General features: G+C 46.8%; 89 protein-coding genes and 2 riboswitches (1 of these 91 only partly in view). Of the genes, 73 read left to right on the top strand and 16 right to left on the bottom strand.

Features of this window, described 5'->3' with window-relative positions; genetic code table 11:
• Positions 1-303, top strand: a 303-nt coding sequence (locus LQE92_RS06755; protein ID WP_231060973.1) for a formate--tetrahydrofolate ligase, incomplete at its 5' end; no start/stop codon positions are given.
• Positions 304-508: 205 nt separating this feature from the next.
• On the opposite strand, the gene LQE92_RS06750 is transcribed toward LQE92_RS06755, so the two are convergent.
• The gene (locus LQE92_RS06750) at positions 509-814 is read right to left on the bottom strand and encodes a hypothetical protein (protein WP_231062227.1); all 306 of its coding nucleotides are present in this window, start codon (positions 812-814) and stop codon (positions 509-511) included.
• Positions 815-923: 109 nt separating this feature from the next.
• Between LQE92_RS06750 and LQE92_RS06745 the strand changes: the two genes are divergently transcribed.
• The 4 genes from LQE92_RS06745 (at position 924) to nagB (ending at position 4,996) form a co-directional block, all read left to right on the top strand.
• Entirely contained in the window at positions 924-1,184 is a 261-nt protein-coding gene (locus tag LQE92_RS06745; RefSeq protein ID WP_231062226.1) for a hypothetical protein, read from the top strand.
• Between the two features lie 95 nt (positions 1,185-1,279).
• On the top strand, positions 1,280-2,644 hold the full coding sequence (locus tag LQE92_RS06740; protein WP_231062225.1) for a CCA tRNA nucleotidyltransferase: 1,365 nt from the start codon (positions 1,280-1,282) through the stop codon (positions 2,642-2,644).
• A 130-nt stretch (positions 2,645-2,774) separates the two neighbouring features.
• On the top strand, positions 2,775-4,205 hold the full coding sequence (gene glnA / locus LQE92_RS06735; RefSeq protein ID WP_231062224.1) for a type I glutamate--ammonia ligase: 1,431 nt from the start codon (positions 2,775-2,777) through the stop codon (positions 4,203-4,205).
• 53 nt (positions 4,206-4,258) lie between these two features.
• On the top strand, positions 4,259-4,996 hold the full coding sequence (nagB, locus tag LQE92_RS06730; RefSeq protein ID WP_231062240.1) for a glucosamine-6-phosphate deaminase: 738 nt from the start codon (positions 4,259-4,261) through the stop codon (positions 4,994-4,996).
• A gap of 72 nt (positions 4,997-5,068) precedes the next feature.
• On the opposite strand, the gene LQE92_RS06725 is transcribed toward nagB, so the two are convergent.
• Positions 5,069-6,022 carry a Gfo/Idh/MocA family protein gene (locus LQE92_RS06725; protein ID WP_231062223.1) on the bottom strand — a complete coding sequence of 318 codons (954 nt, stop codon included), beginning with the start codon at positions 6,020-6,022 and terminating at the stop codon, positions 5,069-5,071.
• A gap of 502 nt (positions 6,023-6,524) precedes the next feature.
• Between LQE92_RS06725 and LQE92_RS06720 the strand changes: the two genes are divergently transcribed.
• The 6 genes from LQE92_RS06720 to LQE92_RS06695 all read left to right on the top strand — a co-directional run bounded on the left by LQE92_RS06720 (position 6,525) and on the right by LQE92_RS06695 (position 12,850).
• Entirely contained in the window at positions 6,525-7,484 is a 960-nt protein-coding gene (locus LQE92_RS06720; protein ID WP_231062222.1) for a carbohydrate kinase family protein, read from the top strand.
• Positions 7,485-7,507: 23 nt separating this feature from the next.
• Positions 7,508-8,356, top strand: coding sequence for a class II fructose-bisphosphate aldolase (locus LQE92_RS06715; RefSeq protein ID WP_231062221.1), 849 nt, complete (start codon positions 7,508-7,510; stop codon positions 8,354-8,356).
• Between the two features lie 33 nt (positions 8,357-8,389).
• On the top strand, positions 8,390-9,172 hold the full coding sequence (locus LQE92_RS06710) for a GntR family transcriptional regulator (RefSeq protein ID WP_231062220.1): 783 nt from the start codon (positions 8,390-8,392) through the stop codon (positions 9,170-9,172).
• 46 nt (positions 9,173-9,218) lie between these two features.
• Complete coding sequence (locus tag LQE92_RS06705) at positions 9,219-10,727, top strand: sugar ABC transporter ATP-binding protein (protein ID WP_231062219.1); 1,509 nt, start codon at positions 9,219-9,221, stop codon at positions 10,725-10,727.
• Positions 10,728-10,740: 13 nt separating this feature from the next.
• Positions 10,741-11,715 carry an ABC transporter permease gene (locus LQE92_RS06700; RefSeq protein ID WP_231062218.1) on the top strand — a complete coding sequence of 325 codons (975 nt, stop codon included), beginning with the start codon at positions 10,741-10,743 and terminating at the stop codon, positions 11,713-11,715.
• A 73-nt stretch (positions 11,716-11,788) separates the two neighbouring features.
• Positions 11,789-12,850, top strand: a complete 1,062-nt coding sequence (locus LQE92_RS06695) for a substrate-binding domain-containing protein (protein WP_231062217.1) — start codon at positions 11,789-11,791, stop codon at positions 12,848-12,850.
• Positions 12,851-12,899: 49 nt separating this feature from the next.
• On the opposite strand, the gene LQE92_RS06690 is transcribed toward LQE92_RS06695, so the two are convergent.
• The gene (locus LQE92_RS06690; protein ID WP_231062216.1) at positions 12,900-13,661 is read right to left on the bottom strand and encodes a GntR family transcriptional regulator; all 762 of its coding nucleotides are present in this window, start codon (positions 13,659-13,661) and stop codon (positions 12,900-12,902) included.
• Positions 13,662-13,857: 196 nt separating this feature from the next.
• Here LQE92_RS06690 and LQE92_RS06685 point away from each other — a divergent pair, with 196 nt between their 5' ends.
• From LQE92_RS06685 to LQE92_RS06660, 6 genes are all read left to right on the top strand, one after another.
• Positions 13,858-14,751 carry an aldo/keto reductase gene (locus tag LQE92_RS06685; protein ID WP_231062215.1) on the top strand — a complete coding sequence of 298 codons (894 nt, stop codon included), beginning with the start codon at positions 13,858-13,860 and terminating at the stop codon, positions 14,749-14,751.
• A gap of 145 nt (positions 14,752-14,896) precedes the next feature.
• Positions 14,897-16,054 (top strand): protein kinase family protein, encoded by a 1,158-nt coding sequence (locus tag LQE92_RS06680; protein WP_231062214.1) that lies wholly within the window; start codon positions 14,897-14,899, stop codon positions 16,052-16,054.
• A gap of 129 nt (positions 16,055-16,183) precedes the next feature.
• Positions 16,184-17,917, top strand: coding sequence for a phospho-sugar mutase (locus tag LQE92_RS06675; protein ID WP_231062213.1), 1,734 nt, complete (start codon positions 16,184-16,186; stop codon positions 17,915-17,917).
• Positions 17,918-18,114: 197 nt separating this feature from the next.
• Positions 18,115-18,549 carry a protease complex subunit PrcB family protein gene (locus LQE92_RS06670; protein WP_231062212.1) on the top strand — a complete coding sequence of 145 codons (435 nt, stop codon included), beginning with the start codon at positions 18,115-18,117 and terminating at the stop codon, positions 18,547-18,549.
• 9 nt (positions 18,550-18,558) lie between these two features.
• On the top strand, positions 18,559-20,121 hold the full coding sequence (locus tag LQE92_RS06665) for a DUF3794 and LysM peptidoglycan-binding domain-containing protein (RefSeq protein WP_231062211.1): 1,563 nt from the start codon (positions 18,559-18,561) through the stop codon (positions 20,119-20,121).
• 373 nt (positions 20,122-20,494) lie between these two features.
• On the top strand, positions 20,495-20,755 hold the full coding sequence (locus LQE92_RS06660; protein ID WP_231062210.1) for a GIY-YIG nuclease family protein: 261 nt from the start codon (positions 20,495-20,497) through the stop codon (positions 20,753-20,755).
• Here the strand turns inward: LQE92_RS06660 and trhA are convergent.
• The 7 genes from trhA to LQE92_RS06625 form a co-directional block, all read right to left on the bottom strand.
• Positions 20,752-21,423: a PAQR family membrane homeostasis protein TrhA gene (gene trhA, locus LQE92_RS06655; RefSeq protein WP_231062209.1), complete on the bottom strand. Its 672-nt coding sequence runs from the start codon at positions 21,421-21,423 to the stop codon at positions 20,752-20,754. The two genes, LQE92_RS06660 and trhA, sit on opposite strands and share 4 nt — an antisense overlap.
• 101 nt (positions 21,424-21,524) lie before the next feature.
• Positions 21,525-22,352 carry a Cof-type HAD-IIB family hydrolase gene (locus tag LQE92_RS06650; protein ID WP_231062208.1) on the bottom strand — a complete coding sequence of 276 codons (828 nt, stop codon included), beginning with the start codon at positions 22,350-22,352 and terminating at the stop codon, positions 21,525-21,527.
• Positions 22,353-22,448: 96 nt separating this feature from the next.
• Positions 22,449-23,105: a GyrI-like domain-containing protein gene (locus LQE92_RS06645; RefSeq protein ID WP_231062207.1), complete on the bottom strand. Its 657-nt coding sequence runs from the start codon at positions 23,103-23,105 to the stop codon at positions 22,449-22,451.
• Positions 23,106-23,316: 211 nt separating this feature from the next.
• Positions 23,317-23,853 carry a rubrerythrin gene (gene rbr, locus LQE92_RS06640; RefSeq protein ID WP_231062206.1) on the bottom strand — a complete coding sequence of 179 codons (537 nt, stop codon included), beginning with the start codon at positions 23,851-23,853 and terminating at the stop codon, positions 23,317-23,319.
• A gap of 157 nt (positions 23,854-24,010) precedes the next feature.
• Positions 24,011-24,415: an RbsD/FucU domain-containing protein gene (locus LQE92_RS06635; protein WP_231062205.1), complete on the bottom strand. Its 405-nt coding sequence runs from the start codon at positions 24,413-24,415 to the stop codon at positions 24,011-24,013.
• A 27-nt stretch (positions 24,416-24,442) separates the two neighbouring features.
• Positions 24,443-25,054 (bottom strand): SIS domain-containing protein, encoded by a 612-nt coding sequence (locus LQE92_RS06630; RefSeq protein WP_231062204.1) that lies wholly within the window; start codon positions 25,052-25,054, stop codon positions 24,443-24,445.
• 29 nt (positions 25,055-25,083) lie between these two features.
• Positions 25,084-26,076 (bottom strand): ribokinase, encoded by a 993-nt coding sequence (locus tag LQE92_RS06625; RefSeq protein WP_231062203.1) that lies wholly within the window; start codon positions 26,074-26,076, stop codon positions 25,084-25,086.
• A gap of 119 nt (positions 26,077-26,195) precedes the next feature.
• Between LQE92_RS06625 and LQE92_RS06620 the strand changes: the two genes are divergently transcribed.
• The 3 genes from LQE92_RS06620 to LQE92_RS06610 all read left to right on the top strand — a co-directional run bounded on the left by LQE92_RS06620 (position 26,196) and on the right by LQE92_RS06610 (position 28,825).
• A complete protein-coding gene (locus LQE92_RS06620) occupies positions 26,196-27,221 on the top strand; it encodes a LacI family DNA-binding transcriptional regulator (RefSeq protein ID WP_231062202.1) in 1,026 nt (341 codons plus the stop codon).
• Positions 27,222-27,396: 175 nt separating this feature from the next.
• Complete coding sequence (locus tag LQE92_RS06615) at positions 27,397-27,747, top strand: PadR family transcriptional regulator (RefSeq protein ID WP_231062239.1); 351 nt, start codon at positions 27,397-27,399, stop codon at positions 27,745-27,747.
• A complete protein-coding gene (locus LQE92_RS06610) occupies positions 27,728-28,825 on the top strand; it encodes a DUF2812 domain-containing protein (protein WP_231062201.1) in 1,098 nt (365 codons plus the stop codon). The genes LQE92_RS06615 and LQE92_RS06610 overlap by 20 nt, the downstream gene beginning before the upstream one ends.
• Before the next feature lie 118 nt (positions 28,826-28,943).
• Here the strand turns inward: LQE92_RS06610 and LQE92_RS06605 are convergent, their stop codons facing one another.
• Entirely contained in the window at positions 28,944-29,123 is a 180-nt protein-coding gene (locus LQE92_RS06605) for a hypothetical protein (protein ID WP_231062200.1), read from the bottom strand.
• A 109-nt stretch (positions 29,124-29,232) separates the two neighbouring features.
• On the opposite strand from LQE92_RS06605, the gene LQE92_RS06600 reads away from it, so the two are divergent.
• From LQE92_RS06600 to LQE92_RS06585, 4 genes are all read left to right on the top strand, one after another.
• Positions 29,233-29,538, top strand: a complete 306-nt coding sequence (locus LQE92_RS06600) for a hypothetical protein (RefSeq protein ID WP_231062199.1) — start codon at positions 29,233-29,235, stop codon at positions 29,536-29,538.
• A gap of 65 nt (positions 29,539-29,603) precedes the next feature.
• Positions 29,604-30,521 carry an ABC transporter ATP-binding protein gene (locus tag LQE92_RS06595; RefSeq protein WP_231062198.1) on the top strand — a complete coding sequence of 306 codons (918 nt, stop codon included), beginning with the start codon at positions 29,604-29,606 and terminating at the stop codon, positions 30,519-30,521.
• Positions 30,518-31,813, top strand: coding sequence for an ABC transporter permease (locus LQE92_RS06590; RefSeq protein WP_231062197.1), 1,296 nt, complete (start codon positions 30,518-30,520; stop codon positions 31,811-31,813). Before LQE92_RS06595 ends, LQE92_RS06590 begins: the two co-directional genes overlap by 4 nt.
• Positions 31,814-31,829: 16 nt before the next feature.
• Positions 31,830-33,641 (top strand): glycerophosphodiester phosphodiesterase, encoded by a 1,812-nt coding sequence (locus LQE92_RS06585; RefSeq protein WP_231062196.1) that lies wholly within the window; start codon positions 31,830-31,832, stop codon positions 33,639-33,641.
• Positions 33,642-33,710: 69 nt separating this feature from the next.
• On the opposite strand, the gene LQE92_RS06580 is transcribed toward LQE92_RS06585, so the two are convergent.
• Positions 33,711-33,911 carry a cold-shock protein gene (locus LQE92_RS06580; protein ID WP_147596323.1) on the bottom strand — a complete coding sequence of 67 codons (201 nt, stop codon included), beginning with the start codon at positions 33,909-33,911 and terminating at the stop codon, positions 33,711-33,713.
• A 320-nt stretch (positions 33,912-34,231) separates the two neighbouring features.
• Here LQE92_RS06580 and tig point away from each other — a divergent pair, with 320 nt between their 5' ends.
• Positions 34,232-35,437: a trigger factor gene (tig, locus tag LQE92_RS06575; RefSeq protein ID WP_231062195.1), complete on the top strand. Its 1,206-nt coding sequence runs from the start codon at positions 34,232-34,234 to the stop codon at positions 35,435-35,437.
• Between the two features lie 88 nt (positions 35,438-35,525).
• On the opposite strand, the gene LQE92_RS06570 is transcribed toward tig, so the two are convergent.
• A complete protein-coding gene (locus tag LQE92_RS06570; protein WP_231062194.1) occupies positions 35,526-37,409 on the bottom strand; it encodes an LTA synthase family protein in 1,884 nt (627 codons plus the stop codon).
• A 535-nt stretch (positions 37,410-37,944) separates the two neighbouring features.
• Between LQE92_RS06570 and LQE92_RS06565 the strand changes: the two genes are divergently transcribed.
• From LQE92_RS06565 to LQE92_RS06475, 19 genes are all read left to right on the top strand, one after another.
• Entirely contained in the window at positions 37,945-38,673 is a 729-nt protein-coding gene (locus tag LQE92_RS06565; protein WP_231062193.1) for a CpsB/CapC family capsule biosynthesis tyrosine phosphatase, read from the top strand.
• Positions 38,674-38,685: 12 nt separating this feature from the next.
• Complete coding sequence (locus LQE92_RS06560) at positions 38,686-39,432, top strand: YveK family protein (protein ID WP_231062192.1); 747 nt, start codon at positions 38,686-38,688, stop codon at positions 39,430-39,432.
• Between the two features lie 5 nt (positions 39,433-39,437).
• Positions 39,438-40,157, top strand: a complete 720-nt coding sequence (locus LQE92_RS06555) for a CpsD/CapB family tyrosine-protein kinase (RefSeq protein WP_231062191.1) — start codon at positions 39,438-39,440, stop codon at positions 40,155-40,157.
• 17 nt (positions 40,158-40,174) lie between these two features.
• Positions 40,175-40,858: a VOC family protein gene (locus LQE92_RS06550; protein ID WP_231062190.1), complete on the top strand. Its 684-nt coding sequence runs from the start codon at positions 40,175-40,177 to the stop codon at positions 40,856-40,858.
• A 141-nt stretch (positions 40,859-40,999) separates the two neighbouring features.
• Positions 41,000-42,451, top strand: a complete 1,452-nt coding sequence (locus tag LQE92_RS06545; protein ID WP_231062189.1) for a sugar transferase — start codon at positions 41,000-41,002, stop codon at positions 42,449-42,451.
• Between the two features lie 79 nt (positions 42,452-42,530).
• A complete protein-coding gene (locus LQE92_RS06540; RefSeq protein WP_231062188.1) occupies positions 42,531-43,685 on the top strand; it encodes a glycosyltransferase family 4 protein in 1,155 nt (384 codons plus the stop codon).
• Positions 43,686-43,940: 255 nt separating this feature from the next.
• Positions 43,941-45,158, top strand: coding sequence for a glycosyltransferase (locus LQE92_RS06535; RefSeq protein ID WP_231062187.1), 1,218 nt, complete (start codon positions 43,941-43,943; stop codon positions 45,156-45,158).
• The gene (locus LQE92_RS06530; RefSeq protein ID WP_231062186.1) at positions 45,155-46,225 is read left to right on the top strand and encodes a radical SAM protein; all 1,071 of its coding nucleotides are present in this window, start codon (positions 45,155-45,157) and stop codon (positions 46,223-46,225) included. Before LQE92_RS06535 ends, LQE92_RS06530 begins: the two co-directional genes overlap by 4 nt.
• 99 nt (positions 46,226-46,324) lie before the next feature.
• A complete protein-coding gene (locus LQE92_RS06525; protein ID WP_231062185.1) occupies positions 46,325-46,900 on the top strand; it encodes an acyltransferase in 576 nt (191 codons plus the stop codon).
• Positions 46,897-47,673, top strand: coding sequence for a glucose-1-phosphate cytidylyltransferase (gene rfbF / locus LQE92_RS06520; protein ID WP_231062184.1), 777 nt, complete (start codon positions 46,897-46,899; stop codon positions 47,671-47,673). The genes LQE92_RS06525 and rfbF overlap by 4 nt, the downstream gene beginning before the upstream one ends.
• A 29-nt stretch (positions 47,674-47,702) precedes the next feature.
• Positions 47,703-48,803, top strand: a complete 1,101-nt coding sequence (rfbG, locus tag LQE92_RS06515) for a CDP-glucose 4,6-dehydratase (RefSeq protein WP_231062238.1) — start codon at positions 47,703-47,705, stop codon at positions 48,801-48,803.
• A 1-nt stretch (position 48,804) separates the two neighbouring features.
• Complete coding sequence (gene rfbH, locus LQE92_RS06510; protein WP_231062183.1) at positions 48,805-50,148, top strand: lipopolysaccharide biosynthesis protein RfbH; 1,344 nt, start codon at positions 48,805-48,807, stop codon at positions 50,146-50,148.
• Positions 50,149-50,205: 57 nt separating this feature from the next.
• The gene (locus tag LQE92_RS06505; RefSeq protein ID WP_231062182.1) at positions 50,206-51,930 is read left to right on the top strand and encodes a thiamine pyrophosphate-binding protein; all 1,725 of its coding nucleotides are present in this window, start codon (positions 50,206-50,208) and stop codon (positions 51,928-51,930) included.
• Between the two features lie 44 nt (positions 51,931-51,974).
• Positions 51,975-52,889 (top strand): NAD-dependent epimerase/dehydratase family protein, encoded by a 915-nt coding sequence (locus tag LQE92_RS06500; RefSeq protein ID WP_231062181.1) that lies wholly within the window; start codon positions 51,975-51,977, stop codon positions 52,887-52,889.
• A complete protein-coding gene (locus LQE92_RS06495; protein ID WP_231062180.1) occupies positions 52,865-53,908 on the top strand; it encodes a glycosyltransferase family protein in 1,044 nt (347 codons plus the stop codon). Before LQE92_RS06500 ends, LQE92_RS06495 begins: the two co-directional genes overlap by 25 nt.
• Complete coding sequence (locus tag LQE92_RS06490; RefSeq protein WP_231062179.1) at positions 53,886-54,953, top strand: glycosyltransferase family 4 protein; 1,068 nt, start codon at positions 53,886-53,888, stop codon at positions 54,951-54,953. Before LQE92_RS06495 ends, LQE92_RS06490 begins: the two co-directional genes overlap by 23 nt.
• A 26-nt stretch (positions 54,954-54,979) precedes the next feature.
• Entirely contained in the window at positions 54,980-56,194 is a 1,215-nt protein-coding gene (locus LQE92_RS06485) for a hypothetical protein (protein ID WP_231062178.1), read from the top strand.
• A 13-nt stretch (positions 56,195-56,207) separates the two neighbouring features.
• A complete protein-coding gene (locus LQE92_RS06480) occupies positions 56,208-57,752 on the top strand; it encodes a lipopolysaccharide biosynthesis protein (protein ID WP_231062177.1) in 1,545 nt (514 codons plus the stop codon).
• The gene (locus tag LQE92_RS06475) at positions 57,739-58,551 is read left to right on the top strand and encodes a LicD family protein (RefSeq protein ID WP_231062176.1); all 813 of its coding nucleotides are present in this window, start codon (positions 57,739-57,741) and stop codon (positions 58,549-58,551) included. Before LQE92_RS06480 ends, LQE92_RS06475 begins: the two co-directional genes overlap by 14 nt.
• On the opposite strand, the gene LQE92_RS14730 is transcribed toward LQE92_RS06475, so the two are convergent.
• Positions 58,546-59,418, bottom strand: a complete 873-nt coding sequence (locus LQE92_RS14730; RefSeq protein ID WP_231062175.1) for a sporulation initiation factor Spo0A C-terminal domain-containing protein — start codon at positions 59,416-59,418, stop codon at positions 58,546-58,548. The two genes, LQE92_RS06475 and LQE92_RS14730, sit on opposite strands and share 6 nt — an antisense overlap.
• Positions 59,419-59,686: 268 nt before the next feature.
• Here LQE92_RS14730 and LQE92_RS06465 point away from each other — a divergent pair, with 268 nt between their 5' ends.
• The 29 genes from LQE92_RS06465 (at position 59,687) to LQE92_RS06325 (ending at position 93,294) form a co-directional block, all read left to right on the top strand.
• Complete coding sequence (locus LQE92_RS06465) at positions 59,687-60,748, top strand: LCP family protein (protein WP_231062174.1); 1,062 nt, start codon at positions 59,687-59,689, stop codon at positions 60,746-60,748.
• 201 nt (positions 60,749-60,949) lie between these two features.
• A complete protein-coding gene (locus LQE92_RS06460; protein WP_231062173.1) occupies positions 60,950-61,855 on the top strand; it encodes a DUF2156 domain-containing protein in 906 nt (301 codons plus the stop codon).
• Between the two features lie 3 nt (positions 61,856-61,858).
• Positions 61,859-63,094: a GNAT family N-acetyltransferase gene (locus LQE92_RS06455; protein WP_231062172.1), complete on the top strand. Its 1,236-nt coding sequence runs from the start codon at positions 61,859-61,861 to the stop codon at positions 63,092-63,094.
• A 52-nt stretch (positions 63,095-63,146) separates the two neighbouring features.
• Positions 63,147-63,866 (top strand): NAD-dependent protein deacylase, encoded by a 720-nt coding sequence (locus LQE92_RS06450; protein WP_231062171.1) that lies wholly within the window; start codon positions 63,147-63,149, stop codon positions 63,864-63,866.
• Between the two features lie 34 nt (positions 63,867-63,900).
• On the top strand, positions 63,901-64,092 hold the full coding sequence (locus tag LQE92_RS06445; protein WP_231062170.1) for a DUF951 domain-containing protein: 192 nt from the start codon (positions 63,901-63,903) through the stop codon (positions 64,090-64,092).
• 125 nt (positions 64,093-64,217) lie between these two features.
• Positions 64,218-64,505 (top strand): 30S ribosomal protein S6, encoded by a 288-nt coding sequence (rpsF, locus tag LQE92_RS06440; RefSeq protein ID WP_147596297.1) that lies wholly within the window; start codon positions 64,218-64,220, stop codon positions 64,503-64,505.
• A 21-nt stretch (positions 64,506-64,526) separates the two neighbouring features.
• Positions 64,527-64,985 (top strand): single-stranded DNA-binding protein, encoded by a 459-nt coding sequence (locus tag LQE92_RS06435; RefSeq protein WP_231062169.1) that lies wholly within the window; start codon positions 64,527-64,529, stop codon positions 64,983-64,985.
• Between the two features lie 29 nt (positions 64,986-65,014).
• The gene (rpsR, locus tag LQE92_RS06430) at positions 65,015-65,278 is read left to right on the top strand and encodes a 30S ribosomal protein S18 (protein WP_147596295.1); all 264 of its coding nucleotides are present in this window, start codon (positions 65,015-65,017) and stop codon (positions 65,276-65,278) included.
• Between the two features lie 439 nt (positions 65,279-65,717).
• Positions 65,718-65,855, top strand: a complete 138-nt coding sequence (locus LQE92_RS06425) for a hypothetical protein (protein ID WP_231062168.1) — start codon at positions 65,718-65,720, stop codon at positions 65,853-65,855.
• A 127-nt stretch (positions 65,856-65,982) separates the two neighbouring features.
• Positions 65,983-66,798 (top strand): YwmB family TATA-box binding protein, encoded by an 816-nt coding sequence (locus tag LQE92_RS06420; RefSeq protein WP_231062167.1) that lies wholly within the window; start codon positions 65,983-65,985, stop codon positions 66,796-66,798.
• Between the two features lie 94 nt (positions 66,799-66,892).
• Positions 66,893-67,360: a hypothetical protein gene (locus LQE92_RS06415; protein WP_231062166.1), complete on the top strand. Its 468-nt coding sequence runs from the start codon at positions 66,893-66,895 to the stop codon at positions 67,358-67,360.
• A 191-nt stretch (positions 67,361-67,551) separates the two neighbouring features.
• Positions 67,552-70,092 (top strand): cysteine peptidase family C39 domain-containing protein, encoded by a 2,541-nt coding sequence (locus LQE92_RS06410; protein ID WP_231062165.1) that lies wholly within the window; start codon positions 67,552-67,554, stop codon positions 70,090-70,092.
• Positions 70,093-70,268: 176 nt separating this feature from the next.
• Complete coding sequence (locus tag LQE92_RS06405) at positions 70,269-71,558, top strand: UDP-N-acetylglucosamine 1-carboxyvinyltransferase (protein WP_269141882.1); 1,290 nt, start codon at positions 70,269-70,271, stop codon at positions 71,556-71,558.
• 121 nt (positions 71,559-71,679) lie between these two features.
• Positions 71,680-71,783, top strand: a riboswitch (SAM riboswitch).
• Between the two features lie 153 nt (positions 71,784-71,936).
• Complete coding sequence (gene metK, locus LQE92_RS06400) at positions 71,937-73,130, top strand: methionine adenosyltransferase (RefSeq protein ID WP_231062164.1); 1,194 nt, start codon at positions 71,937-71,939, stop codon at positions 73,128-73,130.
• A 219-nt stretch (positions 73,131-73,349) separates the two neighbouring features.
• A complete protein-coding gene (locus tag LQE92_RS06395; protein ID WP_231062163.1) occupies positions 73,350-74,315 on the top strand; it encodes an ROK family glucokinase in 966 nt (321 codons plus the stop codon).
• A complete protein-coding gene (locus tag LQE92_RS06390; RefSeq protein WP_231062162.1) occupies positions 74,312-76,054 on the top strand; it encodes an ABC transporter ATP-binding protein in 1,743 nt (580 codons plus the stop codon). The genes LQE92_RS06395 and LQE92_RS06390 overlap by 4 nt, the downstream gene beginning before the upstream one ends.
• A 45-nt stretch (positions 76,055-76,099) precedes the next feature.
• A riboswitch (cobalamin riboswitch) is annotated at positions 76,100-76,294 on the top strand.
• Positions 76,295-76,460: 166 nt separating this feature from the next.
• Positions 76,461-81,083 (top strand): TroA family protein, encoded by a 4,623-nt coding sequence (locus LQE92_RS06385; RefSeq protein WP_231062161.1) that lies wholly within the window; start codon positions 76,461-76,463, stop codon positions 81,081-81,083.
• The gene (locus LQE92_RS06380; protein WP_231062160.1) at positions 81,083-82,336 is read left to right on the top strand and encodes an ABC transporter substrate-binding protein; all 1,254 of its coding nucleotides are present in this window, start codon (positions 81,083-81,085) and stop codon (positions 82,334-82,336) included. Before LQE92_RS06385 ends, LQE92_RS06380 begins: the two co-directional genes overlap by 1 nt.
• 31 nt (positions 82,337-82,367) lie before the next feature.
• Positions 82,368-83,390 carry a FecCD family ABC transporter permease gene (locus LQE92_RS06375; protein ID WP_231062159.1) on the top strand — a complete coding sequence of 341 codons (1,023 nt, stop codon included), beginning with the start codon at positions 82,368-82,370 and terminating at the stop codon, positions 83,388-83,390.
• Complete coding sequence (locus tag LQE92_RS06370; RefSeq protein ID WP_231062158.1) at positions 83,390-84,508, top strand: ABC transporter ATP-binding protein; 1,119 nt, start codon at positions 83,390-83,392, stop codon at positions 84,506-84,508. Before LQE92_RS06375 ends, LQE92_RS06370 begins: the two co-directional genes overlap by 1 nt.
• Before the next feature lie 89 nt (positions 84,509-84,597).
• Positions 84,598-84,975 (top strand): hypothetical protein, encoded by a 378-nt coding sequence (locus tag LQE92_RS06365; RefSeq protein WP_231062157.1) that lies wholly within the window; start codon positions 84,598-84,600, stop codon positions 84,973-84,975.
• 267 nt (positions 84,976-85,242) lie between these two features.
• The gene (locus LQE92_RS06360; RefSeq protein ID WP_231062156.1) at positions 85,243-86,895 is read left to right on the top strand and encodes a putative manganese-dependent inorganic diphosphatase; all 1,653 of its coding nucleotides are present in this window, start codon (positions 85,243-85,245) and stop codon (positions 86,893-86,895) included.
• A 27-nt stretch (positions 86,896-86,922) separates the two neighbouring features.
• Entirely contained in the window at positions 86,923-87,435 is a 513-nt protein-coding gene (locus LQE92_RS06355) for a shikimate kinase (protein WP_231062155.1), read from the top strand.
• Positions 87,436-87,585: 150 nt separating this feature from the next.
• A complete protein-coding gene (locus LQE92_RS06350; RefSeq protein ID WP_231062154.1) occupies positions 87,586-88,092 on the top strand; it encodes a QueT transporter family protein in 507 nt (168 codons plus the stop codon).
• A complete protein-coding gene (locus LQE92_RS06345; RefSeq protein WP_231062153.1) occupies positions 88,089-88,247 on the top strand; it encodes a hypothetical protein in 159 nt (52 codons plus the stop codon). Before LQE92_RS06350 ends, LQE92_RS06345 begins: the two co-directional genes overlap by 4 nt.
• 29 nt (positions 88,248-88,276) lie before the next feature.
• Positions 88,277-89,659, top strand: a complete 1,383-nt coding sequence (murC, locus tag LQE92_RS06340) for a UDP-N-acetylmuramate--L-alanine ligase (RefSeq protein ID WP_231062152.1) — start codon at positions 88,277-88,279, stop codon at positions 89,657-89,659.
• A 265-nt stretch (positions 89,660-89,924) separates the two neighbouring features.
• On the top strand, positions 89,925-90,983 hold the full coding sequence (locus LQE92_RS06335) for a DnaD domain protein (protein ID WP_231062151.1): 1,059 nt from the start codon (positions 89,925-89,927) through the stop codon (positions 90,981-90,983).
• A 51-nt stretch (positions 90,984-91,034) separates the two neighbouring features.
• A complete protein-coding gene (locus tag LQE92_RS06330) occupies positions 91,035-92,033 on the top strand; it encodes an ATP-binding protein (protein WP_231062150.1) in 999 nt (332 codons plus the stop codon).
• A gap of 94 nt (positions 92,034-92,127) precedes the next feature.
• The gene (locus LQE92_RS06325) at positions 92,128-93,294 is read left to right on the top strand and encodes a ribose-phosphate pyrophosphokinase (protein WP_231062149.1); all 1,167 of its coding nucleotides are present in this window, start codon (positions 92,128-92,130) and stop codon (positions 93,292-93,294) included.
• A 62-nt stretch (positions 93,295-93,356) separates the two neighbouring features.
• Here the strand turns inward: LQE92_RS06325 and LQE92_RS06320 are convergent, their stop codons facing one another.
• On the bottom strand, positions 93,357-95,237 hold the full coding sequence (locus tag LQE92_RS06320; protein ID WP_231062148.1) for an ATP-binding protein: 1,881 nt from the start codon (positions 95,235-95,237) through the stop codon (positions 93,357-93,359).
• Positions 95,234-95,438 carry the end of a metallophosphoesterase family protein gene (locus LQE92_RS06315; RefSeq protein WP_231062147.1) on the bottom strand. Its footprint extends 896 nt past the window's final position, so the window shows 205 of its 1,101 coding nt (coding positions 897-1,101); its start codon lies off the right edge, out of view — the gene reads right to left on this strand; it ends in the stop codon at positions 95,234-95,236. Before LQE92_RS06315 ends, LQE92_RS06320 begins: the two co-directional genes overlap by 4 nt.

Here is a 95,438-nt window from a genome sequence, read left to right as displayed (position 1 = left end):
CATGGCAAGGGAGTGGTGCTGACGGCGGCAGCGAAGAAGCAGGCGAAGCAGCTGGAGGAGTTGGGCTATGGAGACTGCCCGATCTGTATGGCGAAGACGCAGTACAGCTTTTCCGACGACCAGAAGCTGCTGGGAGCGCCGAAGGACTTCGAGGTGACGGTAAGGAACCTGAAGATATCGGCAGGAGCAGGGTTCATCGTGGCATTGACAGGAGAGATCATGACGATGCCGGGACTGCCGAAGGTACCGGCCGCGGAGAAGATCGATGTGGATGAGAGCGGCAAGATCACAGGCCTGTTCTAATCTGGCACAACATTACTAAATATTTCTTTTTCATAGATTTGCGCCCGTTGTCTGACGGGCTGGGTTACAAGGGAGAAGGTTTTAAGCAATAGGGAAAGGCCATGTACAGTGGGGTGCATGGCCTTTTTTCTTGCCCTTCAAGTTTGAAATGTGGTATGATATATCCACGACTTGTCATAGTATACAACCAAATACTTTTTAGAATCTATTTGGGGATGTATCCAACTAAGTCCCCGTCAGACACCGTCAGAAGTTCCGAGCCGTCACGATGTCGGTTCGCTGGCGATGCAGGGGCCGCTTTATCCCCGCTCCGGCAGTACCGCTCACATGTCAACAGGAAATCCTTATGATTTCCCATCTCCTGTTCGCTCAAAAACGGAATCGGATTTTCCGTTTTTGCCTCCCTCTGCCTGGGGAACACCGGCCGCTGCCCTGCGGCGCTCTCCTTTAGGCCGGCCCGGAATCGTTCTGCCGGTTTTTTGTCTGCCGCACCGTTATGAATGTTTTCCATTTTCCTGATTCCAGAAAAGGATTGGATAGCCACAGGGCCCGCACGCCTTACGGCGGCGGGCCTCCGTGGCCGCCTCAATGGCTTTCACAACAAATAAAAGCTTATTTCAGTGCGGGAAGAGGAGCAGGAGGAACAATCCGATTCCATCGTAAGGGGAGCGCTGCAAAGGCGTTGGCAGGATCTTCCCGGCCGGAGGGAGGCAAAAATCGCATATCATGCGGATTTTTGTTGGAATCTGACATGGAAAAATATCGATTTATCCATGTCAGTTGGAAAGGACCGACCGAAGGCCGCAAAGATGCTGGTTACGGCTGCCAGCGACCCGCCTGGATGGAAGCGGACTTACTCCTGTCTCCTCGGTTTGATATAATAGGTTTGTTTGTAAGGTATTTAAAGGTATGATATGACAGAGATTCGGTCCGCGGATGTTTACAGACGCGGCGGAAGAAAGAGAGGGGCCTTTTTATGAAAATTGAGATTCCGCCTCATGTGGCTTCTATTATCGGTATCCTGGAGGAGGCTGGATATGAGGCCTATGCTGTGGGCGGCTGTGTCAGGGACACGCTTCTGGGACGGGTGCCGGAGGACTGGGATATCACCACGTCGGCCAGGCCGGAGCAGGTGAAACGGCACTTTCGGAGAACTGTGGATACGGGCATCCAGCATGGAACTGTCACAGTTCTCATGGGGAAATGCGGGTATGAAGTGACCACATACCGCCTGGATGGAGAATACGAGGATGGGAGACATCCGAAGGATGTCACCTTTACGGCGAGTCTTAGAGAGGATCTCAGGCGGCGGGATTTTACCATCAATGCCATGGCTTACAGCGATAAATCAGGAATTATTGATGAATTCCATGGAATGGATGACCTAAAATCAGGAATCATCCGCTGTGTGGGAAGCGCAGAAGAGCGATTTACGGAAGACGCGCTGCGTATCCTGAGGGCAGTCCGGTTTTCGGCCCAGCTGGGATTTTCCATAGAAGAGGAAACGAGCAGGGCGATACAGAAAATGGCCTCCCGACTGGAACTGATCAGCAGGGAGAGAATACAAGCAGAGCTGGATAAACTTCTGTGTTCTCCGCATCCGGAATATTTCCGCAAGGCGTACGAGCTGGGAATCACTGCCGTGGTGATTCCGGAATTTGACCGGGCCATGGAGACGCCTCAGAGAAACCTCTATCACCGGCTGTCGGTGGGTGAGCATACGCTGAGGACGCTGGAAAACATAAGGGTGGACCATATCCTGCGCTGGACGATGCTCCTTCATGATCTGGGAAAGCCTCAGGTGAGATCGGAGGATGAACAGGGGAACATCCATTTTTATCATCATGCAGAGGCCGGCGCGGAGATAGCAAGGAAGATCATCCGGAGACTCAAGTTTGACAACGCTACTCTGGATGCGGTGACGACCTTAGTCACATATCATGATTTTCCGTTTCCTATTTCCAAAGAAGGAGTCAGGGAAGCTCTGAACCGTGTGGGAAGGGACCTGTTTCCTCTGTTGCTGGAGGTATGTACTGCCGACAGTATGGGAAAGAACGAATATGCGAGGGAGATGTATCTGCCAAAGCTCCTGCAGGTACAGGAATATTATAAGGAAATCCTTGAGTCCGGAGATTGTGTGTCTCTCAGTGAATTGGCCATAAAAGGCGGGGATCTGATCGGCGCTGGCATGAAGCCGGGAAAGAAGCTGGGTGAATGTCTTCAAAGATGCCTGGAATCAGTTCTGGAATGCCCTGAACGGAACACGAAGGAGTATTTGCTGGACTTTGCCGTGCAGATATGGAATGAAAAAACGACTTCGGAATCAGAATTTCATGAATAAAGAAATTTAATTAATTACTTATGATTATTCGGAATAATGCTTCTCTTATTGTCATTTATTTGGAACATGCTATACTCAAAACATACTATACAGGCTGTGAACGACGCATGGCTGGAACGGAGGGTTTTTCATGAAGACGAGCGCGGATATACAAAGGATGTGCGAGGAATTTCAGATTCAGATGATTGACTTTAAGATGACGGATATTGACGGCAGATGGCGTCATATCACCATTCCCAGAGAGAGATTTGACGACGATATATTCAGATACGGCGTTGGTTTTGATGGATCTAATTATGGATACGCGCCGATTGAAAAAAGTGATATGGTGTTTATTCCGGATCCCGACAGCGCGGCCGTCGACCCGTTTGCCGGAGTCCCCACGCTTACTATGTGCGGCAATGTATGTACCATAGGCAATGAGGAAAATACACCCTTCGACCAGTATCCGAAAAATGTCAGTCTGAGAGCGCTGGAATACATGAAAGAAACCGGAATCGCGGACCGGATGGTCATCGGGCCGGAGTTTGAATTTTATGTGCTGGATAAAGTACGCTATCAGGTGTCGCCGGAATTCAGCGGCTACCAGCTGGATACCCGCCAGGCAGAATGGAACTGCAGCTTGTCCGTTCCCGGTAACAATGGCTATGAAGTGGCTTATAAAGGCGGCTATCACGCTTCTGCGCCCCAGGATGTGGGATACGATCTGAGGAGCAGGATGTGTCTTGCCATGGAAGACTGGGGAATCAAGGTCAAATACCATCATCACGAGGTGGGTGGTCCGGGCCAGATGGAAATAGAAGTGGAGCTCGGCGACATGGCGGAGATGGCCGACAATACCATGATCATAAAATATATCATCAAAAATATGGCCGCAGCCGAAGGAAAGACTGCGACTTTTATGCCCAAGCCTATTTATAAAGAGGCGGGAAACGGACTTCATGTCCATATGCTGCTTTTCAAAGATGGAAAGCCGGTATTCTATGACCAAAACGGTTATTCCGGGCTCAGCCGGGAAGCCCACTACTTCATCGGGGGCCTTTTAAAACATATCTCCTCTCTGTGTGCTTTTACCAATCCTTCCACCAACTCTTTTAAAAGGCTGGTACCGGGATATGAAGCTCCCGTCACCATTGGATATGCCACTTCAAACCGGAGCGCGGTCATCCGAATCCCCGCCTATGCCAAGGCGCCGGAGACGAAACGGTTTGAACTGCGGAACCCTGATGCTACGGCGAATCCCTATTATGCGTATGCGGCAATCCTGATGGCTGGCCTGGACGGCATACGGAATAAAATAGACCCTGAGGCCAACGGATGGGGGCCCTATGATTTTAACCTCTACCATCTTTCAGCAGAGGAGCAGAAAAAGATCAAGGGGCTTCCCAGGTCCCTGGGTGAGGCGTTGGACGCTCTTGAGGCGGATCATGATTATCTGACTGCCGGCGGAGTATTTCCGGAGCGGCTGATAGAGATATGGCTGGAGAAAAAACGGGCAGAGTTAAAGGAAATCGAGCAGATTCCCAGCCCGGCAGAATTTAAGTATTATTATGACTTATGATGATTCATACTGATGAATTATCGATTTGCTTTTTAAATGGAAAAGGAGAAATGATGAAAGTTATTCAGGTAAATAATTACGAAGAGCTGGGCAAGATCGCAGGAGAAATGATACTTGAGCAGATGGAGGCAAAGAGCGACAGTGTCCTCGGGCTGGCGACAGGAGAGACTCCCGTGGGGATATACCGGTATCTTGCAGAGGAATATCGGAACAGGAATCTGAGCTTTTCAAAAGTGCGTACGGTAAATCTGGACGAATATATCGGCATGGACGGGCGTGATGAGCAGTCCTACCGTTACTTTATGAATCAACATCTTTTTGACAGGGTGGATATCCGGAAAGAATTTACGGAAGTCCCCAATGGCAAATGTGAAAATGCGGAACAGGAATGTCTCAGATATGAGAAACGCATAGAGGAATTCGGAGGCATCGATATACAGATATTGGGGATGGGAGAAAACGGACATATCGGATTCAACGAACCTGGCAGCGAATTCATTTGTGATACCCATGTGGTGAGTTTGACGGAGGAGACAAGAGAGGTAAACGCGAGGTTCTTCGACTCTGCGGACAACGTACCGGAGCAGGCGATCACCATGGGAATTCGTACCATTCTGAAAGCCAGAAAGATTATATTAGCCGCATTCGGCGTGAAAAAGGCCGAGGCTCTCGCCGGTGTGCTTAAGGACCGGGTGACGCCCTGGCTGCCGGCTTCCGTCCTGCAGTTCCATCCGGACGTGACTGTGATTGCGGATGCGGCGGCACTGTCGAAATGCAGCGGCCTTTATTGAGCGGAAGCGGAATAGAAAATAAGTGAATTAAAAAGGAGACCTGTCTGTGTGCCGGGTCTCCTTTTTGTATGCCTAAAGATTCTCTGCTTTCAGCAGACGGTCCATCAGCTCCACTACCTTCATGGTACAGTCCATAAATGCGGAAGAAAAATCTCCGGTGGACAATGCTTCTTCTATATCCTGTATTTCGTACTGCAGGGCCTTGGAAGTTTCTCCGATCTCCAGAAGCTCTTCAGAGCCATCGGGATATACCAGAGCTGCTTTGTCGGCGCGCACGTAGTTCATGACGGTTATGTAGGCTTTTTCCCCGGCGATGATTCCCCGCTTGGGCAGTTTGGCCCGGAAGGTCAGGTTGACGCTGCCGATTTCCTGGGCGCTGGTCTTGAGGGAGATGCTCCACATTTCGTCTACGCCGGTGGGATAGCGGCCCATTAAATGGGTGAGTTCTGTCAGATCTCCGGACAGGAAATAGGTCACGAAAGAAAGGCCGTAGGTTCCGATGTCCAGCATGGCGCCTCCTCCTAGATCCGGATTAAAAAAGCGGTTTGTGGGATCATCTTCTTTCAGGCTTCCCAGCTCTGCTTCCACAAATTTGATCTTTCCCAATTTGCCGGACGCTATCAAGTTCTTGATCTCTTTGAAGATGGGCATGTGATAGATGGTCATGGCTTCGCATAGCAGAAGCCCTTTCTCCTGGGCCAGGAAGTAAGCGGTCTTCATTTCTTCAAAGTTTCCCCAGATGGCCTTCTCGCAGAGGACATGTTTGCCGTGCTCCAGACATGCCAGGATACATTTGTAGTGCTGGCTGTTGACGGTAGCTACGTAAACGACATCTACGCCGGGGTCGTTAAGAAGCTCTTCATAAGAACCATATGCCCGGTCGGCTCCATATTTTTTCTGGAAATCCAGTGCGGTATCCAGAGATCTGGATGCCACGGCATAAAGCGGGTGAAGCTTTGCCATATTGTCTGCAAATTCATGAGCGATGTTGCCCAGTCCCAAAATTCCCCAGTTGAACTGTTTCATTGTCTATATCCACCTTTCTTAATGGCTGATGATTATATTCTCTTTTATAACAAGCAAAAGCCCCTTGGGCAAGATCGCACTGCGGCGGAGCAGAATTATGTCGCTAATGCGACCTGCCGCAGGCGGAGAATCCCGCCCACGGGATTTTTTATTCTAAATACCATAGTTTTTTGCGTTATGGCAGGCGGTTTTTTAAAGAACTAAGTGTACGTACAACAAGACATATATAAGACAAAGGTATAGGAGGCAGACTTGGCTCTAAAAAATGTAACTAAAATAAAGAGAAAAGATGAGTGGGAAAGACCATTTAAATTCATAATAAGTGATTAAATCAAAAATGTCAAAGATTTTTTTCGGAAATTACCTAAAAATTTTTTCACAAAATAAAGGCGAAATTGTAGTTGACAGAGAAAAATAAATATGATAAATTAAAATACGTAACAACGTAGATATGTACGTACAAACATATCCATGTGGAGAGAAAAGGAAAAAGGTAAAAGTCATGAAGGTGTTAGCGGTTGGGATGATGGTATGCGATATACCTCTGACTCCAGTGCCAAAGTCTATCTTCCAGATGGAAAAGGCGGAAATCGAAGAGCCTCAGGTGACGACGGGAGGAGATGCCCTGAACGTGGCGGTTACACTGGCCAAGCTGGGTACGGAGGTTTCGATCGCCGGACGTCTGGGAATGGATGAAAACGGCCGGGAGGTCATGAGACAGGCGGAGAGACACGGGGTGGATACTACCTACATTATCTGGGACGGCGGACATAAAACCGCGGTATCGTATTTACTGCTGGATGAAGAAGGAGAAAAGCATGCCCTTTCCAACACCCGCATTTACCATGCGCTCAGTGCAGCGGATGTACCGGAAAGAGCGGTTCAGGAGGCAGATATCGTATACTTTGGAAGCGCGTTCCAGATGAGACAGATGGATGACGGCGGTATCCTGGAGCTGTTTCAGAGGGCGCACCGATATGGAAAGGTCACGGCCATGGACACGGCTTTGAACGATAATATGGAAAGCAGGGAGAGACTGCTGGAGAAGCTGTTCCCGGTTTTTAAGGAGACCGATATATTTTTGCCCAGCGGCAAAGAAGCGTCATTGCTTTCAGGACAGAGGAAGCCGCACAAGATGGCGGAGTTTTTTAAAGATATGGGAGTAAAGATCTGCGGAATCAAACTGGGTGATGAGGGCTGTTATGTGACGGATATCTGCCGGGAATTTGAGATACCATGTTTTTCAGGCTTTAAGGCGGTAGATACCACCGGAGCGGGGGATTCTTTTGTGGGAGGCTTCTTATGCGGATATCTCCAAGGGTGGGATATTGAGGAGTGTGCCATTTTTGCGTCGGCAGTAGCCGCTCATAATGTCGCGGTCAAAGGCGCTACGGGCGGCGTCCCGGATTTCCGGACAGTGATGGAGTATCTGGGGAAACAGGGCTTGAAAATAAAAAAATAATGAAAAGAATGGGAGGAAAAAAGATGAAATTTGTACCTATGAAAGAAATTCTTGAGCTGGCACAGGAAAAGAAGGTGGCCTACGGCGGATATGTATTCTGGTCCTATGAGGTAGCCAAAGCGGCCTCGGAGGCGGCATCTGCACTCAATGTGCCGCTGATCCTTATGTGCGGACAGGGAGAGATCGATATGATGGGAGGATTTGAGGGAACGGTGGCTGCCGCGAAAGCCGCGTGCCGGGATGCTTCTGTGCCGGTCGCCCTTCATCTGGACCATTCGCTGAGCTTTGAAGCCTGCAGCGAAGCCATTAATGCGGGATTTTCTTCTGTCATGATAGACAAATCGGCACTGCCCTTTGAAGAAAATATAAAAGAGACCAGGAAGGTCGTGGAAAGAGCTCATGCGGCCGGGGTAACTGTGGAAGGAGAGCTGGGGCGCCTGGTGGGAGAAGAAGGAGCTGTAGCTGTGAAAGGGCCGGAGGCTGCCCAAACGGATCCGGAGGAGGCAAGAGAGTTTGTGGAACGGACCGGCATTGACGTGTTGGCGATCAGTATTGGAACTCAGCATGGACAGTATCGGTTTGAACCGAAGCTGAACATAGAACGGCTGAAAAGAATCGAGAAATCGGTGACGGTTCCGCTCGTGCTGCACGGAGGCTCAGGAACGCCCATGGAACAGGTCCAGGAAGCCATCCGAAACGGAATCCGAAAGATCAACATCTGTACGGACATTGTGATCGCCATGGGACAGCAGTACATAAGGACCCAATCGGAAGAGGGCTTCCGGTACTCCACCGCAAATCTGTTTCTTCCGGTCTATCAAGCTGTGAAGGATGAAATCGCCGGCAAGATGAAAGCCTTTTTGCTGCAGTAAAGATTTTGTGTACGCATGGAAGGACGGGATACCATGAAAGAGACAATAAAAGCGGGGCTTGACAGGAGCATTCCGATCCCTCTGTATTTTCAGCTGGAGAACTGGATACTGAACGAAATAAAAAAAGGAACCTATTCTGTGGGCCAAAGCATACCTCCGGAGAATCAGCTTAAGGAGATGTTTCAGGTGAGCAGGACCACTGTGCGCCAGGCAGTCAACAAGTTGGTACAAGCTGGCTGGCTTACCCGGAACGGGACAAGGGGGACAGTTGTCACCGTACCGAAACAAAGAAGCGCCAGCGTCCGGTCTATGGAGCCGTTCAACCGACAGATCATCCGGGCAGGCCAAGTGCCCAGGACAGAGGTGCTGGAACTTCAGATCGTTCCTGCAGACGAAGAACTGGCGGGATATTTTGGGGTCCGGCGAGGGGACAAGATGATATCGATGTTCCGCAGAAGATTTGCCGACGAAGTGGCTGTAATGACTATTCGAAGTTATCTGGTTTATGAGACATGCAGCTTTATCCTGGACCATGATTTTACGGAAGAGTCTTTATATGAAGTACTTTCGGCCAGGGAAGAGACAAAGACCTTTGGAGTGCGTCAGGTGGTAGAGGCACAGGTGCCGTCGCCGGAGGATATGAAACTATTTCATATGAACAGCATGAAGCCGATCTTAAGCTTCCGGTGTTTTGACCGGAACAGCGCAGGAGCAGTGGTGTCTTACAACCTGATCCGTTACCGGGGAGATTTCATGAGGTTTGAGGTGGATGTGGTGGAAGGCACTTCGAATCCGAACTTCTGTCCGCCGGATTAAGCACAGCTGCCGCAGACGCAGGTTAAGAAAGTATTGAGGTGAGAGATTGGAAAGCAATTACATATTAGAATGTGTCGGGATCTCAAAGGCATTTGGAGGCACGCAGGCCCTTTCCGATGTACAGCTCCATATCCGGAAGGGCGAGGTCCATGCGCTTTTGGGTGAAAACGGTGCGGGGAAATCCACCTTGATGAAAATCATCATCGGCCTTTATAAGGCGGACAGCGGGCAGATAATATTTGAAGGGAATCCCTATTCTGTCCACGGTCCGGCTGAAGCCATCGCAGCGGGGATATCTATGATTCACCAGGAGCTGAATCCGGAGCCGTATCTGACGATCGCGGAAAGCATTTTCCTAAACAGAGAAGATACGAGAAAAGGGCTTTCGCTTTTGGATAAGAAAAAGACCAACAGAAAAGCGGAAGAAATTCTTTCGCAGTTTGGATTCCCAAAAGGTGCTAAAACCATGATGGAGGATCTGACTCTGGCACAGGTGCAGATGGTGGAGATCATCAAAGCGGTCTCCTGCGATGCGCGGGTCATCATTATGGACGAACCCACTTCTTCCTTGGACAGCGAAGAGACAGAGCACTTGTTCTGTACGATTCGTGAATTGAAGCAAAAGGGTGTTTCTGTCATTTACATATCCCATCGGATGGAAGAAATCTTTCAAATCTGTGACAAGGTGTCGGTGTTCCGGGACGGCCAGTTCGTGGGGAGCCGTTCCATGGAGGGCGTGACTTCTAAGGAGCTGATATCCATGATGGTGGGCAGGACGGTGGAAAATATATTTCCGAAGACGGAATGTTCCATCGGAGACGTCGTGTTTCAGGTGGAAGGTTTATCGGGAAAGGGATTCAGGGATATCTCCTTTGAAGTGAGAGCGGGAGAGATTCTGGGCATATCCGGTCTGGTTGGTTCTGGACGGAGCGAGACTATGCGGGCCATATTCGGTCTGGATCCTTTGACTGAAGGGAAGATTTTCCTGGAAGGGAAGGAAATCACCATTAAAGGGCCGAAGGATGCCATTGCGAAGGGCATTGCAATGGTAAATGAGGATAGGAAAACATATGGCCTCTGTCTGTATCGCTCTTTAAGGGAAAATATTTCTCTTCCCAACCTTCCGAAGCGTCAGAAGAAACTGTTTATCAATCAGAAAAGGGAAAAGAAGGAGTGCCAGGAGGTGTCGAAACAGCTGACGGTGAAAACATCGGGCATCGAGGCAGACGCTTACTCTCTGTCCGGGGGAAATCAGCAGAAAGTAGTTTTATCCAAATGGCTCATGGCCGATCCTAAGGTACTGATACTGGACGAACCTACCAGGGGCGTGGATGTGGGGGCAAAATCGGAGATTCATACTCTGATGTGCCGGTTTGCCGCTCAGGGACTTGCTATCATCATGATCTCTTCAGAGCTCCCGGAGGTAATGGGGATGAGCGACCGGATACTGATCTATCACGAAGGAAGGCTGAACGGCGAAGTGTCCCGGAAAGAGATTCTGGGCGGCGGCATTACTCAGGAGGTCATCCTGGCGAAGGAGTTCGGAGGAAAGTAGAGGAGGATTTCAAGTGGCGGACAAAAAAGAAAAAAAGATATTGGGGATGACTCAGGATGAGTTCAACTTATTCAGAAAGCGTTATGGAATAGCGGCGATCATGATAGTCATGATCATTCTTCTGGCAATCGTCTCACCTACCTTCCGGACGGCGGGAAATGTCGTGAGCATCGCGCTCCAGGTATCCATAAACGGGATTCTTGCTCTGGGAATGGTATTCGTGATCACTGCGGGAGGCATCGACCTTTCCATCGGCGCCATGCTGGCCCTGACCAGCGTGATCGTCGGTATTGTGCTGAACTCCACAGGAAGCATTTTCCTCGCGTGCGTAATCTCTGTGGCCGTGACTACGGCTCTTGGATTTGTAAACGGCGCACTGATTGCTAAATTCAATATGTTTCCTTTTGTGGTGACTCTGGCTATGCAGCTGGTGATCCGCGGGGCGGGATATGTACTCTCCGGAGGCTATTCGGCCTCCCTGGCAAATGCGGATTTCAAGATGATCGGAGCAGGAAAACTGGCCGGCATCCCTTATCCGGTATTTATCTGGCTGGCGGTTGCCGTTCTGGCTTACCTGCTGATGCATTGGACGAAATTCGGCCGCTATATCTACGCGGTGGGAGGAAATATCAACGCAGCTCAGGCATCGGGGGTAGATGTGTTCTGGACAAGGACAAAATCCTTTGTTATCAGCGGTTTCTGCAGCGGCGTGGCCGGGATTATCATGACAAGCCGTATCTCGGCGGCACAGCCTAACATCGGTGTGGGATATGAAACAGATGCCATTGCGGCCTGTGTGATCGGCGGAACTTCGTTTTCCGGAGGGATTGCTACTATACCTGGAACCATGATCGGTATTATCATAATCGGTCTTATATATAACGGCATGAATCTCCTGGGGATCAATTCATATTGGCAGACGATCACGAAAGGCCTGCTGATCATTGGAGCCGTTATGCTCGATATGTTCACCAATAAACGGGGATAAAAACCTTTGTGGGGATAGAGGAAACCTGGCCGGTCATGGCCGGTAAAACTATATAAAAAGGAGGAAATGAAACATGAAGAAATGGATGGCTTTGGTTTTGGCGTTGGTGATGGTTCTCAGTCTTGCAGCCTGCGGCAGCAAAAAAGTGGATGAAACTACAAAAGCGCCGGATACGAAAGGGACAGAAAAGGAAGAGACAGAGGCCGCAGATACGACAGCGGCAAAGGAGGATACGGAAGCGGGAAGCGCCGGAGACGTGAACGGAGACGGAAAGATCATTGTCGGTTATATTGCCAAGAACACGGTGGATGCTTTTCACGCTACGCTGAATAAGACGGCGGAGGCAAAGCTGGACGCTCTGGTGAATGAGGGGACCATTGATGAATGGAAAATGCTGGACGGCCAGTCTGATCCGATTATTCAGTGTAATCTGCTGGAGGACGCGCTCAATATGGGCGCGGATCTGATCGTTCTGCTTCCTGCCGAGGCGGCCGGTTCCGCGCCAATCCTGGAACGCTGTAAGGAAGAGGGCGTTCCCTGTCTGGTGGTAAACTCCATGACGGATAACACAGAAGAGCTGGCAACGGCGTTCGTAGGTTCTGATGATGTGCAGGCCGGTGAAATGATGGCAGAATACGTACAGTCAGTTTATCCCGAAGGAGGGAAGTACGGGCATGTGCAGGGCGTGATCGGAAATTCTGCCCAGATCCAAAGAAGCGAAGGAATCCATAATATTCTGGACGCGGACAGCAAATGGGAGATGCTGGATGAACAGTCCGGCGAGTGGCAGGCAGAAAAAGCCGTGAAATTTGCCGAGGACTGGCTGGGACGCTGGGGAGACGATCTGACCTGCATCATATGTGAGGACGATGGTTCTTCCGCGGCCGTACAGACATCTATGAACTCCAAGGGGAGGACCGATATGGTCTGCATTGGAGTAAATGGGGAAGCGGCGGCTCTGGATATGATCCAAAAGGGCGAAATGCAGGCGACGATCTATCAGGACGGCGCAGGCCAGGTGGGAAAGGCCATTGAGCTGATTCCCGATATCCTCTCAGGAAAATCCGTAGAAAAGAGTTATATGATCGATTTTGTACTGATCACGAAAGATAATGTAGAAGATTACATTCAGTGATGGGAGGGGCCGCCGCGTGTAAAGCGGCGGCCTGTTTATGTGCCGGAATTCAGAGATGTTCCTGGCAGACTTCAACTTCATATTTATTCAGCCCTCCATGATAACGGGAAAACGCGTAGTCGATCAGCACGTCATCCTGTGTACGGGAAACGGTCCGGAAGCCGAGGACAGGGCTCCCGCAGGCGAGGTTCAGAAGTTTTTCGTCTTCAGGGGTGGCTTTATCCGCAGAAATGATGTTCCTCACAAGATAAGGAGCGGTCTCAGGCTTTTGGGAGAGAATCTCGTATAAAGATTCTTTTTCAAAGTTATGGCTGAGTATGAATCCACACAGGGAATAGGGCATGTAATTCTGGATGGTGACCAGCGGGGTCGAATCGGCAAAACGGCGTCGTGACAGGTAGATCAGTTTTTCACCAGGTTCCAGATCAAGCCATGCGGCCTGCTCTTCGGTGGAGGATATGATCTTCATGTCCAGGAGTTCTGTTCTTGCGGTTTTTCCGGTTTTCTTTACCTGCTGGTAGAAAGGTTCGAAGGACCTGATATAGCCGGGGATCTGTTTTTCCCGGGGATTTGTGACGAAGGTCCCTTTGCTGGTCCTCCGCTCCAGCCATCCTTCCTGTACAAGTTCGGTGATTGCCTGGCGTATGGTGGTGCGGCTGATATGAAAGCGGTCCCGCAGCTCCAGCTCCGTAGGGATACAGCTCCCTACAGGATAGGTCCCGTTTTGTATTTCCTGGAGGAGAAAGCCCTTCAGCTGGTAATACAGGGGAATTGGAGTGGAACGGTCCAGATTATAATTTGCAAAAATCATGATACTCTCCTTTGATATGTTGTACGTACATTATTTATTTTTCGTCTTTATTATATATTGGAAACTCTATAAAAACAACTGTAATCGTTGCACTTTCTTCGACGTCGCAGAATAAAACAGAATTTTACTCTTTTTATAACTACGTAGGAACAAAGATACAAGTTTACCTAAATGAGATGAATGGAAGGGAGACAATATGGAATATATTAAATTAAATGAGACAATGGAATTTTCCCGCATTGTACAGGGACTCTGGAGACTGACCGACTGGGGGTTCACCACAGACCGGCTGATCGCTTTTATGGAAGGCTGTCTGGAAAGAGGGGTCACGACCTTTGACACGGCTGAGGTCTATGGCGATACGGAGTGTGAAAGTCAGTTGGGAAAAGCTTTTCGAGAGCGGCCGGATATCCGGGAAAAGATTCAGCTGGTATCCAAGACCGGGATCTATAAGGCTCAGATTGGAGATAAAACCTTCGGATATTATAATACGACTTATGACCGGCTGATGCAGTCCTGTAAAGAAGCCCTTCAGAGGCTGCAGTGTGAATATCTGGATCTGTATCTGATCCATAGGGAGGATCCCTGTATGGACCCTGATGAGACCGCAAGGGCTCTTAAGGATATGAAAAAACAGGGACTTATAAGGGAAGCGGGGGTATCCAATTTTGATCCATTCAAGTTCGGCGCGCTGAATCATGCCATGGACGGTACTCTGATTACAAACCAGATTGAATGGAATCCGGTCTGCTTTGAACATTTCAATTCAGGGATGATGGATATGCTGACAAAAGAGAAGATTCATCCGATGATATGGTCACCTTTGGCGGGAGGCCGTCTGTTCACCTCCAAGGAACCGGCATATGTAAAAGCCCTTTCAAAGATTCGGGAGATCGCGGTCCGCCACGGCGCAGAACCGGAGACCATTGTATACGCCTGGCTCCTCTATCATCCGGCAGGGGCACTGCCCATCAGCGGGAGCAACAAGCCGGAACGCCTGGACAGGGCGGTAAAAGCTCTTGATGTCCGGCTTGAACATTACGAGTGGTATGAGATCTACGCCGCAAGCGGACAGCAGACGATCCGATAGTTCTATTTTCTTTTATACCCCCTCCTGTCATGTTTCCGAGGTCGGATTCATAGGATAGAAGTAGCCAATTTTCAAGAGATTCTTATCAGGATACTTTTATAAGATTCCCATAGATTGATTTCAGAGAGATTTTGGAGGGGTGGACGTGAATGAACGAGGAACCGGCGTTTTAGAACAGTACGGGCTGGATGTGCAAAGGACCTGCCGCACAAGAGGAGCGGTGCTGTGTGAGACCAGCCAGGGCCTTAAGCTCCTGAAGGAGTGGACGGGGTCGGACAAACGGATTCAGCTGGAATATGAAGTGCTGTCGGCGCTGGGTGAGGAGACCGGGCTCCAGGTTGACTGTTGTATGAAGAACCTGGAAGGGAATCTGGTTTCCGTGGATGAAGACCAGTCCAGATATGTACTTCGAAACTGGTATGAGGGGCGGGAATGCAGCACCAGAGAAGTAGGTGAGATTCTGACCGCGGCGGAACTTTTGGCAAGGCTGCACCGGGGCTTAAGAAAGCTGGAGCTGGAGCATGTCCTGGACAGAAAAAGAGAAGAGTCACTGCTGGAGGAGCGGGAAAAAAGGAAGAGGATAGCCGACAGGATGCGGGAAGAAGCCGAAGCGGCGGAAGCTGAAGCAGGCATTGACGCGGGAGCCGAAGCGAAGGCTGCCAGTCTTAATGAGTTTTCCGGGGAGCAGGAGGAGACCGAACTGCAGGCTGATACATCATGCCAGTCTCCAGAATGTCTGTCGGAGCTTTTGGGAAGACATAACCGGGAGCTGCGCCGGACCAGAGCGTATGTGAAGGGCAGAAAAAGAAAAACAGATTTCGAACTGGTCGTCATAGGCGGGTTCGAAAAGTTTTACCGGCAGGCGGAAGAAGCGGCAGCGCTTTCCGAACAGCTGGAAAACATGCCGGATATTTGGTGGTGTCATGGAGAATACAGTCATCATCATGTGCTTCTGGGAGGACGGACACGGGCGGTCACGGACTTTTCCAGGATGCGCAGGGATATTCAGGTTTCAGATCTTTACTATTTTACCAGGAAGATATTGGAGAAGCACAGGTGGAATCTGAATCTTGGGCGTCAGATACTTGACGTTTATGCCGACAGCCTGCCTTTGAGCCATGAGGAATGGCAGTATCTCTACATCCTGTTTCTGTATCCGGAAAAATATTGGAAGCAGATCAACTATTATGTGAACTCCAATAAAGCATGGATACCGGCCAGGAATGTCGATAAACTAAAGGTTTTGGAGAACCAGTTTGAACCTAGGGAACAGTTTCTGGAGGAGCTCAAAGAACGGCTTTGAATCAGGCGGGAAGAGCGGAGTTTTCTTGTATTTTCCGGGGGGATATATTATAATGAATACAGACATGGCGGAATTTGGAAATCCGGCTCTTTATGAGCCGGGAAATAACCGCCCCAGGGAGGAAAATGCATGGACTACCGCAAAACATACGAGGAATGGCTGAACAACCCTTACATTGATGACAAGACGAAAGCAGAATTACAGGCGATAAAAGACGACGAGAACGAGATCAGGGAACGCTTTTATACAGAGCTTTCTTTTGGAACTGCAGGGCTTCGGGGCATTATCGGCGCCGGCATCAACCGTATGAATATCTATACGGTGAGAAAGGCCACGCAGGGGCTGGCAAATTATATCAAAAAAGCCGGTGGAGAGAAAAGAGGCGTGGCTATTGCTTATGATTCAAGGAGGATGTCGCCGGAGTTTGCGGATGAGGCCGCGCTCTGCCTGGCAGCCAATGGTATTAAAGCATATGTATTTGAGTCTCTCCGGCCCACCCCTGAGCTGTCCTATGCGGTACGGACGCTTGACTGTATTGCCGGAATCAATATAACGGCGAGTCACAATCCGCCTGAGTACAATGGATATAAGGTATACTGGGAGGACGGCGCGCAGATCACGCCTCCGCACGATGCCGGTATTATGGCCGAAGTAAAAGCAGTGACGGATTTCGCCTTGATGAAGACCATGGAAAAGGACGAGGCGGCAGAATCCGGCCTTTACGAGACGATTGGACAAGCAATCGACGACGCATATATAGCAGAACTTAAAAAACAGGTCAAGCATTGGGACAGCATAGCCGCGGAAGGGAAGAATCTGAAGATAGTCTACACCCCTCTTCATGGTACTGGAAATATTCCTGCCCGCCGTGTGCTTAGGGAACTGGGGTTTGAAAATGTTTATGTGGTGCCGGAGCAGGAGCTTCCCGACGGGGATTTCCCGACTGTGAGCTATCCGAACCCGGAGGCCGCAGAAGCGTTTGAACTGGCTCTTAAGCTTGCGGAGGAGAAGGATGCGGATTTGGTCTTGGCTACCGATCCGGATGCGGACAGGCTTGGGGTCTATGTGAAGGACAGCAAGTCCGGCGAATATATTACTCTGACGGGAAATATGTCCGGCTGTCTTTTGGCAGATTATGAAATCGGCCAGATGAAAGAGCTGGAAGGGCTTCCGGAAGACGGAGCCTTGATCAAGACGATTGTCACCTCCAATCTTGCGGATGCCATTGCGAAGTATTACGATGTGAGACTGATCGAGGTGCTCACCGGATTCAAATATATCGGACAGCAGATATTGGGTTTTGAGAAGTCCGGCAGGGGAACGTATCTGTTTGGCTTTGAGGAGAGCTACGGATGTCTGATCGGGACCCATGCAAGGGACAAGGACGCAATTGTAGCCACGATGGCGCTCTGCGAGGCGGCGGCTTATTATAAGACGAAGGGCATGACGCTGTGGGATGCCATGATCGATATGTATGAGCGGTATGGCTATTACAGAGACGATGTTCAGTCCATTACTCTGGCCGGAATGGAAGGGCTGGCGAAGATCAAGGAAATTTTGGAAACGCTTCGGAATAATACGCCGGAGGAAGTGGCTGGACACAGAGTGCTTTCTGCCAGAGACTACCAGAAGGACACAGTGGTGGATTTGGCCACCGGAGCGGTGCGGTCCACTGGGCTGCCGGCTTCCAACGTGCTATATTATGATCTGAGCGATGACGCCTGGCTGTGTGTGAGGCCTTCTGGCACAGAGCCGAAGGTGAAGTTCTATTACGGCGTGAAAGGGAGCTCATTTGACGAAGCAAAAGAGGAATCGGAAAAGTTCGGCAGGGAAGTGCTGGAGATGATTCACAGGATGCTTTAAAGAAAACAGATAAAGATTCCACAACCCCGGAAAGCGGGACCTCACGGTCCCGATTCCGGGGTTTCTTTTTCATTATCAAGCTTCTCATGAACAGGTGAAAGGGAAGTTTGAAGCGGGCATGTCAACTTTGTTCTTCTTCTAAATGAGGTTTTTCCTGCATACATTAGAAAGAGAATTGCCAAGGAGGACAACATGCGATGAAGAAATATCCAATGAAGCGGAAGGGGACGCGATGGCCGGAGGTGCTGCTTCTCTGCCTTCTTTTTGTTTTTCTTCTGGCTGGCTGCGGGAAGGGAAACGGAAGTGCCGAGAAGGAAAAGCTGGATTTTACGGTGGTAGAAGAAGCGGAGATACCGGAAGAACTGAAATCCATCATCGAGGAAAAAAAGGAAGCGGAATTCAAACTGACCTATACTTGTGACGGTGCTCTGTACCTGGTGGTCGGTATTGGAAAGCAGGCGACGGGAGGATATAGTATATCCGTGAAGGACCTGTATCTGCAAGATGGGTCGATCTGCCTGGAGACAGAATCCATGGGGCCGTCTCAGGGAGAGGAAGTCTCAAAAACGCCGTCTTATCCGTATATTGTTCTGAAACTTCAGTACCGGGAAGAACCGGTGGTATTTTTGTAGGAGGAAATCATGGAACTGAAAAAGAAAAGCATCCGTATGTGCAGACTGAAGAAAAAGACAGTGTCCCAGATTACCATGGATGACGACTTTATCGTCCCGGATGTGAAACCGGATATCGAAAAGATCATCCTGGATGACGGGGATGTGGAGATTGAAGAGATAAAACGGCTTACGGAGAAGGTAGAGCTTCGCGGAAAGCTGTCCTACCGGCTTCTGTACCACCCGGGAGAGGGCGGGCAGATTCAGGCGATGAAGGGGACCATACCTTTTGACGAATACGTGAACGTACCGGAACTGGAGGATAAAGACTATCTCCAGGCAGACGCGGAGATAGAAGACCTGACCATAGAGCTCATCCATTCCCGGAAGATCAATGTGAAGGCCATTGTTACCTTCCGTCTGACCGTAGAAGGCCTTGATGAGCAGATGGCTGTAACTGAGGTAGAGGATGAGGAGCCTGTTGAGATGCTGATGCGGGCCATCAGAGCCGCTCAGGCCGCTGTCTGCCAGAAGGATACATACCGGGTAAAGGAAGAGCTGGAAATCGGAAGCAGCCAGCCGGATATTGAAGAGCTGCTGTGGAGCCAGTGCCGGATCCGGAACGTACAGACGAAGCCGCTGGACGGCAAGCTCAGTATTCAAGGCACTTTGGCTGTTTTCTGTGTGTACCGCGGGCCAGAGGCACATATTCCGCCCCAATGGGTGGAACGGGAGCTGCCCTTTGCAGGAACCATGGATATTCCGGATGCCACCGAGGATATGTATCCGGAGATATCAGTGCGGCTGGCTCACTGTCAGCTGGAAGAGCAGCCGGACTTTGACGGAGAAAACCGGAGCATTGCCCTGGATGCAGTCTTGGAACTGGATATCAAGCTCTATGAGGAGGAAAGCATCCAGATAGTCACGGATGTCTATTCACCGGCGAAGGAGCTTGAACCGGAGTATCTGCCCGCGGAGGTGGAGGAAATTCTGGTGAAGAACAGCTCTAAGACTCGTCTGTCGGATAAGGTCAGGAGCGGCACCGGCGACAATATCCTCCAGATCTGCCATGTGGACGGCTCCATAAAACTGGATGATATGCGAGTGGTGGAAGGCGGTCTGCAACTGGAGGGCGCGCTTTGCCTGAAGATACTCTATATGACTGACAGCGACAGCCATCCTCTTCAGTCTATGAAGGGAGTAGTGCCTTTCCAGTATAAGGTAGAGGCAAAAGGCATAAATGAGCAGTGTATTTATCAGCTGAACACCGGATTGGAACAGCTGAGCGCAGTCATGATGGGCGGCGGGGAGATTGAAGTAAAAGCTGTAATCTTATTTGACCTGTTGGTCAGAAAGAAAATGAATGAGCAGATGATAACTGGGATTACGGAACAGCCTGTGGATCTGGAGGCTGTGCAGAAGCTGCCGGGGATCGTAGTTTATGTGGTGCAGCAGGAGGACACTTTGTGGAAGATCGCTAAAAGATTCCATGCCACGGTAGATTCTCTCCGCTCTGCCAATAACCTGAATGAGGAACCGCTGGCTCCAGGAAAGCGCCTTCTGGTGATCAAACAGGTGGAAGAGATCTTTTAAAAAAAGAAATGCTTAAAAGCCGGGACACCGAATAGGTGTCCCCTTCTGCATCCGGAAAAACGGACATTGAAAGAACAGAAAAAGATATAGACAAAAAAGCAGATAGTGCATATGATAAATTATAGCTGGAAAAAGCGAAGAGCTGGAATCCATGTAGAAAATTGGATGTATTAAAGACAGCCATACGGGAAACTATGATGTGTATGAAATACTGGCGTCAGACACAGATTTAACCGAGGTACAATGCAACAATGCTGTATGGCTTTTAAGAATACCGGCTGCCGGCATGTCCGGCGGCATTGTCTGATGCTTTATATAAATAGACAGCGTGCGGATTCCGCACGCTTACATAGCAGTACATATGGAGAAGAAAATGAGTGAAAATTATACGTATATCCTGAAATGCGGAGACGGGAGCCTTTACACAGGATGGACAAACCATCTGGAGGAGCGGGTCGCCGCCCATCAGTCCGGCCATGGCGCCAAGTATACCAGAGGCCGCGGGCCTGTGGAGCTGGTATACTATGAGACCTTCGGGACGAAGGAAGAAGCCATGGGCCGTGAATACGCCGTCAAACGGATGAGCCGCAAGGACAAGCTCCGTCTGATAGCGTCAGGTAAGGGGCTGCCTTAAGGAAGCAGCGGCATGGAGGCCACAAACTGATACATAAGGATAAAATGGCAGATGCTGCCTCCCATCACGAACAAGTGGAAGATTTCATGAGAGCCGAAGCTTTTGTGTTTGGAATTGAAGATAGGAAGCTTCAAGGCATAAATGATACCTCCTGCGGTGTAGATGATGCCTCCGGCCAGAAGCCATCCAAACGCGGCGTGAGGCAGGTTGTTTAAAATCTGGGTAAAAGCTAAAACGCATACCCAGCCCATGCCGATATAAAGGACAGAGGAGAACCATTTGGGGCAGGTAATCCAAAATGCTTTGATCAGGATGCCGGCCAGGGCGATGGACCAAATGAGAGCCAGAAGGAACATGCCGAGACTCCCGCCTACGACGATGACGCAGATCGGTGTATAAGTTCCGGCTATCAGGATAAAGATCATCATGTGGTCAAATTTCCGAAGAGCCTTGTTCACTTTCGGAGATATATCCAAAGTGTGGTATATGGTACTGGCTCCATAGAGCAGTATCATGCTGATAACGTAGACGGACAGACATAAGATATGGACTCTGTCCGGTGCCTTGGCGGCCCGGATCAAAAGGGGCAGGGCGGCAAATACAGCCATAAGCCAGCCGATAAAATGGGTAATGGCACTTCCTGGGTCTTTTGGTCTTAAATTCCTCATGAAAAACACCTCCTGATGCAACAAGTAGTTTTTGATACTACATAAAGTATATGTCAATAATACAACATATATGTAAAGGAGTCAATGGGATTTTAAAAAATTCAATGGATGATCGGAAAGATTTTTTTCAGACTGTGATAAATGCCGTCGTGGTCATTGTCCAGAGTGACACAATCGGCGGCTGATTTGATCAGCTCGGAGGCATTGCCCATGGCGATACTGAATCCCACGGTCCGGAACATTTCCATATCCCGGGAATTGTAGCCGAAGGCTATGGTTTCCGACGGGTCAATGCCGTATAAGCCGCATACCAGCCGAATCGCGTTGGAGGCACTGGCTTCCGGAGACATGATCTCCAGATAGTGTTTTTTCGTTTTAAAGATGAGAAGTTCCGGAAAACAGACGCGCAGATCGTTTTCTAAAACATCCAGAAGAGAAAGCTCTCCCATGCAGAGGAGCTTGTGTACATGCTGCCCCTTCTGAAGATAGTAGGACAGAGGTTTTATAATAGGGGGTACCTGAATGATGTCGGCTTCCTGGCGGATCCATTCGTCGTTCGGGTCATCTGTGATCCATGCGTCGTAGCTGCATGCGAAGCAGCTGATATCGGGAAAACAGCGTTTGATATAGTTTTTAATGGAAATGGCTCTTTTCGGCAGGAATCCGAAGCTTTTGAGGACCCGCTTATTCTGATCCAAGATAAGCGCACCATTATAGCAGATATATGGCGCAGTGAGGCCGATGGAGGCATCTACACTTTCCAGTGTTCGGGGAGAACGCCCGGATACAAAAACAAAAGGGATGCCATGCAGCTGGAGCTGAATAATGGCCTCCCTTGTTAAGGAGCCTACCTTATGAGAGGAGGACAGAAGAGCGCCGTCCACCTCGCTGAATATTGCCTTGTAAATGGGAGCCGTATCAGCTGCCATATAAATCACTTCCTTCTTATCCTGTTCCCGATTATACAACAAGAAGAAAAAAACCGCAAGGCAGATTCCGGGAGAGGGGACGGTAAAGGCAAAAGATCAGAGCGAACCCGATTGTCCTGATGCTTTTCTTACCGGCAGACGGAGCACGGTTTTCATTTTTTCCGGCGCGGTTTTCCGAGGATCAGAAAGATAAAGCTCGTGATGCCTCCGTTTGCCGCTTATGTCGGGCAGCAGGCCGTTACTATTCAGAAAACCGCTGATTTTCTGCAGCGTTGCAGGTTCGTCGTCATACGGGCCCAGGTGCATGCACTGTACGCAGAGTCCTTCTTCCCAGGTGCAGAGCCGGGCTTTTGAGGTGTCCAGTCCTTTCTTGGACCGTACGGTCCTGCAGGCCCGGGAGAATACAGGCGGAGTGACAAAATCCGGCTGGCGTATCATGGAAGTCCAGATGAAATCTGATTTATCCTGGGGAAAGGTTTCTTTTGTGCCGCGGAAATCCCATAAGCCTTCCAGCGGCGGCACGACATATTCAAAGTAACCTTCCGGAACGGAATCCCCCGTCTTGTTCATCTTGATGGCGTAGGATAAAGCATAAAGGAGAGATACTGCCTGGGCATATTCCCCGTCCGCGTCGTTTGGATTCCCCTGGCCGTCTATCATAATAAAAGGGATGGGCGGTACATTTACCAGTGCTGGAGAACGTCCCGGCATATACAGTTCCTTGTAAATTTTTTTGTAATCTGTTTTGTCCATTGCTGGGTCCTTTCCGGCAGAAGGATATCTGCCATTGCTGTTCTGGTCCCTCCGTTCATCGACACTATTATGATAGAACACAAATCATGACAGCCCTATGTCTAGTTTAAAATAAAAATATTTTTATCATAACTGCGAAACAGTAATACAGCGCTGAACGTCCAATGACATTCAGCGCTGTATTTAAGTTTACCGGAGAAGCCGGTCCCCATTAATAGTTTTCTACTTTTCGTTCAAAGTAAGCCTTGGGATGTGCACAGGCAGGACATACATCGGGAGCTTCCTCGCCGTAATGGATATACCCGCAGTTACGGCACTTCCATCCCTTGGGAGCATCACCCTTAAAGGTCTTGTCAGCTTTCAGGCTTTCTAAAAGCTTGTTATAGCGCGCTTCATGAGCAGCTTCTACACTGGCGATCTTGTCAAACTTAAAAGCCAGCTCTTCAAAACCTTCTTCTCTTGCTTCCTTTGCCATGCGTTTATACATGTCAGTCCACTCTTCATGCTCACCTGCGGCGGCATCTACTAGGTTTTCTTCAGGATTTCCGATTCCGTGGAATTCCTTAAACCAGATTTTAGCGTGTTCTTTTTCCTGGTCTGCGGTTTCCTGAAACAGGGCGGCCATCTGCTCATAGCCGGCTTTTTTAGCAGCGGATGCGTAGAATGTATATTTATTTCTGGCCTGAGATTCTCCTGCGAAAGCTTCCATCAAGTTTTTCTCTGTTTTTGTTCCTGCGTACTTGGACATGTAGCTACCTCCTCTAAAGTTTAAATTTACAATAATAGTAATTATTACTGGATTTAATATATCATATCATTCCAGAGTTGTCAACTAAATAATGGAAAAAAACGGCATACTTTTTGCCGGTTGACAGAAAAGTATGCCGAAGGAATAAATTAGCTGATCAAGCGCAGCCGATGGTCAGCAGGATGTTGGCAAATACCCTCTTTTCTCCTGTGGAAATTGCCAATACCACATCAGGCTCGCAGCAGACATCGTAGAATTCAAAACGTCCTACGCCGCTCAGCTCAAGACCAAGCTCCTGTTTAAATTCATCAAAGATCTCAGGGACAGTGCCGTCTCCGGGAACCATCACCTCTGCTTTTTCGATTTCCACGACGGAGTGGACAGCCTTCAGTACATCGGTCACAGTGGGGAGTCCGGGGGTCAGGCCCAGATAGATTTTTTCCGCGTTCCCGCTTTTCTCAGCCAGGGGATAATTGCCGTCGGCGATGAGCACCTTGCTTCCATGGCCGCACAGGGACAGTGCCTTCATGATACCGGGATGAATACATTTTGTTGTAAGCATAAAAACCCTCCTCTTTAAAATGTAAAATTATTTTTCATTGTCGCGAAGCTTGCCCAGCGCTCCGCCGGGATGCCACTTCACATACTGTTGGGGAGCCACGTCCTTTTGAGCCTGGAGCGCTACGCTCAGTGCCTGGAGCACGAGAGTTTCCGCCAGTATGGACATACGGGGAGCGCGTCCCATCGGACCGCCTTCTTTTTTAATGCCGGCGAACAGATGGACGGCGCTTTCTCTGGCGAGCCAGGATTCAGAATTGCCGCTGACGCCTATGACTTTGCAACCATTATTTTTAACTGCCAGGACAGTGGAGCGCATTTCTGCGGTTTCGCCGCTGTTGGAAATGAAAATCACCACATCGCCGGGTACCAGCTGACCACAGGAGCCATGGACGGCTTCGGTGCCGTGCAGAAAATAGGTGGGATTTCCGGTAGAGGACATCAGGGATGCGATATATCCGGAAATATGTCCGGGCTTGCCAATGCCGGATACATGGACCCGGTTCCCGTTTTTCTGAGCTTTCACGATCAGATCAGCGGCGGCTTCGATCTCTGAGTAATCCATATGGTCAATGAAGTCGCTCAGATCCGTCTTTACGGTATCCAGGAAAAAGTCATAAGATTCTTTGCATTTTGCTTCCATATATAATTCCTCCTGTCATATGGGATGGTTTATTGCAATACTGATGTATCCGGGGCAGCGCCGGCTTTTTCACGCATGAAATCTTCTACCTTGTCCAGTGTGGGCAGAGAAGGCATCGCGCCCATGCCCGATACGGTTAGGGCCGCCGTGTGGTTGGCAAATTTAAGTGTTTCTTCATAGCCCCAGCCGCAGCAAAGCCCAACGGACAGAGCGCCTACAAAGGAATCGCCGGCTGCGGTGGGATCTACCGCCATGATGCCGGATACACAGGGGCTGTAGAAGAAACCGTCTTTTTCGGTGTCAAGCACGGCTCCCGATTCTCCGAGGGTGATCAGCACATTTTTCACACCCTTGGCTTTCAAAGCGGCTGTGGCAGCCTTGGCTTCTTCCATGTTCACATCCTTGCCGGAGTGGCTGATCTGGATGCCGACCATATCGCAGGCCTCATGCTCATTGGGCGAGATATAGGTCAGATGAGAAAACAGCTCGTCGGATAAAGGCGCGCTGGGAGCGGAATTCAGCATGACAGGCACACCCTTTGCATAGGCGTAAGAGGCTACCAGCTCATTGATTTCCATGGGAATCTCCAGCTGAAGGACCACCAGGTCATATTCTGCAATCTGCTCCTTTAAGAATGCGATGTCATCGGGAGTAATGCTCATGTTGGAGCCTGACAGAACGATGATCCGGTTCACGGTCTGCTTTCCGGGGGCTTCCTCCAGAATGATGACGCTGCAGCCGGAGGGCAGCTCGTCATCATACAGGATATATTCTGTATGAATGCCGGCCTCTTTGCAGGTTTTAACCATGTCCTCGCCGTTGCTGTCACGGCCGAGCTTCCCGACCATTGTCACGTCGGCGCCCAGGCGGGCCATTTGGACGGCCTGATTTGCACCCTTGCCGCCGGGGGCTTTGGAAAAGGTACCGCCTAAAACGGTCTGCCCTTCTCTGGGGAACACTTCGGTTGTGGCGATCTGATCCATGACGAAACTGCCTACCACAAGAATTTTAGGTTTTGCCATTGTAAAATACTCCTTCCCATATTATAATAAAATTAAAAATAAAAACGTTTTTATTTTTCTGCATTAATTTTATCACAGATTGGAAAAATGGTCAATCGTTATAAGAGATGAGGTATAAAATGGACAGGGACAGAGGCAGCAGAGATGTGACGATCAAGGATGTGGCGAAGCGGGCGGGAGTCGCGATCTCGACGGTATCCAGGGTGTTAAATGGTCTGGACAAGGTCAGCCCAAAAACAGAAAAGAAAGTAAAGGAAGCGGTGGAGGAGCTGGGATACGTCCAGAACGGCCTGGCAGTTTCCATGGTCACCGGACAGACCAGGACCATCATGATGGTAGTTCCGGATTTTACCAATGATTTTAATGGGGCAGTCATCCAGGGGGCGGAAGAATATCTGAAGGAACAGGGTTATACGATGCTGATATTTTCCACGAAGGACTTCAAAGAGGAAGACTTCGAGAATCTGTACCGCCGTTTTTCCAAGCTGGTAGACGGCGTCCTGGTGGTACCGGCAAATCCCGATGATATGGATTATGGACGGTGGGAAAAACCGCTGGTCCTGATAGACTGTTACCGTCCGGGGCAGGATTATTATACCGTTGAGATTGACAATGCTAAGGGAGGATATCTGCTGGCCAGAGAACTTCTTTTAAATGGACATACGCATATCGGCCTGGTCGGGGGGATTCCCGGAGCGTCTCTGGGGGGCCAGCGCATCGCAGGCTTTGAGAGAGCCATGAAGGAGTATGGTGTTCCGATCGATAAACGGCTCATGATGAGAGGGCTGCATTTTGAAGACACAGGCTACAGAGGAATGAAAAAGCTTTGGGATCTGCCGGACAGACTGCGGCCTACAGGGGTCATCGCAGTCAATAATCTCACCTGCATCGGCTGCATGGAAGCGCTGTCAGAGCGGGGAGCCGTCATAGGGCAGGACATTTCTCTTGTGGGGTTTGACGACCATCTTCTGGCCAGATATTCCGTGCCTGGAATCACGGTTATTGTCAGGCCGACCATTGAAATGGGAAGAGAGGGGGCAAAGCTTTTGGTGCAGCAGCTGAGGAAGGAAGAGATTGGGCAGAAACGAGTGGTGATGGAGATTGAACTGAAACGGAGGAACTCTGTAAAAAGGCTTTTGGTCTGAGCCGGGTGCGCTGTCTCTTGTATATTGGCTTTATGGATAATAAAGGAAGCTCTTGACAGAATTTCTTTTGTTATGCTATTATGTGTATTGGAAATATGTCGATGGTCGACATGTTGGATGACGACATGTCGAGGCGCGATGGGAAACCGAGACTCTGAAAGGAGGGGGAGCATTGGTGACAGAGGCGCTATTAAAAAAATACAGGCCGATGACGGAGACTACCTATTACACGCTCCTGGCTGTTACTGAGCCCAGACACGGTTATGCTATCATGCAGTTTGTCAGCCGCCTTACAGAGGGCCGGATACGGCTGGGGACAGGGACCCTCTATACTATGACCGGCCGTTTGATGGAAGACGGACTTATCGATATTGTTTCACAGCAGAATGGGAAAAAGACTTATCAGATTACAGAAATGGGAAGAGAAGTGCTGAGGCTGGAGACGGAACGTCTGGAATATCAGCTGGACAATGGCCTGGAGATTCTGGGAAAGGGGGAGCCTAAGGATGGGGCAGGACAAAAATGACACAAAAAAGGTTTTTAAGTGGTATATCAGCCTCATGAAAGAACGCCTCTGGCTGGAAGAACAGTCCAAAAAAGGATGGCTGCTCAGAGATGTCACGATGGGGGTATTCTATACATTTGATAAAAGCGGGCCCGTCCATATGGTATATGATGTGGAACGGTTTGATTTGTCAAAGAACCCGACAAAGAGGGAGATAGAGGAAAAGACCGATCTGATGGATATGGCCGTGGAGATGGGATGGAAGACTGTATGCCACGACGAGGGACAGAATTACTATCTGGCGAAGCCATATGCGGAAGGGGAGATCAATGAGCTCTATGACAGCCCGGAGGACAGGGCCAGGAGGGCGGAGCGGTACAGAAGCTTTTTTATGACGAAGGTTCAATTGTTCATCTGGATCGATATCCTGATTCTGCTCCTGGGCATTTGCTTTTACTACAGTCCAGGGACAGAGGAGGTTGCCTGGTTCTCTGCATTTTCTATGATATATGTGGCAGTTTGCCTGATATTGTGTATTATTTTCCTGAGATGGGGAAATCTGTATGCAAAAGAACTCCGGCTGTCTCTGGATGAATGGACCGCATTATATGGAAGGAATGATATGATGGCGGTCAGAAAAGTGGTCCTGACAATCGGCGGTCTAGAACGGTTCCTGGAGAAAAAAGCACAGGAAGGATATCATGTCAAGGATATGAGGATATTCCGCTATTTCTTTTCCAAAGGCGAGCCGGGCCAGTATTCTTATATGATGGATACCAGATATCTGACCAATAAACGGAGGAAGAAGGCAGGAGCGGGAGTTTTCAAGGATGAAAAGGATTGGGAGGGCTGCAACAATGACTGGCAGGTGCAGAGCCTCCGGGAGGCTGAGGCCGCAGGATGGGAGTTTGTCGGCGCTGTGGAGAGCCGGAATATCTTGTATCGCGCTGAGGCAGGATCCGGAGCAGTCCCGCTCAATGATGAACGGTATAAAAAAGGTATTCGAATTACCTCCGCTTTTGGAGGGATGGCAGTGTTCGTAGTGGTATGTGGTCTGGTCGGCGCTGTTATTGGAGGCATCGTAGGCGCCCTTATGTAATAGAGTATACCTTTGAATACTTTTCAAACAAACTTATTTTTATTAACCCGAAGAAACAGGAGGAAGTCCGTTTCCATCCAGGCGGGTCGCTGGCAGCCGTAATCAGCATCTTTGCGGCCTACGGTCGGTCCTTTCCAACTGACATGGATAAATCGATATTTTTCCATGTCAGATTCCAACAAAAATCCGCATGATATGCGATTTTTGCCTCCCTTCGGCCGGGAAGATCCTGCCAACGCCTTTGCAGCGCTCCCCTTACGATGGAATCGGATCGTTCCTCCTGCTCCTCTTCCCGCACCGAAATAACCTCCAGTTTGTTGTGAAAGCCATTGGAGCGGCCACGGAGGCCCGCTGCCGTAAGGCGTGCGGGCCCTGTGGATATCCGATCCTTTTCTGGAATCAGGAAAATGGAAAACATTCATAACGGTGCGGCAGACAGAAAACCGGCAGAACGATTCCGGGCCGGCCTAAAGGAGAGCGCCGCAGGGCAGCGGCCGGTGTTCCCCAGGCAGAGGGAGACAAAAACGGAAAATCCGATTCCGTTTTTGAGCGAACAGGAGGCGGGAAATCATAAAGATTTCCTGCCGACATGTGAGCGGTACTGCCGGAGCGGGGATAAAGCGGCCCCTGCATCGCCAGCGAACCGAAATCGTGACGGCCTGGAACTTCTGCCGGTGCTGAACCGGAACTTGATCGGAGCTAACTATAAATGATTCCAAAAAGTATTTAGTATCATGAGGCGGAAAATCTGATAAATCAGAAAGAAAGGAATATTGAGATGAAACTGGAAGTGAGAGAGATTAGGAAAAGCTTCGGCGATAAAGAGATTCTCCATGGTATCTCCTTTGAAGTGGAGAATGGAAAAGCGCTGGGGCTTCTCGGAAGGAACGGAGCGGGAAAGACGACGACGATCCGCGTCTTGATGGATGTGTTCCGGGCTAATTCCGGGGAAATCCTTATGGATGGGCGCAAGTTCATTCCAAAAGAGTATAAGATTGGCTACCTTCCTGAGGAGCGCGGCCTGTATCCGATGAAAAAGGTTTTGGAGCAGATGGTCTATCTTGCCAATTTGAGGGGAATGGGCCAGCGAGAAGCAAAAGAGAGCGGAAAAGCATGGCTGGAACGTATGGGCATCGGTGAGTACGCGGAGCGGAAGCTGGAGACGCTTTCCAAAGGCAACCAGCAGAAGGTACAGCTGGCACAGACCTTGATATGCAATCCGGATATCATTATCCTGGATGAACCGTTTTCCGGCCTTGATCCGGTGAACTCACAAATACTTAAAGACGTAGTCAAGGAACAGATCGCTCTGGGCAGACTGGTGATCTTCTCCAGCCACCAGATGAATTATGTAGAGGAATTCTGCGAAGAGATTGCCATAATCAATCATGGCCAGATCGTTCTGAACGGGAACCTGAGGGAGATTAAACGCTCCTATGGGGAAAACAGGCTGACCATTTCCGCAGCTAATTATCAGCCAGATGTCCTGGAAGAGAAGCTTGAAAAGGAATTCAGCGATATAGTGAAGGTGGTAAAGAAGAAAAAGGACTATCTCATATTGGAAGGGGTCTGCAAAGGGGCTAAGAAGAGACTGCTGGAAATGCTGGCCGCATCCGATATTGATCTGGAGCAGACGGGAAATTATGAGCCGTCCCTTAATGATATCTTTGTAATGAAAGCAGGTGACGAGGCATGAAACAGTTTGGGATTGTATGGAGACATGAACTTCAGGGATATGTAAAAAGTAAATCTTACATTGGGATAACGGTCGGCTTCGCGCTGCTGTTTGCGATCCTTCTGAGCCTTCCTTCATTTATAGACTTATCGGGAATCATTCCGGGGCTTAAAGGAAACGAAGGGAGCAGCACCAAGACAGAATCGGAGACAGCTCTCAGTGAATACGACGGTACCATATATTTATACGATAAGAGCGGGCAGATGGAGGAAGAGCTGATAGCGCAGCTGTACCCATCTGCCAGGATTGAGATGGCTGATTCGGAAGAGGCGGTCAAGGGACTCGTGGAGAATGGAGAGCAGTCAGAAGATTCTGAGAGTGCAGATGAAAAACGATGCGGCTTTGCGGTGGAGTCTCCGACAGATTACCGCTATTATGTTAAAAACAGGAGCTTCAGCGATTCTGTGGGCGAAGTATTTGATTACGCTATGGGCGTGATGTACCGTCAGGGCCGTCTTCAGGAGATTGGTGCGGATGCGGCCGAAATTGAGGAGATTTACAATACTCCCATGACATCGGAGACTATTGTACTGGGGAAAGACAGCGTAAGAAATTATTTATATACCTATTTGTTGATTTTTGTGGTATATTTTATGGTGTTGATATATGGAAATTCCGTAGCCACATCAGTTGCCCAGGAAAAGAGCAACCGGGCCATGGAGGTATTGGTGACCAGTACCAGCAGCAACAGCCTGATCTTTGGCAAGGTGCTGGCGGGAACGGTGGCCAGCTTCCTGCAGGTGGGCGTGATCATCGGCGCGGCGCTGGCATCCTATGGGGCCAGCAGAGAAGCATGGAACGGCATGCTGGATTTTGTATTCCAGATTCCGTCTCAGGTGCTCCTGGCCTTTGCAGTATTCGGTATCCTGGGCTATGTACTTTATGCGTTCTGCTACGGAGTGCTGGGAGCTCTGGTATCCAAGACTGAGGATGTGAGCCGTACGGCCGGGCCGCTGATGTTCATGTTTGTCATAAGCTTTTTGCTGACGGTCTTCAACCTCCAGAACAGTGACGGCGCGTTGATGAAGATTCTTTCGTTTATTCCGTTCACGTCGCCGAACGCCATGTTCGCGAGAGTCGCCATGGGCAATGTTGCCGTGTGGGAGATAGCCGTTTCCCTGGCCCTTCTGATCGGAGCGATAGCCGTGGCAGCCATAGGAGGCGCGAAGATATACCGCATGGGTACGCTGATGTACGGAAATCCCATTAAACTGAGCCGCGCTCTGAAAATGAGCCGGGAAAAAGACCAGTGACCTGGAGTGGATGGGAATGCGCAGAATGATACACGATATGAGGGAGATGCTCCGGACAAACCGGGGCAGTATCCTCATATTTGAAATTTTATACCGGATTTTCACGGCGTTTGTCCTCATTGAGGCTGCCAGCCGTGGAATTTCTTTTGCCCTTAAAAAAGCGGGGTTCAGCTATCTGACAGCCAGAAACGCCCTGAAGTTTTTCTGTTCGCCAGTGACCATTTTGGTGCTGGCGGGCTTTTTGCTGCTCTGCCTGTTTTTTGTGTGCCTGGAAATGTGCGTCCTGTATACGGCATTCCAGGCGGGAGTAATCAAAGAAGAAATGAGTCCCATCAAGATGCTGATTTTCGGCATGAAGAACGTGGTGGAGCTGTTTCAGACGAAGAACGCCAGGATCCTGCTCGTTAACGCCAATTTTTATCTGCTGACCGGAAGCTGGATCATGCTGCGCCTTGTAAAGCATATAAGGCCGCTCAGCTACATTGTCACAGAGCTGGCCGGTTTCCGGTTGGTGAAGATATTGGCGTGGGTTCTGCTGGTAATCATGACTTGTGTCAGTTTGATATATGTGTATGCGCCTGCTATTTCCATTCTGCGTGACGTGCGGTTCCGGGAATCATCGGAAAAAAGCAGAAAAATATTCAGGAGACATTGGCTTCCTACCATCGGGCTTTTGGCAGGTTCTAATCTTTTTGCTTACCTCCTCTACTATATCGGGCAGTTTGTCCTGAAGGTCCTGGCGGCTCTGGCCGTGGTTCTCTTTGCGGATAAATCCACAGAGCTGGCGCTGATTCTGACTATCAGCAACGACATAGACATCGCGGCGCTGATTCTGGCCTCCATTGCAGGTTTGTACCTGAACCTGGGGAGCCTTACCTTTTTGCTGTACCGGTATCAAAATAAAAAATATGAATGGGAGATTCCTCCCTATCATTATCATCTTTCTGCAGGAATACGCCGGATATTTACTGTAATCGTCATTTCCTGCCTGGCTGCGGCCGGAGCGCTGTATGTGTATGACAGCGTATATACAGGCACCGTAAAAGCCAGCGCGATCCTTTCTGAGGCGAAGATCACTTCCCACAGGGGAAATTCCTTTGAGGCCCCGGAAAATACCCTGCCAGCCATTGAAGGTGCCATTGACACCATGTCGGACTATGTGGAGATTGACGTGCAGGAGACAAAGGACGGAATTATCGTGGTCCATCACGACGCCAGCCTGAAACGGACGACAGGGACAGAAGGGCGGCTTTGGGATTATACGTATGGAGATCTGCTGCTTCTGGATTTCGGCTCTTGGTTCTCTGAAGAGTTTGCAGGAACTCAGATTCCCACTCTGGAGCAGGCATTGGAAGCGTGCAAGGGGCACATTAACATGAATATTGAGTTGAAAGCAAACCGCCTGAGCGACACGCTGGTGGAAAAGACCCTGCAGCTTATTGAAGACCATGGCATGGAAGCACAGGTGGTGCTCAGCTCCACAAGCTATCGGTATCTCAAGGAGGTAAAAGAACAGAATCCGGATATCCGCACGGGGTATATTCTGACGGCGGCATACGGAAATTACTTTGAGGATGAGAACATAGATTTTTTCAGTATCCGTTCCAGCTTTGTGACTTCCAGTCTGGTAAAGAGCGCCCATGATTTTGGTAAAGAGGTCCACGCCTGGACGGTCAATACGAAATCGGAGCTCAGCCGTATGAAACGTCTCCAGGTGGATAACATTATTACCGACAGGCCAGTACTGGCCAGAGAGATCCTGTACCGGGAATCGGATACAGAGAGTATATTTGAGTTTTTGAAGCTGGCCCTGAAGGTGGGCAGGTAGCCGGTGTTTGACATTCGGATCGAAACAAAAAAAGAGAGCGTATCACGCTCTCTTTTCTGATTGGTTTAATTACATCTTTGCTACGTTGGCAGCCTGCTTGCCGCGGGGGCCTTCGACAATGTCAAAAGTCACAGACTGACCTTCGTCCAGAGTCTTGAAACCGTCACCTGTGATAGCAGAAAAATGTACGAATACATCCTCGCCGCTCTCAGCAGTGATGAAGCCATAGCCTTTTTCAGAGTTAAACCATTTTACTGTACCGTTATTCATTTAAGGTACCTCCATTTATTATATAGATTTCTAGAGTTACAATGTTTCCACAAAAAAAATTCACATATTATTACAGATCACCTAGTAAACATAATCTCTAATAATATGTGAATACTTTAAATCTGTGAATACAATTACATTATAGCAGGCTTTCCAGGAATTTCAAGTATTTTTTTATAAACATTCAGATATTTTTTTTCGTGTTTATCTATGAAAAAAGTATGAACTGGTACAAAGTTCTTTATTTTTACAGACGATTATGGTATAACGGGAGAGTGGATGTAAAATGGACAACAAGGAAAGGGAGAAAGGAATCAAACATGAAAAAAGGAATTGCAGTGCTGCTTTGCGCAGCCATGGTTTTATCAATGGCCGCCTGCGGCAATAAAAAATCGGAAGAGAAAACGACCGCGGCCGGTGAAGAGACCACGGCTGGTGAAAATTCCGGAGGTTCCGAGGAGACCACGGCCGCCACGACAGAAATGCCGGAGTATGTCAGTGCCTTTGATCTCGGAGATATTTCTGAATACGTGGAGCTGGGCGAATACAAAGGAATCGAAGTAGCGGCTCAGAATACAGAGGTAACAGATGAAGAGGTAGAAGCGGAGCTTCAGGCTCAGGTGGAGAACGCGACGCCGCTCTATGAAGAGATCAAAGAAGGAACAGTGAAGGACGGAGATGTGGTGAACATTGATTTCGTGGGGAAGATTGACGGTGTGGCTTTCGACGGAGGCAGCGGTACCGGAACCAACCTCACCATTGGATCCGGCCAGTTTATCGAAGGTTTTGAGTCCGGTCTTGTGGGAAAGAATATTGGAGAGACGGTTGAACTGAATTTGACTTTTCCAGAGGATTATTCTAAAAAGAACACGGATTTGAACGGCAAAGCCGTCGTCTTCACTGTGACGATCAATTATGTTCAGGGAGAGGAAATCCCTCAGGAGCTGAATGACGAGTTTGTGCAGAGGATCTCTGACGAATTCAAAACAGTCGATGAATACCGGGCTTATGTGAGATCCGATCTGGAAAGCAACAGAAAAACGGAAGCGAGAAACAATAAGATCAACGAAGCCTGGGAAAAGGTCATGAACAATGCCACGTTCAAAAAGGATGCGGAAGAGCTCATTACTTACATCCATGACAGCCAGCTGGCTCAATTTAAAAACAGCCTGGCCATGTACGGGATGGAATTGGAAACATATTTGAGCAGCATGGAAAAGACGGAAGAAGAATTTATGTCCGAACTCCAGGAAGCCGCAGAGAGCAGCGCGAAATCTCAGGTCTTAGTCCGCGCTGTAGTGGAAAAGGAAAATATGGAACTCACCGACGAGGAATATCAGGAAGGCTGTGAGAAGCTTGCGGAAGAGAATGGGTATACCCTTGAAACTCTCCAGTCCAGCTATTCAGAAAAGCTTTTGATGGACATCCTTCTGGAGAGCAGGATTCAGGATTTCTTGGAGCAGAATGTGGTAGAGGTTGAAAATGCCGGTTCTACTGAGGAAACGACTTCCCCAGCTGCAGAATGACCCATCATTGACTGCCGATAAGCATAATGGTTAATATTTGAAGTATAAAAGCCTGTGTATCCTTATTATAAGATGCACAGGCTTTTTCTTATTCGGGCAGATAACTGCTGTCGTTTCGATTCTTACTGTCAAACAGATGGTTGTATTGAATGATTTCATACCCGTTTAACAATTCGTCCAGCTGGTCAAATTCACCGGCACTGTAGTAATTTCCGGCTTTATCAATACAGAAGTTGGCTGTGATCACAGGAAGCTCCTCCTGGAGCGCGCTCAGATACATCTGATAAGAGGTCTTTTCCAGACCCGCGGTATCCATGAGCAGGCTGCCCAGGTAATTGATACTGAGTTCCAGCTCCTTTTCTTCTTCGATATCGTAGTTAGCCCAAAGTACAAAGGGCGTCTGATAGCGGAGGGCGAGCTCTTCCTCCGTCAATTCCTCATAGCTTTTTCCATATAGATTTTCAAGAAAGCTGGTCTCTACATTGGGCTGGTGGTCACCGAACATGAGAATAATGGTTTCCTCGCCGCAGTCTTCAAAATAGGAGATGAGATTCTTAAAAGCATCATCCGTTTTTTTGATCAGGGACAGGTAGGCATTTATTCGGGATAAATCTGAGTCCTCTGCGCCTTCTGCTGCGATATTCCGTTCGAAATCGTCCCATTCCTGAGCATAGCCTCCATGATTCTGCATTGTAACAGTAAAAGAAAAAAAGGGCGCGTCCTCTTCTTTGTTTTCGTACTCAAAGATAATCTGCCTGAAGACGGAGTCGTCGGTCACATAATCCCGGAGCTGTTCCTGATATAGGAAGTCCGAGATAAAGAGACTGTTTTGAAAGCCGAGTAAGGGATAAATCTGATTCCTGCGCCATCCGCTGGAATGATAAGGGTGGAGTGCAGTCGTCTGGTATCCATAGCTTTCCAGAATCGAGGGCAGAGCCGGCAGTTCATCGGAAATAAACTGCTGATAGGGGATGCTTCCTGTGGGCAGAAACGCCATGGTGTCCCCAGTGAGGAATTCAAATTCCGTATTAGCGGTATTTCCGCCCAGGACAGAGACGTACACGCTGCCGGAAACTGTATTCTCGGTCCCATAAAGGGAACGAAAATAGGGCATGTAGTCTTCTGATACTTCAAAATCTCCGATCACAGACAAGTCTGAAAATGCTTCGTTCATGATGACAATGATATTTGGATGGATTTGGTTCTCACTGCCGGATTTTTCATCAGAGGCTGCGGGATTTTCAGAGGAATAAATACCCCCCCCCGTATATCCGGATGGAGAGGACTGGTTTAAGCTCTTGGAAAAATCCTGTGCGGACCGGCTGGCTGTATGCTCAGAGGAAGCCTGTTCCAGCAGTTCGTCTGCCGCCTCTGGGGAGTAACCATTTGGCTCGTGAACCTTAAGGTATTTTGTGTTTACCAGGAAGCTCACGAAAAATCCATTCTGTTCATACGCGTAGTCCTGGGTGAAAGGCATTTCGTAGATGTCCAGCGCGTTCATCAGAGCGTCGTTCTGAAGGCAGACAATATAGAGGGCCGACATGGCCGCAGCCGCACCGGTTCCTATCAATCGCTTCTTCCATCCGCCGGCCAGACGGATATGTATTTTAAGACAGAACAGGATGAGCAGAAGATAGGCCAGGAGGATTGCAGTCAGGCGGGGAGTAAAGGAAAAAGAAAAATGGTCCGCTACGGACAGAGCAGTTCCGGCAGAGGCGATATCCCAGGGGAGAATCGGAGATTCGCGGAAGGAAAGCACAAAATAATTCGCAGTCCCTATTACAGCCATAAATATTTGAGGCAGTACGAGAGCGACGTTCATCCTGCCGGAAAGAAAGAACAGCAGGCCGCTCAACAAATAGGAAAATATCCATCCGAGCAGCTGAAACTGGATCGGAATTTCAAATGGGTTGTGAGTGATCACTTCCATCAAATAGTAGGACAGAACAGGCGCAATGGCTGCGGCTGGCAAATTCAGACGTCCGGGGCAGGAAAAGTGCAGAATTCTTTGTACCAGGGTTTCCTTATGTATAGGATTAGATGATAAGGAGTGCTTCAAATTCTTTACCTCGCTTATGGATAAAATTCAGCAGATTTTTAGATACAGCTCTATTTTAAGGCAAATATCTAAAACTTCAATAGGATAAATTATGAAAAATATGTGAAGTAGAGACTGAAAAAAATGTAACGTTATTAAAACAGAAAAATATACGGGGGGGGGGTATTTGAGCGTATAAAAAGCGTATTTATCTATTCTTGCGAATTATAATATGATTCTGTTAAAATTATCTTATATATTTGAACGGAAAAATGAAAAATCATTTGTATTATAATAAAATAAAGAAAATAGTGATTTCACAGACCAAATAAAACCGACCGGATATTGGCAGTTGACAAACACATGTGGGGAAGGGTATTATGAGGGGGATAATAAATTTTGTCGATTTCAGAAATGCTTTAACTTAAATGGAGTGAGAATAGATAAGATGGAAGTCGGTCGGTAAACCATGAATAATTTTATAGATATCCATAATCACACTTTACCTGGTTTGGATGATGGTGCGAGATCTGTGGACCAGGCTCTTTCTATGCTCAGGATTGCGACTGGCCAAGGCATTACGGAGATTATAGTAACGCCTCATTACAGACCGGACAGGTATAGGGAAAAACGGAAAGAATATCAGAAAGCCTTCCAGGCCCTCTGCCTGGCAGCGTCAAAAGCTTTACCGGGATTGAAGATGTATGAGGGAAACGAAATTTATTTTTTTCAGGACGTGATTGAGGAGCTGGAATCGGGAGCTTGCCGAACCCTGGCAGGTACAGATTATGTCTTGATTGAATTTTCAACGATACAGCATTACGGCTACATAAAAGGTGCGGTGGAACTGCTTACAAATGAGGGCTACCGTCCAATACTTGCTCATGTGGAAAGATATAAGAGCCTGAATAATAATATGGAAAGAATCGCAGAGCTGGTAGACCTTGGAGCCTTGATTCAAGTTAATGCCCATGCGGTAGAGGACGCAGGCCGGCTGTTTAAAACGAGCTTTGTGAAACAGCTGTTAAAAGGGGAGCTGGTCCACTTTATCGCGACCGACGCTCATGACGAGGATAAACGGGCGCCGGTGTTGGACGGCTGTGAAAAAAGACTGAAAAAATGGTGCCGTGAAACATACTTAAGGCAGATTACCGGTGGGAATCAGCGCCTGCTTCTGCAGAACCGATATATAGATTAACAGGAGATAGAAATGGACAGACGAGAACGCATAGATACAGAAGAACGGGAAATTGATTTAAGAGAGTTGTTTTTTGTTCTTTTTCATAAAAAAGGAATTATACTTTTAGTTACATTTGTCTTTATACTCGGAGCGGTGTTGATGACGAAGCTCGTCATTACACCGATTTATGTTTCCAGTGCCAAGGTATATGTGATCAGCAGGCAGAATCAGGACAGTGTGGCTACAAATCAGGATTTATCCGCGGCTACCCAGCTGACGAATGACGCGAAGGTGGTCATCACCTCCAGAGAGGTTATGGAGCAGGTGATCGAAAAACTGAACTTAGATATGACAGCAGAAGTGCTGGCCGGCATCGTATCGGTCAGCAATGATAATAATACGCGTATATTGACGATACGGGTAAGCCATGCGGATCCTTATATGGCGAGGGATATTGCGGATGCTGTGGTGGATATCAGCACTTCGAATGTGGAAGAGAAGATGGGCGTTGAAAAGATGAACATCGTGGACAGCGCCAATATACCGGAATATCCGTCCAAACCAAGCCTCAAGAAAAATGTGGTCATTGCCGGAGCAGCAGGACTGGTGTTTTCGTGCATGGTGATATTGGCAGTGTACCTTTTTAACGATAAGATCCGCAGCGCGGAGGATGTGGAGCGGTATCTTGGCCTGACCAATATCGGAATTATTCCGGTGAGCGATGAAATAGGCGCAGAGAAGAAAAAAGGAAAAGAGAAAAAAAGAAATAAGAGGTGAAATATATGGCGCCAAAAAGTTTAAATTCTGTTGTGGAGTCCAGGAATTTGTTTTTTCAGACGGGGAAGACACATGGGGATTTCCGGACGCAGGAGGCATTCAAGACACTGCGCAGCAACATACAGTTCTGCGGTTCCGAATTCCGGACGATCGTATTTACCAGCTGCATTCCAAATGAGGGGAAGAGCCACGTATCCTATATGACGGCGGCCGCGTTTGCCGAGTTGGGAAAAAAGGTGCTTTTTATAGATGCGGATTTAAGGAAATCTGTTCTCAGAAAAAGGCTTCACCAGACTGCCAGGAAAACGAAGGGTCTCAGCCATTTTCTGTCTGGGCAGGCGGCTCTTTCGGAAATTGTATGTCCCAGTGAAACAATAGATAATATGAGTCTTGTTTTTACCGGACCGTTTCCGCCAAACCCGGCGGAGCTTTTGTCGGGAGAGATGTTCCGGCTTGGCCTTGCGAGACTTGAGGAACAGTTCGACTATATTTTCCTGGACGCGCCGCCGGTGGGCAGCGTGATCGATGCTGCGATTATCGCGAAGGAGTGCGACGGTGTGATTCTGGTCATTGCGGCGAATATGGTCAGTTATCGTATCGCCCAAAGTGTGAAGGCTCAGCTGGATAAAACGGACTGTAAGATACTGGGTACCGTATTAAATAAAGTAGATATGAAAGAGCATGGGTATTATGGCCAGTATTACGGTCAGTACTATGGAGATTGATAAAGGACTGAGTCAGAATGAAAAAGAAATGGCCTGTCATCTTGCTGGCATCTGCGGCGCTTGGACTTTTGGCGGTTTGTGTATGGATTTTTTGGAATGAGGACAGAGAACCGCCGGTGATCACAGTGTCCGGCAGTGAGATCACATATGATGGAAGCGATAGAGATGCCCTTTTGGAGGGGGTCACCGCCAGAGATGATGTAGATGGGACGGCGCAGGTGGCAGTGGAGAGAATTATCGATGAGGGGAATGGCAGGGCAAAAGTTTTGTATGTCGCAAAGGATAGGGCGGGAAATATGGCAAAAGCTTCCAGGGTTGTGAAGCTTGCTGTACGGAAAGATCAGACTGACATACAGGATGAGGTTCCTGAGACGTCTCCGGAGGAGACTGCTGAAGAGTTCAGTTCTTTGGAAGTAAATGCAGAACAAAGCGTGATGCCGTCCTATGAAAACCCTGAGGCTCCGGTTCTGGAATTGACGGCCCATGAGGCAATTATAGGCCAGGAAGAAACCTTTCGTTATATGAGTTACATAAACAGCATAACGGATGACAAGGATGACAGAGATACTTTATATAAGCGTATCCGTGCGGAGGGAGCGCAGGAAGCTTATCCTCCCGGTGAATATGAGATTACATATTTTGTTACTGACACGGATGGCAACCGGTCAAATACAGAGGTTTTGAAACTTATGGTACAGTAGCTGCCGGAAGCAGTTGATGCGAGTGATGAAGCCTGAGAAGATATTCCGGTATCAGGAGGGACACGATGGATAAAAGCATAGTACACTAAACCCTAATTTGAAAGCGGCAGTATGCGGTGAAAGGCAGGGGGGAGATGAGTGATGTATAGAAAAGAATCACAAGGCTGGCTGAAGCATCTGGATTTTATGCTGCTGGACATTTTGTGCCTGCATATGTCTTTTTTACTGGGTTATTTCATACGCCACGGGTTTCATAATCCGTATGGGAATTATATATATCGGAATATGGCGGTGGTGCTGACATTGATTGAGATTGTTGTCATGATTTTCTTTGAGTCTCTGAAAAATGTCTTGAAAAGGGGCTATTACAGAGAGTTTGTGATGACGGTCAGGCATGTATGCCTGGTAATGCTTATCGCCACCTTCTATTTGTTTGCAGCTCAGGAAGGCGAACAATATTCGAGAGCGTCACTGTATCTCATGGGAGGAATCTATTGGGTTCTCAGCTATTTCATGAGACTGGCCTGGAAAAATGTCTTGAAAAAGAAAATGAAGGAAACTGGGAAACGTTCACTCCTCATCGTGACAGTCGGAAAAATGGCGGAAGCGGTTATAGATAATATCCGGGACAACAATTACGAAAAATTTCATCTTGCGGGAGCGGTAATACTTGATCGGGATCTGGAGGGGACGTATATCGCGGGAGTATTTATTGTAGCGAGCCGCGATAACGTGGTGGACTATGTCTGCAGGGAATGGGTAGATGAGATATTCGTCTGTCTTCCGGAAAAGGAGCCGTATCCGACAGAGCTGATAAATCAATTTACGGAAATGGGTACCGTGGTGCATGTTAATCTGACAAAGCCCAGTGAATTAGTGGGTAAAAAGCAGTTTGTAGAGCGCATTGGAAGATATACGGTACTAACGACGAGCCTTAACTATGCAACGCCAGGGCAGCTTTTTATTAAACGTGCGCTTGATATTGCAGGTGGTCTGGCCGGATGTGTGGTCACTGGCATTCTTTTCCTTTTTTTAGCTCCGGTAATTTATGTTCGTTCTCCCGGCCCAATATTTTTTTCCCAGACGAGAGTCGGAAAAAATGGAAAGAAGTTTAAACTGTATAAATTCCGAAGCATGTATGTAGACGCGGAGGAACGGAAAAAGGAGCTGGCGGATCAAAATCGTGTCGAAGGCGGTATGATGTTTAAGGTCCAATGGGATCCGAGAATTATCGGAAGCAGAATCCTGCCGAACGGCAAGTTCAAAAAAGGAATCGGCAATTATATCAGAGACTGGAGTCTGGACGAATTCCCACAGTTTTTCAATGTACTGAAAGGGGATATGAGCCTCGTTGGGACACGCCCTCCGACCGTTGACGAATGGGAGAAATACGAACTTCGCCATCGGGCCAGACTGGCAGCAAAGCCGGGAATGACAGGGATGTGGCAGGTCAGCGGGCGGAGCAATGTCACAGATTTTGAAGAAGTTGTCAAATTGGATACCAAGTACATAAATGAGTGGAGCATGGGACTGGATTTTCGGATATTGCTTAAGACAGTGGCGGTGGTGTTCAAGAAAGAAGGATCCATGTAAAAGAGGCTGGCTTTAAGAGACGCCTTTTGCCTCTGACTTAGGGTGATTAAGTGCTTGTTGAGCTGAAAGGAAGTAGCATATGGCCTGTAAAATAAAAAAATGTTTAAATGGCAGTTTAAATATTGCAATGCTTGGCCATAAAAGTATTCCTTCAAGAGAGGGAGGCATAGAAATAGTCGTTGAAGAACTGGCTGTGCGTATGGTTGGGCAGGGACATACCGTTACATGTTACAATCGGCAGGAGCACCGTGCGAACAGGATAGTATTTGCAGGAAAAGAATTGAAAGAATATAGGGGAATTAGGCTCCGTTCGGTTTTTACCATCAAAAGAAAAGGTTTGGCAGCGATGTCTTCTTCTTTTTTTGCAGCAGTACGAACGGCTTTTGGAAAATATGATATCGTTCATTTCCATGCAGAAGGTCCTTGTGCTATGTTGTGGTTGCCGAAGTTGCTTGGAAAGAGATGTGTAGCAACGATACATGGAATTGATTGGGCCAGAGAGAAGTGGAGAAATAGCTTTGGTTCCAGATACATTCATTTTGGTGAAAAGATTGCCGCAAAATATGCAGATGAGATTATAGTCTTGAGTACCGGAATGCAGGAATATTTTAAAAAAACTTACGGCAGAGAGACACAATTCATATCGAATGGAGTTAACTATCCAGTAATACGAAGGGAAGATTTTATTAAAAAGAAATGGGGACTGGAAAAAGATGAGTTTATTTTGTTTTTAGGCCGACTGGTGCCTGAAAAAGGTCTCCGGTATCTTATAAAAGCATTTAAAGATGTGGAAACAGATAAGAAATTGGTGATTGCAGGTGGGACGTCTGACACGGATGATTTTATGACTGAATTGATAGAGTTGGCTGACAATGACGAAAGAATTATTTTTACAGGATTTGTGCAAGGGCAAGTATTGGACGAACTGTATAGCAATGCTTATATATATACTTTACCGAGTGACCTAGAGGGGATGCCAATGAGCTTACTTGAGGCCATGAGCTATGGAAATTGTTGTATTGTAAGTAGCATAACAGAATGTACAGAAGTTGTTGAGGATAAGGCAGAAGTTTTTAAAAAAGGCAATGTAAAGGACTTAAAAGAAAAAATGCAAATGCTTTGTGACGATGGAGAGCTTGTTAGAAGATATAAAAATGGAGCGTCGGATTTCATATGTAAAAAATACAACTGGAACGAAGTGGTAAAACAGACTATTGAATTGTACAGAAGATAGGTTGTACGTGGGAAGCGAGAACTAAAGTACAGAGAGCTTTTCTGCAATGAAGAAAAGTTACGGATAAGAAAGAGAATTTGTAATTATTCTTGTACATAAGTTTTCCGGATTTAAAGTATTGAAAAATTGGAGATTAGACATTTTTGAATAAGATGCATTTTTAGCAGACGGACAAATTTGATAGGAAAGCAATGAGATAAATAAAGTGGTTACTTTACGCGTGATGTTGTGTTTAATAATGCGAGGACAATTTTAATGAAAATACTGATGGTGAATAAATTCCTATATCCTAATGGAGGCTCTGAAACATACATGCTTAAATTGGGAGAATTTTTAAATATGAAGGGACATGAGGTGCAGTATTTTGGCATGGAGCATAGAAATCGGTGCGTAGGTAATGCTGTCGATGTATATACCTCTGATGTAAACTATCGAGATGGTAGTATATGGAAAAGTTTCATAAATCCGTTTAAAGTAATATATTCTAATGAGGCTAGAAAAAAAATGAGATTAGTATTGGAAAATTTCCAGCCACAGGTTGTTCACCTGAATAATTTTAATTATCAGTTGACGCCGTCTATTTTACTTGAAATAAAAAGATATATAAAACGATCAGGTGAAAATATCAAAGTAATATATACAGCTCATGACTATCAACTTTTATGTCCTAATCATATGTTCTATAATCCCACATTACATTGTACCTGTGAAAAGTGTATAGGTGAACATTACTTTAATTGCGTAAAAGGTAAATGTATACATAAATCGTTTGTGAAAAGTTTAGTTGGAATGGCAGAAGCATTATTCTGGAAATACAAAAATGCATATCGATACATTGATACCATAATTTGTTGTTCTGAATTTATGAAAAAAATGATGGACAGAAATTCGAATTTTAAGACGAAGACATTAGTTATGCACAACTTCATTGAAGTCATACACTCGGCAAACAATGATAAGAATGATTATATTTTATATTTTGGTAGGTTCTCAGAAGAAAAAGGGATTAAAACTCTTGTTAATGTCTGCAGAACATTACCCGATATTCCGTTTGTTTTTGCCGGATCAGGTGATTTGGAAAAGGAAATAGAAGGAGTGGCAAATATAAAAAATGTCGGGTTTAAAACTGGCATAGAGTTAGAACAATTAATTAGTGAAGCGCGATTCAGTGTTTATCCATCAGAGTGGTATGAAAATTGTCCATTTTCAGTTATGGAAAGTCAAGCTTATGGCACTCCCGTTTTGGGAGCAGACATCGGAGGAATACCAGAATTGATTCAAGCTGGAAAAACAGGTGAATTGTTTGAGAGTGGTAGTCAGAAAGATTTAAGATCCAAAGTGCTGAAGTTATGGAATAACAAGGAGTTAATGCAAGAATATGCTCTGAATTGTCACGATATTGTCTTTGATACGATTGGTCAATATGCAGAGAAGTTAATGAATATATATGAAGGAAAAGAGGAAAGGACATGAAAGGAAAACTTAATGGAACGGTCATTGTAACTTACCGATGCAATGCTCGGTGCACAATGTGCAATAGATATAAAAATCCTTCCGAACCAGAAAAAGAGTTGACATTGGAAACCATAAGGAAACTTCCACCCATGTACTTTACAAATATTACTGGCGGAGAACCTTTTATTCGAACTGATTTACCGGACATTGTTCGGGAACTTAGCAAAATCTCAGATCGGATTGTAATTTCCACAAATGGATATTTTACAGAAAGAATTGAAGCACTATGTAAAGAGTTCCCTAATGTTGGAATTCGAATTTCCATAGAAGGATTGGAAAAAACCAATAACGAAATACGGGGCCTGGAGGATGGCTTTAACCGGGGATATACAACTTTAAAACGGTTGGCCGAAATGGGTGTTGAGGATATCGGATTCGGGATGACAGTTCAGGATAAAAATGCGTCTGAATTGGTAGAGCTGTATAAAATATCTGATGAGCTAGGCATGGAATTTGCCACGGCATCTCTTCATAACAGCTTTTATTTTGTTGAGACAAAAAACATTATTCATGACCGGCCGGCAGTTGCCCAGTGTTTTGAAGATTTAATAAATAAAATGCTTAATTCGAACAGTCCCAAAAAATGGTTTCGAGCCTATTTTAATCATGGTCTTATAAATTATATTTACGGACAAAAACGTTTGTTGCCATGCGATATGGCTTTTGATACATTTTTTATTGATCCGTTTGGAGATGTTATGCCTTGCAACGGAACCAGAGAGAATGAAGTAATGGGTAACTTGAATGTGCAGACATGGGAAGAACTTTGGAATAGTGAACGGGCGAAGCAGGTTCGCAAGAAAGTCCGATGCTGTAATAGAGCTTGCTGGATGATTGGATCTGTATCACCGGCAATGCATAAATACATTTGGAAGCCATTGCTCTGGGTATTTCATCATAGATTCTTACGTTTTTATAAGAGAAAGAAATATAGTATGTTTGAAAATAAGATTGTTTCTGATTATAGAGATGGTAAAGTTACAAAAGAAATGTTGGATGCCTCCAGCACATGTGAATGCAAATAATTTCTGTTTTCTACGATGACGAAAATATATTATTTACACAAATAATCTTAGGCATATGTGGGGGAATAATATACTAATTAGAGATAAATGGAGAATATATTGAATTTTAAGTTATTGATAAAGCATATATTTGGAAATATTCGGTGTTATAAAGCAAGAATTCGTTTGCAGGGAAAAGGAATATATATAGGTTCCCGTGTCAATTTTAAGGGTGGATGTAATATTACTTTGTGCTCAGATGTGATTATTCGACCGGAAGCTGACATTTGGGCTAATGGCAATATTTATATTGGAAGCGGAAGCGAAATAGGTCAAAGAGATAGAATATCAATTAAAAATAGTTTAAATATAGGGAAAAATGTGCTCTTGTCTCCAAATGTGTATATTACAGATTGCGACCATAAGTATGAAATGGTTGGAATACCAGTTATGAAACAGGGGATAATTGATAAAAACTATAGTATTTATATTGAAGATGGTGTATTTATAGGAATCAACAGTGTGATAATCGGAAATATTCATATAGGTAAAGGGACAGTTATTGGAGCAAATTCAGTGGTTACAAAAGATATCCCAAGCTATTGTGTCGCTGCTGGCAACCCTGTAAAAATAATTAAACAATATGATAATTTGACCAAGCGATGGATAAAATTTCAAGGAGAATATGACAAATGAAAGTAGTTCTATTAGCAGGCGGGTATGGGACGCGTATATCAGAAGAATCTCAATTTAAGCCGAAACCAATGGTAGAAATCGGAGAGATGCCGATTTTATGGCATATAATGAAAAGATATTCATATTTTGGCTTTTACGAATTTATTATCTGCGCTGGATATAAGCAGCATGTAATAAAAGAATGGTTTGCAGATTATTTTTTACATACTTCAGATGTTACGTTTGATTTTACCAAAGACGATAAAATGATAGTACATAATAAGCATGCGGAACCGTGGAAGGTCACAGTTGTTGATACAGGACTGAATACTATGACTGGAGGACGTTTGAAAAGGGTTAAGCAGTTCATAGGTAACGATACATTTTTCATGACATATGGAGATGGAGTGTCGGACGTTAACATTTCGGATACATTAATATATCATAAAAAACACCAGAGGATGGCTACTATGATGGCAGTCAGGCCGGACTGCCGTTATGGAAATATAGATTTGAATGGTGACCAAGTTTTGTCTTTTCGAGAGAAGAGCCAAGCAGACGCAGGATGGATAAACGGCGGTTTTATGGTATTGGAGCCGGATGTACTTAATTATATAGACGACGATTCGACGATGTTTGAACGAGAACCTATGGAGAAGCTTGCGGCTAATAGGGAACTGATGTGTTACAAACATGGGGGATTTTGGCAGTGTATGGACACTCTGAGGGATAAACAAAAGCTTGATGCACTTTGGTCTGCCGGACAAGCACCATGGAGATGCTGGACTGATTGATAAGAGATTTATTAGTGGGAGATAATGAAATGATTGTACCATGTTTTGACCTGGATTTTTACAGAGACAGAAGGGTTTTTATTACGGGCCATACCGGCTTCAAAGGTTCATGGCTATGTAAAATGCTTATTAATTTAGGTGCACAGATTACGGGCTATTCTTTGGAACCGCCTACAGACCCATCATTGTATGATATTGCTGGAATTAAAGAGGGTATATGTTCCGTCATAGGGGATATTCGAAATTATGATTCATTGAACAAGGCCATTAAGATGGCACAGCCAGAAATAATATTTCATTTAGCGGCACAGCCGATAGTAAAAGACGGTTATATAAATCCGGTGTATACATATGAAACAAATGTTATGGGGACAGTCAATATTCTTGAATGCGCAAGGAATAATAGATGTGTCAAATCCCTTTTAAATGTTACAACGGACAAAGTATATAAAAATAACGAATGGGAGTGGGGGTACCGAGAAAATGATGAATTAGATGGATATGATCCGTATTCCAACTCTAAATCGTGCTCTGAGTTAGTTACTCATTGTTATAACCAGTCTTTTTTTACAGATTCAGATGGTAATATATCCCTTCCTGTTTCGACGGTTCGGGCTGGAAATGTCATAGGCGGCGGTGATTTCGCCAATAATCGGATTATTCCGGATTGTATCAGGGCGGCAATCAGCAGGCGGAACATAATTGTAAGGAACCCATATTCTGTGCGTCCGTATCAACATGTACTAGAACCGTTATTTGTTTATTTACTGATTGCAAAAATGCAATATTTAGACTCCAGATTTGCCGGATATTATAATGTAGGCCCAGATGATTCAGATTGTCTGCAGACAGGACGATTGGTCGAAACTTTTGTCAAGCAATGGGGGGAGAATATGAGCTGGATTGATATGTCCGATGGTGGCCCCCACGAAGCAAATTATTTGAAATTAGATTGTTCAAGATTGAAAACAATATTTGGCTGGAAGCCAAGATGGAGCTTATGCATGGCAGTGAAGATGACTGTCGAGTGGACTAAATGTTGGCTTAATGGTGAAGATGTAAGAACGTGTATGGATCGAGAAATAAATGATTTTTTATACAGAAATGAGATGTTAGGAGGTAGTAAATAAAATGGAAAAATGGAAAAATGAAGAGGAAGCCCGAGAGCAAATTAAAGATATGATAACAGAATATTACCATGATTTCAAAGAAGTAAAAAAAACTTTCAGACCGGGAGACTATATTAGTTACGCATCTCGAGTCTATGATGAAAAGGAGATGCAGAATCTTACGGATGCCACATTAGACTTTTGGCTTACTGCGGGGCGTTTTACACATCAATTTGAGACGGAATTTGCGAAGTGGATTGGTGTAAAATATGCAAATTTAGTAAACAGTGGTTCCTCGGCTAATCTTATAGCATTTATGGCTTTGACGGCTCCGGAACTTGGCCGCAGGCAGATTAAAAGAGGAGATGAAATTATTACTGTCGCCTGCGGCTTTCCTACAACGATAACTCCGATTATTCAATATGGTGCTGTTCCAGTGTTTGTAGATGTAACAATTCCCCAGTATAATGTGGATGCAGACATGCTGGAGAAGGCGCTTAGTCCCAGAACGAAAGCAGTTATGCTTGCACATACTTTAGGGAATCCGTTTAATCTGTCAGCGGTAAAGCTTTTTTGTAATAAGCATGATCTTTGGTTAATAGAGGACAATTGTGATTCCTTAGGAACACAATATACAATTAACGGTGAAACAAAATTAACGGGTACCTTGGGCGACATTGGGACCAGTAGTTTCTATCCTCCACATCATATGACTATGGGGGAGGGCGGATGTATATATACAAATGATTCCACATTAAATCGTTTAATTAAAAGTTTCAGAGATTGGGGCAGAGATTGTGTTTGCCCTTCCGGACAAGATAATTTTTGTGGACATCGCTTTGATCGTCAGTACGGAAATTTGCCACAGGGGTATGATCACAAATATGTATACAGTCATTTCGGTTATAATTTGAAAGCTACAGAAATGCAGGCCGCGGTAGGATGTGGGCAGTTGGAAAAGCTTTCATCCTTCATAGAACGAAGACGATATAATTGGAGTCGTCTGTATACTGCACTTGACAGCATACGTGATAAAGTAATTCTTCCTGAACCGGAACCGGGCAGTAAACCGTCCTGGTTTGGATTTTTAATTACAATCAGACCAGAAACAGGACTAAAACGTAATGAAATCATTCAGTATATTGAAAACCATAATGTGCAGACGAGGCTGCTTTTCAGCGGAAATATTATTAAACATCCTTGCTTCGTAAAAATGGAGGAAGGAAGAGACTATCGTGTGATTGGCGATTTAGAGAATACGGAACTTATTATGAAGAATTCATTTTGGGTCGGAGTGTATCCGGGTATGGGAAATAAAGAAGTGGATTATATGGCTGAAGTTATCATAGGTGCATTAAAAATCTGAAGCAAGAAGACACAAGGCAGGTTGTATTGTATCTGAATTGGGCAGAGGAAGTGCAAAATGAAAGTATCGGATTTTATTGTTGAATATCTGGTTGATAGAGGAATAACGGATGTTTTTGGTTATCCTGGGGGAATGGTCACGCACCTTATGGATTCTTTTGGAAAATATCAAGAAAAGATATTAGCTCATGTGGTATATCACGAACAGGGAGCTGCTTTCTCTGCATGCGGATATGCACAGGCTACTGGAAAAGTATGCGTTGCATATGCTACATCCGGACCAGGGGCCACCAACTTGATTACGGGAATTTGTAATGCATATTTTGATTCAATTCCAGTTTTATTTATAACAGGACAGGTAAACACATTTGAATCTAAAGGAAATCTGGGAGTGCGTCAAAGAGGATTTCAGGAAACAGAAATCGTTTCGATGGTGAAGAATGTCACGAAAATGTCAGCATATATAGAACAGGCTGACAAAATAAAGTATTATCTAGATAAAGCCTTTTATCTTGCGACAAATGGAAGACAGGGACCGGTTCTTTTAGATATACCGATGGATATTTTGAAAAGTGAAATTGATAGAAATGAACTGGCGGGATATGGAAAGAAGAAATATTCGTGTGCAAAAGATGAAACCATGGAACGATTTAAAGAGTGTATTGAAAAGGCTTTGAAAAAGGCAGAAAGACCCTGCTTTTTAATTGGAAATGGAGTTAAGCAAAAAGGACTTCAAAAAAAAGTAAAAAGGATAATTGGAAAATTTGAGGTTCCAGTGGTCAGCAGTATGATTGCATTTGATGTAATTTCATCAGAGGGAGATGTGTCAAGTGACTATTTTTTTGGCTTTATTGGAGCCTATGGTAAACGTAGTGCAAATTTTATTTTAGCAAAGTGTGATTTGGTTCTGACATTAGGGAGCAGGCTTGATGTGAGACAGGTTGGAGCTGATAGAGAGGCTTTTGCTCCGAATGCGGAAATTATACGGATTGATGTAGATTATGGAGAAATGACTAATAAAGTCCATAAAAGTGAAAAGCAATTTCTTCTTGAGCTGACAGATGCAATTTCTGTTTTAGAAGGCATTGACTTAGAGGGCAAAAAGTATAAAGAATGGTTGAAAATATGTAAAAATATTCAGGAGAAAGTAGAAAATCAAATTTATTTTTATCCAAATCTAATTATGGAAAAAATCAGTGCCCTTTTATCCAGTAAGGCAGTTGTGACAACGGATGTCGGACAGAATCAGGTATGGACGGCTCAATCATTTAAAACCTCTGGAGATCAGCTCGTTTTGTTTTCCGGAGGCCATGGTGCCATGGGCTATGCTTTGCCTGCGGCAATAGGCGCATATTATGGAAAAAAGAAACCTGTTGCGTGTATAAGTGGTGACGGTGGTTTTCAAATGAATATTCAGGAAATGGAGTTTATTGCAAGAGAAAAACTTCCTATTAAGATGATTATATTTAATAATTGTGCTTTAGGCATGATACGGCACTTTCAGGAGATGTATTTTCATGATAGATATGTGCAGACAGTGCCAAAGGGAGGGTATGAGAGCCCGGATTTTTGTGCAATAGCTAAAGCCTATGGAATAAAGTGCAGAAAGGTCCTGAGCATGGAAGATTTGCCGAAGAAATTTTGTGATGAGGAACCGGAGCTAATAGAAATAATGATTGAAGAAAATACTTATGTTTTTCCCAAAGTAAAGTTTGGGAATCCGAATCAGGATCAAGAACCACTAATCGACAGGGCATTGTACAAAGAAATTATGGAGCTATAACCCGCTGTTGTGAAATTAGCGAATTCGTAAGATAGGAAATCAGGATGAGAAGAGTAGTTATAACGGGCTGTACCGGAATGATTGGAAATGCAGTATTGCAAGAGTGCCTATACAATCAAGTTGAGGTTTTGGCGATTGTTAGGCCGGATAGCAGGTATATGGAGAGAATACCAAAATCTCCGTTTATTACGATTTGCGAATGTGGTCTAGAAAACTTGGATACGTATGATTTCACAGTATATGGGAGTTACTGGGATGTCTTTTACCATTTTGCTTGGACAAACACTTCCCCATGCTCTCGTAATAATCCAGAAACACAATACGTAAATATAAGATATACTTTAAATGCGGTTAAAGTTTCCAAAATCTTAGGATGTAAGAAATTTGTAGGTGCAGGTTCCCAGGCTGAGTATGGATGTCAGAACGTAAATAGATTGATGCCAGAGACACCAGTAAATCCGTTAACGGCATATGGCGTTTCAAAATATGCTGCAGGAAAATTGGCTGGACTTTGGTGTTCAAAACATGAAATGGACTGCCTGTGGTGCCGAATATTCAGCGTGTATGGAATATATGACAATGAGTCAACCATGATTAGTACTACCATTAATAAAATGTTAAATGGCGAAAGGGCTTTGTTTACTTCGGGTACACAAATGTGGGATTATCTATATAGTGAAGATGCAGGACGCGCATTTTATTTGATTGGTCAAAGGGCTATAGGAAACAAGGTTTATTGTGTTGGAAATGGAGAAGCGAGACCTCTCAGGGATTATATAGAAATCATAAGAAATTTAATAAATCCTGCATTGGAGATAGGCATTGGCGAGATTGCATATGAAGGCGAACCTGTAAGTCTATGCGCGGGCATAGAGAGCCTTAAGGAGGATACAGGCTTTATGCCATCCATATCGTTTGAAGAGGGAATAGACAAATGTTTAAAGAAAATAGGGCGATGAAAGATGAGTGTAGTGATAATTATTTATTGGAAATTGTTTTGCCAACCTATAATAGACCAGAAGCCCTAAAGCATTATTTGCGAATTTATAAAAAGACATTTGAGGGATTTTTGAGTAAAATATTGCTTTCTGTTCATGATAGCAGTTTAAATGATGATACAGAAAAAATTGTTATATCTTTCATGTTAGAAAATCGAAATATAAGATATGTAAAATATCCAACAGATATAAGATTGGATGATAAAGTATTTGAAGCATTACAAGCTGTTAAGGCAGAATACTGTTGGCTTTGTAGCGATGGCTGCATTCCGTCGTACAAAAGTTTTTGCAAAGATATTTATCCTATTTTGAAAAAGAAGAAGTACGATATTCTGTATTTGAGCCAACAAGATCCATATAATACCAATCTTAAAGAATACAGGGATCAGATTCCTTTTTTTAAAGAATGCTTCTGGGGTATGACTGGTTATGGCGGTTCCATTTTAAGACGGCACATATATGGAAATATAACAGAAGGAGAACGGGAGAGAGTAAAGACAAGATATTCGGAGGCGTCGGCATTTTTATATCCATGCTATATATATGATTACATATGCAGCAGAAATTTTTTTGCTGTGCATATTTGTTCAGAATTTTATGATAATAATGTGGAAAAAAAAACATCGAGCTGGATGGTAAGCGGTTCAGCATTATATATTTGGGGAGAAGTGTTGTGTAAAGTTATCGATTTGCTTCCAACCTTATACGATGATGAAAAGTCATTTGTTAAAAAATCTGTGTGGACAAATACAGGGTTATCTTCCTGGCGGAGGTTGCTGGCTATGCGTAGCTATGGATGCTTAAATGCGAAAAGAATTATAAAATATTACAAGAACGGGATTCTGAATCAAATTTCAGATAATCCCTTACGTTTTGCTATGATGCTTTTAATTCCGAAGTCAGTTGCTGGCATTTGTAGGAAGTTGTATCAATCAAGGAAAAGGATGAGTCAGGATAATGAGAGCATTAATGCTTGTTAATTGGAAAGTTCATTACTGTGAAAAAACACCCGTGGAATGGCAACCCCCAGATTATTTTGAATTTGGTAAACCGTATTGGTTTTTTCGATATTTTGAAAAGCAGATAGAAGTTGACGTTATTGATATACATTCATTACCCATTATTGAGCGGTTTGAAAAGAACAAATTAAGGTTTTATGTAATACAAACGCTTCGAATATTACCTGTGCTGAGAAAATACGATGTAATTATTTCTCACGGTATGCAGTCTGCAGTTTTATTAAGTTTTTGGCGGAGATTTTTCAAGACAGATGCCAAACATATTGTCTTTGATATTGGCTCCTTTAGTTCTGCATCAAAATCTGGTGTTTCACTTAAGCTCATGCAGTTTGCGAGCAGATCCATTGATGGAGTCATTTATCATACTAGCAGTCAAATTGAATACTATAAAAGTTTTTTCCCGTGGATAGTATCTAAAGCAAGATTTATCAGATTTGGAGCGGATTTAGAATTTTTCGCCCCCAGGGAGCCCCAACGATATTGTGATAAGAATGCCTATATAATCTGCGTCGGGTATACAAAACGAGACTGGGATACCGTTGTTAATGCGTATTCGAAAATTGATACGAATGTTCAGTTAAAATTAGTCGGCCATGTCGAGGAAAAATATAATGGAATTAAAGGAATTGTTCAAATACCTTATGTGCCAATTACGGAACTGATAGATCAAATATTAAATTCAGAATTTTGTATTTTACCATTGGAATCCTTTAATTATTCATTTGGTCAGATGACACTGATGCAGCAGATGGCATTGGGAAAATGCGTTGTAGCAGCAAAGGTACCGAGTCTTATTGATTATTTATGTGATGGTCAAAACGCAATATTATATGAGCCAAAAAATGAATTAGATTGTGAAAAGAAGATTCGATCAGTACTTGAAAATGAAAAATTGCGGAGACAAATAGAATCAGGAACGAGAGAATATCTGAAAGTTCACTGCAACGAAAAGATTATGGCAAAAGAAGTTGAGAAATTTATATATGATATTTGTGGTCAATCTTAATGAAATATTGGATATAGGGTAAATATATGAAAGTCAGTAAAAAAACATTTTTAGTTAATGTAATATTTATATGTTTTGTTTTTCAGCAGGCATTGCAATATTGCCCAATTCGGGAAATAGCATACTGTTTTCAATATGTAGATGAAATTATCACTTTGTTATTTTTACTAATAATTTTTTATAACTATAAAAAATTATCCAATCTAATTAGAATAGAAAAACGTATAATAATAACTTTTGGGATTATTTTACTTATAGGAATAATTTCCACCTTTTTTTATCAATACCAGAGTTGGTTGATTTCGTTTCAGGATGCTTTTATATGTTCCAAATTTTTAATTGTTTATATAGCCATCAGAACTTGCTTTCAAAAATACACGGCTGAGGATATATGTAAGAGAATATTAAAAACTACAAAATTTATTGTTATTATTTTTTTTGTCTTATCAATAAATGATGCATTTTTTAAACCAATATTTCATACTATGGGACACAGATTATTTGCCAGATCAATTATGCTCTTATATCCACATCCTACTTATTTAGCATCTGTTGCATATATAATGCTTTTGATTTTGGCAATTATAAATTCATCTAATAAAAAAATTTTTAAATATATGATAATGGATAGCTGTATCATTATTTTGACATTCCGCTATAAGGCTGTTGCTGCTGTTGTTATATTTTGGATGTTATATTTTTATATATTAAAAATAAAAGCTAAATCAAAGCTATTTATTGGTTTGTTTTCAACTATATCATGTGTTTTGATTGGTTACGAGCAGATAGAGAAATATTTTTTTAGCGTTGGTTTTTCTGCCAGACAAGTTCTATTGGATGACTCTATCATGTTAGCGCTAACGCACTGGCCTCTGGGCTGCGGTTTTGCTACATTTGGGTCTAGCCTTTCAGTTACAAATTATTCTATTATTTATCAGAATCTTGGATATGGTTACATTAATGGATTGAGTAAAGAAACAGCAGCCTTTTTAAATGATGGGTTTTGGCCGATTATGTTGGGGCAGTTTGGCATTATTGCATTTCTGCTGTTTTTGTATATTGTTTATCTACTCTTTAAAATAGTCTTTCGACATAAAATTGATTCCACTTATTTTATATCTGAGCTTTCGATTTTAGGATTTATGTTAATCACATCATTAGGAGAAACAAGCTATTTTTCTCCATATGCTATAATATATTTTATTTTTTTTGGTTTATGTATTAATAAACATTTTAAATAGAGAAAGGCTGAATATGATGAAGAGCCGCATAGTCAACTCGTCCAGAAATGCTTTATGGGGGGTATTTAATAAATTTACTACAATACTGTTCCCGTTTGTTACACGTACCATAATTATATATGTTCTTGGCGCCGAATATATTGGTCTGGACAGCCTGTTTGTTTCAATTTTTCAGATGTTAAATTTAATGGAAGTGGGTTTTGGAAGTGCTATGGTTTTCAATATGTATAAGCCAATTGCTGAACGTGATGAAGACACGATATGCGCGCTTTTAAAATTTTATAAAAAAGTATATATGGTCATCGGATATGTGGTGTTATTTATTGGAATAGTGGCCATGTTCTTGTTACCCTATCTTATTAATGGAACCGTACCGTCTGGCATCAATATAAATTTATTATACGTTTTATATTTACTGAATACGGTATTTGGATATTTTTTCTATGCTTACAGGGCTTCAATCTTGACAGCACATCAGCAGGATTATATAGGAGGAAGAATTTCTTCAGTTCTTCATTTAGTTATATATACTTTGCAGATTATCTCATTGTTGATTTTTAAAAACTATTATATTTATATACTGTTCTTGCCTATATTTTCAGTATTGTTTAATTTGCTTCGCAATCGAAAAGTAAGTAAATTATATCCGCAATATGTGGCCAGAGGGAAGATTAAAGAAGATTTAATTAAAGGAACCAAAAAAAATATTATTGGTTTAGTGGGATTCCGGCTGGAGGGGTATGCTCTTAATTCAGTGGATAATATAATTTTATCCAGTTTTTTGGGATTAACATCGCTTGCATATTTTGCAAATTATTATTACATTATATCTGCATTAACCGGAATTTTGACAGTATGTTATAATGCGATGACGGCTAGCATTGGCAATAGTTTGTGCACAGAGTCAGCAGAAAAAAATATTAGAGATTTTCATTTTTTGACTTTTCTAAATACTTGGTTGGTTGGTTGGTGTAGTGTTTGTTTGATTTGCTTATACCAACATTTTATAGTTATCTGGGTGGGTAACGAATATTTGCTGAGTTTAACGTCTGTAATTTTATTTGTTCTTTACTTTATGGTAAATCATTTAAGACGAATTGTCACAACATACAGAGATGCAGCAGGATTATGGTGGAGCGATAAAATAAGACCTTATTTGGTTGTGATTCTTAATATCGTTCTTGATATTATATTTGTTCAAGTTTGGGGGATAAATGGAATATTAACTTCTACCGTCTTTTTGTCAGCTTTTATTTCTATTCCATGGGAGCTACATATTCTTTTCAAAAATATTTTTATAAAAGAACAGAAAATAGATTATTATATACTCTTATTTAAGTATCTGCTTGAAATAGCTTTGGGAGGAGTTGTTTCTTATTTAATTTGTGTATCTGTTGGTACAGACAGCATAAGAACATTTATTATTAAAATTATTGTCTGTTGTTTAGTACCGAATTTAGTTTTTGTATTACTCAATCTAAGAAATAAAAATATGATAAGAGCTTACGAAACTATACGCCAAATGATTAGAAGGGATAATCAAAATGAAAGAGATTGATAGTGATTTATTAAAAAGAATGGAATTAAAAATTCTCTATCAGATTGATGTGATATGTCGTAAATATAAAATAAAATATTTTTTATTTGGCGGTACACTAATTGGCGCAATTCGTCATCAAGGCTTTATTCCATGGGATGATGATATAGATATTTGTATGTTACGTAATGATTATGAAAGATTCACTGCAGTTATGGAAAATTTAGTTACAGATATATATTTTTTGAACGTTGATAACTGTGAAGAGTATTTACATCCATTTGGTAAAGTTTGTCTTAAAAATACCTTTGTAAAAGAGCCAGGGATAAAACCTATACCCAATCTTGGCGTATTTGTTGACGTTTTTCCCTTCGATACTTTTCCTGAAAAAAAGGTAAAGCAAAAAATATTGTTAAAAAAAATGTATATTACTTATAAATTCAGATGGGTCAGTTCTCTTGAGAGATATGTAAGAACTAAAAAATTGCTTAATAATATACCTAATTATATAGGATATCTTATTGCAAATATGAAAGGGCCACAGTATCATGCGCGAAAACTAAATCATTTTGCTAAAGAATATGAAAATACAGAATCCTCTCTAGTGTTTAATTCGGCAGGACATCGTGAGATAATGAAACGGGATATTTTCAACAAAACGGTATACGTTTCCTTTGAAGACGAACAATATCCGATACCTGAAAAATATGATGATTGTTTAAAGGCGTTATACGGAGATTATATGAAACTCCCTCCTGAAAGTGAAAGAAAGGGAGGTCACGGCGTAGAGGCGTATTATTATGAGGAAGCAGAGCTATAATTTCTCAGCCATCTTGATTAGTTTCTTTGCCTCTGTTGCAGGGTCAGCTATTTTTATTATCCTTTTCTTTCTATAGGTTTCTAGTATACCATATAAAAGCTTTTCCAAAAACTGATTATCTGCAAAATAAAGATTATAGCAATCTGTTAATTCGGCAATAGTAGGAGCTTCGTCTGCTAACCCTAGTTCCAGGAACCAGCGATAAGCAATATTGATATCTAATGCTTCAATGAGACATTGGGGCGATTTCGTTTTGTAGATAGAGATCAGGAGCAAAAATCTAATGAACTGTATTGGTGACACAGCGCTATTGATGGTAGAATAACCAGGAGTTTCTGTAAAAAGTTTCGTTATGTGTTCCCAATTTACAGCGTCGTCCATAAGCCTTACCGGATGGTTTTCCGGTACAAGCTGTTCAATACAGACCGTATAGGTCTGACGCCGTTTGTTCGGGGCGCTGGCCATTACTTCTTCAATATCGGTAAGCGCGGCTTCCTGCCATGAAGAATTTAATAAATGGTGATAGCGAAAAATATGCTTAGGCTCCTGTTTTACCAGATAATCTGCCATAAAAGAAATCATCTCCGCAGGAGAGGGCTTTTCCAGGACACGGCAGCCAGCCACCTGGTTTAGAAACCGGTGGTTGCCATAATCCCAGCATTCACAGACGGCCCGGGAGATGCCGCGGGAAACACTGAGCGGAGTTTTGCCGAGAAGCGCTGCGATATCCGAATAAAGGCGTTTGCCCATATGGCGCATGTATGAGGGATCCTGAATGACAAGGCAAGTGGCAAGGGCAAGATATGTCGCGCGTTCATTCGTTATTTTGACTCCTAATTGTTTGGTGAGTTCGTAGACCTTTTGCATAAGTAATACTCCCGAATCAAATTGCTGCAATTATCATATGGCAGAAAAAACGGGATGAGCAGGCGCGGACATATTAAGACAGAAAAGAAATAAAAAAAGGATATCCGACTGTCGGTACGCATGTACCAACAGCCAGAATATCCTCATCTCATCCGGCATTATGTAATTGAACCTATTTTACTGTATACCCCAGATTATTTCAAGAGACTGACAGAATAAGACACAGGAGGGGACAGCTTTTTTAAAAAGAAGAAAAGGAGAAACAAAAATGAAGAAGAAAAAAGCCATACTGATAACCCTTACGGTCGTACTGGCCGTGGTGCTCATCGGAGTTATCACAGTGTATGCGTTATTCAAACATTATTATGGAATGATGAACCACGAAACTCTTTCCGAAACACCGGAGATTCAGGGAAGTATTCCGGAGGATGAGACAGAGGAGGGGACGGATTCGCCTGAAGAAGAGGTCAAGGATCTGGAAGATCAGCTGAAAGAGAACCTGGCAGCCGGCAGTCAGGAATTGGAATACGACCATGATGTCTATAACGTACTCCTCTTTGGGACCGACTCAAGGGATGATAACGCGAAGGGACGTTCGGACTCTATGATTCTGGTTTCCATTAACCGGAAGGAAAACAGGATTACCATGACCTCCTTGATGAGAGACATTTATGTATCCATACCGGGAGTGGGAAACAATCGTTTGAATGCTTCCTACGCATTTGGAGGGCCTTCTCTTCTTCTGCAGACCATCGAGGAAAATCTGGGCGTTCATATCGACCGTTATGTGCAGGTGAATTTCTTTGCCTTTATGGACGTGATAGACGTACTGGGCGGCATAGATCTGGATATCAGCGCGGATGAGATTACTATCATGAACAGATACATTGAAGAGCTGAACAGGATCACAGGCAAAGACCGGGATGTGGAGAAGCTGGATACCTCCGATGCGGGAACACGGCACCTGACCGGTAAGCAGGCTTTGGCCTATTGCAGAATCCGATATCTGAAGGGGGGAGAATATGAGCGGACGAGACGTCAGAGAGATGTGCTCGGAATCGTCTTTCAAAAGGCGAAATCCTGCAGTCTGTCGGAGCTAAATGACCTGCTGAACGCACTGCTCCCGGACCTTACGACTAACATTCCGGAAGGAGAAATGATTTCCCTTGTGCTGGAGTCCTCCAAGCTCCTAAAGTATGATCTGGAATCCGACAGGATTCCAGTGGAAGGGACGTATAAAGATATGAGGATTGATAAGAGAGCGGTGATCGGCATCGATTTCCCGGCAAACCGTCAGGCGCTTCAGGATATTATGTACGGTACAAGATAGCCGGAGCCTGCCTTGACAGAAATTTTTACCCGTAATATAATGGAGACAAGCAGCAGAAGCCCACACAGGTGCATATTCTGCCTTTTAATTGAATGGGAGAGGCACTTTTTGTAATGACCGTGTTATTGCGAAAGTGCCTTTTGTATATGGAAGTATACAACCAAAGGAAAACTTATAGAACAGGAAAGGTAATAAGATACCATGAGATGGGAGTTTAAACAGATAACAGCGGAGGATGTGGAGATTCTGCCGCGATTTTTTAATCTAAGGTCCAATAAGACGTGCGACAGTGTGTTCCTGGACAGTTTTTTATGGAAAGATTACTATCATGTGGAATACTGTGTTTGCGACGATAAGGCTGTGGAGTGGAAGATGACCGTAAAGAATGAGCAGTTTGCGGCGATTCCCCTCTGTAAAGAGGAAGACCTGTCCTATTACTTTTTTGATACGAAAAAGTATTTTAATGAGGTCCTGGGGCAGAAGCTGGCCATCTATCTGGCGGATGAAGAGGCCGTCCGGATTCTGGATCTGGACCCTGCAGAGTTTTCAGTTACGGAACAGACGGATGCCGCCGACTATCTCTATGATGGGGAGTCGATGCGGACTCTGGCAGGAAAAAAGTATCATAAGAAGAAAAATCATGTGAACGGATTCCGTAAAGAATATGAAGGCAGATATGAATACCGCACGCTCTGCTGCTCAGACAGAAATGACATGTGGAAGTTTCTGGACCGTTGGAGGAGCATGAAAGGCACCCAGCTGGAAGGCACACTGGATCCAGAGGTGGAAGGAATCCACAGTATCCTGAATCACTGCAGCGATCTGGGAGTCCGCATGGGCGGCGTCTATGTGGACGGACAGATGGAAGCCTTTACAATGGGAAGCTATAACCAAGTGGAAGACATGGCCATCATTCACATAGAAAAAGCGAATCCGGACATCAGAGGGCTGTATGCATTCATCAATCAGCAGTTCCTGGTACATGAGTTCCCGGATGTGACGCTGGTCAACAGGGAGGATGATGTGGGCCTGCCCGGGCTTCGGAAGGCCAAGCAGTCTTATAATCCGATTGGTTTTGCAAAGAAATTTCAGATCAGGGAGCTGTGATCCGTGGAAGAAAAATGGGAAGCCCGCATACTGGGAAAGCAGGATCGGAGAGCCTGCAGAAAGCTTTGGGAGACTGTTTTTACAGAGGATTCTGCCGGATTTCTTGATTATTATGATGCGTATAAGGTGTTGGGAAATGAGTGCTATGGGATATATGATCGGGAGGGAGAGCTGGCCTCCATGCTGCAGCTGAATCCATACAAGATGTATGTGAATGGATTTACTGCCATGAGCCGCTATGTGATAGCGGTGGCGACCAGGCCGGAACACCGTCACAAGGGCTTGATGAGACGCCTTCTTGTGAAAAGTCTGAAGGACTTGTATGACAAGGGCCTTCCCTTTGTTTTTTTGATGCCTGCCAGTGAGGCAATCTACCGCCCCTTTGGTTTCCGGTACTTTTACAGGATGAATGCGGGCAGGATCTGCGGAGAAGGCAGCAGAAAAGGCACAGACGGCTTGTCCGCCCGAAGGGCGGACAGAAGAGATATCCCGTCGATGGTCGGCTTTTCCTCTGAAATCTTGACGGAGAGCTTTGATTGTTATCCGGAGCGGGACAAGCCTTATTATCAGACGCTGCTGGCGGAGACGGAGAGCGAAGGAGGCGGAATCTTATTATTTGAGGAAGAAGCCGGGGAAATGAAAGCCTGTGTCCCTTTTTGGGGGGAGGAGCCTGTGGAAGTCCGGGAAATCCTTTGCCGTCAGAAGGACGGTTCCTTCGTTTTGGAAGCGCTGCGCGGTTATTTTAACGGAGAGATCACAGTAAACGGTTCTTCGTTTTTCATGAATGAGAAAAAGCCGGTCATCATGGGCCGGATCACGGACGTGGAGAGCTTTCTGAAGCTTTTTACGTCAGAGTATCCGGTGGAACTGTATATGCTGGTCACGGATTCTTTGATCTCTGAGAATGAAGGATATTATATATGGAAGCTTTCACCGGTTGGAAGCCAGGTACGGCGGACAGAGAGGCCAGATCTGAGCATCGGAAAACACTGGATGCGATGTGAGATACAGGGGCTTTTTGAATGGTTGTCAGGAGCCAGGGAATTGCCGGTGCTTCTTGAAGAGCAGGCCATACGGTTAGAGGGGCTTTCTGAGAACGCGGAAGGAGAGCTTAAGGCCGCAGAGGCCATATGGAGCGGCGGGGAGACAGGCAGATTGAGGGATGAAATGGAAAAATGGGAGGCTGATCTCAATGCTGTCCGCGTCTGCCGGGCGCCTTTTATCAACGAGATCGTCTGAAAGACAGGCGAAATTGCCGTTTTCTGTTTTGAATGGATGAAGGAGGATAAATATGGAAGAGAGAGAACAGCTGCGGGAATGGGTCGTGAACAGTGAAAACATTGTGTTCTTCGGCGGAGCAGGCGTTTCTACGGAGAGTAATATTCCGGACTTCAGAAGTGTGGACGGATTATATAACCAGGAATATGACTATCCTCCTGAGACCATTTTAAGCCATAGCTTCTATCGAAAGAACACAAAGGAATTTTACCGGTTTTATAAAAAGAAAATGATTTTCAAGGAGGCAGAGCCGAACCCGGCTCACCTGGCGCTGGCAAAGCTGGAGCAGGAGGGGAAACTAAAAGCGGTCATCACTCAGAACATAGACGGCCTGCATCAGATGGCCGGGAGCAAGGAGGTACTGGAGCTCCACGGTTCTGTACACAGGAATTTCTGCACCAGATGCGGGAGATTCTACGATGCGGATTATATCTTGGAGGCGAAGGAAATTCCAATCTGTGAATGCGGGGGCATCATCAAGCCGGACGTGGTACTGTATGAGGAAGGACTTGATTATGGAATCATGCAGAAAGCCATTTCTTACATAGCGGCTGCGGATGTGCTGATCATCGGAGGCACATCGCTGACCGTATACCCTGCGGCCGGCCTCATTGATTATTACCGCGGCAAGAAGCTTGTTCTCATCAATAAGGGAATCACCCCCATGGACAGAAGGGCAGACTTGGTGATCGCAGCGCCGATTGGGGAAGTATTGGGAATGTTCCTAAAGTGATAACGAATTAAACGGATTCCGAAAGGAGGACAAGATGGAATTTCAGATCGGCGATATTGTCAAGCTTAAGAAGCCTCATCCCTGTGGAAGCAGTGAGTGGGAAATCACCCGGGTGGGGATGGACTTTAAATTAAAGTGCATGGGCTGCGGGCATCTGATCATGGTGCCGCGTAAGTTAGTGGAAAAGAACTGCCGGGGACGCCGCAGACCGGAAGATCAGGACTGAGGTCAAAAACCTCTTGCCAACCTTGTCAAAACATGGTAGAATCTTTATTTGTGACAGTAGTTATACATTTCCTTGCTCCCCGATGGAATAAGCAGGGGGCCAGAGACCAAAAGGAGGTAAACAGCATGAACAAATACGAATTAGCGCTTGTGCTGAGTGCAAAGCTGGAAGAGGAAGAGAAGGCAGCCGCTTTAGAGAAAGTGCAGTCTTACATCACCCGTTTCGGCGGTACCATCACAAATGTGGATGAGTGGGGCAAGAAAAGACTTGCTTACGAGATCCAGAAGATGAAAGAGGGATTTTATTATTTCATCCAGTTCGAATCTGATTCTAATTGCCCGAACGAAGTGGAAAGCCACATTCGTATCATGGAGCCTGTAATCAGATATTTATGCGTGAGACAGGACGCGTAAGAAAAGAAAAGAGGAGATTGCATGAATAAAGTAATACTCATGGGAAGATTGACCAGAGACCCCGACATTCGTTATTCGCAGGGTGAAAAGGCCATGGCTATTGCACGGTATACGCTTGCAGTTGACAGAAGGTTCAGCCGCGGCGGCGGCGACGGCAATGACCAGACGGCGGATTTTATATCCTGTGTTGCTTTTGGAAGAAGCGCGGAATTCGCGGAAAAATATCTGCATCAGGGAACCAGGATTGTGGTGACCGGCCGGATTCAGACCGGAAGTTATACGAACCGGGACGGTCAGAAGGTGTATACCACGGATGTAGTGGTGGAGGATCAGGAATTCGCGGAGAGCAAAAGCGCGTCCGCTCAGAATGCCGGCAGCTCCTTCCGCCAGGAAGCCAGACCTCAGCCCAGCAGCGCGGTGGATGATGGTTTTATGAATATTCCCGATGGAGTAGAAGATGAGGGTCTCCCGTTTAATTAGATCATATTCGGAATAAGGAGGTTTTAACCATGGCTTACACAAGAGGTGATAGAGCGGATTCTCCGATGAAGAGAAGAGGCGGACGCAGAAGGAAAAAGGTTTGCGTGTTCTGCGGCGATAAAAACGGCGTCATTGATTATAAGGACGTTGCAAAGTTAAAGAGATATGTTTCTGAGAGAGGAAAGATTCTTCCCAGAAGAATCACCGGCAACTGCGCGAAGCATCAGCGCGCGCTGACCGTTGCCATCAAGAGAGCAAGACATATTGCTTTAATGCCCTATACAATGGAGTAATGAATTTTAAGAAGCGCCGGACGGCGCTTCTTTTTGTATACCTTTGAATACCTTTCAAACAAATTTATCTTTGCAAACCAGAGGAGACAGGAGGAAGTCCGCTTCCATCCAGGCGGGTCGCTGGCAGCCGTAACCAGCATCTTTGCGGCCTTCGGTCGGTCCTTTCCAACTGATATGGATAAATCGATATTTTTCCATGTCAGATTCCAACAAAAATCCGCATGATATGCGATTTTTGCCTCCCTTTCGGCCGGGAAGATCCTGCCAACGCCTTTGCAGCGCTCCCCTTACGATGGAATCGGATCATTCCTCCTGCTCCTCTTCCCGCACCGAAATAAGCTTTTATTTGTTGTGAAAGTCATTGAGGCGGCCACGGAGGCCCGCCGCCGTAAGGCGTGCGGGCCCTGGGGATATCCGATCCTTTTCTGGAATCAGGAAAATGGAAAACATTTATAACGGTGCGGCAGAAAGAAAACCGGCAGAACGATTCCGGGCCGGCCTAAAGGAGAGCGCCGCAGGGCAGCGGCCGGTGTTCCCCAGGCAGAGGCAGGCAGAAACGGAAAATCCGATTTCTTAACTAGGACTAATAGAATGATTCCAAAAAGTACATAGTATCATACCAGTAAATTCTTTTCTGCATAAAATTCCCTGCATCTGGAAATTCTTATAATAATAGAAGAATGAGAAAGGAAGGGGATTGCAGTATGGGAAAAGGGCTTCGGAAAGCGGCCGGGAAATGGAAGTTGTGCCTTTTGGGAATGCTTCTGCTTGCAGTGGCGGTTTTAATGTTCAGGGGGCCGGATACAGATGTGAGGGAAACGGTGCTGACAGCTTTTGAAAAAGCCAATTTTTCTGACAGCAGCTGTCATATCTATCGTGAAGGCTATTTGGATGACGCATACTATTTAATAGAAGAAAAAAAGACCTTTTTGGAGAATTTGACGGATAAATTGAATACACAGGGCATGGATGCCGAAGCCGGAGAAACGGAGAGCAGACGTATTAGCCAGGAGCATCTGAAAGATGGAAACAGCATCACCCTGGAGCAGACCGCGGGCGATGGAAGCTCTGTCCTGAGGCTCTCTTTTCTGACCCGGGAAGAAGAGATAAGCCCGTATGAACTCCGGCAGGAAAATTATCTGCGGGCGGACATCTACCTGCAGGGGCAGATCAGCGCGGAAAAGGCTTTGAAGGGGCAGAAACGCCTGGATGAAGCGACCGCGGGCTGCGGGCTGGAAGAACAGGTCTATGTCGAAATGGAGGGGAGCTATGAGGGCCGCCTTTCAAGAGAAGAGCAGGGGATCATCGTGGAATCCCTTCTGGATGAAATGAACGCAGAGCAGGTTGAAGAGATGAACGAAGAAGAGCTTTATACGGTCTATGCGTATGCCAAAGGCGCCGGAGAAGCTAAAAGCATTGCAGGAAGGAACGTTAATCTGAATCTGGCTGTATCCTACGACGAACAGGAGAACAAGACCATCTTTCATCTGGGATGTCCCATAATACGTGCAGATTATTAATGAATACCGCTGCGCCCGGTCATTTTATATGAGTAACAAATCCGGCAGAGACTGCATATGCTGTATTATATTATGGATATAAGGTGGCAGCTAGATGGCAGAACGATACAGTGATTTTATTTGGGATTATTATGGAGGCCGCCCATTCAGGCGGACATATCCCGGCGGTCTGATGCGTCCAGTTTCCTGGATGAGGGCCGCGGATCTGGAGTATGGAAACAGCCAGAGCGCTCAGATGAGCGGCAGTATGGCAGACAGCCAGGATATCGGGCGGGACATGGAGTATTTCCAGGCGATGTATCCTGAGAAAATGAAAAAAATCCAGGGAAGCATTAATGATCTGTGCGATACCATTGATTATGAAGGAAGTATCCTATATGATGAATACCCAGACCGGGTAGGACTCCGCAGGCTCTGCGATGAGGTCTATCAGAAGGAGCTTCCGGAGGAAGCCAGTGACGTCGAGGCAGAGTGGCTGAAAGCTGCCATAGAGGTTCTTTTATATCACGAAGTGTGCAGAAGAAGAATCCGCAGGAGCAGCAGCAGAAAAAAATACTGGTAGGAATACTAAGAAAAAGTTAATAAAAAAGCGGTTGAGGTTTCTTTTGTTTGACCTTACAATATAGTCATGGTAAAATTGCCATGGCTATATTTATCCTGCGGAGTAAGGCTGCTTTGCGGCATCACGTCAGTGCGCGGAGCGCGGCAGGTGATGATAGGTTTTAGGATATGGATAAATGAGGGAGTGCACCCATGAAGAAGATATTAAAGCGTCTGCTCGTCCTGGCCATAGTATTTGTGGCCGCAGTGGCGGCAGTTCTGTTTTTTACAAGAAAAAAGAAACAGGAAGTAGTTTATGCAGTCATGGACAGCGCGAGCCTTCCGGTGGTGACCATGGAGTTTGAAGGCAGCGCGGTCAACACTCTTCATGGCTATACCGATGCCATGGAGGCCCCGTATATGAGGGATACCATCACCCCCATACCGCAGGACAGGAAGCTGTTTTTTCAGGTCAATACGTATGGAAACACCGTAAAGGGCATTGAATTTGAGATACGCAGTCTGGACGGTAAGAATTTAATAGAGACAAAGTCTTGTGATTCGTATTCTGGGGACAGTGAAACAGTGCGCGGTGAGATTGTTCTTCAGGATCTGCTGAATCCGGAGACAGAATACATTCTGATACTGAAAATAAAGACTGATAAATGGGACAGTGCATATTATTATACGCGGATTCGTTATTATGGAGATACTCACATTGGAGAACAGATCGCGTTTGCTCAGAACTTCAGTGAACTGGCTTTTTCGAAAAATACCTCGGAGGAATTGACGGTTCAGCTGGAAAGCAGCAGCGATGCCGACAACAGCTCCCTGGGCTATGCGGATATTAAGTCCAGTTACCGCCATGTGACCTGGGGGGACTTGTCGCCTCAGCGTTCAGGAGAGATCAGAGTCAATATTAAAGAAATGAATAAAATGGTGGGTTCCATTGAGCTTTCGTATGGCATTACGGCTGAAGGGGATTCTGGTAAGGTGGAATCTTATAATGTAAAGGAATTTTTCAGCGTCCGCTATGTAGACGGGAAACTGTGGCTGATCGCTTATGAACGCACCATGGATCAATCCTTTGAAGCGTCTGATATTACCATACAGAATGGAAAGATAGAACTCGGAATCGTGAGTCCGGGGAATCTTCCCATTGAGACGGCCAGCGCCGGGGATTATACGGCATTCGTGGCGGACGGAGAACTTTGGAGCTATAATAAAAAAGAAAATGAGGCGTCGAAGCTATTTTCCTTTAAAGAAAAAAATGATCACGGAGTCAGGACTCTTTATGACCAGCATAAATTTCGGATAATCAGCGTGGGGGAAGAGGGCGATGTGGCTTTTACCGTCTATGGGTATATGAACCGGGGAAGCCATGAAGGTGAGTGCGGGCTGGTATTTTATCAGTACAGCCGGTCGGAGAATGCCATTCACGAAGTGTTTTTTATTCCGTCCACCAAGCCGTATCAGATTCTGAAGGAGGAGATCGGCACACTTTCTTATGTAGGAAATAACCAGCTTTTTTATCTTATGTTCGGAAACAGCATTTATGCCATTGATTTTTCCGGTGAAGAGTACGTGGAGATCATCAGCGGGATGAAAGAGGACTCTTTTGTTATCAGCGAAGATTCCAGCGCCGTGGCGTGGCAGGAAGAGGAAGACATCTACGGAGGAAAGAACATCCAGGTATTCTATATGGATGATGGGACAAATTTCACGATTCATGCTTCTGAGGGAGAGACGATTCGCGCGCTGGGATTCATTGACGGAGATTTTATCTACGGTAAGGCGAGAGAATCCGATATAGAAAAGGGGAGCCTGATCGTCAACTATCCGATGTATGCGTTGGAGATAATTGACCGGCAGCAGCAGATCCAGACCACTTATCAAAGGGATGGAATCTATATAAGCGATATCCAGGTGGAAGAAGGAAAGATACAGATAACCAGGGAAACAAAAGGTGCGGACGGTGCGTGGGCCGCGGCTCTTGACGACGCCCTGATTCAGAATCAGGCTGGTGAGGAGGAAAAATCCGTTGTTTCCAGCCGGATTTCAGAAATTAAGAAAACGACTTATTCGTTAAATCTGTCTTCCTCGGACAATAAAGAAAAGGTATTGAGTATTACCACCCCGAAGGAAGTGGCCGGCACGGATACGAGAGAGCTGAGCCTGATATCCACGGCAGACCTGGGAAAAGCGGATAAGAGATACTATGCTTATGCCAGCGGGAGGCTCCAGGGAATCTGTTATTCTGTGCGTGAGGCCATTGGTCTTGTGTACGATAAAATGGGAGTTGTGGTGGATAGTGGTGAAAACTATATCTGGACCAGGGCCAACAGAGCTGCAGAGGCTCTGATAGATGTGAACAGTTTGGCGGCGTCCGCCGAAAATGAAAGGCTGGCGGCCTGCCTTTCCATTATGCTGAAGCAGGAAAATATCACAATGGACGTGGCCGGAGAGCTGGCTTCCGGGAGAACGGCCTATGAGATACTCAATGATGCATTTTCCGGCAGAGCCCTGGACCTTCACGGGTGTATACTGAACCAGGTGCTTTATTATGTAGACTGCGGCTACCCGGTGTTGGCGCTGACGGAAAACGATAAAGCGGAGCTGATCATCGGTTACGATGTGTTTAAAAACCTGATTCTTTATGATTCTCTGACGGGGGGAACTTATAAAATGTCCCAGGACGATGCGGAAGCTTACTATGCATCCTATGGATATCCGTTTGTCAGCTGGATAAAGTAAGAAACCATTTAATTCTTAAGGAAATCTTACAAAAAATAAAAAAGATTTTACAAAATAGAAAGAGATTGTTATAATAGACCAATAGACAGTGGTACAAACTAAGGATACATGACAGCACAGGATAAAGAACATCCGTTGTTCTAAATAAAAATGAAGAATGTAGATGAGGTGTCATCATGCAATATGTGATTAAAGGCGGGAACCCTCTTGTGGGTGACGTCGTGATTGGGGGCGCGAAGAACGCGGCTCTGGGTATTTTAGCGGCTGCAATCATGTCTGATGAGGATGTAATCATAGAAAACCTTCCTGATGTGCGGGACATCAATGTACTTTTGGAAGCAATTGAAGGGATTGGCGCAAAAGTATTTCATATGGATGCCCATACGGTCCGTATCAATGGTTCTGCTATCAATACGATTCGGGTAAATGATGATTTTATAAAGAGGATCCGTGCGTCTTATTATCTTTTAGGGGCGCTTCTTGGGAAGTACAAGAGGGCGGAAGTGTCACTGCCCGGCGGCTGCAACATTGGGAGCCGTCCCATAGACCAGCATTTGAAGGGCTTCCGCGGCCTGGGCGCCAGGGCTGAGGTGGATCACGGCATGGTGGTGGCTGACGCGGCTCACTTGAGCGGCGGCCATATATACCTGGATGTGGTCTCAGTAGGAGCTACGATCAATATTATGCTGGCGGCGGTGCTGGCAGAGGGAAACACGATTTTAGAAAATGCGGCAAAAGAACCTCATATCGTAGATGTGGCAAATATGCTGAACAGCATGGGAGCCAACATTAAAGGAGCCGGAACGGATATCATCCGGATTAAGGGAGTGCCGAAGCTCCATGGCACCACGTATTCCATCATTCCTGACCAGATAGAAGCTGGCACGTTTATGTTCGCGGCTGCGGTGACAAAAGGTGATGTGACCGTTAAAAATGTGATTCCCAAGCATCTTGAGGCGATTTCCGCAAAGCTCATTGAGATGGGCTGTGAAATCAGCGAGTTTGATGATGCTGTGAGAGTAGTCTGTAAATCCAGACTGAAATATACGCATGTGAAAACCCTGCCGTATCCGGGATTTCCGACTGATATGCAGCCGCAGATCTCTGTGGCGCTGTCTTTGGCAGAAGGGACCAGTATGGTGACGGAGAGCATCTTCGAAAACCGTTTTAAATATGTGGATGAGCTGGCCAGAATGGGAGCCAATATAAAAGTAGAGAGCAATGTGGCCGTGATCAACGGTGTGGACTGCCTGAGCGGAGCGGATGTGAGCGCTCCGGATTTGAGGGCGGGAGCGGCGCTGGTGCTGGCGGGCCTGGCAGCGGAAGGCCATACGGTCGTGGATGAGACAAAGTACATTCTCCGCGGATATGAGCGTTTTGATGATAAGCTGCGTTCTTTGGGAGCCATGATCGAGCAGGCGGAGGATGATAAGGATGTGGCGAGGTTAAAACTGGAAGCGGTTTGATGCTATAAACTGCTTGACACAGTTTAGAAACTGCGCTATTTTATACAAGTAGGTATTCGTGCGAGAGTACTTGATTGCGGCATATGCCGCAGTCTACAATTTCATATGAAGTCCCGCAATTCCCTTATTCAGAGTGGTGGAGGTACAGAGGACCTGTGAAGCCACGGCAACCCCCGAAGTGGAAGGTGCCAACCTGAGCGAGTTAGATTTATCGAACAATAAGAGGATTTGATACTGCTGATATCGAGTCCGCTTATGCGGGCTCATTTTACGTTAAACAACGAGCCCTGTACCGTCATATTTGAGGAAACAGCTTGTCTGCACAATTGTGATTCTGAATATGGCAGGCGCGGCAGAGCGAAAGAGAAAGGAGATACAATGGAAAAATACTTATTTACATCGGAATCCGTAACGGAAGGCCATCCGGATAAAATGTGTGATGCGATTTCTGACGCTATTTTGGATTCATTGCTGGAGCAAGATCCCATGAGCCGTGTGGCATGTGAGACATGCTGCAACACAGGGTTTGTCATGGTCATGGGAGAGATCACCACCAATGCGTATGCGGACATCCAGAAGATCGTACGGGATACAGTGCTGGAGATCGGCTATAACAAATCAGAATACGGCTTTGACGGAAACACCTGCGCTGTGATGGTGGCACTGGATGAGCAGTCGCCTGATATAGCAATGGGAGTGGACAAGGCCCTGGAGGCACGGGAGCGTTTAATGTCCGATGAAGAAATCGAAGCGATAGGAGCCGGCGACCAGGGAATGATGTTTGGATATGCCACCAATGAGACAGAGGAATATATGCCTTATCCCATCGCGCTGGCACATAAGCTTGTGAGACAGCTGGCAAAGGTCAGAAAGGACGGTACGCTTTCCTATCTCCGGCCGGATGGAAAGAGCCAGGTGACAGTGGAATATGATGAAAACGGGAGACCGATTCATCTGGACGCGGTGGTTCTGTCCACACAGCATGATCCGGATGTGAGCCAGGAACAGATACATGAAGATATTAAAAAATATGTTTTTGCACCGGTCCTGCCGGAGAAGCTGGTGGATGACGAGACGAAATATTTTATCAATCCTACGGGGCGTTTTGTAATCGGCGGGCCTCATGGAGACAGCGGCCTGACCGGAAGGAAGATAATCGTGGACACCTATGGCGGCTATGCAAGGCATGGCGGTGGAGCTTTTTCCGGCAAGGACTGCACAAAGGTGGATCGTTCTGCCGCGTATGCTGCCCGCTATGCGGCCAAGAATCTGGTTGCGGCCGGTTTGGCAGATAAGTGCGAGATCCAGTTGTCCTATGCCATTGGAGTGGCTCAGCCTACTTCTGTCATGGTGGACACCTTCGGCACTGGAAAACTGCCGGACGAGCGCCTGATGGAGATTGTCCGTGAAAACTTTGACCTTCGTCCAGCCGGTATCATCAAAATGCTGGATCTGCGGAAGCCGATCTATAAACAGACGGCAGCGTACGGTCATTTTGGGCGTGACGATCTGGATCTGTCCTGGGAACGCCTGGATAAAGTGGATGAGCTGAAGCGTTATCTGCAGGGATGACCTGACATACTGTAAGGAAGAGATTCAATGGATATTTTGAAATGACCGGGCCCGGTCGATGGAATCGGGGCCCGGTCATTATTATATCCATGACAGATAAGTTCTTGCAAAACTGCAATTATCGGGTAAAATAAGAAATAAGAATTTAAAACTATCCGGGCCAGGGACCGTGCGGGAGCATAGTCCGGCAGGCGGCGGAGGTACAGGATGGAGGCAGTTATGGGCAATATATATGCAGGCGTAGATCTGGGAGGCACGACGGCGAAGCTGGGCCTTTTGACAGATGAAGCATCTTTAATACGGAAATGGGAGATACCCACGAGAAAAGACGACGGGGGGAAGCAAGTCATACCGGACATCGCCGCCTCTATTAAAAAGAACATGGAGGAAGAGGGGATCCAATTCTCAGAGCTTGCGGGCGCGGGGCTGGGAGTGCCGGGACCTATCCGCCAGGACGGATATCTGGAAGTCTGCGTGAATATCGGCCCGGGAATGCGGGATATGAATCCGGTGAAGGATTTGAGCGGTCTTTTGGGCGGCATTCCGGTAAAAGGGGGAAATGACGCAAATGTGGCGGCCTTGGGTGAAATGTGGCAGGGCGGCGGGAAAGGCTACAGAGATGTGGTAGCAGTGACACTGGGAACCGGTGTGGGCGGAGGAGTCATCCTGGACGGGCATATTGTGGCCGGAAGCAAAGGAATGGGCGGAGAGATTGGCCACATGGTCATGGATTGGGACTGGAAGGAACCGGAGGTCTGCAACTGCGGGAACCGTGGCTGCCTGGAGCAGATTGCATCTGCTACCGGCATAGCCCGCCATGCCAGGATTTTTATGAGGGAAAGCGACAGGCCTTCCGTGCTCCGCAATCTGCAGCGGGTGACGGCCAGGGATGTGTTTGATGCGGCCAAGGCTGGCGATGGCCTGGCGGAGGATGTGGCGGACTACTGCATGATGTATCTGGCCAGGGCTATGGCTTATGTATCGCAGGTGGTAGATCCGGAGATCTTTGTAATCGGCGGCGGTGTATCCAAAGCAGGACAGTATCTTTTGGATCTGATAAAGAAACACTATGATCCCCTGATCAAGCTGACCCGCGGGAAAGCAAAGCTGGCTCTGGCCAGGCTGGGAAATGACGCCGGAATCTATGGGGCGGCCAAAATGGTGATTGACGAGAGAGAAAAATGAAAAAGAAAAGTTTTGTATCATATTATAAGCCGTATCTGGGATTGTTTCTCAGCGATATGTTTTTTGCGTGTTTAGGTGCGGCGATAACTTTGGTGATTCCGCTCATTATCCGGTATATTACCGGAACTGTGATCGGATTTGAAACGGATGCCGCGGTATCCATGATTTTCAAGCTGGCAGCCCTGATGCTGGTCATGGTCGCCATAGAGTTTTTTTGTAATTTCTATATAGGGTATTTTGGTCATATGATGGGAGCAAAAATGGAGCGGGACATGCGCCATGAGCTGTTCGGGCATTATCAGAAGCTGTCCTTTACCTTTTACGATGACCAGAAAGTTGGACAGCTGATGTCGAGGGTGACCAATGACCTGTTTGACATCAGTGAGCTGTGCCATCATGGACCGGAAGATCTGGTGATCTCTGTTATCCGGATAATCGGTTCTTTGATAATCCTGTTGTTTATCAATGTTCCGCTGGCCCTTTCTGCCGCGGCGCTGCTTCCGTTCATGCTGTTTTATGCCATTGTCCTCAATAAGAAGATGAAGCGGGCATATAAAAGGAACCGGGAGAAGATCGCGGATGTCAACGCCCAGATTGAAGACAGCCTTTCCGGTATCCGTGTGGTCAAGTCCTTTGGGAATGAAGACACGGAAATGTGCAAATTTGACGAAGGCAACCAGCGGTTCCTGGAGAGTAAACGGGACAGCTACCGGTATATGGGAGTTTATAATGCCGGACTGGGAGCGTTTACCACTTTGATGACAATCGTGGTGATATCCGTCGGAGCCTTGCTTCTGGCTAAAGACAGGCTGGATGCGGCGGATTTGGTGGCGTTTCTTTTGATGGCGGCTAACTTCACTGACCCGGTCAAACGGCTTGTCAGCTTTACAGAACAGTTCCAGAACGGAATGTCCGGCTATGGACGGTTCCGTGAAATACTGAGTATACAGCCGGACATTGAAGATGAACCGGATGCGGCGGATATTAAAGAAGTAAAGGGAGAAATCTGTTTTGAGGATGTGAGTTTCCGTTACGCTTCTTCTAGAGATGATGTCCTTCATAATTTGAATATGAGGGTGAAGCCGGGAGAGTATATCGCGCTGGTCGGTTCCTCGGGTGTGGGGAAATCTACGTTGTGCAGTCTGATTCCGCGTTTTTATGAGGTCAGCGGGGGAAGGGTGACTCTGGACGGAAAGGACGTCCGGAAGATAAAGCTTAAAAGTCTGAGAAAGAATATAGGAATCGTCCAGCAGGATGTTTATCTGTTTGCGGGGACGGTGTATGAGAATATCTGTTATGGAAAACAGAATGCAGGGAGAGAAGAGGTCATAAAAGCCGCCAAAGCTGCCAATGCCCATGAATTTATCATGGAACTTCCAGACGGCTATGATACGGATATCGGACAGCGGGGCGTAAAGCTGTCAGGGGGCCAGAAGCAGAGACTGTCTCTGGCGAGGGTATTTCTCAAGGATCCGCCGGTCCTGATCTTCGACGAAGCCACTTCTGCGCTGGATAATGAAAGTGAGCGGGTCGTACAGGAGGCTCTGGAGAAACTGGCCAGAGGAAGGACCACATTTGTGATCGCCCACAGGCTGTCGACGATCCGGAACGCGGAGAAAATATTGGTGTTGACCGATGACGGGATTTCTGAACAGGGGAAGCACCAGGAATTAATAGAATTAGACGGAGTCTATGCTAAGTTCTACAGGATGCAGTTCTCATCAGGCCATGAATCTTGACTCTTTCCACTTGTCAAAGAACAAACAATCTGTTATAATCAGGAAAATAAACATAGGATTTTCAGTGCCCTGTGCCGTTAGGCACAGGGGTAAAAGGGAACCGGGTGTAAATCCCGGACGGTCCGGCCACTGTGAACAGGGAGTGAAACCGCAAAAAGCCATTGTACCGCAAGGTATTGAGAAGGCGCGGAAGAACGATGATCTGTAAGTCAGGAAACCTGCTGAAAATGTTGGTGAATTGCTTCCGAAGAAAGCATGATATTCATCCAGAAATGGACTTATTTTAGTGTCTGCACTTCGGAGAAGGGCAGGCTTTTTTTATGTATTTAGGAGATAAAAAGTGTCCGATCAGATCGGGCGGCCTGCAGAAGAAAAAAACGCGACACGCGGAAAGGGGATTGTTAAGATGAAACAAAAAGGTATGAGCCTGCTGGCTTTGCTGTTAGTTTTCTCGATGCTGTTGTCTCCACTGTCAAATATCGGAGCAGATGCGGCAGCGTCTGAGTTGACGGAGGAGAGCGGCGCAGCATTATCAGAGGAGATGAAAGAGCCGGCGGCGGAGGAGAGCAGCGCGGCTTCAGAGGAGAAAAAAGAACCGGAGCCGGAGGAGAGCAGTGCGGCTTCAGAAGAGAAAAAAGAGCCGGCGGCAAAGGAAAGCAGTACGGCTTCGGAAGACAAGAAGGAGCCGGCAGCAGCAGAAAGGACGGAAACCGGAAAGGAAAGCAAGGCGGAGAGCAGTGCGGCAGCGAAAGAAAGCAGTGCCGCGGAGACACTGGCCGCGTCCGAAAGCGGTGCGGAGCCCACGTCTGTGGCTGACGCCGGAGAAAAGAATAATGATACAGTCCAGACGGCTTTATTGGCAGCCAATGTAGATGAGCAGCCGGTGAAGCCGACGGCCGCCATAAGCGGTGTGATGGTATTGAAAAACGACGGCAGTCAATATGGAATGTTTCCTATTACAAACGCAGCCTGCACTGTAAAAGGAGATGTGATAGAGATTTCCTTCCAGACCGGTGCCAAAAAGACATTTGACTGGCTCTATCTGGGGTATCAGTCCGACGGGAGCAAACCGGGATATTTTACTGGGGTCAGGACCGGAAACACTTGTGAGTTTACCATCCAGGTTCCCGTCTCTTCCGGAAACAACTGGATTCCAGTTTCTGTGGGCCGTTCCGATCAGGGAACCTGGTCGGAAAATTATCTGTGGATGAGTATTCCCAAGGTGCTGCTAATCACAAAACAGCCGGAAGCGGTCAGCAAAAAGGCCGGGGAGATAGCGGTTCTTTCAGTGGAAGCTGACGGGGAAGGAGTGACATATCAGTGGCAGTACAGCTCCGACGGAAGCGGATGGACAGATTGTACGGGAGACAGCGCGCAAGCTGCTGATTACAGCTTCACCATGGAGGCAGTATTGGCGGGGCAGTACCGCTGTATGGTAAAAGACAGTGCGGGAGCAGAAGCCGTTACAAATGTGGTGAAGGTCAGTGCGGCCAGCGAGCAGGAAGGGTATCTGGCCAATGACGGAATCACCGCCGTATATGGCAGCGACGACGCCAAAAAGCCCGGACAGGCCTACACCATGTTTAAGATCGCGGCGTCAAAGGCCGTGGTCAAAGGTGACGGAATTGAAGTTACAATCTGGGTAAGTCCGGCGTCCAGCGGAAAATTCTCTTATGACGCAATCTATATTGGAAAGAAAGACGACGATCCCAAGGAGCCGGTCGTTTTTGGAGAAACAGATGCAGATAAGAATCTCCAGAAATTCCAATTTACCGTCTCGTCCAGTGCGATGGGCGGAGAGGTTCATTTTGTGCCGAGAAGCGCTTCCAAAGGAACATGGAGCACCAGCAGCTCTCTGGCATTTCAGATTCCTGCACCGGACAATTTTAAGAAGCCCTCGGAGATTACCATTACCAGCCAGCCCGCGAGCGAAACTGTGACGGGTGCGGGGGCCGAAGTCATTCTTACGGCGGAGGCGTCAGGCGAAGACGGAACAGCCCTGTCTTACCAGTGGCAGTACAGTGCGGACGGAAGCCAATGGACGGATTGTATTGGCGACAGCGCAAAAACTGCGGAATACCGTTTTACTATGTCGGAAGATCTGGCGGGGCAGTACCGCTGCGTGATCACAGACGGGAACGGCACAACAGCCACATCCTCCACAGCCGCTGTCAGAATGCCGTCGGCTCCTGTGATCACGGGGAGTACGGTTAAAGTCGTAAAGGACAATGGCGCCGAGTTTGCAATGTTTAAAGTCGGCGAATCCACCGTGATTGCGGATGGAGAAGAGCTGGAAATTACAATCTCCACAGCAAATACGTCTTTTGACAAGCTATATCTAGGCTTTAAGGATGATGCTTCCAAGACACCGGTGACTATGGGAACAAAGCTTGCTTCCGGCGGCTGGACCTTTACCTTCCGTGTCTTGGCGGCCGATAAGGGCAAGGTGCTCCCTGTCTCTCTGGGATATCCGGAAGGCAGTGTTAAGGACTGGTATACGAATCTATACCTCTGGATTTACATTCCGGATGAAGGGATTGAGACGCTTCCCACAGAGACGGATACGATCAAGGCTATCGCGGGAGGGACCGGAGCTTCTTACAATAATTTTACAGTTGTTTCCTCTAAGGCAGTGCTTAAGGGGAATACGATGATTCTCACTCTGTATGTAAAAGGAAATACATGGTCGAAGCTGTATCAGGGTGTTCAGTCTGATACCAATAAAACAGTGACCTGCACAGGCTCCTATGATCGGGACACCGACAGGACGGCCTTCACCTTCCAGGTTCCGGCGAAGAAGCAGGGAATGAATATTCCCATTACCCCCGGAAATGACAGCGGCTGGTTCAGCTATGCCAGAGATCTGTTCATCAATGTTCCAAATCTGGCGGGGATCACAAATACGATGGCAGACGGCACTTATGACTTATACGGCTCTGCCTATCCGGTATCCAATTATACAAGTCTCTGCTTTGAGCGGGGGAGCAGCCTCACGATCAACGGCAGTATGGCCACAGTGACTCTGGTCACCCAGGCGAGGGAATATGATAAGCTTTATATCGGCCTGGCCAGTGACTCGGATTCCGTGAAGGACGCAAAATCCGTAAAAGCAGTTCCCAGGACGGATATCGGTGATACCTATAAGAGCTTTACTTTTACCATCCCGACCGCTGATCTGGGAAAAGAAATCAGCTATGTTGTGCATGCAGAAAAAAGCAACGTCTGGTCAGAGAAGTCGGGAAGCTTCTTCATAAACGGCCTTTTGGATAAAACGGGAGATTTGCCGGATCAGGACCCGGAACCTGCAGATCCCGCGGTTCCGTCTGACGGAAGCTACAAGGTGACTGTGGATTCCAGCGCGGCCATGTTCCGGGTAATGGACTGTATCCTGACCGTGAAGAACGGAAAGATGAGCGCGGTACTCACTCTGAGCGGAACCGGCTATGATTATCTGTACTTGGGAACAGCGGCTGACGCGGAAAAGGCGGATAAGTTCTCCTGGGCTCCTTTTGTGAAAGATGCCAGCGGGAAATACACCTATACGATACCGGTAGCGGCGCTGGATCAGGGAATTGCGGTGGCAGCACATTCCATTAAGAATGACAAATGGTATGACAGGACTTTGACTTTCCGGTCAGAGACGATGAAGAAGATCGGCGATATCTCCGGCGGAGAGGACGAGCCGGTAACGCCTGTGGATCCCGATAATGGCAAGGACGACGGAAACCAGCCGGATGTGATTCCTGACAATGACGGAAAAGCCGACAGTGAGTCTAAATATGAGTCTGATACCAGTGGTTCCACCGGACGGGTGAACAGTGCAACGACTCTGGCGGACGGCGTCTATAAGCCGGATAAATTTTCGTGGTCCGGCGGCACAGGAAGGGTAAGGATATCCTGCAACAAGATTACCGTAAAGAACGGACAGGCCTATGCAACACTGGTATTCAGCAGTGACTCTTATCAATACGTAAAAGCCAACGGAAACACTTACTATGCCACTAAGAGTGGCGGTACGGCCACTGTCGTCATTCCTGTAGCACTGAATAAGAATAACAAGATTCTTGGCATGACGACGAAAATGTCAGCAACTCACGAGATTGAATATACTATTTTTATTTATCTGGCGGCGGCAGCAAATGGAGAAGCGGCCGGAGAGAACAGCAATGAGAAGCTGGATGAGACGGCTCCCCAGATTATCGGACTGGAGTATCAGTCTGAGGCTAAGCTTGACTACGCGGAATATTTCAAGATTTATCACTATGATCAGGATATTGTCCTTTTAGAGATCGACTTGACGAAGGATACGGCGAGAGACCCGGAGAGGCTGACGGAAGAAAAGGATGGCGGACAAGAAAAAACAAAAGAACCTGTCGAAACGGATATTGTCACTGAGGATGGGGAGGAACTTGTCCCCAGCGAAGGTGAGATTGCCGCAGAGCTTTACAAAGGAAATATTGTGAAATATCTCCTTGTCCCGGACGACACCGAGATTCCGGTTGGCCTGGAACAGGATATGATCATCGTGCGGATGCCTGTGGACAAAACCTATGCCGCTTCTGATGAGATTCTGGAGATGATGGAGACACTGGGTATCCTCGATAATCTGGCAGCGGTCGGCTGTGAGCAGGAGGAATGCGGAATTGATTCTGTCGCGGAAAGAATGACCGTGAAGGATGGAGAAGAAGAAGCTGATGTGATTTTTGGCGGACAGTATGATCTGCCCGATTATAAGGCCCTGATCAAAAAAGGAACCAATCTGGCTGTTCTGCCCGGTGAACTGCTTCCAAGGGAAAAAGAGGCTGAAGAGCTTACAGCAGAAGAACAGACGGAACGCTTCGAGGAGAGTGCCGGGAACTTTGCCATGTTCAATATCCCGGTGGTCATCGATCGTTCTGTCGATGAAGAGACTGAGCTGGCTAAATACGAGTGGATCAAAGTATATGGCGTGCTTTTCGGCTGTGAGGAAAAAGCGGACCAGCTTTTTGAGGCGGCTGTGAAAAAAGCGGCGCAGCAGGAGAGCAGATGATGAAGAAAAAGTTATATCAGGTTACTGCACTGGTACTGGCTGCAGTCCTCCTTTTGGGGGGATGCGGCCAAAAAGCAGAGAAGGAAACAGAAAAGCAGGCGTTCCAGGACACACAAGAGACTTCCGCAGAAACGAAGACGACGGCCGGTACGGTAAGTGGTCAGGCGGAGACAGAGGGAACGACGGCGGCCAGAGAGAGCGGCGACGCGCCGGAAATCGCAGGACTTACCTATGAGTCCGCAATGGAGCTCATCTATGCTGAGGGATTTGACGTATATTTTTATGAAGGCGGCTACGGACTGATCGACGTCCATGACAGCGCCAGATATTTGGTGGTTCCGGAAGGCAAGCCGGTTCCGGATGGCTTGGACGAGGGCATCATTGTGCTGCCGCAGCCGTTGGATCAGATTTATCTGGCAGCGACCTCAGCCATGGCCCTTTTTGCCTCCATGAATGCGCTGGATGCTATCCGCTTGAGCGGTACCCAGGCCTCTGGCTGGTATATAAACGATGCTGTAAAGGCCATGGAAAGTGGAGATATCCTCTTTGCTGGAAAATACAGCGAGCCGGATTATGAACTTCTGGTAAATGAACAGTGTGACCTGGCCATTGAGTCGACCATGATCCTTCATTCCCCAAAGGTGCAGGAGATGATTGAAATGCTGGATATCCCGGTGTTCATCGACCGCTCCAGCTACGAGAGCCATCCGCTGGGAAGAACGGAGTGGATCAAGGCATACAGTGTTATGGTGGATAAGGAAGATGAAGCGAAAACATTTTTTGACCAGCAGGCCAAGGTAATCAGCGATCTGAAAGATTTTAAAAACACTGAAAAGACAGTGGCGTATTTCTATGTCAGTACAGACGGTTCTGTTGTGGTAAGGAAGCCCACAGATTATATTCCGAAGATGATTGAGATTGGAGGTGGGCGCTACGCGTTTTCCGACCTTCGGGATGAGTCAGGGAAGACATCGATTCCCCTGACCATGGAGGAATTTTACGCAGCTGCCGTGAATGCAGACTATCTGGTCTATAACGCATCCATCGACGCGCCGCTGGCCGGTATGGAGGATCTGCTGGCTAAAAGTGAGATGTTTGAGGACTTCAAAGCGGTGAAAGAAGGAAATGTCTGGACGACAGGAAAATCGCTGTACCAGGCAACGGACATAGTCGGGGAGCTGATTCGCGATCTGCACCTTATGCTGACCGGCGGTGACGCGTCCCAGATGACGTTTTTAACGAAAGTGGAGTAGACGAGGACAGGATATGCAGCAGGGCTTTCATATGGAAAATTTTAAACGGCGTTCCAGGTATATCCTGGTATTCGCCGTGTTGCTGGCGGCCTTCCTGGCCATCACCGTTTTGAATATCAACACCGGGAATGTGGATATTTCCGTTCCAGAGATTCTGCGTATTCTATTTCACGGGACAGGGGGCACGACCGAATATAATATTATTTGGAAAATCCGTCTTCCGAGGATCTTGATGGCAGCGATTCTGGGAGGGGCTTTGTCCCTCTCGGGTTTTATGCTGCAGACCTTTTTTGAGAATCCCATTGCAGGACCATTTGTGCTGGGGATTTCTTCCGGTGCGAAGATGATGGTTGCTCTGACGATGATCTATTTTCTGGGGAGATCCAGGTCTGTTTCTTCATATACTTTAATCGCAGCAGCTTTTTTGGGGTCTTTGCTCACCATTGGATTCATTCTGCTGTTTTCCAGGCGTCTTCATCACATGGCGACACTTTTGGTTGCCGGAATCATGGTAGGCTATATCTGCTCGGCGGTGACGGATTTTGTCATCACTTTTGCCGAGGATTCTGACATTGTCAATCTCCATGGCTGGTCTCAGGGAAGCTTTTCCGGCATGAGCTGGAGCAATGTGGCGGTGGCATCGGCGGTGGTGGCGGCCACTCTTTTGATCACCTTTTTTCTTTCGAAACCCATCGGGGCCTATCAACTGGGAGAGGCCTATGCCCAGAGCATGGGGGTGAACATTAAGGCTTTTCGAGTGGCTTTGATCCTGCTCTCCAGTATTCTTTCCGCCTGCGTGACGGCCTTTGCGGGGCCTATCTCCTTTGTGGGGATTGCGGTCCCTTATCTGATCAAAAGGTGCCTGAATACATCGCGGCCGTTGGTGGTGATTCCAGGAACTTTTTTGGGCGGAGGGGTATTCTGCATGCTGTGCGACTTGATCGCCAGAACGGCCTTTGCACCGCTGGAACTGAACATCAGCACGGTAACGTCCATTTTTGGAGCGCCTATAGTCATTTTTATGATGCTGAAGCGGCAGAAAGGGAGGCAGTAATGGCGGATTATCATCTGAAAATGGACAACCTGTCCGTCGGATACAACGGAAAACCGCTGATCCGGGATATCAATATCGGGATTTCCAAGGGGGAGATCGTGACTCTGATCGGACCGAATGGATCCGGGAAATCCACTATTTTGAAAAGTATCACAAGGCAGCTGAAGCTGATTGCGGGAATGGTGGTCTTTGACAGGGAAAGCATCGGAGAGATGTCCTACAAGGCTCTGTCCACCAGGATGTCTGTGGTGTTGACAGAGCGCATGAAACCGGAACTCATGACCTGCCACGATATTGTCGCAACAGGGCGCTATCCCTACACGGGGCGTCTCGGGATCCTGAACCGTGAAGACGAGGAAAAGGTAGAGGAGGCCATGCGCGCCGTTTGTGCGGAGGACCTGGGTGCCAGAGATTTCAATAACATCAGCGATGGACAGCGCCAGCGGGTGCTACTGGCCCGTGCGATCTGTCAGGACCCGGAGATCATCATACTGGATGAACCCACCTCATTCCTGGATATCCGTCATAAGCTGGAGCTTTTGTCCATTTTGAGAAACATGGCGAAGCAGAAGCAGATTACAGTGATCATGTCTCTCCATGAGATTGACCTGGCCCAAAAGATCTCCGACAAGATTCTTTGCGTCAAAGGAGAATGGATTTCCCATTTTGGTAGGCCGGACGAAATCTTTAAAGAGGAGATCATACGAGAGCTTTATGATATCGACAACGGATTTTTTGATCCCTGCTTTGGCAGCATTGAGCTTCCTGGGCCGGCAGGGACGCCGAAGATACTGGTGCTCTCGGCCTGCGGAACGGGGATTCCTGTTTACAGACGACTGCAGAAGGAGCAGATTCCCTTTGCGGCGGCTATCCTCTATAAAAATGATATTGATTATAGACTTGCAAGGCTCCTGGCTGCAGAGGTGGTTGCGGAGGAACCTTTTCGGGAGATTGGAGACGAGGCGTTTTCCAGGGCGTTATCTTTGGTGGAATCCTGTGAGGCGGTGTTTGATGCCGGAGTAGAGATCGGTCCCTGTAACCGGAGGCTTTCAGAACTTTTTTCAGAGGCAGAACGGCAAGGAAAGCTACGGAAACTCAGGCATGAAGTTCTTGAATAATCTCTGGATTTATGATATGATGACGAAGGACTGGCTGACCGGGGAACGAAGCGGTGAGCCGGATAGATGCAGAGAAAGGAACTGTTGTTATGAGTCAGGAAAAAGTAGATAAGTATAAAGAGCAGAAAGCAAAAAGGAAAGAGCTGGTCGAAAAGGAACGGAAGCATCGCAAGCTCATGAAGGTTGTGTCCATCCTGGTCCTGGTCTTAGTTCTTGCGGGCGTCGGCACAGGCGTTGGGATTACCATCCGGAATCAGTACATTAAGGCGCAGAAATCAAAGCCTGACTATTCCAGCAGTTCTATGATCGTACAGGATATGGCCGGTATTTTGACAGAAGAGACAACGGAGGCCGGTGAAGGGGCAGACGATGAGACGACGGCTCAGGAGACTGGCGGATCAGAAGAGACGGAAGCCGGAACGACTGAGACTGAGACAACAGCGGCTGAAACGACGGCTCAGAATTGAGGAATGAAAACAGAGGGTGTAGAGATGCACCCTCTTTTGTTCTTTCATAATATTAAAAAAGCCTCTGAAACGAGGAGTTCCCGGAGCATGAGCTCCGGGATAATTATGAAAAATCTATATGCATTTTGACGAAAAACCTTGTTAAAATCTATATTTTTTATACAAATAGCATAACAATAAGATGTGAACAAAATATGAATGAAATATAAATAAAATGTTAATATTAGGAGATCCATATTTGCTGATATGAGGGAGGGAGACGGTTCTATGATACAAGAGGCAGGAAGAAAGGTCATTGTCATCGGGCACAGAAATCCGGACACGGATTCCATCTGTTCGGCCATAGCTTATGCAAGGCTTAAACAGGCATTGACAGGGGAAGAGCACATTCCCTGCAGAGCGGGGATGATAAACCCGGAAACCCAGTATGTCCTGGAAAAATTCAACATTCCGGTGCCGGAGCTGAGAGAAGATGTCCGGACACAGATAAAAGATATTGAGATAAGGAAGACCAAGGGGGTACGTTCCAATATATCTCTGAAAAAGGCATGGTCTCTGATGAAGGACTTGGGTGTCGTTACACTTCCCATAACAAGAGATAACCACCTGGAGGGGCTTATTACCATTGGCGATATTGCCAATTCTTATATGAACGTATATGACAGCGCGATTCTTTCAGCGGCCTGTACCCAATACGTGAATATCAAAGAGACCTTGGAGGGGATAGTTGTCGTCGGCGACGAGCAGGATTATTTTGACAAAGGCAAGGTGCTGGTGGCGGCGGCTAATCCTGACCTGATGGAATCCTATATCGAGGAGCATGATCTGGTGATTCTGGGGAACCGTTATGAGTCACAGTTCTGCGCCATCGAGATGAACGCGGGCTGCATCGTCGTCTGTGACGGAGCTCCGGTTTCCATGACCATCCGAAAGCTGGCAGAAGAGAGACAATGCACGGTGATCTCCACACCCTTTGACACGTTTACGGCCTCCAGGCTGATAAATCAGAGTATGCCGATCGGATATTTTATGAAGACGAATCATATTATCAGTTTTGATATTGGGGATTATACGGATGATATCAAAGACATCATGGCGAGCAAGCGCCACAGGGATTTCCCGATTTTAGATAAGGACGGTCATTATAAAGGAATGATCTCCAGGCGGAACCTGCTGGGGATGAAACGCAAGCAGGTGATCTTAGTGGACCACAACGAAAGATCCCAAGCGGTAGAGGGGATAGAGGGCGCTGATATCCTGGAGATCATCGACCATCACAGACTCGGAAGCCTGGAGACTATCTCACCGGTATTTTTCCGGAATCAGCCTTTGGGCTGCACGGCTACGATCATATATCAGATGTATAAAGAGGCAGGGGCGGAGATCTGTCCGGAGGTGGCGGGTTTGCTGTGCAGCGCTATAGTATCCGATACGCTTTTGTACCGCTCGCCCACCTGCACGGAAATTGACCGGCAGGCTGCGGAGATTCTGGCAGGTATAGCGGGCGTTGATACAAAGAAGCTGGCGCGGGAAATGTTTGCCGCGGGCAGTGATCTCGGGCAGAAATCTGAGAAAGAAATTTTTTATCAGGATTATAAAGTCTTCAACATGGAGGGGACGACAGTTGGAATCGCCCAGATCAGTTCCATGGATGAAGAGGAGCTCCAGAATCTGAAGGTGAGGATGGTTCCGTTTCTGGAAAAGATGAAGAACAAGCACAATGTGGATATGCTGTTCTTCATGCTGACCAGCATTCTGGATGAATCCACCGAGGTACTCTGCGACAGCTTCAACGGGGAGCAGCTTTTGGAACAGGCCTTTCCCGGCTGCAGGCCTCAGAACCAGGCGGTAGTCCTGCCTGGAGTGGTCTCCAGAAAAAAACAGTTCGTCCCGGCCATGATGCTGGTCCTGCAGGGATAAGACAGTTGGCAGAAGAAGGAGAGAAAAATGAGATATAATTGGAATAATATTACATTGATAGGGATGCCGGCTTCTGGAAAGAGTACGATAGGGGTTCTTTTGGCCAAACGGCTGGGTTATAAATTCATCGATTCGGACCTGCTGATCCAGGAGCAGGAGGAAAGGCTTTTAAAGGAGATCATAGAAGAGGAAGGACTGGACGGATTTCTGGCTATTGAAAACCAGGTGAACCGGGACATCATTACGGATAAGGCTGTGATCGCCCCGGGCGGAAGCGTGATCTACGGAGCGGAGGCCATGGAGCATCTGAAGGAGATCGGAACGGTGGTCTATCTGAAGATCAGCTATGATGATTTGGAGAGAAGACTGGGAAACCTCCATGACAGAGGGGTGGCGCTCAAGGACGGAATGACGCTTTTTGATCTGTATCAGGAACGCGTGCCTCTATATGAAAGATATGCAGATGTGACCGTTGACGAGACGGGGAAGACCAGCGGCCAGATCGTGGATGAGCTGAGAATGCTGGTGGAGTGGAACTGATGGGAACCAGCCGCATTGCCGCTTGCAATTCCTGTTTATTTATGCTATAGTATGGAAGCTGATTTCCCCTGCAGACGGGAAAAGGCAGAAATATACTGGTGAGTTCGAGACCTTCCTCACCTAAAACAAAACTAAAGGAGAAAACAGAATATGAAAAAGAAAAGAATGTCATCCAAGGCGGCTTTATTCACGGTACAGGGAGCGTTGATCGCGGCAATCTATGTGGTGCTGACTCTGGCGTTTGCGCCGGTGGCCTTCGGGCCGGTTCAGTTCCGGATATCAGAAGCGCTGGTGATTCTTCCGTATTTTACCCCGGCGGCAGTACCCGGCGTTTTTGTGGGCTGTCTGCTGTCAAACATACTGGGAAGCGGCATGATGCTGGATATTGTCTTCGGAAGCCTTGCTACCTTGATAGGCGCGGTGCTTTCCTATCTTCTGAGGAGACATAAGTTTTTGGTGTGCATCCCGCCCATATTATCCAATGTGCTGATCATTCCGTGGGTGCTGCGGTATGCCTATGGCGCTCCGGAGATGATTCCCTATCTGATGCTTACGGTGGGCATAGGTGAAGTGCTTGCCATCGGAGGGCTGGGGAACATACTTCTTTTGGCTCTGGAGAAATACAGGGGCGTGATCTTTCGGACGAATGCCGCATGACGAATGAGAAACACGATGCCGGCGCTGTGGCGTGCATTTTGGCGGAGCAGGAAAAAGACAGTATTGGAAGGTACTGTCTTTTATGCTATAATGAATCAGATATGTCTGATGAGACGGAGCCGGGAAGCACCGGCATCCATATGAATGAGAGATGAAACTGAGGGAAATAGAGAAAGGAAACAGTATGTATCAAATAGATTTTCAAAAACCCATTGCTGTGCATTTCATAGGCATAGGCGGAATCAGCATGAGCGGTCTGGCGGAGGTTCTGCTGGCCAGGGGATTTAAGGTGAGCGGATCGGATTCTGCGGTGACGCCGCTGACGGAACATCTGGAGCAGGACGGCGCGGTAGTCTGCCGGGGGCAGAGGACGTCCAACATCACGGATGATATTGACCTGGTAGTCTATACGGCGGCAGTGCATCCGGATAATCCGGAGTATGCGGAGGCGGTGAGGCGGGGACTGCCCATCCTTTCAAGAGCAGAGCTTCTCGGACAGATGATGAGGAATTATCAGGATGCCGTCGCCATTTCCGGCACCCATGGCAAGACCACCACCACTTCCATGGTGACGGAAATCCTGTTGGCAGCCGACGCGGATCCGACTATTTCCGTTGGCGGCATCCTTCACAGCATAGGCGGGAATATACGCATTGGAAATTCCGGGTGTTTTGTAACGGAGGCCTGTGAGTATACCAACAGTTTCCATTCCTTTTTTCCTACCATGGAAGTGATTCTGAATATCCGGGAGGATCATCTGGATTTCTTTAAGAATCTGGATGAGATCAGGGAGTCTTTTCATACCTTTGCGAAGCTGCTTCCGGAAGACGGCGTGCTGATCATCAGCGGGGATATCCCGGATTATCAGAAGCTGATGGGCGACCTGTCCTGCGCTGTGGTAACCTTCGCTTTGGAGAATGAAGAAGCGGATTACAGAGCCGCTGATATTTGTTATGATGAGGCGGGCCACGCATCCTTTGATGTACTTTTCCGCGGGACGAAAATTGCCCATATCGCGCTGGAGGTGCCGGGGGAGCACAACGTGGCGAACGCTCTGGCCGCAGCTGCCGTGGCCAGATCCCTGCATGTGCCGGAAGAGGCGATCGAAAGAGGACTGGACGGCTATACAGGGACGGAGCGACGCTTTGAGACCAAAGGGGTCCTGGGAGGCGTGACAGTAGTAGATGATTATGCTCATCATCCCGATGAGATCCGGGCGACCCTTCTGACGGCCAAAAAGTTAAAGAAGAAAAAAGTATGGTGTGTGTTCCAGCCCCATACTTATACCAGGACAAAAGCGCTGCTTTCCCAATTTGCGGATGCGCTTTCTCTGGCAGATGAGGTAGTGCTGGCGAAGATTTATCCGGCCAGGGAGACAGATACACTTGGAATCAGTTCTGCGGATCTCGCTGTCGAATTGGAGAAACTGGGAAAAAAAGCCCACTATTTTGAATCCTTTGATGAAATAGAAAATTTTCTGCTGGAAAATTGTGTCCCCGGAGAATTGTTGATAACTATGGGGGCAGGAGACGTTGTAAAGATTGGGGAAAACCTGTTAGGGCTATAGTTATCCACAATATCCACATGCTTATCAACAATTTAGGGTTGAACAGCATGTGGATTTTTTTGTCCAACGGTGGAATTGATATATTTGTAACTATCCCGTATATTCGACATTTTTGAGGAATAAAGGGGAGATATGTCGAAGTTAGGAAACAGTTATCCACAATATACACAGTATCCACAATGTGGATATATGAGAACGAGGGGCCGCCTCTGCGGGGGAAAAACGGGTTCTCTTTTTGCCAGGCCTGTGTTATAATGGGAGGCGGATGAGAGAGGTGAGGAGCATGGCAGGGCTATTTGTGACAAACCGGCAGAAGCATGGCGTGACGGTGGTATCAAACCAGTTTATCGACCGGTTCCTTCCGGAGGCGAGCGGTGAGTTTGTGAAGGTTTATCTGCTGCTTTTGCGGCAGGTCTCCGAGGGAGGAGAGCTTTCGGTTTCCCACATGGCTGACGGACTTGATAATACGGAAAAGGATGTACTGCGTGCGCTGAAATATTGGGAGAGGATGAATCTCCTGAAATTAGAATACGGAGAAGATAAAAAGCTGCAGGGCATTGTCCTGCTGGGAGAGGACTGCGCGGAAGCGGCAGTGACGGCGGAGGAAGCCGTACCCGCCGGAAAAAAAACGGAAGCCGCACATGAATCTGAGAGAAAGCCTGCGGATCTGCAGGCGCTTCAGACAGACGAGGAATTCTGCCAGCTTCTTTATCTTGCGGGAAGGTATACGGCCAGGACTCTGACGCCCAGGGACTGTGATGTGCTTGCGAATTTATATGGTTCAGTTGGTATGTCGGCGGAGCTTTTGGAATATCTGATCGAATACTGTGTTTCCGGCGGACATAAAAGCATGAGATACATAGAGACGGTTGCTCTCAACTGGCATGAGCGCGGAATCAGGACGGTGGAGCAGGCTAAAGGTGAAGCGGTGATGGGAGGTCGGAATACCTATGCTGTGCTGAAAGCCTTCGGCTTGGGCGGACGGAATCCCGCAGCTGGTGAACGTGCGATGATTGACCAGTGGTTCCGGGATTATGGATTTCCGGTGGAAGTGGTGGTGGAAGCCTGCGACAGGACGATGCGGGCAATCCATCAGCCAAGCTTCGAGTATGCGGACAGGATCCTGCGTGACTGGAAGGAAAAAGGAATTCGGGAACAGGACGATATTGCCAGGCTGGATGAGAAGCCGGCGGCGAAAGGCGGCGACAGCAGGAAGGCCGCCGGAAAAAAAGAGAATTTGAAGAAATCCAATAAGTTTCATAATTTCACTGAGAGAGATTATGACTGTGATGAACTGATGAAGAAGATCAACGGGCTGATGTAGGACCGGCTGCGCTGCAGGGACAAGCCGGGAGGGAAAGCAGGGAGGACGGATGTGGCACTGAATAATTCCCAGTATGATGCGCTGATGCGCGTATATCAGAAGAGACAGCTGGATAGTAAACGAAGGCAGGATGAGCGGATTGGCGAGGTGTACCGCGCGCTGCCCCAGATGGAAGAATTCGACAGGGAGATCAGCGCCATATCCGTGGAGCAGGCCAGACGGCTGCTGGACGGAGAGGAGGGGGCGCTTGAGCGTCTCAGATTCAAACTGAAGGAGCTGCGGGAGAGCAAAGAAACTTTACTCGCTATGGGAGGGTTTGCTCCCGATTATATGGAACCGGTATATACATGCCGGGAGTGCAGGGATACCGGCTATGTGGGCGGCAGGAAATGTAAATGCCTGAAGCAGGCCGAGATCGCGCTTTTATACGGGCAATCCAATCTGGAGCGGGTTCTGCAGGCAGAGAATTTTGACTGTCTCAGTTTTGAATACTATGACAAGACACTTATTGTGAATGAAGAGAAGGGGATCAGCCAGCATGAATACATGAGGGCTGTGGTGGAAGAATGCCGGAGCTATGCAGAGGGATTTCGCCAGCGAGGGGGGAATCTCCTGTTCACGGGCCCGGCCGGAACGGGAAAGACATTTCTCACCAATTGCATTGCCAAGGCGCTTCTGGACCGCGCTGAGGCGGTGCTGTATCTGACTTCTTCCGATCTGTTTCAGCTGATTTCCGACAAGAGGTTTGACCATGGCAGTGAAGAGCGGGAAGAAAAATATAAGGGCATCCTGGAATGCGGCCTGCTGATCATTGACGATCTGGGAACAGAGCTGACCAACAGCTTTACCAATTCGGAGCTTTTTTACTGTATTAACGCAAGGCAGCTGAGGGGGAGGGCGACGATTATCTCCACGAACCTGACCATGAATGAGCTGCGGGATATTTATTCTGAGAGAATATTTTCCAGGATCATCAGCAGCTACCGCGTGATTCCGCTGTTCGGAGCGGATATCCGGATAAAAAAGAGATTGAGCGGGAAAACATCTTGACTTTCCGCGGTGTCGATGATACCCTCTAAAAGTACGAAAGAGTAATATTAAGCTGTACCAAGAGTATGCAGACGAACACAGGAGGGATAAAAGAATGCAGGACGAGCATGATTTGAATACCATACCGGTGGGTCCTCTGGGACTGATACCGATCGATGGCTGTCAGGAGCTGGGCCGGAAGGTGGATGCCTATTTGGTGGAATGGAGAAAAGAACGCCAGAACGAGCATAAGACTTCCGTCGTCTTTTCAGAATATGAGAAGGACAGCTATATCATTGAAAGCCATGTTCCCCGATTTGGAACCGGAGAGGCAAAAGGGGTGATCGATAAATCGGTCAGAGGCGATGATCTGTTTATCATGGTGGATATCTGCAATTATAGTCTGACCTATTCCCTTTGCGGGCGAGTGAACCACATGTCTCCCGACGATCACTTTCAGAATCTGAAACGTATCATCGCTGCTGTGGGAGGAAAAGCCAGGCGTATCACAGTACTGATGCCGTTCCTGTATGAGAGCAGGCAGCATAAACGCAACGGGAGAGAATCCCTGGACTGCGCGCTGGCTCTTCAGGAGCTGGTGCACATGGGAGTGGATCATATCATCACCTTTGATGCTCATGATTCTCGGGTGCAGAATGCGATTCCGCTGAAGGGTTTTGAAACGGTACAGCCTATTTATCAGTTTATCAAGCATCTCCTGAAGCATGAGAGAGAGCTTAAGATCGACAGTGAGCATATGATGGTGATCAGTCCCGATGAAGGCGGTATGGGCCGCGCTATTTATTTTGCCAATGTGCTGGGGCTGGATGTGGGGATGTTCTATAAACGCCGGGACTATACAAAGGTGGTAAATGGAAGGAATCCCATAGTGGCCCATGAGTTCCTGGGCGCTTCAGTGGAGGGCAAGGACGTGATCATCATTGATGACATGATCTCTTCCGGAGAGAGCATGCTGGATGTGGCGAAGGAGCTTAAGCGCAGGAAAGCCAGAAAGGTCTTTATTTGTGCGACCTTCGGGCTGTTCACCGGCGGCCTGCAGAAGTTCGATGAATATTATGAAAACGGCCTCATAGACCGGATGCTGACGACAAACCTGATCTATCAGACGCCGGAGCTTTTGGCGAAGCCGTATTATATCGATGTGGATATGAGTAAGTATATCGCTATGCTGGTCGATTATATGAATCACGATGTCTCCATCAACCAGCTTCTGAATCCCACCACCAGGATCAACAGCCTGCTGGAGCGATACAGAGGCTGAGAGAATCTTACCGAAGAAAAAGGATGTCACAGACGAGGCTGTCTGGACATCCTTTTATTGTTTCAGCTCAGAGCCAGCAGATGGTACGGGACATTCAGCCTGGATAAATAAGCGGCCTCCCGTTTGTGGCAGGTAAAGAGAAGTACCTGGCCAGGATAATTTTCCGCCAGCCATTTAAGAGTATTGTGAAGGCGGGAATCATCATAATAGGCAAAGGTATCGTCCAGGAGAATCGGCAGGGACAGATCCGGATACAGAATCTCCACGGCGCTGATACGCAGAGCCAGATAGACCTGTTCTATGGTTCCGCGGCTTAAGGATTCCAGCGGGATGGTCCGGCCGCCGCTCCTGAGAGTGACGGACAAGTTTTCGTCAATGTAGAGCCGTTCATAAACGCCGTCTGTAATGGCGTGAAGGATTTCTGAAACTTTTGTGTTCAGAATGGGGCTGAAGGACTCATGGATCTTCGAGGAAAGAGAAGAGATGGTTTCTTCGGCGAGGCCGATGGCTTCTATCTTTTCCTGTATTTCCTTATTCTTCTGAATGGTTTTTTCGAGGACAGTCTTTTGTTCCTCCAGTTCGGTCAGATGCTTGCAGGCCTGTTCAAATTCCCAGGCCTCCTTCTGGCAGCGGGCCATTTCGCCGTGGGCGTTTTGTAGCTTTTCCTGTAAGGAAACAGTGGCTTTGAGGGATTCCTCCGACTGAGCATGTTCCTCGGAAAGCGCTTTCTGGACCGCGGCGTATTCCGCCATTTTTTCTTCCATGGCTTTCATGTTTTCTTCCGATATATCGGAAGTATGAAGATGCGCGGTAAATTCATTCCGCAGGAACTGTTCCGTTTCCGCCGCCATGGCCTCTGAGTCCGAATCATCTTTTTTAGATCGGACGAATAGGATGATGGTAAGCAGGAAAGAAATACCTGTAGCGGCAAAAAATAAGATCAGAAAAGGCAGCTTGGGGAACGGGAACGGAGTGCCCGTAAAAGGCAGATCCTCATAGAACAAGGTGCCGAGGCCCAGGAGCAGGAAGATGAAGAAGGAAACCGTGCCGGAGATGATATCCCGAAGACGCAGGGAGCGTCTGGCATGCTTTGCTGTTTCTTCCGCAGCCAGCCTGTACGCGGTATAGGCATCCTGAATCCGTTCCTGATAGATATCGGGGTCTTTTATATGAGCCAGGCTGTGGGATTCCACCGCATTTCGTTTTTCTTCCATACTTTTGTTGAGCTCCGCCTGTCTTTGCTTTTCTTCGGCAAGCTTTGCTTCCAGATCCTTTATCTGATTCTCCAGCTCCTCCGGCTGGCCGTCCATGGCCTTTAACTTGTCCTCGGCTTCGCAGATCTCCTGGAAAAGAGCCTGATAATGGGAAGAAGCGCCTGGATCGAGCTGCTGCTTCAGGATCCGCTTCTTCTCTTTAAGGGAAGCCAGAGTCTTGGTCACATCCAGAGTAGAGGTGCCGGACAGAGCGATGCTGGACAAGTGGTTTTTGAGCTGGGCGCTGAGGGTTCCGTCGGTGGCGGCCTTCAGCTGTTCAATACTTATGGTGTTCCGGTAGGTCTCTTCAGTGATGTGCCCCAATAAAGCGTCGACATCGGACTGTTCGGTGCCGATGACGCGGCCGCTGTCCAGATATTTTAAGGACAAGGAGCGATTCTTGGCATCCAGGCACCGTTCAATGAGGTACTCGCCATCTCCGGCGGAAAAGCTCAGGGAGCCGCCGTACGGAGCCTGGCTGTTCCAGGGATAGTAATGGGAATAGGTATCGTTCCACGCGGCCTTGCCGCGGCCCCGCTCCATTCCAAAGAGCATGCTTTTCAAAAAAGCGTGGAGTGTAGACTTACCGGATCCGTTGTCGCCGTAAATGACATTGATGCCTTCATCGAAGGACATGTCCTGGTGGGTGTACTTTCCGAAGCTGGAAATATGGATATCCTTTAATATCATTGTGGTTCTCCTGTTTCTGAATCAAAGTTGGCCAGAAGCGCGTCCAGGCCATAATAAAAAGCCTGGCTTTTCACCGGGTCCGTGAGAGAAGCTTCGGTGCCGTCCGTGAGGAAAGCGCCGATATAATCTCCGATCAGGTCATGCCGGTGGTTTTCCATAAGCGCATGGATGTCATAGGAAGGAATCGTGTCATCCCGATAG

Origin of the sequence: Lientehia hominis (assembly GCF_021044755.1) — a bacterium.
Taxonomy (GTDB): domain Bacteria; phylum Bacillota; class Clostridia; order Lachnospirales; family Lachnospiraceae; genus Lientehia; species Lientehia hominis.
Note: the sequence above shows the minus strand (reverse complement) of the source record. Positions and strands in the feature narration are given on the sequence as shown.

What these genes read in the sequence shown, in the direction of transcription:
- LQE92_RS06750 (WP_231062227.1), bottom strand. Translation starts at nt 814, where the DNA reads ATGGAAAACATTCATAACGGTGCGGCAGACAAAAAACCGGCAGAACGA.
- LQE92_RS06740 (WP_231062225.1), top strand. Translation starts at nt 1,280, where the DNA reads ATGAAAATTGAGATTCCGCCTCATGTGGCTTCTATTATCGGTATCCTG.
- glnA (WP_231062224.1), top strand. Translation starts at nt 2,775, where the DNA reads ATGAAGACGAGCGCGGATATACAAAGGATGTGCGAGGAATTTCAGATT.
- nagB (WP_231062240.1), top strand. Translation starts at nt 4,259, where the DNA reads ATGAAAGTTATTCAGGTAAATAATTACGAAGAGCTGGGCAAGATCGCA.
- LQE92_RS06725 (WP_231062223.1), bottom strand. Translation starts at nt 6,022, where the DNA reads ATGAAACAGTTCAACTGGGGAATTTTGGGACTGGGCAACATCGCTCAT.
- LQE92_RS06720 (WP_231062222.1), top strand. Translation starts at nt 6,525, where the DNA reads ATGAAGGTGTTAGCGGTTGGGATGATGGTATGCGATATACCTCTGACT.
- LQE92_RS06715 (WP_231062221.1), top strand. Translation starts at nt 7,508, where the DNA reads ATGAAATTTGTACCTATGAAAGAAATTCTTGAGCTGGCACAGGAAAAG.
- LQE92_RS06710 (WP_231062220.1), top strand. Translation starts at nt 8,390, where the DNA reads ATGAAAGAGACAATAAAAGCGGGGCTTGACAGGAGCATTCCGATCCCT.
- LQE92_RS06695 (WP_231062217.1), top strand. Translation starts at nt 11,789, where the DNA reads ATGAAGAAATGGATGGCTTTGGTTTTGGCGTTGGTGATGGTTCTCAGT.
- LQE92_RS06690 (WP_231062216.1), bottom strand. Translation starts at nt 13,661, where the DNA reads ATGATTTTTGCAAATTATAATCTGGACCGTTCCACTCCAATTCCCCTG.
- LQE92_RS06685 (WP_231062215.1), top strand. Translation starts at nt 13,858, where the DNA reads ATGGAATATATTAAATTAAATGAGACAATGGAATTTTCCCGCATTGTA.
- LQE92_RS06675 (WP_231062213.1), top strand. Translation starts at nt 16,184, where the DNA reads ATGGACTACCGCAAAACATACGAGGAATGGCTGAACAACCCTTACATT.
- LQE92_RS06670 (WP_231062212.1), top strand. Translation starts at nt 18,115, where the DNA reads ATGAAGAAATATCCAATGAAGCGGAAGGGGACGCGATGGCCGGAGGTG.
- LQE92_RS06665 (WP_231062211.1), top strand. Translation starts at nt 18,559, where the DNA reads ATGGAACTGAAAAAGAAAAGCATCCGTATGTGCAGACTGAAGAAAAAG.
- LQE92_RS06660 (WP_231062210.1), top strand. Translation starts at nt 20,495, where the DNA reads ATGAGTGAAAATTATACGTATATCCTGAAATGCGGAGACGGGAGCCTT.
- trhA (WP_231062209.1), bottom strand. Translation starts at nt 21,423, where the DNA reads ATGAGGAATTTAAGACCAAAAGACCCAGGAAGTGCCATTACCCATTTT.
- LQE92_RS06650 (WP_231062208.1), bottom strand. Translation starts at nt 22,352, where the DNA reads ATGGCAGCTGATACGGCTCCCATTTACAAGGCAATATTCAGCGAGGTG.
- LQE92_RS06645 (WP_231062207.1), bottom strand. Translation starts at nt 23,105, where the DNA reads ATGGACAAAACAGATTACAAAAAAATTTACAAGGAACTGTATATGCCG.
- rbr (WP_231062206.1), bottom strand. Translation starts at nt 23,853, where the DNA reads ATGTCCAAGTACGCAGGAACAAAAACAGAGAAAAACTTGATGGAAGCT.
- LQE92_RS06635 (WP_231062205.1), bottom strand. Translation starts at nt 24,415, where the DNA reads ATGCTTACAACAAAATGTATTCATCCCGGTATCATGAAGGCACTGTCC.
- LQE92_RS06630 (WP_231062204.1), bottom strand. Translation starts at nt 25,054, where the DNA reads ATGGAAGCAAAATGCAAAGAATCTTATGACTTTTTCCTGGATACCGTA.
- LQE92_RS06625 (WP_231062203.1), bottom strand. Translation starts at nt 26,076, where the DNA reads ATGGCAAAACCTAAAATTCTTGTGGTAGGCAGTTTCGTCATGGATCAG.
- LQE92_RS06620 (WP_231062202.1), top strand. Translation starts at nt 26,196, where the DNA reads ATGGACAGGGACAGAGGCAGCAGAGATGTGACGATCAAGGATGTGGCG.
- LQE92_RS06610 (WP_231062201.1), top strand. Translation starts at nt 27,728, where the DNA reads ATGGGGCAGGACAAAAATGACACAAAAAAGGTTTTTAAGTGGTATATC.
- LQE92_RS06600 (WP_231062199.1), top strand. Translation starts at nt 29,233, where the DNA reads ATGGAAAACATTCATAACGGTGCGGCAGACAGAAAACCGGCAGAACGA.
- LQE92_RS06595 (WP_231062198.1), top strand. Translation starts at nt 29,604, where the DNA reads ATGAAACTGGAAGTGAGAGAGATTAGGAAAAGCTTCGGCGATAAAGAG.
- LQE92_RS06590 (WP_231062197.1), top strand. Translation starts at nt 30,518, where the DNA reads ATGAAACAGTTTGGGATTGTATGGAGACATGAACTTCAGGGATATGTA.
- LQE92_RS06585 (WP_231062196.1), top strand. Translation starts at nt 31,830, where the DNA reads ATGCGCAGAATGATACACGATATGAGGGAGATGCTCCGGACAAACCGG.
- LQE92_RS06580 (WP_147596323.1), bottom strand. Translation starts at nt 33,911, where the DNA reads ATGAATAACGGTACAGTAAAATGGTTTAACTCTGAAAAAGGCTATGGC.
- tig (WP_231062195.1), top strand. Translation starts at nt 34,232, where the DNA reads ATGAAAAAAGGAATTGCAGTGCTGCTTTGCGCAGCCATGGTTTTATCA.
- LQE92_RS06565 (WP_231062193.1), top strand. Translation starts at nt 37,945, where the DNA reads ATGAATAATTTTATAGATATCCATAATCACACTTTACCTGGTTTGGAT.
- LQE92_RS06560 (WP_231062192.1), top strand. Translation starts at nt 38,686, where the DNA reads ATGGACAGACGAGAACGCATAGATACAGAAGAACGGGAAATTGATTTA.
- LQE92_RS06555 (WP_231062191.1), top strand. Translation starts at nt 39,438, where the DNA reads ATGGCGCCAAAAAGTTTAAATTCTGTTGTGGAGTCCAGGAATTTGTTT.
- LQE92_RS06550 (WP_231062190.1), top strand. Translation starts at nt 40,175, where the DNA reads ATGAAAAAGAAATGGCCTGTCATCTTGCTGGCATCTGCGGCGCTTGGA.
- LQE92_RS06545 (WP_231062189.1), top strand. Translation starts at nt 41,000, where the DNA reads ATGTATAGAAAAGAATCACAAGGCTGGCTGAAGCATCTGGATTTTATG.
- LQE92_RS06540 (WP_231062188.1), top strand. Translation starts at nt 42,531, where the DNA reads ATGGCCTGTAAAATAAAAAAATGTTTAAATGGCAGTTTAAATATTGCA.
- LQE92_RS06535 (WP_231062187.1), top strand. Translation starts at nt 43,941, where the DNA reads ATGAAAATACTGATGGTGAATAAATTCCTATATCCTAATGGAGGCTCT.
- LQE92_RS06530 (WP_231062186.1), top strand. Translation starts at nt 45,155, where the DNA reads ATGAAAGGAAAACTTAATGGAACGGTCATTGTAACTTACCGATGCAAT.
- rfbF (WP_231062184.1), top strand. Translation starts at nt 46,897, where the DNA reads ATGAAAGTAGTTCTATTAGCAGGCGGGTATGGGACGCGTATATCAGAA.
- rfbG (WP_231062238.1), top strand. Translation starts at nt 47,703, where the DNA reads ATGATTGTACCATGTTTTGACCTGGATTTTTACAGAGACAGAAGGGTT.
- rfbH (WP_231062183.1), top strand. Translation starts at nt 48,805, where the DNA reads ATGGAAAAATGGAAAAATGAAGAGGAAGCCCGAGAGCAAATTAAAGAT.
- LQE92_RS06505 (WP_231062182.1), top strand. Translation starts at nt 50,206, where the DNA reads ATGAAAGTATCGGATTTTATTGTTGAATATCTGGTTGATAGAGGAATA.
- LQE92_RS06500 (WP_231062181.1), top strand. Translation starts at nt 51,975, where the DNA reads ATGAGAAGAGTAGTTATAACGGGCTGTACCGGAATGATTGGAAATGCA.
- LQE92_RS06495 (WP_231062180.1), top strand. Translation starts at nt 52,865, where the DNA reads ATGTTTAAAGAAAATAGGGCGATGAAAGATGAGTGTAGTGATAATTAT.
- LQE92_RS06490 (WP_231062179.1), top strand. Translation starts at nt 53,886, where the DNA reads ATGAGAGCATTAATGCTTGTTAATTGGAAAGTTCATTACTGTGAAAAA.
- LQE92_RS06485 (WP_231062178.1), top strand. Translation starts at nt 54,980, where the DNA reads ATGAAAGTCAGTAAAAAAACATTTTTAGTTAATGTAATATTTATATGT.
- LQE92_RS06480 (WP_231062177.1), top strand. Translation starts at nt 56,208, where the DNA reads ATGATGAAGAGCCGCATAGTCAACTCGTCCAGAAATGCTTTATGGGGG.
- LQE92_RS06475 (WP_231062176.1), top strand. Translation starts at nt 57,739, where the DNA reads ATGAAAGAGATTGATAGTGATTTATTAAAAAGAATGGAATTAAAAATT.
- LQE92_RS14730 (WP_231062175.1), bottom strand. Translation starts at nt 59,418, where the DNA reads ATGCAAAAGGTCTACGAACTCACCAAACAATTAGGAGTCAAAATAACG.
- LQE92_RS06465 (WP_231062174.1), top strand. Translation starts at nt 59,687, where the DNA reads ATGAAGAAGAAAAAAGCCATACTGATAACCCTTACGGTCGTACTGGCC.
- LQE92_RS06460 (WP_231062173.1), top strand. Translation starts at nt 60,950, where the DNA reads ATGAGATGGGAGTTTAAACAGATAACAGCGGAGGATGTGGAGATTCTG.
- LQE92_RS06450 (WP_231062171.1), top strand. Translation starts at nt 63,147, where the DNA reads ATGGAAGAGAGAGAACAGCTGCGGGAATGGGTCGTGAACAGTGAAAAC.
- LQE92_RS06445 (WP_231062170.1), top strand. Translation starts at nt 63,901, where the DNA reads ATGGAATTTCAGATCGGCGATATTGTCAAGCTTAAGAAGCCTCATCCC.
- rpsF (WP_147596297.1), top strand. Translation starts at nt 64,218, where the DNA reads ATGAACAAATACGAATTAGCGCTTGTGCTGAGTGCAAAGCTGGAAGAG.
- LQE92_RS06435 (WP_231062169.1), top strand. Translation starts at nt 64,527, where the DNA reads ATGAATAAAGTAATACTCATGGGAAGATTGACCAGAGACCCCGACATT.
- rpsR (WP_147596295.1), top strand. Translation starts at nt 65,015, where the DNA reads ATGGCTTACACAAGAGGTGATAGAGCGGATTCTCCGATGAAGAGAAGA.
- LQE92_RS06425 (WP_231062168.1), top strand. Translation starts at nt 65,718, where the DNA reads ATGGAAAACATTTATAACGGTGCGGCAGAAAGAAAACCGGCAGAACGA.
- LQE92_RS06420 (WP_231062167.1), top strand. Translation starts at nt 65,983, where the DNA reads ATGGGAAAAGGGCTTCGGAAAGCGGCCGGGAAATGGAAGTTGTGCCTT.
- LQE92_RS06415 (WP_231062166.1), top strand. Translation starts at nt 66,893, where the DNA reads ATGGCAGAACGATACAGTGATTTTATTTGGGATTATTATGGAGGCCGC.
- LQE92_RS06410 (WP_231062165.1), top strand. Translation starts at nt 67,552, where the DNA reads ATGAAGAAGATATTAAAGCGTCTGCTCGTCCTGGCCATAGTATTTGTG.
- LQE92_RS06405 (WP_269141882.1), top strand. Translation starts at nt 70,269, where the DNA reads ATGCAATATGTGATTAAAGGCGGGAACCCTCTTGTGGGTGACGTCGTG.
- metK (WP_231062164.1), top strand. Translation starts at nt 71,937, where the DNA reads ATGGAAAAATACTTATTTACATCGGAATCCGTAACGGAAGGCCATCCG.
- LQE92_RS06395 (WP_231062163.1), top strand. Translation starts at nt 73,350, where the DNA reads ATGGGCAATATATATGCAGGCGTAGATCTGGGAGGCACGACGGCGAAG.
- LQE92_RS06390 (WP_231062162.1), top strand. Translation starts at nt 74,312, where the DNA reads ATGAAAAAGAAAAGTTTTGTATCATATTATAAGCCGTATCTGGGATTG.
- LQE92_RS06385 (WP_231062161.1), top strand. Translation starts at nt 76,461, where the DNA reads ATGAAACAAAAAGGTATGAGCCTGCTGGCTTTGCTGTTAGTTTTCTCG.
- LQE92_RS06380 (WP_231062160.1), top strand. Translation starts at nt 81,083, where the DNA reads ATGAAGAAAAAGTTATATCAGGTTACTGCACTGGTACTGGCTGCAGTC.
- LQE92_RS06375 (WP_231062159.1), top strand. Translation starts at nt 82,368, where the DNA reads ATGGAAAATTTTAAACGGCGTTCCAGGTATATCCTGGTATTCGCCGTG.
- LQE92_RS06370 (WP_231062158.1), top strand. Translation starts at nt 83,390, where the DNA reads ATGGCGGATTATCATCTGAAAATGGACAACCTGTCCGTCGGATACAAC.
- LQE92_RS06365 (WP_231062157.1), top strand. Translation starts at nt 84,598, where the DNA reads ATGAGTCAGGAAAAAGTAGATAAGTATAAAGAGCAGAAAGCAAAAAGG.
- LQE92_RS06360 (WP_231062156.1), top strand. Translation starts at nt 85,243, where the DNA reads ATGATACAAGAGGCAGGAAGAAAGGTCATTGTCATCGGGCACAGAAAT.
- LQE92_RS06355 (WP_231062155.1), top strand. Translation starts at nt 86,923, where the DNA reads ATGAGATATAATTGGAATAATATTACATTGATAGGGATGCCGGCTTCT.
- LQE92_RS06350 (WP_231062154.1), top strand. Translation starts at nt 87,586, where the DNA reads ATGAAAAAGAAAAGAATGTCATCCAAGGCGGCTTTATTCACGGTACAG.
- LQE92_RS06345 (WP_231062153.1), top strand. Translation starts at nt 88,089, where the DNA reads ATGACGAATGAGAAACACGATGCCGGCGCTGTGGCGTGCATTTTGGCG.
- murC (WP_231062152.1), top strand. Translation starts at nt 88,277, where the DNA reads ATGTATCAAATAGATTTTCAAAAACCCATTGCTGTGCATTTCATAGGC.
- LQE92_RS06335 (WP_231062151.1), top strand. Translation starts at nt 89,925, where the DNA reads ATGAGAGAGGTGAGGAGCATGGCAGGGCTATTTGTGACAAACCGGCAG.
- LQE92_RS06325 (WP_231062149.1), top strand. Translation starts at nt 92,128, where the DNA reads ATGCAGGACGAGCATGATTTGAATACCATACCGGTGGGTCCTCTGGGA.
- LQE92_RS06320 (WP_231062148.1), bottom strand. Translation starts at nt 95,237, where the DNA reads ATGATATTAAAGGATATCCATATTTCCAGCTTCGGAAAGTACACCCAC.